The sequence below is a fragment of the Streptomyces sp. NBC_01474 genome (assembly GCF_035918215.1).
In the GTDB taxonomy this organism is placed as follows: domain Bacteria; phylum Actinomycetota; class Actinomycetes; order Streptomycetales; family Streptomycetaceae; genus Streptomyces; species Streptomyces aureus.
In genome coordinates this window covers 1886277-1997168 of the sequence record NZ_CP109449.1, presented here as the reverse complement: position 1 = coordinate 1997168, position 110892 = coordinate 1886277, and the positions used below count along the sequence as shown (strand labels likewise).

Here is a 110892-nt window from a genome sequence, read left to right as displayed (position 1 = left end):
GTAGTAGCCGTACACGCCGGCAGGGACGATACCGATGACGATGGCGAGCAGGATGGCCGAGCTCAGCCCCGGGATCTGCTGGCTGAGCATGCCGATGGCGTCGTCGCCCACCGCCTCGGCACTGATCGTGGCGGCGAACGCGCCGAGGATCATCACCCACGAGGAGCCGAGTGCCGAGCCGGCGTAGGTCCACAGGAACGTGGTCCGCGACGGGGTGTCCTCGGGGAGGTAGCGAGAGTAGTCCGAGACGTACGGCGCCCAGGTCAGCTGCCACGAGACGAAGATCGATATGACGAGCAGGACGGTGCCGAACGACGGAGCCGGGCCGCTCGGCAGGTGCTCCGGCAAGTGACCGGCCAACGCGATCGTGAGGGCGAGGAACAGCAGCCCCGAGACCACGCTGACCACCCGGGTCGACAGGTGGATGACCTTGTACCCGACGATCGCGATGACCGCCGGGACCGCGCCCTGGATGATCACCGACCAACTGAACGAGATGTGGGCCCAGTTCGCGAAGGCCTGCCCGGTGATGACGCCACCCTCGATACCGAATCCCATGTACATGCACAGGACGATCACGACCGGCAGCAGGGTGCCGAGGAATCCGAACTGCGCACGGCTCTGGATCATTTGCGGCACGCCCAGACGGGGACCCTGGATCGAGTGGTAGGCCATGAACACGGCACCGACGAGGTTGCCGATCAGGATGGTGGCGACCGCCCAGGGAAGGTCGAGTCCGAGGGTGACCGCCAGGACGCCGGTGACGAACGCGGTGATCTGAACGTTGCTGGAGAACCAGACCGTGAACAGGTGCCACGGCTTGCCGTGGCGCTCCTCGGGCGGGACGTAGTCGATCGAGTGCTGCTCTATCGACTCGCCGTGTGATCGGTTGCGGTCCATCTCATGCCTCCTGCCGGGTCAAGGCGGCCGCACGGGCGATGGCGCCCAGCGCGTCCAGGTGAGCGGGTGTGTCGGCGACCGGCTGGTCGGTGGCGGAGAACTTCGCGATGACGACGTCGCTCTGCGGGTCGAGCCAGAGGTACTGGCCGAAGATGCCGACCCCGTAGAAGGACCCGTGATCGTCGCCCGGGATCCACCACTGGTTCTTGTAGGTGCCACCCGCCGCCGCGTCGGACTCGGCCGTGGTCGCGAAGAGCCCCCCGCGACGCGTCCGCGCGATCCAGTCAGCCGGCACCACGGGTGTGCCCTCACGCCACCCGTCGTCGAGAACCAGGCGCCCGAATCGCGCGAGATCGCGCAGTCGCATCCCCATCCCGGCACACGCATAGGGCGTTCCGTGGTCGTCGACCGTGACGAAGGCGTCGTCCTCGGCGCCGATCCACGACCACAGATGTCGCCGCATCAGCTCGCCGTAGCCCGCGCCGCCGGCGCGTTCGAGCACCCACGCGAGGACGTCGGTGGTCCCCGAGCAGTACTGGAAGTCGGCGCCGTGCCGGCCGGCGCCGCGCAACTGGGCCAGGAACGGCCGGGTGCCGACCACGTCCTCGGGCCGGCGCGGCCGCCATCCGGCAGCGCGGTCGCCCGCGTGAACCTCGGCGGTGGGCTCCAGGTACGACATGTCGTAGTGCGGCGCCGCGGTCATGTCGAGCAGCTGCCCCACGGTGGCACCGGCGTAGGAACCCGCCGCCAGCTCCGGGACGTACGTCGGAACGGTCGCCTCGAGGTCGAGCAGGCCGGCGCCGGCCAGCACCCCGGCCAGCATGCCGGCGAACGACTTCGAGATGGACATCACGATGTGGTGAGACGCGGAGGTGAACTCACCGAAGTAGCGCTCTGCGAGGATCGTGTCGCCGCGCAGCACGAGGATGCCGTCGGTGTGCGTGCGAGCGAGGAACTCCTGTGCGCTGATGGGCCTCCCTAGGGGGCCCGGCACGGTCAGAAGGTCCCAGTCCAAGGGCTGACTCGCGGGCACCAGCATGCGTGCCGGCGCCTCACCGCGAGCGATGGTCGTGCAGGGGACCACGTCCTCGACCCGGTGCAGACCGAGTCGGTGGTGAGGTGGGGTGAGCCAGTTGCCGGACGAGATGTCTGGGGAAGTCATGGAGGAGATGGTGATCCCGGTCACCTACTCCTGTCCAAGACCTAACTACTACCCATCATCATGCCGTTTCGGCATGATGAGGCATGGAGCTACGACACCTGCGGTGCTTTCTGACTGTCGCGCAACTCGGTACCGTCACGGCCGCCGCCGACCAACTGCACATCGCTCAACCCGCGGTGTCCCGCCAGATCCAGCGCCTGGAGCGCGACCTCGGCGTCACGCTCTTCCGCCGCAACGGCCATCGGCTGTCCCTCACGGACGCCGGCCGCCACACGCTCGACCTGGCACACGACCTACTCACCCGAGCCGACCGGCTGACGACGGTCGCGGGACAGCTGGCCGACGGACAACTGACCCGCATCACCTGCGTGGCCGCCCCCACCACACTGGACTACGTCCTCGCTCCATTCGTCGCCACCCTCAACGACGACGACCCATTCATCGCCGTCGTCTCGGTCCTCGGCGACGAGGTACACGAAGCGGTCGCCGCCGGACACGACTTCGGCATCGCCGCGAACATGCCCCCCGCGGGCGGCCTTGCCTGGCAACACCTCACCCGCGTGCCGCTCCACGCCTACGTCAACCCGAGCCACCCCTGGGCCCGCGACACCAGCGTCACACTGGACGAGCTGATAGAGCAGCCCCTCCTCCTTCCGGGCCGAACGGACCCGACACGCACCGTTCTCGACGCAGCCGTCACCGCCGCCCGACTCCGGTATCAACGCCACACCGAGGTCCCATGGGAACAAATGCGCCACGCCCTGGCGGCAGGGCGGCGTGGCGTCGCGATCGGGACCGAGTTGCCGCGATTCGATACTCGTCCCCTGCTCGTCCTCGACACCGACGGCGCTCCCGTCCAGCTCCCCATCCACGCATGCTGGAGCCCCGACCACTACGCGGCCGCCGCACTCGAGCAGTTGGCCACGCGACTGGGCACCTTTGCCGAGCAGGTCGTCCGCCCCGAGGCCGAAGCGATCTGAGGCACAGGGCCGGGTGAGCGGCCAGAACTGAGGCAAGCACGGTCTGGCCCGGCCGGTGGCGTAGTTGAGGGGCGGTTTCGATCCACCGCTCGCCGGAGAGGGCCGCGGGAGCACCCGGGTGCGTCGTCCGGCCGCCGGACGTAAGGACCGGGACAAGTTCATCTCCGCCGAAGAACAAGCAGAACGCCGTGAAGGCGGTGGTTGTCACGGACTCTGGCGGGCGCCTGCTGTTCTGCAGGCCCGGCCGCCTGCCAGCTGCGCTGACACTACTCACGCCCGGAAGTTGGCCCTGGTCACCTGGCGACGCGGCCAGTTGGACGCCTGGAGGGGAACCGAGGCGCTCATTGGCGGCGAGCCCATCTGAGCGTGGCGGTCTGCGCGTTGCGGCTGTCAACGCTGTGAGGATCGGCCGGGGCAGCGGCTGAGTGGGTGGGAACTCTCCTATTACCTTCCGAAGGGAACGACTGCCGGCTTTTAGGGCAGAGTGCGGGCACTTCGGAGAGTCTGTCGTCGCTGATTCCACCCGTCGATCGCGGACTGCACCGGCGGTCCTCTAGGCCGAACGCGGACGGCGGGAGTGCTCAAGTGCTGCCATGCGGGTGCCTCACCCGGCCCATTCGATGCGCACGGGTTCGCGCGCCGACGCCAGCGCCCCGTCGAAGTCGGCCAAGCGCTGTGCCAGGGTTGCCGTGGCCATGCGCTCAGGCAGCGCTGCGGAGAACTTGAGGCCGCGCACGGCGCGTGGATCGACCAGGGCAGGGTGAGGGAGTCCGGCGTGCGGCGTGGGCTGTCTGCCAGTTCGTGGGGGAGAGGTCTGGGCGAGTATCGCGTCGGCCCGGTGGCCGGCCCAGGACCACCAGCGGACCGCGTCGGCGTCACGCACCAGGAGGCTTCCCGCAGGATGCACCTTGTAGGGGACCGCTCGAGCGGAGGGCAGCGCGGGCCGACTTCGCCCGGCGGGTTAGGCGTTGAGACGGTCGACCGGCGGTGTCCGCGCGTCTGAGGACGAGGCAAACTTCGACTCGATGAAACGGCCCATGCAGGATTGTCGGCCCGCTCCGGGTTATGGCGTGGAGTGCCGCTGCGGAGAGCGGAGTACGAGCAAGGTGATCTCGCTGGGGGCGAAGATACGGAACGGCGGGCCCCAGAAACCGGTGCCGCGGCTGGTGTAGAGAAGGGTGCGGTTGCCGTGGCGGCTGAGGCCGGCGAGGGCGGGCTGGTCGATGCGGACGAGGTGGTGGAAGGGCCAGATCTGGCCGCCGTGGGTGTGCCCGGAGAGCTGGAGATCGACTCCGCCTGCTGCGGCCCGGTCGACGAACTTGGGCTGGTGGGCCAAGAGCAGGACGGGCAGGTCGGGGTCGGCGCCGTCCAGGGCTCCGGCGAGGTGAGCGCGGTGGCCGGCCAGGCCGGAGGACTCGGCGGTGACGTCATCCACGCCGGCGACCACGAGGGTGTCACCGCCGCTTTCGAGCAGCAGATGACGGTTGCGCAGCGGCTCCCAGCCCAGCTCGTCCATCAGGTCGACCCAGCCCTGGGCCTCGCTGTAGTACTCGTGGTTTCCGGTGACGTAGACCCGGGCCCGAGTGGCTCGTACGGTGCCGAGCGGGGCGGCCTGGGCGCGGCGGCGTTCGGCCGTGCCGTCCGCGATGTCCCCGGTGTGGCAGACCAGATCGGCCTCCAGAGTGTTCACCGTCGCACAGACCCGCGCCGACCAGCGGGCGCGGTCGAGCGGGCCGTAGTGGGTGTCGGTTATGAGGACGACGCGGGTGCCGTCCAACCCGGCTCCCAGGCGCGGGAGTTGTACGTCGAGCCGGCGCACCCGTGGCACCCGGCGGGCCTCGGCGTACCCCCAGGCGAGCAGCACGGCGGCTACGCCGAGGACCGCCCAAGTGACGATCCGGGCCCGACTCTGACCATCGCCTACGCCGGCCACAGTCAGGGCCAGGCGCAGCAGGACGCCGAGCAGGACGGACCAGGTGAACAGAACCCAGCTGGCCCCAAGGAGGGAGTCTCCGACGATCGCCGCCCAGTCCTGCTGCCGCCGGCCGTGGCCGCGCCCCATCGCGAGCGGCATACCGATCAGACCGAGGACGAACAGGGCGGTGCCGCCCAGCGCCACGGGGAGCGGCCAGTGCTGGCCGGCGTGCAGCAGCACCCAGCAGGGCACGGCCCACAGCAGGATGGGGGCGATCAAAGGGATGTAGCGCATCAGGCGGCGCAGTCGGCTCTGCTGGGGCGCGTGCGCCACACCGTCCGCGGATCGGGCTTCGCTGGTGTCGGTCACGCTTCCCCTTCTCAAGCAACGAGACTGTCGAAACGCGCACTGTATCCGGTCGTCCTGTGGGACGTCTTGCCGGGCATTGATGCCAATTCCATCGGCAACGTGCGCGACGGGGCGACCGGCCCGGACTCGATCGATCAGGAGTCGTTGGTCGTGCACCGTCAGTCGGGTATGGGGGGCCGGTCCCGCGAGACTCCCGCCCGTGCCGTCGCCGACCACCTGGCCATCGAGCCCGTGCACTTCGCATCTCACCCGAGGGCACGGGTGGACGGGTCGTCGTCTTGCCACCCGTGGTGACGGTCGCTAGGTGTCCTTCCGCATTCCAGGTAAGGCCTTGAGCGGAGCCGTCAGCGCCACAGAACGCGCGACCGCACCTCACGGGCGACCCTCTGCCTGAACTCGTCGAGCTCAGCCAGCTCGGGCCGGACCAATTTCACACCGAACGGTGTCAGTGGCAGGAAACAGCTGGCCCCGGGCGCCCGCCGAAGGCCCGGCCGACGCCGGGGCGGCGAAAAGGTTGGTGTGCGGGGCTGGCGGAACCGGGTAACGTCTTTGTCATGTTCTTCCAGACGCCGATTTACGAGTGAGCGTGATGGGCCCCTGCTGACGTCCTTCGACGTCGCCGCCCGTCCCCCTACCGATGAATCCGTAGATCACTTCACATCATTACCGGGAGAACCCGTGACCGTGAGCAAGAACATCAACAACCCCGTGGGCATGGGCGGCGGCCAGCGCAAGAAGCTGTCCCGCACCGAACGGCAAAACAACGGTCCGCACCGCAACCTCGACCGCCAGGGTGCAGCCGACCAGAAGGCGGAGCTGGTGCGCAAGATGCGCGAGAAGGCAGGCGCTGCTGAGGGCGCCGGGCACGCGGGCGACGACACCGCACAGAGCTGACGCACCGCCGCAGCAGGGCAGCACTGAACGGAGCAGGGCCCGGACCGCGACGCGCGGTCCGGGCCCTGCTGCCGTACCGGGTGCGGCCGGCCCCGATCAGCTCTCGGCCGACCACCCGCGTCTCAGTCGACCACCCCGGGCAGCCGCAGATTCAGCAGCCCCGTTACCGCCACCACCCCCGAGCTGCACCAGGAGCGTCACCACCAGCGCGTTCCCCGTGCCCAGCCCGGGCGAGACCGCAGTTATGGGTTGCCCCGTAACTGATCTTCGAACCGGTGCGGGCGAGGCCGGTTGCTGATCCGCCCGTTCGTCTATCCGGTCCGCGACGCCAACGGTTTCCGCAACCCCGGCAACCAGCGCTTACGCACCCGCTGCGCGACCACCCGTTGAGCCCGTGGACACCTCCATGCCCGCTAATTTCGTTGAGCCCGCACCCTGCAATCGTGTTGGCTGGCGGCACCGAACTGTCAGCACCGCAGGTGTCCGCTTGGCTGTAGCAGGGAGTTAAACGTGCAGGACATTGTTGTCGACCCGGTTGCCCACAATCGGGCAGCCTGGGACAAGTGTGTCCAAGAGGGCAACGAGTGGTCGAGGCCGGTGAGTGCTGAGGATGTCGAGCGCGCCCGCGTGGGCGACTGGTCGATTGTTCTCATCGGGCGTGAGCCAGTCGACCGCTCCTGGCTGCCGACGGACCTGACCGGCAAGGACGTGTTGTGCCTGGCCTCCGGCGGTGGCCAGCAGGGTCCGATCCTCGCCGCCGCAGGGGCGCGGGTCACCGTATTCGACAACTCACCCCGCCAGCTCGGCCAGGACCAAATGGTGGCGGCGCGCGACGGACTCGAGCTGCGCACCGTCCTGGGTGACATGCGCGACCTCAGCGCCTTCGGCGACGCAACATTCGACGTCGTATTCCATCCGGTCTCTAACCTGTTCGTACCGGACTTGGCAGCGGTGTGGCGTGAGTGCTTCCGCGTCCTGCGACCGGGCGGAACTCTGCTCGTGGGCTTCCTCAACCCTGATGTGTACTTGTTCGACCACGAGGCGCTCGACGAGCGCGGCGAGCTGATCGTCGTGCACAAGCTGCCCTACAGCGATGTCACGCAGTACTCCGCCGAGGAACGCGCCACGAAGTTCGGCGCGGATGCCCCTCTTGAATACAGCCACACCCTCACCGACCAGATCGGCGGGCAACTCGCCGCGGGGTTCGTCCTCACCGGCTTCGCGGAAGCGCCGCACCAATCCAACGCATCCGCTCAATACATGTCGAACTATTTTGCGACGCTGGCGGTCAAGCCGAGCTGACCCAGCCGTGGGGCCGGCCGAGACGGCCGTGTCTCCGAATGGCCAAGTGGAGCGCTGTGCCAGCCCGCCCCCACTAACTTCGCTGAGCCGTCTTCATGCGGGCGAAGACGTGCTCGACGCGGGCCCGGACCTGCTTGTGGGACTTGTTGTGCACCTGATTCCAGGTGGGTAACTCCTCGCCATTGCGGCGCCTGTGGGGCCATGACAAGGCCGGTGCACGGGTAGCCGCCGTCAGCGATCGTCATGGTGTTGCCGACGGCGGCCTTGGCTCCGGATTCTTCCCATGCTTTGCAGTCGTTGCGGTTGCCGGGAGGGGGGCACCCGACCACGACGATCAGGCGGGTGTCGACGTCGATGACAACCTGGTGGTTGGTGGAGTACCAGCAATTCTTCGACCGTGTGGTCGCGGGTGGGCATCAGGGTGCCGTCCACGATGAGCACGGTGTCTTTGCGGAACCTCTTGCGGGGCGGATCCTCCTCACCGCGCGAGGCCGTTCATGATCGCGGATTCAGTGCCCCTCCGTGGCCCTGGCACCGAAAGTGATCCAGAACCAAGATTCAGCCGCCGCCGACACCCGGCTCGCCGCCATCGCGAAGGCGCTCGGTTACCACGACAAGACAGCCACACGGCTGGTCACCGAAGCAGGCGGAACCTGGAGCCGATACGCCCCTGGCGGCCATGAAAGGCGCAGATGACTGACAATGCCGGGATGACCCGACCCAGAATCCGTGTCGCCGCATACGTGATCCGGAACCGCGCCGTCCCCGAAGTTCTGGTGTTCGACCACATCGGTGTGCCCGAGGCCGGCACCCAAGTCCCCGCGGGAGGAGTCAAATCAGGCGAAGGACTGGAAGAGTCAGTCCTTCGAGAGGTCGCCGAGGAGACGGGTCTGCTGACAGCCACGGTGGTCCGGCAGATCGCCGTGGAGGACAAGCCCCATCCCGACACAGGTCAGCCACGACGAACCAGCTTCTTCTTCCTCCAGGCATCAGCAGAAACCCCCGATGCGTGGGACCACCACGTCAACGGCGACGGAGACGACGCTGGCCTCACCTTCACCTGCCGGTTCCTCCCCCTTCCCTTGAAGCAACCACTGGCCGACGATCAAGACGCATGGCTGGGCCACATCGATCCGCGCTGGACGACCGTGACCGGCGACAGTCAGTAATCAGAAACCGGCCCCATCCAATGAATACGCAACACCTCAACATACGAACTCACCAGCTCAGCTTGATCTTTAACATCGGGTGTCACCCGACCTGCTGATCTGCGGTTCTTCCCGGGACAGCCGAGGCGGCCCCTCACATCTTGGAGCTGCCGGTCAAGCAGACGGCGGCGAGCACCCCTCACTCCACCCCGAAGTCGCCCGCGAGGCCGACCCAGCCTCGCGGTGAGGTGGGCGACGGCGGGTAGTCGTCGACGGCCATGGAGTTGTAGAGGCGTGCGCTCTTGGTGGTGAGGCGGAGGAGGGCGCGGCTGGGCCCCGCGGGCAGGGCGCAGATCAGGCGGGCGCCCTGAGCCAGCCCCCGCACCCCGAGGTGTGAGGTGGGGATCAGAGTCCTCGCCGCGCTGAGCGCGGCCGCGCGACTGCCAGGCACGTGCTCCGCCATCGCGCGCTCGTAGGCGGGGAAGGCGCGCTCGTGGTCACCGCCCGCCCGTGCCAGCTCCCCGGCGAGGATGTACGCGCCGACGACGGCCAGGCTGGTGCTGCCGCCGACGGCCGGTCCGGGGCAGTAGCCCGCGTCGCCGACGAGCGTCACCCTCCCCCGTGACCAGGTGTCCATACGGAGCTGGGTGATCGAGTCGAAGTAGAACGCCGGGGTGCGGCCGAGCTCGTCCAACCAGCGGTCCACGTCAGGGTGCATGCCGTCGAACGCAGCGCGCAGCAGCTCCTTCTGCCGGGGCACGTCGTGGTGGTGATAGTCGAGCTCGCGCTCGCTCCGGAACAGGAACAAGGCCGCGCGTCGCCGAGGTGCCGCGCACCGTACGTGCCGACAGTGCGGCCGACGCCGACGTGGATGAGGAGTTCGCTGTCGAGCCCCGAGAGGTTCGGCCAGGTCAGCACTCCGAGGTAAGCCCCGATGAAGGCGCTGAAGCGGGACTCGTCGCCGAAGGTGAGGCGGCGCACGTTGGAGTGCAGCCCGTCCGCGCCGACGACGAGGTCGAAGCGGCGCGGCGCGGCGTTCTCGAACCGCACCTCGCCGTCGGGTGAGATCGCGGTGATGGAGTCGCCGAAGATGTACTCGACGTCGTCGCGCGCGGCGTCGTAGTAGATCTCGCTCAGGTCGTCGCGCATGATCTCGACATGCCGGTCGGAGGTGGCATTGAAGATCTTGGAGAGGTCTACCCGGACGGGACGCCGTGCCCTCTCCTGGTGGACAGTCATCCGGTTGGTGCCGGTAGCCCGCTCCTCGATGCGCGGGAGCACGCCCATCTTCTCCGAGATGTTCATCGCGGGCCGGAACAGGTCGACCGTGTGGCCGCCGGTCTTGCGCAGAGTCGGCGCGCGCTCCACGACGGTGACGCAGAAGCCGTGTCTAACGAGCCAGTACGCCAGCACCGGACCGGCGATGCTTGCGCCGGAGACGAGAATCCGCATGGCACGCCTCCTTGTCATTCAGTCCACCCGAACGGTGTGGATCGTGGTGAAGGCCAGCAGGGGGGTGGCGGTCCGCGGGGGATCCTCGAGTATGGGTGAGTGTCCGAGACTGGGCAGCAACTCGACTTTCGCGCCCGGAACGACGCGGTAGTCGGCGGCGGATGAGGATCGCCACCTGCGGTCTTCCTCGCCGAAGATCACCAGTAGCGGCTTGCCGAGGGCAGTCAGTCGGTCCGGGAGCGCCCGCTGCTCCAGGTAGTCGCGGGTGGCCTGCATTGTTCTGGTGAGCGTGTGGTGGGTCATACAGCGCACCTCGTCCAGGAGCTCTTCTGGGATCTGGTAGCCCGCTCGGCTGAAACCGGTGCTCGCGAACCGGCGGATCTGCTCGTCGGTCGGCGGCCACTGCGAGAGTCCGACTGCGGCGGACTGCGGTGCGATGAAGGCGTCCAGGCTGGGTCCGGTGTTGATGAGCACGAGCGCGGTCACCAGGTCGGGCCGCTGTTCGGCGAGGGCGGTGGCGACCACGCCGCCGCTGGAGTGACCGACGACCACGGCGTGCTCGACATCGAGGCGGTCCAGTGCCACGCCGGCCCGGCGTGCCTGGTCCGGGAGCGCGTAGCTGCGGTCGGCCGGTTTGGCCGACCGGCCGTGCCCGAGCAGGTCGATCCGGATGACGCGGTGAGACCCGGTCAGCAGCGGAACCATCGGATTCCACGAACGGGTCGAGGACACGGACCCGTGGATGAGCAGGAGTGCGGGGGCGTCGTGGGGGCCGTCCTGGCACACGTGGATGTCGCCGTCGTCCAGCGACAGGGTCGAACTCTCGGTGGCCTCGGCGCCGTCATTAACGTGTGATCCGCCGTCAGAAACAGTCATGAGCCCACTGTCTCCGGCGGCACCCACCGGCGGATTGGATAAATGTTCCCCTCGCCGGCTCACGTAGCATCGGACGGTGCGGACTTTCATGCACGGTGCGGCTGTGTGGGACGTCGCATGCCCGCAGCGGCCCAGCCAGGTGGCCGGTCTCACCATGGCCGGGTTCCGTGTCCGTGACCTGGACGCGCTCCGGATGGTCCCGCACCCGGCCGTGACCCTGCTCCTGGAGTTCGGCGCCGGTTCGCCCGTCGTTGACTGTGCCTCCGGGCAGCAGCAACGGGGAAGCGTCGTCGCCGGGCCCGGGCTCGGGTCCGGCGGCGCCGTCCGGGCGCGAGGAGAGAACGTCGAGTGTGTGCAGATACGCCTGTCTCCGGTGATCGCACGCGCGGTTCTGGGCGCCTCCCCAGCCGACCTCGACGGCGCCGTCGTGGCCTTGGGCGACCTGTGGGGCCGGGAGGCGTCCCGGATCCGCGAGCGACTCGGCGATCTCTCGTCGTGGCAGGATCGCTTCGCGTTGACGGACGCGCTGCTCGCCCGCCGGCATGAGGCGGGGCCGCCGGTGGACCCGGAGGTGGCCTGGGCCTGGCACCGGATCGTCAGCAGCCGTGGCCTGACCCGGGTCGACGGACTCGCCGCCGAGGTCGGGTGGAGCCGTAAGCGGCTGTGGTCCCGGTTCCGGTCGCAGCTCGGCCTGCCGCCCAAGCGCGCCGTGAGACTGGTCCGCTTCGACCATGCCGCCCACCGCCTGGTCGCGGGTGAGGGCGCGGCCCGGGTTGCGGCCGACACCGGCTACGCCGACCAGTCCCACCTGCATCGGGACGTCATGGCGTTCACTGGGGCGACCCCCGCGACCGTTGCCGGCGAGCCGTTTCTCGCCGTTGACGACGTCGCATGGCCCAGCCGCGGAACAACCGCCATGCCTCACGTCTCCAGGCCTCGACAACCGGGGTGATGTCGCCTAGGACCTGAAGGAGTCTCTCCCAGTCTTCCCGAGGCGGTCCTGGTGCCTGGATATAGAGCCGCCGACGAGTGCCTCGCCGAGCGGGGTGCGCCGGTAGAGCACCGACCGTCCGGATCGGGCGCGGACGAGCAGCCCCGCGCCTCGCAGGATGGCCAGGTGGTCTCCTACCGCGCCGGGTGCCATGGCGAGGCTTCGGGCGAGGTGACTGGTACTGGCCGGGGCGTCCAGCGCCACCAGCAGCCGGGCTCGGGCCCGGCCGACCAGAGCGGTCAGCGCGTCCGGTTGGGGGACGGTCTCCTGTTCGCCCCACAGGGCGGCGGTGCCGCGGGCAGGGTAAACCAAGGTCCTGGGCCAGGGGTCTTCCAGGTGGGCGGCGATATTCCCGACGAAGACCGAAGGGATCAGCAGTAGCCCATCGCCGACGAGGCGGACTGTTCCGCCTCGGAAGAAGCCGATCTCGATACCGCCGGCGCGCCAGACGATGCCCGGGTGCAGGCTCTCGATGGTCGTGGCCCATCCCTGTTCGCCGATGACACCCACCCGGTGCACGACATCGCGCTCACAGATCGTGCGCAGTTGCGGCCAGTCCGGGGCGAGCAGCTCGTGCCACGCCTGGTCCATCGCCCCGGCGATCCTGGAGACGGCGTCCGTCGAGTCCAACACTGCGCGTACGCGGGGATCACGGGCGGACGGGCCGGTCGCAGTGGTGGCGAATTCGTGGCGGGCCGCTTCCAGCGGTGTGGCCCGGATCATGGCCAGGTCGTCTGCCCAGGTCTGGTTGAGGCCGCGCGGGGGCGGAGCGACGAAGTTCGGTCCGCCTTGCGGGGCCTGCAGGGCGAGGACGGCGTTCAGTTCGGTCTCGCGGCGAAGCCGTTCAAAGGCCGGCAGGAGCCGAGTGGCCCAGGCTCGCGGCAGCGGCCGGCCTTGGCCGGCGAGCGACCGTAGCAGTAGGCAGAGGTCCATCGCCGGCGACAGTGCGAAGCGGCTGCGCAGCAGGTCCTCGACGGAGACTTCGAAGCGGAGCACCCTGCAACGCTACCGCGGGACGTCTGTTCCGATTCGTCCAGCGACGAATCATTGGTGAGTGGCGTGGGCGCACGGCGAGGGTGGGCGCCATGACCCCAACCGCCGAACCCGCGCAGGGCAACCACCGTGCCACCTACCGGGAGGTGCTGGCCGAGCCGCGATTCCGGCTGCTCTTCTCGACCCGCACCGTCGCGATCACAGCGGACTCGCTGCGGATCACCACGTTCTCGGTGCTGGTCTTCGCGGCCACCGGCTCCGCGCTGTTGAGCGCCCTGGCCTTCGGCATCGGCTTTCTCCCACAGTTGTTCGGCTCGCTGCTGCTGGGCTCACTGGCCGACCAACTGCCGCCCCGCGCGCTCATCGCCAGCGGCTACGCCCTGGAGTGCGGCGCCGCCCTGCTGCTCGCCCTGGTGCGGATGCCGATCGCGGCAAGCCTCGGCGTCGTGGCGCTGGTCGCCCTCGCCACACCGGTGTTCAGCGGCGCATCGAGTCGGCTGGTCGCGCAGTGGCTGGAGGGCGACGCCTATGTACTGGGCCGTTCACTGAACAACATCGCTGCCTCCGGCGCGCAATTGTTCGGTCTGGCGCTGGGAGGTGCGGCCGTCACGGTACTCGGCCCGCACCGGGCACTCGCGGTAAGCGCCGCCCTTTACCTCGGCTGCGCGCTCGCTGTCCGCATCCGGCTACCCCGGCTGCAGCTGGGAGAGTTCGTCGGCACACCCGGCAGCGCTCGGGGCGATGGCGGGGCCGTCAGGGCAAGCCTGCACGGTGCCGGCCTGCTGCTGCGCGGACGCACGGTGCGACGGCTGATGCTGGCCCAGTGGCTACCGTCCGCGTTCGTAGCGGGGGCGGAAGGCCTGATCGTCGCCTACGCGGGAGGACGCCACTTCGCGCCTGGCTGGTACGCGGTGCTGATGGGCTGTCTGCCGGTCGGCATGCTCGTCGGTGACCTGCTGGTGGGCCGACTCCTACGGCCACTCACCCGGGAGCGACTGGTAGTCCCGTTGACTGCGCTGATGGGACTGCCGCTGGTCGCCTTCGCCGCCGAGCCCGGAGTGGGCCTCTCGTCCTGTCTGCTGCTGCTCTGCGGCTTCGGATTCGCCTACGGTCTCGGCCTGCAACGGCCGTTCCTGGACGCCCTGCCGCGGGATGGCCAAGGCCAGGCCTTCGGTCTGCTCGGCTCCGGCAACATGACGCTGCAGGGCGTCGGGCCGGCCTGCTTCGGCTTGGCGGCCGCGGGCATCGGAACAGGCGGCGCAATCGCCGTGGCAGGCGGCGCGGTGGCGCTTACCGCCGGCTGGATTCTCACCTGGCACCAGCCCACCTCCCCTGTCCCCGTCCCGAACTGCTCAACGGGATCAGAGAACGGCACCGGACAGCATGCGTGTAGTCCTCCTGCGCAGTACCCGTCGCAGGTCGGGTCGGCCGCGAGCCGTCACGCACCCCACCCCCACACGTCTCTCTGATAGAGAGTCAATCCTGTTAGCTCATTGTGTGAGGAGTCCGAAGTCTCGGCTCTGCCAGCCGTTGCGGACCACGTACGGGATCTCGGGACCACGAACATGGAAGGTTCATGCCGCATGATCGATAAATTCGCGAAGGACAACCTGCACGGGAGACTGCGGCGGGACCGCGAGGCGCTGCTTTGGAAACTCGACGGCTTGTCCGAATACGACGCCCGCCGGCCTTTGACCGTGACAGGGACTAATCTCCTCGGCCTGGTCAAACACGTGGCCACTGTCGAGGCCGGATACTTCGGCGAGGTCTTCGGCCGCCCTTCCCCGGAACCGCTGCCTCGATGGCAAGACTCCGACGGCAGCGATCAGTGGGCGTCCGAGGACGAGACCCGCGATCAGATCATCGGGTTTTACCGGCGCACGTGGGAACACTCGGATGTGACGATCAACGAGCTTCCCCTCGACGCCCCCGGCCACGTGCCGTGGTGGCCGGAGCCCTATCCCAACACGAACCTGTTCGCCATCATGGTCCATGTCCTCGGCGAGTCCATCCGGCATGCCGGGCACGCCGACATCCTGCGCGAGGGCCTCGACGGCCGGACCGGGTTGCGCGCCGAACACGAGAAGCAGATCGACGAGGAAGCCCGCGCAGCCTACCGCGCCAAGATCGAGCAGGCTGCCAGGTCGGCCGCATCAATCAAGGCTTAGTTAGAAGCCGTTGTCGTTCCGATCTTGAGGGGTGTGCGTCGAACGGGAGTCTCGATCGGTGATCGCCGCTGGCCGCGGGCATAGAGGCAGGGCCTCTTGGTAGCTCGGGGTTGCGCGAAGCCAACCGAGACCCAGGGGACCCTGTTGCCGCTTCTACGTGCTTGCGCCGGTGGAGTTCAACTCGACTGCTCCATCGTGTGATTGTGTCGCCCACCGGTTCGGAAACGCAGTCGATCACCCGGAACGTGTTCGGCGGTTATCCGTCGGACATGACAGACGCGGAGTGGGCGGCGGTCCGGCCGCTGCTGCCGGTGCCGGCCTGGCTGCGCGGCCGCGCCTTTCCCGATAGCCGCTCGTGCGGTCCGTACCGGGTTGCCCACCAGCAGCCCGGTCTCCTCCTTGAGCTCGCGCCGCAGGGCTTCGTGCATGAGCTCGCCGTCCTCGACCCCGCCGCCGGGAAGTGACCAGAGAATCTCCCCGTCGGCGCCGAGGCTCTCTCGCACGAGCAGGATCTCGCTGCCTCTGCGGACGATGCCAATGACCCGTTGCACCCGGGGTTTTGGGGCCTTCGAATCCTCTACCCTCATCCGTAGGCCGTACGTCATGGGACAGCCCTCTGTAGAAAGAGCCGACGAAGAGACGGCCATACAGGACTGCGTCAGAAGAGGTCCAGTAGTTCCGTCAAGGAAGCGATGGACGGCACATCCGAGGTCGTCGAGTTGCGACAGACTGCGCGTCCTGGATATCCGAGTGTGATCGCGGCGGCGACCAGGCTCGGATCGTCGTCGACGAAGAGGCATTGTCCGGGGGCGAGATTCAGCGCGGTGCTGGCGTGGTGGTACATGCGCGGGTCCGGTTTGTCGCAGCCGAGTTCGGCGGAGATCGTGTACGCCTCGAAGAACTTGCCGATCCCGAGTCCGGCGTGGAGGTCGGGCAGATCGGGCCAGGCGTCCGAGACCACCGCCATCCGTACGCCCCGCCGGCTCAGCTCTTCCAGAGTTCCTACGACCTCCGGGTACGTCTCCAGGACCGTGGCCGGTGGGACCTCGCGGCGCAGGTCGGCCAGGAGTTGCGAGGTCGGTTCCACGCCGAGGTCGCGAAGCATCACCCGGTGGTAGTCGTCATAGTCGGGCGTCGACGGCGAGGCGGCGAAGAATTGGTCGCCCGTGACGATGGCCGCCGTGAACTGTTCCGGCGTGATCGAGGGGGCGTAGGAGAGGACGGTCTGCTCGAAGTCGGCTCGTGGGTTCCACCGGCCGCCAATCGGCTGCATCAGCACGCCGCCTGAGTCGAAGAGAACAGCACGGAGATCTTCAGCGGAGGATGCTCGTGTCGTCACCCGCCCAGTCTGGTGACCGGACGCCCCGGTAGTCGCCGAAACGGCGCCTACTGGCATATGCCGCAGGTTGAGTTGCCTGCTCTCGCAGAAGAATCGCCAGGCGGTGTCTCCACCGAGCCACCTGATCACGGACTGGGACGCTCGCGCGGCGGGTTCACCACCAAGCTGCACTTGGCCGTCGAGCAGGGCCAGAAGCCTATGTCGATCGTCGTGACGGCTGGGCAGCGTGGTGACTCGCCGCAGTTCGAGCCCGTCTTGGAGAAGATCCGTGTGCCCCGCGTCGGGGCGGGCCGGCCACGTGCCCGCCCCGAGCGAGTGCGGGCTGACAAGGTGTCTGGGATGGTGCAGCGGATTCCGCGGCGGCGCAGGTAGGCGCGGCGGCCGACCAGGTACGTAACCGCAGGAAATTCGGCTCCCGCGGTGGCCGGCCGCCACATTTCGACCCGCGCGACTACGGCGAGCGCCACGCGGTCGAGTGCGGGATCAATCGCCTCAAGTGTCACCGGGCTGTGGCCACTCGCTATGACAAGCTCGCGGTCCGCTATGAGGCGACGGTACTCGTAGCGGCCATCAACGAGTGGCTGTGATCACCACCTCCACAGGAGTCCTACGCGACCCTGACCACGTACTTGCCCTGGACGCCGCCCGCCTCCAGCGCCCGGTGGGCCGCCGCGGTCTCTTCCAGGGGGAAGACCGTGTCCACCGCGGGGCTCAGCTTCCCCTCGACCACATGGCGGGACAGGTCGTCGAAGTGCGCCCGCGTAGGGTCGCCGCTGAAGAAGCGCACCCGGCCGTGTCCGTGGACCGTGCTGGCAACGAGGTAGCCGAGCGACGCAGCGGGCCGTTTCGGGTCGAAGGCGATGGTGACCATGCGCCCGCCGGGATTCAGCAGGCCGCGGAAGGCCCGCAGTTCGGTCCCCGCGGTGTCCAGGACCACGTCGAAGCGGTCCAGTTCCCCCGACCGCACGATCCGGTGGTCCACGGCCTTGTGCGCGCCGAGCCCGCGGACGAAGTCGAGGTTGGCTGCACGGGCGAGGGCCGTGACCTCGGCGCCGTACGCCCGTCCGAGCTGGACGGCGGCGTTGCCGACGCCGCCCGCCGCGCCCCGGACGAGGAGTCGTTCGCCGGGGCGCAGCCCGGCTTTGTCCCGCAAGGCGGTGACGGCCGTGGTGGCCACCGGCAGCGCGGCGGCGTCTACCAGATCCAGTCCGTCAGGGACCCGGCCGATCCGCTCGGCAGGCACGGTCACGTACTCGGCGGCGCTGCCGAACCCGGAGGTGCGGCCCAAGACCCCCCATACGCGGTCGCCATCCACAAGCCGTGCGACTCCGGCACCCAATGCGGCGACCTCACCGGTGAAGTCCAAGCCGACACGCTTGGGGAATTTCCGGCCGGTCACGAGGCGGACGCGGCCGGCACGGGCTGCCAGTTCCCCGCCGTTGACGCTGAACGCGTGCACCTTCACCAGCACCTCGCCGGCGGCCGGCTCGGGGCGTGGCACGCGGCCCAGGTACAGCACATCGGGGCCGCCGTAGCGGTCGTAGAGCACTGCCTTCATCATGCGGTCGTTCATCGTTCTCCCTTTGCCGCCGGTGGTCGTACAAGGAACTGACACCGACGGTAGGCTCCTAAGTGGACGCAATCGTCCGTTTGGACCCGAAGCGAGAGGCAGTGATGGTGGAATCCTCTCGGATCGCAGCCCAGGACGGGCTGCGGGCCGACGCCCGGCGCAACCGGGAGCGCGTCCTCGCCGCCGCCCGTGCGGTCTTCGCGGAGCACGGGATCGACGCCCCGATGGCGACCGTGGCGCGTCGGGCCGGAGTCGGCGTGGCGACGCTGTACCGGCATTTCCCGACCCGGGACGCCCTGGTGCGGGGGGCGTTCGCGCAGCAGATGGACACCTGCGTGCGGGCGCTCACCGAGGCTCTGGCCGCCCCTGACCCGTGGCAGGGATTCCAGCAGCTGATCGAGACGGTCTGCGCTCTGCAACGGGAGGAACGCGGGTTCCCGGCCGCGTTCGTCGCGTCCTTCCCGGACAGCACGTCGGAACACGCGCAGGCCCGGCAACGAGCCGAGCGGGACTTCACCACCCTGGTACGCAGGGCTCAGGCGTCGGGCGCTCTGCGGGCCGATTTTCACCCTTCCGACCTCGCCGTGGTCCTGTTGGCACACTGCGGTTTGGTGACCGCCCTACCGGGTGACGGTGCAGCGTCCCGGCGCCTCGTGGCCTACCTGCTCCAGTCGTTCCGCGCCGACACGGCCAACGAGCTGCTGCCTCCGCCGACTGCGCTGACACTGCGCAGTCTCCCGATCGCAGCTGACAGTCCCCAGCGGCAGCGGGCCCCCAGAGCCTGACCTGACACGGCACCTGCCGCGGGGCGCGTCCAGTCCGACAACTCCACTTTCGCAACAGGCCCTGGTGTTCTGAGCTAGGAATTCTATTCAGACAGCTGGCGAGGCGTTCGAGGATTTCGTCTGCGGTCTTCGTCCAGACGTAGGGCTTCGGGTCGGTGTTCCAGGTGGCGATCCAGCTGCGGATGTCCTTCTCGAGGGCCTGGACGGATCTGTGGACACCTCGTCGTATCTGTTTGTTGATCAGTTCGGCGAACCATCGCTCGACGAGGTTGAGCCAGGACGAGCCGGTTGGTGTGAAGTGTCTCCTTCGACGACGCGACCTGCACCGCATTGGGCTCCTGCCATGGAGCAGCTGCAACTCGGCACCGGAGAGCGGCTTGGTGGCGAAGGCGCCGCCGTCGAAGCCGTGCATGACGAGGCCACCCGACTGTTCGAGCGCGGTCGCAGCGGCGAAGTCACAGAAGTGGGCTTCGTCCCTCGCCCTCGCCCGCGACCTGGCCATCTCCCTCATTCGGGCGGGGGTAATCGGTTGCTCAGGCCGGATAGGGGTTGTAGCAGTCCAGGGCCGGGTGGTAAAGCACTTGCCAGGTGCGGTCCTCGATGATGCCGCTCGCCGGGAGACCGTGGCAGCCCTGGATCCACTCGATCTTCTTCAGCATGACCGAGTCAAAGACCCCGTCGAGGGTGAGCTTGGGCGGCTCGCCTCCCCACGCGTTGCTCAAGCATTGCGCCTGCTTTACCCCCACACCGGTGTCCCCGAACATAACCGCGGGCCGAGACGCCGACGAGAGGTAGGAACACTGATGGGGGACGGCTGCGGCGACAGGTGGCACTGCCAGGCCTAGTGCTGCGGTTGTACACAGCGCCGCACCCAAAGTGGCCAGTCTGTGCTGTCTCATGCCGCTCCTTCCGGTCCGGCCGCTTGCTGGAGCGGCCCGGCGTCGGGGTGCGATGGATGGGCCCCATTATCCCCACAGTCAACAACGCCTGCGAGTTGCGACTGTTACGGCCGTGGCACCGGCGTCATGAGCCGGGTAGACCGTTCGCCAGCTCCCGTACGTGGTGCGCCAGCTGAGGTGTTCGACGAGCGTGACCGTCAGGGGTGCAGATCAGGAAGATGTCAATTCGACCCGTTCTCTGCCGGTCCCCGCCGGGGATCCTGGGTGAGCGTGGTGAGTGAAATGCACATGTGATGCCCGCACAGCGCAGGCCGGATCGCGGCATGCGGGTCGATGTCAGTGGAATGATCGAGTGTCGGCCGGGGGCTCGGCGGCGAGCTCAGCGGTTGCGGTCGAACGGGTGACCGCGGTCAGCCGCCCGTGCGGCAGCCAAGGGCATCGCCGGGTCAGGCGGTTCGCCGTCCCGCCTCTGGACGTCCACGACTGCATCGTGATCGCGGATCAGGCTCCTCATTCGTAAGTTTCCTGGGCAGCAGGGGCCGATGCGTGAAGGCCTTGCGCGCGGGGATGTCCCGTACGTGAGCGACGACATAGGGGTACGCCCTCCGAACTCCTGGACATGAAGGCGGGCTGAGTAGGGCGGTCTGACAGGCTCTACTCTGGACTCACGGTATTCATCACCTGGCGGGGGACAGTGTGGAGTTCACGGTCATACCTACAGAGGAGTCCGCGGACGCGTCGCTGCTCGCGCTGGCTGAATGGCTCCGATCAGGGGCTGCCGTGTTTCGGTTGGCACACGGGCAGAGGCTGCCGCCTGCTTCATGTCGCTTGCCGCCTGGCTGCAGACACATCAGGCGCAGCGCGGACTCACTCTTTCTCTGCCCGAGCAGAACCTGGACCTCGCAGCGGTCATGGACACCGACTCCCGGCAGCGGATCCTCCACCTGCTGACGGCAGGGCGGCCTGAGGGCCCGAACGTGCCGGACCGGGGTGCTGCAGGTGGTGCAGGTCCGTCCGGTGAGCAGCGCCCGGTGCCTGAGCAATTCCCGCCTCGTGGTCGTGTCAAGTTCCGTCCGCGCCACCGCGATCCGGGTGCCGACGGGCATGCGCCGCCGGGCCCTCCGGTGATCGATCCGGATGACGACTGGCCGAGGGAAGAGCAGTAGGCGTGGGAGACATCGCCAAGGGCGTACTGGGAGGCGGGTGGGCCCTGCTGGTGGGCTGGATCCTGCCCGCGGCCCTCAACCTCGTGGTCTTCGCCCTCGCCGTGGCCCCGAGCCTCCGACGCCCCACGGTGTTCGGGCCGCTGTGGCCGGCCTCCGGCCGGCCCACCCCGCTGGCGCTGCTGGTGGCCGCCTGTCTGCTCGGTCTGGTCCTCAACGCCCTGCAGACGCCCCTGTATCGCCTATTGGAGGGCTACCTCCTGTGGCCCCAAGGCGCCTACCGGCGGGGCATCCGCGTCCAGAAGAACCGGCGCGACAAGGTGAAGAGCCTCACCCATGGCGAGGGCGTGCCTCCTATCCGGCGGGCGCTGCTGGCGGAGAAGCTCAGCCGGTACCCGGCCGACGATGACCAGATCGCCCCGAGCCGGCTCGGCAACGCCATCCGTCGTTTCGAAACCTACGGGTACGACCGCTACTGCCTCGACACACAGGTTCTGTGGTCCGAACTGACCAGTGCTGCCCCAGAGATGGCGAACAAGCAGGTCCACACCGCACGCACCAACGTCGACTTCTTCGTGGCCCTGCTGTACGGGCATGGCGTCATGGCCGCCACCGCCTTCGCGTCCTTGGGCGCTGCCCACGCCAACCGGCCCGTGCTCGTGGTCACGGCGCTGGCGCTGATCGTCCTGATGCCCCTGTGGTACCGGTCAGCAGTGGCAGCCACCGACGAATGGGCATCAGCCGTGAGGGCCCTGGTCAATCTCGGCCGCAAGCCCTTGGCCGACGGGCTCGGGCTGCTGCTTCCCAAGCGCCTGGACGACGAGCGCGCCATGTGGAAACTCGTCACCCGTATGTCCAACCGCCCCTACGCGGCGGCCGCCGACCTCGCGTTGGCTCCCTACCGTCTGGAAGTGCCCCAGGCCGCGGCGAGCCCTCCACCGACGCACCCCTGACGGCCCGTCTGCAGACCGACAGTAGTCAAAGGACCAAAGGACCCAAATTGGCTCGGCCTGGCCATTTACGCGTCGCCGCATCTCAAGTTCGCCGAACTTGTCGGTCAGGGCAGCGTTGGCAGTCGAACTCGCCATCTGGTCAACGTATTTGAGTAGCTGTACTCAGTCGGGCGGTCCGCCCGCTCGCCCAACATGGGGAGTATGGCGAAATGGATTTTCGACGTCGGCCTGGCCGTCCTGTTGGCGGGGCTCGAAGTGGTGGCGCTGCTTGCTGTCTGGTTCGTCGGAGCCATGGAGAAGTGGCCTGCCAAGGGAGCGCCCGTTCCCGATCGGATGGGCCGGGATGTGTTGGCGCTGAGCGTGGCGGCGGTTTCCTCGGCCTCCATCGGGTACGGCTGTTCTCTTGCCGCGCTGCCGGTGGCCTGCGTGTCCCAGGCGGTGATGGCAGTGCTTCTCACGCTGCTGCTTTTCCTGGGTGTGGGCACCGAGTGCAGCAGGCGGATCGGGAGAGAGCGACGACGGCGCCGTCTTCGGCGGGAACGACTTCGCTGGCACGAGTCCCAGCGAGATGACAGCCGCCAGACCTCGGCGCGGGGCCGTCAACCTCGGCAGCCGCGGTGACGCGCGGGCGCTCTCGAAGTCGCATCGTGACCGGTCTTTCGCCGCCCGGACTGGGGTGGCTGCTACGGCACCGCCGGCTCCGCACTGCCCGGTAGGGGCGCCTGGCGCGGTTGCGCTTCACGGGCGGAGGGCGAGGATGGGCCGTGGGGAGTCACGGCCCGGGGCAGAGCAGCAGACGCGGCCGGCGAGGCCGCGCGGACAGGGCGCTCGCGCGCCCGCGACATGGAGTCGACATGACTGATCTTCCTCCTCCGATCACGCCCTACCTCGAACCCGCCGCGAAGGAGCTGAGCGAGGCCACGGACCCGCACCCGCGCATCTACGAAGTCCCCCCGGAGAAGGGTCGCGACATCCTGCTCGGCCTGCAGAGCGACCAGAGCGTGCCCCGTCCCGAGGTCGATGAGGAATGGGTCGACGTGGACGCAGGGGAGTGGGGCACGGTCCGCACCCGGATCATCCGGCCCAAGGGGACCACCGGCCCACTGCCGGTGGTGTTCTACATCCACGGCGCCGGCTGGGTCTTCGGCGACGACAAGACCCACGACCGCCTCTTCCGCGAACTCGCCGTGGGCGCCGGGGCGGCAGGGGTCTTCCCTGTCTACGACCGCGCACCCGAGGCGAAGTACCCCACCCAGGTCGAGCAGAACTACGCCGTGGGCCAGTGGGTCCTGCAGCACGGCGCGGAACACGGACTGGACACCTCGCGGATCGCCGTCACCGGCGAGTCGGTCGGCGGCTGCATGTCCGCCGTCTTCGCGCTGATGAACAAGGAGCGCGGCGGGATCGACCTCAAGGCGCAGGTCCTGCTGTATCCGGTGGCCAACGCCGACTTCGACACCCCCTCCTACCTCCAGTTCGCCGAGGGCTACTACCTCACCCGCGACGCCATGAAGTGGTTCTGGGACGCCTATACCGCCGACCACGCCCAGCGTGCCGAAGTGCATGCCTCCCCGCTTCAGGCGTCCCTGGACCAGCTCCGGGGGCTGCCCACCACCCTGGTCATCACCGACGAGGCCGACGTGCTGCGCGACGAGGGCGAGCAGTACGCCAACAGGCTCCGCGAGGCCGGCGTGGACGTGACCTCCGTGCGGGTGGCAGGCATGGTCCATGACTTCCTTCTGCTGGACAGCCTGCGCGACACCCGTGCCGCCAACGTCGCCCGCAAACTTGCCGTCGACGCCCTGCGGGCAGCCCTGCACGACGACTGAGGCCGCTTCACCGCGCCGGCGGTCCACGCTCCCCGGTGTGCCGAAGCGCGAAAGTTGGCACCATCAGCGGCTACTGGCCTGTGCCCCTGGCCCGGCGATGCGCGGTAGCTGTCAGCAGATCGGCAAGCTACTTGTCACCAGCAGCGCGGAAAGCATCGAAGTTGTCACCACAGCTCCGGTGGCCTGCCGGCCAGCTGACCTGCACCGCGCTATGACTGAACGCGCCAGTTGGCCACTTTGCGCATCACGGATGGCCGGACGAGGACAGCGATCTATCCGCGTTTCGTCATGCAGCGGACAGACTCCACGCCCAGGCCGAGCGCACCTGGTAGTAGCCGCGGCCCGGCCACCGGAAAGTGAGCTCGCCGGAACCGCCCTCGGCCACGGTCACCCGGTAGGCGAGCCGGTCGTCCAGAGCCTCCACCTGGATCACGCTCGGTCCCTCGTATCGCAGAACACCCGGCCCCGGGTCCCCCCCCCCGGTAGTGCACGACATCGGACCCGGTGCCGTTGATCTCGTCGTGGAAGCGGAGGGCCTCTCGCATCGGTGCCGCAGTCGCCGTCCACGTCTCCCGGCCGCCGGAGGCAAATACCCGGAAGGCGACTGCCTTCTTCGCCTCCGGCAGCGGAATCCGGGCGACGACGGGGGTGCCGTCGCCTGACAGCCGGTAAAGCCGTGAGGAGCGCCCCTTCCTGCCCTCGAAGCGCAGGTTGACCGGTGCCCGCTCGTTCGTCGAGAAGACCATGAGGGCCGGACGGTACGACGGCACGGCCAGTTGATGCGTCTGGTCGCCGCTGCTTCCCGTCCCGCTGACTTGCGGCTGAGGGGCGCTCACCAGCGTCGTCATCGGGAACTTGGCCGTACGCGGCTGTGCGCCAGGGCGTCTGCTGCCCGGTTCCGGCCGCGGAGTGATCGGGCCTGGGCTTTCCGCCAGGCGCACCGCGTCCGCAGCGCACACGGAGATGTTGCGGGCGCTACCCCCAGGAGGCGCCCACAGAACGGGTCGCCGCGACCGCAGCCATCTCGGAGTAGGTCCGCAGCATCGTCCGCGCCACCTTCCCCGACGTGGACGCGGACGCCCTGTCGACCACGGTGTGGGCCCTTGTCCACGGCCTTGCGTTCCTGCACCTCGACGGCAAACTCGACATCTCCACCCCTGAGGTGGTCGCCACCCAGGTCCACGCGGCCGTCCACGCGCTCTTCGACGCCTCCCCGGCAATGTCCCGGACTGCCGCACCGTCCGGGCGAGTGAGCGACTGAGGCCGCACGAGCGACCCGGATACCAGCGCGGATGCCCCGACCGTGACAGCAGCGGACAGGGATGCGCGCCCCTGCCGAGGGACCTGGTAATCGAGGTCGCGGCAGGCACCACCCGGCACTACGCTGGCCCCCCTTCCCACCAGGCCAGGGAGCAGCGTGCCGCCGTCCTTCGCCCACCAGATAACCAAGTACAACCCCGCCGACCGCGACGAGCGCGGGCACTACAACGGGGCCGAGGAAGCCAGGGGTGGGCAACGAGTGCGCTGCGAGGACGCAGACCCTTGGTGATCTGTTGATGCATCCGAGTCGGGTGGGGTGACCAGTCGTGGATCGTCAGCGGCGCATCCAGATCTTGCCACTGGTGTCCTCGTCATAGCCTTCGCAGCAGAGGCCCACGGCAATGACCTGGGACGTGCCGGGGATGACAGCGAGGCCGGTGATTGAGTGGTCGGAGGCGACATGTTCGCTCGACCAGTTCCGGCCGTCGTAGTGGAAGACCAGATCGTCTCCGCTCGCGGAGAATGCGGAGACAAAGACCCCGCCCTGCCCGTCGGCGGCGGCATTGACGAACTTCCCGGAGACGCCGGAGCCGACCACACTCACCCACTTGTGCCCGTCCCAGCGCACCGCGACAGGCCCGACGACGCCCCCCATTCGACCCGTGCGGCCGACCGCCCAGAGCTGCGTCGGCGACTGTGCGGCGAGACCGCGCAGCTCTCCGGTCGGCCCCGCGACCGCGGGCGGCAGCGGCACCGTGCGCCACCTCCGCCCGTCCCAGTGCAGAGTTACCGGTCGGCCCCGGCCCTCGCCCACGGCCCAGACATCCCGAGGCGACAGGGCGTGCATGGCATGCACGCACACCACCGACGGCAGGGCGACGGCCGACCAGCCCGCAGCCGTATGGTGCCGCAGGAACGAACGACAGGTGCCGTCACCGCCCGGCCGCCGAGCCGCCACCCACACGTCGCCGGGCCCCGCGACGGTTGCCGCATCCACCAAGGAGTTGGGCTCACGCCAGGCGAGTGTCCACTGGCTGCCGTTCCACCGCGCCGCTCGGGACTCTTTGCCGCCGGCCAGCCCCGCGGCACCGAAGACCCACACGTCACCCGGCCCCGAAGCTGCGACGACGCGCAGGCTGTTCAGGCCGAGCTGCCCGGGTACCTCGACACCCGTCCACGTCCCGCCGCGCCACCGCATGACGACCGGCTCGTTGTTCTCGTCTCCCACCGCCCATGCGTCTAGCGCGCCCGTAGCCACCACGCCGTTCAGGTTCCCGGGGTTGCCGGTGTGGCCCACCGGCCGCCAGGGCCCGGAGTCGGCCTTCCCGCTCTGACGCGCCGTCGGACGCGTGCCCTTGTCCGGCGCGCAACCGCCGACCGTCATCGCCAGGACTGCGCTGAGCACAGCAATCACAAAGCGGCGCACTGGCCGCACCCCCTCTTCATCCCCACCTGAAGCGCGATCGTACGAGAGCTGACAGCTTTCGTCAGCCAGAGCGCCCCCAGCCCTTTGCGCACTGCCTCCAGCGCGTTCGTGTGGTGATGGGGAGCGACGCACGCTGCGGGGTGCCCAGAGTCTTCTGAGAAGGCGCGTGGCACCGCGTCTCAGACAACTCTGGGCACTGCAGGTCGGAGACTCGCCCTGCTCACACTTATCTGGGACAGGACAGTTGTCCTGTCCCCGGGATGTGTAGGTGTCCTTGTCCGCTGTCAGCCAATCGAGGCGTTTGACAGCGAACCCAGTCGTTCGGGCTTCCTTGCCAGTGAACCCAGTCGCAAGACGGATAGCGCTGTGAGCGCCAGGTGACGGTACCGGTGGGGACGGATACCCCGGAGCTGTACTCGAGTTGTCGCACGTGGAGGGTGGTCAGCGGGGCGGGAAGGACATCACCAACTACTCAGAGGGGGCGGCACAGACTGGATACGAGAACACCGAACTCGCCGTGTGACTGGGGGAGTCCGGCGGCGATGGTCGCTGCCCGGTAAATGGGCGGCGACAGCCTGGTGACCCAGGGAGCCGCCTCGTGAAGTGACCGGCAGTCCCACATTCGGAGCCCCCATCAGCACTACAGCCGACCCTATGGGCCAGTCCTAGAAACCGTCACCCAGGCCTCGCTGGATGCGTTCCCTTGTCCGCACCGCCGGCCTCGGCCTCGTGCACGGGATCACCACGACCGCGGGCGGCGCGGTCGTCACCGGCGTTCTGTGGTGGATCCAGCGGCGGTGTTGAGCAGGGCACTGAACAGCCAGGGCTACCCGGCCCCGAAGTGTGCGGTGGCGAGCACCGTGCCGTCGGCGGAGGTCAGGCGGGCGCCGGAGAGCGTGGATGGGTTCACGGAGGCCGGGGCTCCCCAGTAGCCGTAGCCGTGGTGCAGGGTGAAGGTACCGACGCGTACGGTGCTGCCGTCCTTGTGTACCAGCACACAGGAGATCTTCCCGCCGTACAAGTTGCCGGCATCCGCGAGGTCAACGGACATGTAGACCCAGGTCGGCGGCCCGCGATGGAGATAGATCTCGCCGACCGGCCTCTGGCCGTGCCCTACCGCGGTCAGCTGCGCATGCAGCATTCCGGCGCCGACCTCGGCGGGACGGGAAGGAGCGGCCGCCTCATTCGAAAGGACCGTGCCGACGGCCCAGCCGCCGAACCCGAAGGCCAGCGCGAGCGCGGCCGCGGCAGCCGCGAGACGCATCCGGGTACGGCTGCGGAACCTCTTGCGAGGGAGGAACCCCCGGCCGTGCAGGCGGCTGCGGTCGTCATGTGCCGCCGCCTGGTGCAGCCGCCGCGCCACCCGGGTTTCGAACCCGGCCGGCGGCTCGCTGCCCGGCAGCAGACCGAGCAGACCGTCGCCGACGAGGGTCAGCTGCTCGACGTACTCCCGGCAGTCCGCGCAGCGGTCCAGATGCTCCACTGCCCCGGCCCGCTGGCGGCCCGGGAGGACGCCCAGAGCCAGCTCGGCGCCGATCTCCCGCAGCTGTTCGCAGGTCACGTCATTACCCATGGTCGCCTCGCTTCGGAGACACGAGCGTGGACCGCAGCTTTCCCATAGCGGCCCTGATCCGTGTCTTGGCCGTGCCCAGCGGGATCTGCTCCACATCGGCGATCTGCTGGGCCGTCATCCCGTAGATGCCCGCCATCACCAGAGCCCGGCCCTGTTCGCGCGGCAGCCGCGCCACGGCGGAACGCAGGGTCGCCGATGCCTCGTCGGCCAGGGCCAGCTGCTCGGGCGTAGCGGCGTCGGTGACGACATCGAGGAGCGTGTCGAGGTCTTGAGGGGCCACAGGCACCGGTCGGCGCGCTCGGGCGACGTCGATGGCGAGGTTGTGCGCGATGGCCGTCAGCCACGTCGTCACCGATCCGCGGCGGGAGTCGTAGATCTGCGCGTGCCGCCACGCCCGCTCGAACGTCTGCTGGGAGACGTCCTCGGCGAGCTGTGGATCGCCCAGGACTGCGATGGCGACGCCGAAGACGGTGTGCTGGAACCGCCGCACGAAGGTGGCGGCGAGCTCGGGGTCGCCCGTTGCCAGCCCGGACAACAAAGCCTCGTCCGGGAGGCGGCCGACCGGGAACCGGAACCTCTGCATACCTAGATATACGGTCCGCCCCGGCCGGCGGATTGCCAGGCGGCCACGGAAGATCACCCTCACATTCTCTCCCGATCCCGCCGCCGCATCCACGGGCCGAGGCGGTCCCTCCCCCTGGTGGCGCCGGCGGACATCACCTTCGGTTCCTGCGGCGCTCATCTGCCCGGTCATCTGCCTGCGGGCACCTTGCTGCGGAACGGGGCGGAGGGGGCGTGCGCCGACCGAGTGCCGTACCAGGCGAAGAAGGCGACCAGGAACATGCCTTCAGCGATGATCGACAAAACTCCGTACGGGGGGTCCCAGCCCTGTTCGTGGTAGCCGGGCAGCCCGATGGTGCGCGAGAGGACGAAGCCGAGGATCATGCCACCGCTGACCAGGGCGCCGGCCCACCATGCCGTTACGGTGTTCCATAGCGCCAGGGCGCCGGCAGTGAGGAGCAGCGCCACGCTTCCGGCAATGAACAGGATTCCGATGTACAGCGTCTCCGCAAGGTGCTCGGGGGCGATGACGAGGTGGACCACAGCGCTGAGTAGCGCGCAGCAGACGGCGACCCCTGTCGGCGCTGCGGCGGCGAAACGGGAAGACATCAGACCTCCTGACCAGGAACCGCCGACGGCAGACCAACGCCGCGCAGGTGCCTGCAGGTGGGACTCCGATGGGGACGTAGACGCCGACGGGAACTGTTGGGCTGGGGCCGCCGGGCGTCCGCTGGGCCGAGGAGCCGGCTTCATGTGAGGTATACGGGACAGGCCGGCAAACGGTTCATGATCGACCATGGAGCTGGGCCGACTTCACTTCTGCTTCGGATGAATCATGAACTTATTTCGCGGCAGCGGCGTATATCCATAGACACACTCATTACGGGCTACGGTCCAAGTCCCCTGCACGGTGGGATGAAGGGCCGAACGGTCCGCACAAGGCCGCGGTGGTACGAAAACCCCCTCGGTAACGAGACGGCTGAGGTGGGCCCGCGGCTATTCGCCTCGTATTCCTCTACAGCTGTCCCTCTACAGCGATGTTCAACTAAGGAGGGCCGCAACCATGAGCGCCCCCATCCTTCGTCGCGGTGCCGCCGTCGTGGTAGCGAGCGCTATCGCCGCCACCGCCGGTGTCACCCTGGCCGGTCCGGCCGCAGCCACCCCGGCCCCCAAGGGGCACCGCGTGATCGTGGTCGTCGAGCGGGGACACGAATTCTGCCGCTTCGGCCACCGGACGGTCGTCATCGTCGTGAAGAAAGACCACGGCCGAGTAACTGTCATCCGCAAGATCGTGCGGTGTGACGTCCGCCGGCACGACGACTTCTTCTTCCGGCAGCACTTCGTCAAACACGTCGAATTCCGCCGAGACCACCGGTTCAACGTCGACAACAACCGCGTCCACGTCACCCTGCCGACGACACCGCACCGCTTCACCATCACGGCGCCACGCGTCAGCACACCCAACCCGGTCGGCCCCAGGCATGAGAGCGGCTCCGGCGGCTCCGGCGGCTACGCCGGCATGGGGGCAGGCAACACCATCAGTGTCGGCACCGGTGGCATCAACGTCGGATCCGGCGCGAGCGATATCAGCGTCGGTTCCGGTGGCATCACTGCCCGCGGATAGCCGGGGATGACGACCTCTCGAGGACATCGCCGGAAGAACCCGACACCACTCAGGCGCTCAGAGCAACTCCGGCTCCTGCGCGGGCTTGACCCCGGAGGTGCAACACATAGCGGGGCGCAGGTCGTTGCCGGACAGCGCCTCGAATTCGGCCTCGCGCAGCAGCGTTTCGACCATGTCCCCCTTCAGATGCGCCATCGTGTGCCCCAGCAACAGCGAGGCCGAATGGCGGGCGAACCTGTCCCGCGGCGGGCGATATTCCGCGACGAGGACCCGCCCGCCTGGCCGCAGCACGTCCTCGCCGACGACGTCCGGTACAGCCTCCGCGCCCTTGACGCCGAAGCGCCCCTGCCTACCTACTGGCACACCCCGTGTCGGAAGTACTGACACCAGCTGTCGGAACCCACTGACGTTCGCGCGTCGCCCGACAGTGAGGCCCCGAGCCGGCGGGGCCGAATCCGGTCGGTCCCGCCGAGTCCGTCTGTCCCGGATGACCTCCCCATGTCCGGAGTCCAAAAGAGGGCTCATATCCGGCGTGCGGGATGGTTCGTAACAGACAGTCGTCCGGCGTGAGCCGCCGTTCCGAACTCGACCCGGTCGCCCGCCCGGTGCGCGTCACGGCGAGGGCTGCGCGTACGAGCGCGGGCAACCAGGTCGGCGCGGCCTGGCCACAGCGAGCCGGCAGGGGGATACGGCGACGCGACCGCGTTCCGCCTCGGGTTGAACCACAGCGGACTGCACTACGTGGTATCTCCACCACGCCCACCGCCCACCCGGCCGCCTCCCGCCCCGCCCTACAGCGGCACCGGTTGGCCGCCGGTGGCCAAGTACCCCGAGCCGGCCTGCAGTGTGAAGGCGCTGGTGGTCGAGGCCGGACGCGGCGCGGCCAGGCCGGTGTCCTGGCGCGATGGCTCACGGCCGGGCAAGGGTCGCCCCGGACATAAGCGCATGGACTCGCGCTTCGTGGCCCTGCGCATCCGTCCCGCCGGACGTGAGATCCGCGAGGCCACCGTGGGCGTGGAACTAGCCGAGAGCTGGCTCCTGGCCGAGTGGTCCGCGGGCGAACCGGAACCGGTCCAGTTCTGGCTCTCCGACCTGCCCGAGAACACCCCATTGACCACACTGGTGCGGCTGGCGAAGCTGCGCTGGCGCATCGAGCACGACTACCGCGAGCTCAAGCAGCCCCTGGGACTGGTCCACTTCGAGGGCCGCAGCTTCAACGGCTGGCACCACCTCGTCACCCTGGCCTCCCTCACCCATGCCTTCTGCACCCTGCGTCGCCTGGCCACTGCCCCCAAAGCCGCGGCGCCGGTCCGAGCCTGTATGCGATCGTCCTTGAGCTGCAACTACTCCCCGCCACCTGGGCCAGCGCCTGCCCCACCTGCCACCGGGACATACCCAAACAGAGACGAACCTTACCAAGCACTACCAGGACATAAACGGCAAACCACTCTCGCCAAACGTCCTCTCAGGAGTTGGCGATGCTGCTGAGCAGTGCTGCGGCGCGGGCGATTACTGTGCGGTCTTCGGCGCTGAGCGCGCGCAGCTGTTCGTCGAGCCAGGCGTTGCGCTGCGCCCGGGTGGCGCTAGCGAGTTCGTCGCCCTCAGCGGTGGCGCTGAAGAGTACTTTGCGGCCGTCGTCCGGGTCGCGGGTGCGTACGGCGTAGCCGGCTGAGGTGAGGCGGTTTACGGTCTGGCTCATGGAGGCGGGGGAGACCCGGCCTTGCTCGCTGAGTTCGGTGAGGGTCTGCGGTCCGTATTTGTGGAGGTAGGTGAGCACCTCCAGTGCCACATCTCCGAGGCCGCCTTCGGGGCGCTCGCTGCGGAAGCGACGGTAGAGACGTCCGACGGCGGAGCGTACCTGGCCGCCGAGGTCGGTCCCATCGACGTCGGCGGGCTGCTGTTCAGTTGCATGCTTCTCCATGGATCATTAGTATACCTAAAGAGATCTTTCTTGTGCGTAGCCAGTGGGTGCGGGTTTCGCGCTCACTGCCCGGTGCACCGTGTCGCGAAGTGCGGGGCCAGCTGGAGAGGTGATGCGTAACCCGCTGGGCAGGTCACCGTCAGGTGGGAGGTACTGGCGAACGATGCCCGACCACGATCCCGACTCCCACCGGCGCTGCCACGGGCACGTCTTCCCCAAGTCCGGCGCGACTGCCGTCGGCGCAGAGGACACCGACCTCCTCGACGCTGGGCTGCGCGCCTGGACCGCGCCGCCCGCCAGGCAGGATCAGAAGAACCCGGATTCCCAGTTAGGAACAGTCGAAGCCATGCCTGCAAATCCCCTCGGCGTCGCCCTGCGCAACCGGCGCGCCGGTCACCACACCCTCGTCTGGGCCCGGCCCGACCTTCAGGCCCCGGAGTTCACACTGACCAGCCCCGCCTTCGACCACGGGGCACCAATTCCGGAAAAGCACCGCGGCAGGCTGTTCGGTGCGAACGTCTCACCCGCCCTCAATTGGACGCAGCCACCGGCCGGCACCGTTGAGCTCGTGCTCATCGCGCAAGATCCCGACGTCCCTGTCGGGAAGCCGGCCACCCATGCGCTCACGCTGGGCATCGATCCCTCGCTGAACGGCATTCCGGAAAACGCCCTCGCCAACCCCAGCCCGATTCCGGGCCTCCGGCACGGAAAAGGCCCGCTCGGCCGCCGCGGCTGGGCCGGCCCCATGCCGATCCGATCACACGGACCCCACGCCTATGTCTTCCAACTCTTCGCCCTCGACCAGGTCCCCGGACTGCCTGTCGGCTTCGCCCTTGACGAGGTGATCGCTGCCATGTCAGGACACATCATCGGCCGTGCCCGGCTGGACGGAACATACGAAATCCGCTAGCCCGGAACGATCCCGCAACCCGAACCCTTTGGCGAGCTGGCTTTGTTCGTGAGCGGGTAGGGCCTCGGGCGGCCGGCTGCGCGCGTGAACCGGCCCGCATGGGGGCAAGCCGATCCGGCCTGCCGGGGCGCGTGGCAGCCGGGCTCGTACTGCGCGGACGGCGTCACCTCGCCGACTTCGTCCGCGCCTTCCCCTAGGCGGCCCGAGATCTTCGGCTGGACGACGGGCGGCGCTGGCCGAACTGCTTGGCGGTGAGCGGGATGTGTTCGCGGTGAGCTGCGCGGATCAGCTGTCGGGACTGCACCGGCCCGGCGGGCCGGCCCTGTCCGGCGAAGCCGTGGGTGTGCCTGCTGTGTCCGCTGGCCGTCTTCTCGCACCGCCACCTGCCCAATCTGATGCGGCTGCGGACCTATTTCACCCGGCAGTGGTGCCTGATGCCCGCCGCAGCGTTCCTGAGCATCTTCGGCCCTTACGCCCAGCGGCTGGACGAACTACTCACGCCGGACTGCTTCGAGGAACACGCACCGCAGGACGCCTCCCATCAGGTGGCCGACCGCGACAGCGAACTGCCCCTCGACCAGAGGAGTACACCGAATGATCCTCGAGATTGCGCGAGCACGGCCGGAGCCCGCGTTCGCCGGGGCAGACATCTGCACCGTCGCGGGACTGCTGGTTCGGCGCGGACAGCACATCCCCCGCTTCGAACAAGACCGCTGAGACTTCACGGTGGTCAACCAGCTGCTGCGCTCCGTCCCCCCGCGGCGCGCCTCCAGCAGCCCTGTAGAGCGACATGAACGCCCGCCTCAGCGGGACATCTGATCCCGCGCTGATCCAACTCAATGAGACGCGACCAGTGCGGGACACACCCACTGCGCAAACAACCAGGGCGTCGAGGGCATTGTCTGCAAGCGCGCCTCTCATCGGTGGGCAGGTCCGAGGAGATGCCGCTGGGCGGCGCACTGGACTCGGTCGGCACCTCGGTCGGCATGTCGGCGGCTGACTCGTCGCCGGACGGGACGCCGCCGGAGGACGCGTCGGACCCGTGCTGCCACTGCCGCCGAACACTGCAAACGCGGCGATGACGCCGCCAACGATGATTAGGACGGCGCCGACGACCAGGGCCACCGTGCGCCTCGAGGGTCTCGTGTCAGTCATGAGCGGCGGTCCCTTCCATGCGGAAATGAAGTCGCCGGACAGTGGCGGACCCGCACGGTTTGCGTCGCGTGGTGAAGCGTTCACCCAAGCTGGCGGCCCGGGGCGCGGCTGCGCCATCCTGTCGCGGTGAACAGCGAGGAGCCGCTCGAGGAGTGGGCGCGCAAGCGCGAAGAACGCCGCGAACGGACCCGAGGCCGGCTGCGGGCAGTGCCGCTCACCGAGGGGCGGCACCGCGGGGCACACGTCGACCCAGGCGCGCCCCGCGCAATCCAGGAGTTCAACGGCGCCGAGTGGGTCACGGTGAGCATTGCGGACAGCCTCGAAGCCGCGAAGGACATCCTCTATCCGCCCGGCCCAGTCGAGGAGCGGCCGGTGCCCCGCCCGACGTTGGGTCAGGGCCGGGGGCGGCATCGACGGACCGCTCCGCCGAAGGACGCTACTTCCTGACGCACGACAGTCGCAACGCCCTAGAGTCACGCCCCGTGGGGATACCAAACGGCTGGATACGGGGGCAGAACAACGGGGAGCGTGGGCTGCGTCTATGGCCCGTCGGCCGAGCACTGACTCTCGTGATCGTCGGCTCGATCGTCATTGCGGGCAGCGACTTTTGGAGCCTCTTCGTGCTCCTCGACGCCCGCAAGGTCAAAACCGAGACGCTGCTCAGGTAGTTGCGGTGCTCGGCGTGGATGTCCGTGAGCGTCAGGATGACGCAGCGGCCGGCGACGTACGTCTGGACGTCCGCGGCGGCCGGGGTCGCGCTCGTGTCAGGTTCACGGTCAAAGCGCTTGAGGACGACACCACCAGGCCGCGCTCGCAAGAGGGGGCCGTAGCTATGCAGCTGCCGAGCCGATGCCTCTCGGTTCCGTCCCCACCGGAACAGGTACGCGGCGAATCGGTCTCCCCTGCCAGCTTGCAACCCCACTGCGTGGCCTCGAGGGCACCCGGCCGCCCTTACCGTCTGCGGCGGCAGGCGCGGCAGGCGCGGCAGGCGCGGCAGGCGCGGCAGGCGCGGCAGGCGCGGCAGGCGCGGCAGGTTCGGCAGGCGCGGCAGGCGCGGCAGGTTCGGCTCAGGCCCTGCGCCCCGCCCCGACCTGGGCTGGCTTCGGAGCGCAGGCCATGGGCGGAATTGGTCTTCACGAGTTCATGCGGGACGGAACCGCGCCAGGAACGCCACCGCGAGTTGCAGGGGCCAGGTGTCGCAGCCCACGCCGCCGACCGGTGCTGGAGGGCGTCAGGTTCAGTTGTTCGCGGTGGCCGAGTTCGCCTCCACCGAGTACGGCCCACCCGCTGTCTTCCACCGGCGCCCATGTCTTCGTCACCGCCTCCGCCATCACAACCAGTGTCTGGAGGCCAGCCGGGAGTTCCACACCGTCGCCTTTCCAGCCACCCCCGCTGGAGATCAGCCTCAGGCGGCGCCTACATCGGAACTGTTTGTCCGCTCAGATCCGAAAACTTACACAGCCAGCTCTGGAATTCTTGTCCAGAAGAGCGAGCGGTCGTCACAACTCGCCCAATCCGTGCGGGCCTTCGCCCGTAACGGCTAAGGCGCCTGTCATGATCGCCATCATGGACATACACATCGCGTCAGCCGGGGTGGCTGACTTCCATCAGGTCCTGACTGATCACCCCCGTTACTGGGGAGAACGCGATCTCCGGTCGCTGCACCTTCTGGCAATGATGCAGGAGTTCGGTTCCACCTGTTTGGTTGCCCGTGCCGAGGACGGAATCCGTGGGTACATCTTCGGGTTCGTCACCCCAGACGGCACCGGGTACGTGCATCTGATCGCCACACGGGACGACGCCCGTGGCACCGGACTCGGGCGTCGTCTGTATACGGCGTTCGCTGAAGCAGCAGAACGTCACGGTGCACAGCAGTTGAAGGCCATCACATCAATCGAGAACACCGGCTCAATCGCCTTCCATCGCAGCCTCGGCTTCGACACGAAGATCGTCGACGACTACAACGGCCCCGGCCTGGCCATGGCCGTCTTCCACCGAGATCTGCCGCTCGACGTCTCGTGCCCCTGACCAACCTGACGTCACTGGTAACCCCTCCCCAGACCGCAAGTTTCGATGTCACTCGCTCGAATCCGGAGAGGAGCGAGCAACGGTCAAGCCCTGTGGATGGGAGCCGCACCGACCCAGCGGTGATACGCGTCTACGTCGACGTTGCTGCCGCACACGATGGTGACTACGTGCCGGCCGGCGAAGCGGTCGGGGTCTTCGAGGATCGCTGCGATGCCGAGTGCGGCCGACGGTTCGACGACGAGGCCGGCATGGGTGAGGAGCAACCGCATACCGGCGATGATCGACGACTCTTGGACCAGGACGGCGTCGTCAGCGACCAGGAGGAGGTCATTCAGGACGGCCGGGATGGGGTACCGGCCGGCGACGCCGTCGGCGATGGTGTTGGTCGAGTCGGTGGTGACGACGCGGCGTTGGCGCCAGGAGTACGTCATCGCCGGTGCGCCCACCGGCTGGATACAGACCACCTCGGCTTCGGGTGCCAAGGTCTTCACCACATGCCCCACACCAGTGGCCAGCGCCCCGCCGCCGAGAGCGATCAGGACGGTGTCGAACGCCGGGGCACTGTCCATGAGTTCCAGGCCGATGGTCGCCGCGCCCTCGCAGGTCTCGATGTCCAGGCTGTCTTCGACCAGCCGGATGCCGTCGTACTGCGCGATGGCCGCCGCCCGCTCGCGAGCCATCTCGTGGTCGCCGTCCACCAGTTCCAGCCTGGCGCCCAGCGCGCGGATGCGGTCAAGCTTGGCCACCGTCGCGAAGCGGGACGCCACGACCGTGACGTCGAGCCCGCGGCCGCGACCGGACCAGGCGAGGGCTTGGCCGAGGTTGCCCGCGCTGGCGCACACCGCGGCTCGCGAGCCACTGTCGGCGAGCAGGTTCGCGACTACCTCGGTGCCGCGGGCCTTGAAGCTGCGGACCGGGTTAGCCGTCTCGAGTTTGATGCTCACCGTGCACCCGAGGGCGGGCTCCAGCGCCTCGCAGCGGTACAGCGGAGTGTCGAGAAAGATCGGGTCGATGACCCGGCGAGCCGCCCGGATCCGAGCAGTGTCGAGACGTGTCTCCTGCATGACTTAACAGGCTACTGAACTTGATCGGGTGATGTCGGGCCGTTCTCTGGACGGCGTCGGGGTGGCTTCGGTAGTCCTGCGGCGGTGAGATACGCGCAGGGTGGTGGCTTGACCGACGTCGAGAGAGCCGCGCGGGAGCGTGTTCGGCACGAAGCCGCGGCTCGGTTCGAAGGCGAGGAGGGGAACCGGGATATCGCTGCCGCGTTGCGGGTCTCGAAGCGGTCGGTAGAACGCTGGCGACGCCAGTGGCGCGAGGAAGGCCTGGCCGGAGTGGCATCCAAGGGATCACCTGGGCGGCCTCGACTGTCTGATGTGCAAATGGCGGGGCTGGAGCGGGAGTTGGCGTGCGGCCCTCTGGCACACGGGTGGGCCGATCAGCGGTGGACCCTGGCCAGGGTGAAGACACTGATCGGTCGACTGTTCCATGTGTCCTACACGGTCGAGGGCACCTGGCGGCTGCTGAAGCGTCACGGCTGGAGCTGGCAGCAACCAGCCCGGCGTGCGATCGAGCGTGACGACGATGCGGTTGAGCTGTGGAAGCGAGAGGTGTGGGCGCGGGTATGAGCACCGCGGCGGCGAACAGTGGCTGGGTGGTCTTCGAGGATGAAGCCGGCCAGTCGATGACGCCGCCGCGTGCCAGGACCTGGTGCCGTAAGGGCGGTCTTCCGGTCTTCCGGTCGTTCGTGTGCGTGGACGGGGCTCGGGCCGCGTGTAGATGGCGGGCATGACCTGCTACAAGCCTGGTGAGCGGTCACGTCTGATCTACGCGATCCGCGAGTACCGGGGCCGCAAGGACCAACCGAAGGGCTTCGGCTGGAAGGACTACCGCGACCTGGTCCTCCGCGCCCGTACACAGCTCGGCGGGCCCATCGTGCTGGTGTGGGACAACCTGCGCATGCACCTGGTCGCGCCGCTGCGGGAGTTCTTCGAGCCCAACGCCGACTGGCTCACCGTGTTCCAGTTGCCGACGTACGCCCCGGACCTCAACCCGCAGGAGGGCATCTGGTCGCTCGTCAAGCGCGACATCGGCAACCTGGCCGCCGCCGACCTCGGCCAGGTCACCCGCGCCGTGAAGCGCAAGCTCAAAATTGCTCCAGCACCGGCCGGAGGTCATCGACGGCTGCCTGGCGGGCACGGGCCTGACCCTGTCGGCGTGATCGTCAGAAGAAGCCGAAGAAGCGAGCCCACCAGGTGGGCCGCTGAACATGCGAGGGCAGTCGACTCGGCCCGTCGTAGTCGCTCTCCAGCAGTTCCTCGGCAACCACTGCATAGCCGAGCCCAACCAACGCCCGGTTGACCTTGGCAAGGTCAGCGCCGTCCAACTCGCCCTCGGCCTGGGCTTCCTCCGTTCCGAGGAAGGCGCCCGGGTTGTCCGCGCAGACAAGCGCCAGCGAGCCGAACTTGCTTACGCAGACGACGATCCGGGTTCCGCATACGGTCGCGTCAGCCGGCACGACGACGCGTCCGTACTCGCTGGAGTCCTGGGTGTCCTGCTCATCCGTGCGGCGAGCTGCGAAGTCGCCTTCGAGTCGGGTCAGCAGACCACCGAAGCGGGCTGCGGTCTCGCCACGGTCGTAGTGCTGCGGCCACTCCAGCCACTCCGGATCATCAAGCTCGCGCAGCAACGCCAGCAGAACCGCTTCGCTCTCGACCATGCGCTCATCTTGCCGAGCCAGCCACAGGTGGAGCGGCTCGGGGTACCACCACGCTCCCCGTCCCCGACATCACCCATTCAAGTTCAGTAGCGCCGCAGGCCGGCGCTTCACGAGTGTGTTCCAGCAGCGGCATGTCGACGTTATCTGGAGCAGTGGCAGTATCTGGAACCAAGAACCAGGCCTGGCGCCTGCTGTCCGTGGAGTGATTGGCTGAGTACGTTCCGCGAGAGCCGCTCGTCAGGCGTTCACCCAACGGATGATTACGAGAGCCCAGCCTGGCGAAGCCCGTGGAGCGGTGCAAGCATGGAATTGCTCCTGACACTTACCGAGAGGCAGCAGGCTCGGCGAGGGCTGGGAGCCGGACACTTCCTTCTCGCGAGGAGGGATGATCATGGCCAAGCGCCTTGTTGTCTGTTGCGACGGAACGTGGAACTTCGCCGACCAGCCGAGCAAGACCAATGTCACCAAGCTCGCCCTGTCCGTACGGCCGGAGTCCGCTGCCGGGATGAGCCAACGCGTGTACTACCACAGCGGCGTTGGCACTCACCGGAGGGAGCACTTGCGCGGCGGCGCCTTCGGCGTCGGCCTCTCCCGGAACATCGTCGACGCCTACCGCTTCCTCATCGAATTGTACGAACCCGACGACGAGCTGTTTCTCTTCGGCTTCAGCCGGGGCGCCTTCACCGCCCGCAGCCTGGCGGGTCTGGTGCGGAACTGCGGCATTCTGCGCCGGGACCACGCAGACCGGGTCGGGGAGGCTTGGAGCCTGTATCGCGACCGAATCGAGAAACCGAGCGGCGCGGCCTCCACGTTGTTCCGCCGCTCGTTCGCGCATGAGACGCGGATCCGTTTCATCGGGGTGTGGGACACGGTCGGTTCCCTGGGAATTCCGGTTCTGGGCCCCAGGGGGCTGGAACCGGTCGTGAACCGGCTCAATCGCCGCTGGGCGTTTCACGACACGAAGCTGAGCAGTTGGGTGCAGGGGGCCTTCCACGCGCTGGCCATCGACGAGCAGCGCTTGGCGTTCCGGCCGACGCTGTGGCACCAGCAGCCCGGCGCCGCCGAGAAGGGCCAGGAGCTGAAGCAGGTGTGGTTCACGGGTGTGCACTGCGATGTCGGCGGCGGCTACCGGGAGACGGGGCTGTCCGACATCACTCTGCTGTGGATGGTTGACCAGGCCCGTGGATACGGGCTGGAGTTCGACTCCGAGGCCCTCAGCGGGGCCGGACGGCAGGGGATGAAGCTGGACGAGAGCGTCGACTTCCGTGTGCAGCCGGAAGCCCTGGGCGAGCTGCACGTGTCCAGGACGGGGCTGTACCGATTGGACCAGCCGCTGAACCGGGCGCTCGGACGGGCGGCGGACGACGAGGGCCGGCTCGACGGCAGCGAGTCCCTGGCCATGCCGGCCAAGGAACGCTACGACAGCGACCCGGGCTACCGGCCGCCCGAGCTTGAGCGATATCTCACCGATCAGGAGTGGTGCCGGCTGGAGCCAGTCCCTGTTCCGAGTCTTGACGGCCAGCAGATAGACCTTGAGCCGGCGTCACCGCACCGCCATTACCGGGCCGTTTGACCTGGCCAACGACTACGGTATCGACAACCGCGGAGCGTCCCCACTGCCGACCGTTAGAAGCTGTTGTCTTTCCGGACTTGAGGACGGCGTCTTCGCTGGTCAGGCGGTTGCGTCCAGGGAAGTGGCGGAGTTCCGGCGCGGGGAGAGCGACCTGGTCCAGGTCAAAGGCAAGTGGTACCTGATCGCCACCTGCGACCTCCCGGACCCGCAGGTGTATGAACAGGCCGACTGGATCGGGGTGGACCGGGGCATCGTCAACCTCGCCACCACCAGCGACGGCACCAACCACCAGGGCCGCGCCTGACCCGCTACCGCCGCTGGCAGGCCAAGAAGCGTGCCGAACTCCAGGCCAGACAGACCCGCTCGGCCACCCGCCGCCTCGCCCGCAAGGAATCCCGTCATGCCACTCATGTGAACCACAAAATTGCCAAGGAGATCGTGTCCGTCGCCAAACGCACCGCTCGCGGGATCGCCGTCGAAGAACTCGGCGGGATCCGCGAGCGGGTACGGCTTCGACGCGACCAGCGGGACACGCTCTCCTCCTGGCCCTTCCACCAACTCGGCGCGCATCGTGCATACAAGGCCCGCCGGACCGGGGTGCCGTTCCTGGAGGTGGATCCGGCCTATACCTCGCAGCGCTGTCCACGCTGCGGTCACACTGAGAAGGCCAACCGCAGGTCTCGGGACCATTTCTGTTGTCGTCGGTGCGGCCTCGCTGGGCCCGCCGACCACGTCGCCGGGGTCAACGTGCGCAACCGCGCACGCTCGGCGTGGGTGCTCGTCAACGTACCCGTCCCCGCACTCGGCTGAACAAAGCCGAGAGCAGGGAGATGCGACCCGTGACCGTCCTGCCGTAGGGACAGTCGGGAGCGCGACAAGGTGTGAACGACCCGAGCCACACCAGCTCGGTCGTTTCACGGCCGAGAAGTTGACCACTGGGCTCATTCGGCGCGCTGTCCGACACGGAGGACGCTCAGGTAACGGCGTGATGCTCGGTCGCCCATCCGCGTGCGGATGCGCTCGGCGACGGCGTCGAGCAGGGGCTCACGGACGTCGCGGTCGAGCCTTCGGTACAGCGACAACGACCGAAGGTGATCGGCAAAGCCGTCCCCGTTGAACCACTGGACGGTCGGGTACCAGCGCACGATCGTTGGGCCGAACAATCCTCCGGGATCGTCGACCAGGCCCCAGCCCTCGTCGGTGGTGCGCACGTCGTCCTCCAGGGGAGGATGACCCCAGCCGGGGTTTTTGGGGCAGAACCGCTCGTGGAGATCGGCGGTCTCGGCGTACACCTCCGGCTCTCCCGGTCGGCGGACAACGACGTTGCCGAGCAGTGCCATCCAGGCTGCGGGATAGAGCACGTCGTGCGCTCGTTGCCAGCCGATCGACGGGTCGACCCAGTGCCACGACGAGGCAGCCACGAGGACATCGAAGCGTCGACCGCGGTCGTCCCACTCCTCAAACGTCGACGTCTCGACTTCGACGTTGTGGAAGGAGGCGATCCGTTGGCGGGCGAGGGCGGCCATTTCTTTGCCCGGTTCGATCGCGGTCACTGAGCATCCGAGCGCTGCCAGCGAGTGCGTGGCCTGGCCGGTACCGCAGCCCACCTCCAACACCGACGACCTTTCGTCCATGCTGGCGACGGTGACAAGGTCCGCGAACAGTTCGTCGGGGTATCCCGGCCGGACCCGGTCGTAGAGCTCCGGCACCTCGTTGAACGCCCGACCGATGTCATGTCGATTCGGGCGCGTCTTCGGATCGTCTGTCACGAGCGCACAAGCTATGAGGCTCGTCCACGGGACGCCACTGGTTTAACGGCAGCTCCTCGACAACAGCCGTGCTTGCCGGTCTTTTCTGTCTGCTCCGCCGGCATCGTTCGGTCGGGATCCCCTTACGGGCAGCCGTCAAGAGCGCCCGCTCTCCCATCCGACCGCATCTCGGCGGACTCCCGTCTGGTCGTCGAGCAGGTTCTGGGCGATGTCGCGTAGCGGCTCGCGGAGGTGTGGGCACCCGGGGCCGTACCAGCGGACCCTGGGCGGCGGGCAGCACGGGCTGAGGGGACCCGGAGAGAACACCGCAGGGCATGGCGGGGGGCGTCGACAAGGCGCGAATCATGAGCCGTGATCACCCGACAGCGACCCCACACGTTAAGGCCGCAGGCGCGGTTCCTCACGAGGCGACCGCTGCCGCTGTCAGTGGCCGGCGCTCTGGCCGCCGTCCACATGCAGGATCTCGCCCGTGACGAAGGATGCCTGCTCCAGATACCGGATGGCCTGGACGACGTCGTCGACCTCTTCCATCCGCCCGAGCGGGTGGCGGGCGGCGAGCTCGGGCGTCGCCTCGGGGTTCATCGGGGTGCGCACCACGCCCAGCGAGACGGCGTTGACCCGGATGCCGTGCGCCGCGTACTCGATCGCCAGTTCCCTGGTGACGGCGTTCAGCCCGCCTTTAGTGAGTGACGCCAGCGCGCACGGTACCTGCGAATTCGGCTGGTCGACCAGGGAAGTGGAGATGTTCACCAGGTGACCGCCTCCCTCACGGCGGGAGAGCATGGCGCCGAGGGCGCTGCGCGAGACGCTGAAGAAGCCGCGCAGGTTAACGCCGACCATCAGGTCGAAATCCGCGTCCGTGTATTCGGTGAACGGCTTCTCGATGTAGACGCCGGCGCTGTTGACCACGGTGTCGATCCGGCCGAACCTGTCCATCGCCGCCGCCACGATCCGCGCGCCCGCGCCGGACTCAGCCAGATCGTCGTTGAAGGCGAGCACCTGTGGGTCCTCGGACTGCGGCATGGAACGGCTGGTGGCCACGACTGCGTACCCGAGGCTGCGGTAGGCGGTGACGAGGGCTGAGCCGATGCCCCCGCTGGCGCCGGTGATGATCGCGACCTTCTGGGCGGTGCCCGCACCCGTCGTGTCGTTCATGCTCCACTTCCTTTGCCTGATCAGCATGGATCAGGCCAGTGACGGTTCTGGTGCGCGCAGGGACCTGGCCCCCTCGGCCATGGCTCGCTCGACAGGTGACCGATCCCCGTCCCACCACGCCGCGGGACGGGGTCACTTGAGGATTTCCAGCATCCGCTTTCCCAGGACCGCGGCGGAAGCCGGGTTCTGCCCGGTGACCAGGTTGCGGTCCTGGACCATGTACGGCTCCCACATCGGGCCGCGGCTGAAGTTGACCCCGACCTTCTCCTGGACGTCGGTCTCCAGCAGCCACGTCACTCTGGAGGCCAGCCCGACGCCCTCTTCTTCCTCGTTGGTGAAGCAGGTGATGTTGTAGTCCTTGAACGGCGACTCGCCGTGGATCCTGGTGGCCAGCAATGAGGCGGGGCCGTGGCAGACGATGAACAGCGGGTTGCCCGAGGTCAGCTGCTGCGTCAGCAGCCGCCCCACGTCGGCGTCGAACGCCAGGTCCGACATAGGACCGTGACCGCCCGGTACGTACACCGCGTCGTAGTCCTCCAGGCGCACGTGCGACAGCTGCAGTGGCCGGCGCATCGCCTCCGCGGAACGGATGATGGCCTCCAGCTCAAGGGCGCTGTCGTTGCCGCCGACCATCTCGGGGCGCAGGCTCATCATGTCGACGGTCGGGGTCACGCCGTTCGGCGTCGCGACGGTTACCTCGTGACCGGCGTCCGTGAGGAGCTTGTACGGGTTCGCGAACTCCTCGGCCCAGTATCCCGTCGCGTACCTCGTGCCGTCCTTCAGTACCCAGTAAGCGGCTCCGCTGACGATGAACAGCACTTTCGCCATGGCAAGGATCTCCTCTCGGATACGCACGAGGGTTCGGCGGGATGACGCATGAAACCGGTCCGCTCCGCAGGGTTCCACCCCTCTGGGACCTTATGCACGTCTGCCGACCGGCGCACCCGGACGCTCTCTCCGCTACGGCTGCCCGCCTGGTGGGAGGTGCTGAACCTTGGCAGCCGAGGCAATCCGGTCACATGTCCAGGACCACGTCGGCAGGTGCGTCGGCAGGTGGCGTCGAACAGCAGATGAGGGCGCTTCCCTCAGCGGGGAGGTCCACGGGCTCAGGGGAGTAGTCGACGTGGCCCGAAAGCAGCGCGGTCTCGCAGGTGTGACAGACCCCGGTCCGGCAGGACCAGCGCACGGGAACGTCGCATGCCTCGGCGAGTTCGAGCAGAGTCCCGTAATCAGGGTGCCAGGGAACGGTCAGGCCGCTGCGAGCGAAGGACACGGACGACATGGGTCGTCCGGTGGGAGGATGAGCCGGCTGGTGCGGTGCCCGGGTGGATTCCGCCACCACACCGGGGGTGACGGCAGGCGCGGCTCCGAAGGTCTCGGTGTGGATCCGCGTGGACGGCAGGCCGCAGGCCTCCAGGGCCGCGGTCATGTCCCGCATGAACGCGACCGGCCCGCAGATGTAGGCGTCCGTGTCCGGGGGCAGTTCGAGGCCGCGGATCCGATCGATGCCGAGCCGCCCGGATGCCGTGTAGTCGATACCTGGACGATCAACGCTGCGCGGACGGCTGTAGGAGACGAATGACCGGCCTGCGGGCAGCCGGGAGAGCAGCGCGCGCACTTCGTCGGCGAAGGGGTGGTTCTCGCCGTCTCGGGCCGCGTGCAGCCACCACACCGGGCGCTGTGAGGGCTCCGCGGCGAGACCGTACAGCATGGCCAGGACCGGGGTGACTCCGACACCAGCGGACAGCAGCAGCACCGGGGTCTCGGTGTCCGCCAGCAGGAACGTACCGCGCGGAGCGGCGACGTCGAGAACATCGTCCACTTTCACCTGCTGGGACAGGTAGGTGCTGGCGACGCCGTGCGGCTCCTGCTTGACACTGATGCGGTACCTCTCGGCTCCCGGACGGCCGGACAGCGAGTAGTTGCGGATGGCTGGGGCGGCCAGTGGGTCCGGCCGCAACCTGAGTGCGAGGAACTGTCCCGGCAGTGCGGTCGGGAGCGGCTCGCCGTCGACCGACGCCAGAGTGAGTGAGAAGATGCTCGCGCTCTCCGGCTCGATGCGGACGACTTTCAGCGGGCGGAACCCGGGCCATGCCGGGGGCGGACTGGTGGGGGTGAGCCCGCTGTTGCCGCCCACGGTGCCAGGGCCGCGATCCACATCGTCCAGCAGGGCACGCAGCGACGTCTTCCATCCGGGGCTCAACGCAGGGATGCGCAGGGCGCGTTCGAGCTGCGGCCGGGAGTGGCCGGGCAGGTAGAGCAGCCCGTCCATTTCGGCGACGGTCATCTCCTCGGGGCCTGGCGCGATCCTTACGATCTCGTCCCCGGCCTGTACCTGCCCTTCCGCCAGCACCCGCATGTAGAAGCCCGGGCGGCGGTGGGAGACGAGCAGCGCGGCCATCTGAGGTTCCCCCATCCGCAACCCCACGCGGTAGCACGTCACTCGGGGCTGGGTGACCTCGAAGACCGCCCCGCCGATCTGATAGCGGTCGCCGATGCACACCTCGTCGTCGGCGAGTCCGTCCACGGTGAAGTTCTCGCCGAACTGGCCGTACGTGAAGTCGTCCCGCTTCATGTGCTCCTGCCAGTGGCGGTAGGAGTCCAACTGGTAGACCAGTACGGCACGCTGCTCGCCGCCGTGCCCGGCAAGGTCGCCTTGCCCGTCGCCGTCCAGATTGAGCGACCGCGCCATCAGGGGCCCCGCCACGGGTTGCTTCCAGACGCCGGTGCGGAGGGTCTTGTCATGCCAGACGACGTCCTTGGGCATGCCGACGTTCACGGCGATCAGCGTGGCCACACGACATCCCTTCGCCGAGCTGCGGACCGCACCGACCAGATGGGGCTGGATCCGGGCCGCGGGGCGCGTTCACCCGTTCGGATGGGTCCGGACGCAGACGGTGCCTGCCTTGGCCAGGATCCAGAAGACGGTTCCGGTCGCGGCGCCGTAAGCCAGGTGGGGGACGAGGTCGTCCGCGAGGGTCTTGCGGTCGTACTTCCAGATGGGCTCGTAGAGCCCCGCGATCGGCAAGGTGATGTAGCCACTGATCCAGACGACCGCGCCGAAGGGCACGCCGTAGACCGCAGAGGGCGGCGGCTTGTGCACCGAGCCGGCGACTACGCCGTAGAGCGCCCCGTAGAGCGTGCCGTACGACCAGTGCATGAACGTGCTGACCGGCCAGGCCGCGGCATCCGGGAGTTCGCGCTGGGTGAAGCCCTCGATCAGGCGCTTGCCGACCTGCCCGGGATCCGGAGCCTGCTTCCAGGTGCGGACGGGAGCGAACTCCCACCGCAGGGGATTGCGCTCACCACCGGACCGGCGCTGCCGCAGGAACCGAACCGTGTCCATGCACACGGTCCCGACCAGGCCGGCAGCCAGACCCGACGCGATCGCGCTGAGCGGAGTCAACTGCTTCGGAGTGCGCATTCTGCAACGCTCCTGCTGGTCTTGGCGATACGCGGCCGGTAAGCGCGACGTCCCGCGACCCGGCGACGCCGACATCTCCTCCTAGGCATGCTTACACGCACACCGCCACGGCACCATTCGAAGTGGGAAGGCCACGGGGTGGCGGCCACGTTGTGTCGTGACCCCGAGGATCGCCACTGACTCGCCGGTGTGCGTTTGCGTCCGGCGGTGCGCGGTTCGAGTGTTGAGTCGAAAGAGCCGCACGCGGGCGTTGCTGTTGCCGTGAGCGGCCCGCGGCCCTGTTCCAGCGCACGCCAGGAGACTTGATCATGGCTGCTGTGTCCACCCCGCCCGCTCCTGTGCTGGAGGCGGCCGCGAGGCAACTGGCCGAGGCCACCTCCCCGCATCCGCGGATCTACGAGATGTCTCCGGACCAGGGCCGGGCCCTTCTCGACCAACTGCAGGCCGGCCAAGGTGTGGCCAAGCCCGAAGTCGACGAGGAGTGGGTCAGCGCCGACGCGGGCGAGTGGGGAACGGTGCGTGCACACATCATGCGACCGAGGGGCGCGACCGGGACGCTGCCGGTGTTCATGTACATCCACGGGGAGGCTGGGTGTTCGGCGACACCGACACCCATGACGACTGGTCCGCGAGTTGGTGGTCGGCTCCTGCGCGGCGGCGGTGTTCCCCGTATACGACGTGGCACCCGAGGCGAAGTAACCGACCCAGGTTGAGCAGAACTACGCCGTCGCTCAGTGGATCACCCGCGAGGGCGCACGGCACGCGCTGGACGCCTCCCGGCTGGCGGTCGCCCGCCACCTGGCCATCGACGCACTCAAGACCGCGCTGGACAACTGAGGAGACGCCGTCGGCGCAGATCGGCAAACTCTGCGCCATGAAGGGAGAAAACGATGGATCCCGATAGCCGGACCAGGGCCGCGGTAGAGGAACACTGGCGGGCATCGGAACGCGGGGATACCGAAGCCGAGCACGCCATTTATGCCGCAGACGCGATCCTCGACTACCCGCAGTCAGGTGAAAGGTTCCGAGGCCGCGCGACGATCGCGGCGCAACGCGGCGGGCACCCTGCCAGCCGGCACTTCACCGTCCATCGAATCATCGGCGGCGGGGATCTCTGGGTGAGCGAGTGCGTCATCACATACGACGGGGTGCCCAGCTACTCAGTGAGCATTATGGAATTCGCGCACGGGCAGGTGGTACACGAGACGCAGTACTTCGCCGACGCCTTCGGCGCCCCTGAATGGCGGACAGCACTCGCGGAGCCGATGCCGGGCAGGGATATTGCCAGGGCTTGATCCTCGGCCAGGTCGCAAAGAGCTCGTGACACGATCTTATTGAACGGTCCTGGTCGGGCGTGACTGTTGTGACGGTCTGATCGTTCGCGTGGGTGTGACGACTCGGCCTTGGACCGTGGACGACGACTTGTGGGCGCTGATCGAGCCGTTGCTACCGCCTTGGCCCGAGCGGTCTCCGGGCCCGAAGCCGGTGGGCGACGGCATCCCGCCAGTGGCCGGGCGTCCGGGCCCTCCCCGCCGGCGCGCCGAGTCAATCCTGGGCGACAAGGCGTACGACTCCCGGGTAGTCCGCCGTGAACTGCGCACGCCCCGGATCATGCCGGTCTCTCCCGCAACGGCGCCCCGAACATCAAGGGCTTGGGCAAACTGCGCTACGTCGTCGAGCAGGCCTACCAGTTCAAACGCCTCGCCATCCGATGGGAACGACGCCTCGAACTCCTCGACGCCTTCGTCTCCCTGGCATGCAGCCTCATCTGCCGGCGACGCCTCAAGCAGGCACACTCATGATCCTTTTACGAGCTTCAAGTGCCCGAAGACCGAGGCGGCTCAGGTCAGCTTCTTCCCCTGGTGGGACGATTTCGTCGCCCGGGTCGGCTCAGCCCCCATGAGGGCTGGGTCGAGTCACTTCCTGCTGAGCCTCCGGCTGCCCCAAGGTCTCTGCCGATCCATTGGCGACGGAGTAGTTCCCGTCTATCGCGGCCCCGACGGTTCGGCCGGTCGATACGTCAGAGCCTTGGCATTCTTGGCGGCGGCTGCCGCGACGGTTGCCAGGTCTTCGCCCGAGAAACCGGCGCGGCTCAGCACCGCCAGAGATTTGTTCGTCGCCAGCGTGCACAACGCCAACTCTGCCGCCTCCTGCTCACCGGCCCCCGCCGCCAGCAACGCCTGCTCCAGCATCGCCCGCAAACCGTCAATCATGGCGCGGACCATCGCCCGGCCCTCCGCGTCGAGGGCCGGGAACTGCGTTGCCGACACGGTGAGTAGGCAGCCATCCGGGACCGTCGGGTCGGCGATGCGGTTCAGGGTGACCTGCAGGAAGGCGGCCACAACGGGGCTCGGGCTCGGGTGGGGGCCGGACAGTGCCTGCTCGTACAGCGGGTGGTAGGTCTGCGCGTACCGTTGGAGGCTTTTCCGGAAGAGGGCGCTCTTGTCGCCGAAGGTGCCGTAGAGCGAGCCCCGGCCCAGGCCCGTGCCTTCGGTCAGGCGATCGATCGAGGCCTCCGAATAACCCCAGCGCCAGAAGACGTGCATCGCGCGTCGTAGCGCCTCGTCCACGTCGAATTGCTTGCGGCCTGCCATGGTCCGTCACTGTACACATCTTGTACCGATCATTCAAAGATGCGTATGGTCGTCGGCATGACAAGCTTGCGTTCGCTGCGACTGCCTGACGGATTCCTTGACGTCTTCACCAGCCGGCTCGTGGAGGTGAACGGGCTGCGGCTGCACGCGGTCACCGGTGGGGACGGCCCGCCGCTGCTGCTGATCGGCGGGTGGCCCCAGACCTGGTACGCCTGGCGGGAAGTCATGCCCGCGCTCGCCCGCCAGCACACCGTCGTCGCCGTCGACTCGCGCGGGGCCGGGCTCTCCGACAAGCCCGACGACGGGTACGACGCCGGCACGCTCGCCGCCGACCTGGTCGCGCTGATGGCCGCGCTCGGGCACGACCGGTTCGACGTGGTCGGCCACGACATCGGTACGTGGACCGGATACGCCCTCGCCGCCGATCACCCCGAGCGGGTGGGCCGGCTCGCCATCGTCGAAGCAGTGATCCCCGGTCTCACGCCGTCCCCGCCGTTCTTCGGCCCGGCCGCGGCCAACCTGAAGCTCTGGCAGTTCGGCTTCAACCGGCTCACCGACCTCAACGAGGAACTGGTCCGGGGACGGGAGCGGCTCTTCTTCGGCTGGCAGTTCGCCACCAAGGCCGCCACCCCGGACGCGATCCCCGCGTACGCCGTCGACGTCTACGTCGACGCGATCGCCGCGGATCCTCGCGCGCTGCGGGCGAGCTTCGCGTACTACCGGGCGCTGGACGAGACGATCGCGCAGAACGAGCAGCGCAGCAAGACCCGGCTGACGCTGCCGGTGCTCGCCGTCGGCGGCGCGCTGTGGAGCGGCGCGAATGCCGCCCAGACGATGCGGCTGGCGGCCGACGACGTCACCGAGGTGGTCCTCGACGACTGCGGCCATTACCCGGCCGAGGAGCAGCCGGCGCGGTTTGTCGAGATCCTGGAGGACTTCCTCGTGGCCAACCGGTAGCAGGCGCCCCACACGGCTGAACTTCGCGAACGACAGCCGGAGCGTCACAAACTCCGCTACGTCGTCGAGCAGGCCTTCGCCCTCCTCCACCAGTTCAAAGCCTCGCCATCCGATGGGAACGACGCCTCGAACTCCACGACGCCTTCGTCTCCCTGGCCTGCAGCCTCATCTGCCGGCGACGCCTCAAGAGGGCCCACCCATAGTCCTGTTGCGAGCTCAAGGCATGCGCTCGCGCGTGCCGATCTGCTCCAGGACGGGTCCAAGCCGAGGAGTGCCGGTCATGCTCTTGCAGTAGGCGCTAGGGGGGCGTATCGGGTCGCGATGATCGGGTGGTCCGGATGAGGTCGTTGACCCAGATCATCGAGGCGCGCAGGTGGAGGCCGGCGAGGTAGTACGTCGACGTGCGCTGACCAGTGCCCGTGCCGGCGGTCCCGCCCGGGCCGCCGGCACGGGCTCGATGGCAGCGGAGGGTCCGGCGGCCAGCACGGCTGGCTCCCCTCCCGGCCGTGTTCAGTCGTGCCCACGGACATCCACCCACCACTATGGAAGGAAACATCCGATTCGCCTGGAGGTCTTGCATGCACCGTGATGGTTTTCCTGCCCCAGATTCCGGGCTCCTCCTCACTCACTTTCTGACGGTGGCCGACGTAGCCCGATCTCGCGCCTTCTACACCGACGTTCTCGGCGGTGAGGTGGTGCTCGAGGAGAACCCCTGCACCATCAAGCTCGGCAACGGATGGATCATCATGAACCCGGGCGGCGGCCCCACCCCGGACAAGCCAGACGTCACCCTGCGCCCGCCCACCGACCCGAGCACGGTCAGCAGCTTCCTCAACCTCCGCGTCGCCGACATCGAGGCATGTCACCGAGAGTGGAGTGCGAAGGGCGCCGAATTCCTCACGCCACCCATCGATCGCAAGGCCGAGTTGCGGTGCTACTTGCGGGACCCGGACGGCTATCTCATCGAGGTCGGGCAGGCCACCGGCATGCTGAACGGCGTCTACGCCGACCCGCCCGCCGGTATGAGCTAGATCCTTGGCCGGGTAATCGACCTGCTGCTCGTCGGCCAGCAGACCGCGTCCAGGACCTGATCTTGGAGGTGGTTGTGGGACGTCGACCGAGTGTGTTCGTCCGGCCGGTGAGTACGGCGGAGGGCCGCAGGCTGCAGCGGATCAGCCGGACCGCGAAGGAGCCGGTGAAACTCCGCCGAACAATCGTGGTGCTGATGTCCGCCCAGGGCCGGACAGTCAAGGACATCACCACGCTGATGCAGGTTGGCGAGGACTACGTCCGCGAGGTCATCCATGCTTTAACGAGCGGGGGTTCGACGCGCTGGACCCAAAATGGAGTGGGAGACGTCCCAGGACCATCAATGACGAGGTGCGCGAGCGCATCTGCCTGATCGCCCGGACGTCCCCCGCCGACTGGAAGATCACCGCGTTCTCCACCTGGAGCCTGAGCAGGCTCGCCGAGCACCTGGTCAAGCACAAGGTAACCGTCGCCATCAGCCGGGAGACCCTGCGCCGGATCCTGCGCGCAGGCAAGGTCTCCTGGAAGACCACCACGTGGAAGGCGTCTACCGGCCCGGAGTTCATTGCCCAGATGCACCGCATCCTGGCGCTCTACGTCACCCCGCCTGCGGACGGGCGGGTGATATGCGTCGACGAGTTCGGGCCGCTGAACCTGATGCCGCGCAGGGCAAGGCGTGGGGTGCGGTGAGGCGTCCGCTCAGGCTACGGGCCACCTACAACCGCCACAACGGTGTGAGGCACATGCTCGCCGCTCTCGATCTGGCCACCGGCAAGCTGTACTACCGCATCGGCCCGTGCAAGCGCTGGCGGGAGTTCCTCGACCTCCTCAAGGCCCTGCGAGCTCGCTGGCCTGGGGAGAAGCTGTATGTGGTGCTGGACAACTTCTCCCCGCACAAGCACGCCAAGGTCCGCGCCTGGGCGGCCGTCCATCAGGTCGAGCTGGTTTTCCTGCCGACCTTCGGATCCTGGCTGAACTGGATCGAGGCCGAGTTCGCGGCCCTGCGCTACTTCGCACTCAACGGCACCGGCCACCGCAGCCACGACGAGTAGAACGCGGCCATTGCCGCCTGCATCCGCTGGTGTAACGCCCGCGCCGAACCCAAGACCAACTTCGCGCCCGGCTCACCCATCCGCCAGTGGACCGAGTATCCGGCCAAGGCAGCGTGACAAGCCATTAGTTAAACGCTGGATGGTCAAAATCCTGTCGGGATACGGTCGTTGGCCACCGGATTCGGCCGCGGGCACCACCTCTACCTTTGATCTTGGCCAGTGCTCCGCCGTTTACGGCGGGGGTGAAGGCCATCTCAGGGCTGCTCTGAGCCGCACGTTCGCACGGGTCCGCAGTGTTGTCCTCAGCCGGTGGGGCGCTGCTGGTTTTCGATGTACTGCTTGACGACGGTCAGCGGTGCGCCGCCGCAGGATCCGGCGAAGTAGGAGCCGGACCAGAAGTGTCCGCCCCACAGGTAGCGGCGGACGTGGCTGTCGTATTCCTGGCGAAGCCTGCGGGAGCTGACGCCCTTGAGGGAGTTGACCAGTTTGGAGAGCTGGACCTTGGGCGGATAGTGCACGAGCAGATGCACATGGTCCTGCTCGCCGTTGAACTGCTTGAGTTCGGCCTCGAAGTCGGTGCAGACGTCGCGCATGATCTCCTCGGTGCGCGTCAGCATGGCGTCGGTGAATGCCTTGCGCCGATACTTGGTGACGAATACCAAGTGGACGTGAAGGTTATGGACGACGTGACGGCCGGTGCGTACGTCAGGATTTGGGTTCCATCGTGGTGACATAAGCCAACTGTAGTAGGGTGATGGTCATGGGTGAACTCGTGTGGGAGAAGCGGCAGTTCGGGCACCGCGCCCGGCTGGCGCTGACGCCCGCACAGGTCCGGCTCATGGATGACCAGGCGCACGCGGCACGCGCGATGTGGAATCAGCTCCACGACCTGTGGCAGATGACGCCGAAGTGTCAGCGCGCTCTGACGCGCATGGATCAGGCGTTGCGGCAGGCCCGCAAGGAGATCGACTGGTACGCGGTGCTGCCCGCGCAGGCCGCGCAGGCGGTACTCAAGACGTACTTCCAGGCGTGGCGGAACTGCTGGGACGGGCGTGCGGACGAGCCGAACTTCAAGGCCCGCTTCCGCACGGCATTGTCGGTGGACATCCCGCAGGGCCGGGACTTGCAGATCAAGCGAGTACACCGACGGTGGGGCATGGTCAACATCCCCAAGGTGGGCCGTGTCCGGTTCCGCTGGACCAAGGATCTCCCCGTCGGCAAGCTCGCCGACAGGGAGAATCGGATCACCGGGGCACGGCTGGTCAAAGACGGGCTCGGCTGGCACATCGCCTTCCGTATCCAGACCCTTGAGTCCAAGCCGGAGCCCCACCAGGGTCCCGAGGTCGGTATCGACGCCGGGGTGAAACTGCCGCTTGCGCTGTCCGACGGCAACCACCAGGACCACGACCGGCCGCCCCGGCTCCCGGACGGCACCGCCGACCGGGACAAGTGGCTGAACCCGCAGGAGAAGGCCAAGCTGCTCCGCCTGGAACAGCGCGCCGCGCACCGCAAGAGCTTCCGCAAGCCGAAAGAGCGCAGCTCCAACCGGCTGCACGTCACCTACGACCAGATCAGGCAGCTCCGCGCAAGAGCCACGCGCCGAGCAATCGACTGGCAGCACAAGTCCACCACCGCCATCGCCCAGCAGTACGGCACGGTCGTGGTGGAGCAGTTGCAGATCACGAACATGGTCAAGTCCGCCAAGGGAACCATCGAGAACCCGGGGAGGAACGTCGCGCAGAAGTCCGGCCTGAACCGTTCCATCAGCCAGGAGGCGTGGGGCCGCACCGTGACACTGCTGACGTACAAAACCGCCCGAAACGGCGGAACCCTGGTCAAGGTACCCGCCCCGAACACCTCCCTGCGCTGCTCCGCGTGCGGATTCGTCACGCCCGGCAGCCGCGAAGACCAGGCCACGTTCGTATGCAAGAACCCGGACTGCGGATGGTCGGCGAATGCCGACTGGAACGCGGCCCGGAACGTCTTGCACCTGTACCGGATCGGCCTCGTGGCGATCCCGGCTGCCGGGAGGGCAGTCGTCAGGCGCACCCGTGGCGTCAAGCCCGCTGCTGCAAGGTAAGCAGGAATCTCCTTCCTGAGCCTGCGAAGGGAGGAGAGCACTTCAATTGGTCGTGTGCGTGGGGTAGACCTCAACGTCGGTGTAGGCGCCCTTGATCTCTCCCGCGCCCGCAGGCCACTTCAGGCTCACGGTGTGGGTCTCGTTCGGGGGCGTCACCAGGATGTTGGTCGGGGACGAGAGGCTGTTGCCGGTGTTGTCGATGTCGTAGGCGAGGTTGAAGACAGCGGCGTCGCCCGGCTTCAGGATGGTGACACGCGGCTGGGCGTGGCCGCGCTCGATGGGGTTCGAGGTGTTGTCGGCGTCCTTGATGTCGACGCCCGCGAAGCCCGTCGCCGAGCAGGTGGTGGAACCCCGGTTGATCATGGTGATGTCGATCCTGCCGGAGGCCTCGTCCGGCGCTGCGTCCGTGGCGTCGATGGCCAGGTCCTTCGTCTTGCAGAACGTGATCTTGCTGCCGGACTCCGTCGTGCCGTTCGCGACTTCCTCTGCCTCGGTGCCCTTACCGGAGCCCGACTTCGCGTTGCTGGCCTCCGAGTTGCCGGAGCCCGAGCCGCCATCCGACTTCGAGCCACCGTCCGAGGGCGAAGAAGGCGAGGACGAGGAGCCCTTGGAGGACGAGTCCTTCCCGGAGTTGTCGCTGCCACAGGCGGTGAGCGAGAGGGTGGCGGCGACGCCGATGGCGGCGAGAGCGGTGATGCGGGTGTACTTCACGGTGTTCCCCCAGGAGTAGCGCGGTGCATGCGGTCGGGAATATTTGTATCTCGCACCGAGTTACAGGCAGTCCTCCGCGACGTCTTCGTTCTGTCACAGGCGTAGTGACCTCACGGTCCGCCAAGGCGCCACTGTACGGTCACCTGCCTGGTCCGACCTCGTCCACTGGGACCTTGTGCCGCGAGGTGAACTTGCCCGCCACTGCCGGTCGCTGCATCAGATCACCGGACACCTCGGCCGCGACGGTGCCAGGGGAGTTGCCGCCGTGTCGGGCGAGGAACACGCGTCCCATACCGCCTGAGCCGAGCCTGCCGAGCCGACGGTACGTGCGGATTGTCAGCTCGATCAGGTCGCAGATCGGTGCCCCAGCGGCGCTCGGAGCCGGTCCCCGAGATCGGGGGAGTGGGCCGGCGGGCGGGTCGAGGACCCGCTCGACGACTTCATCGGCCGCTGCATGTGCACGTTCTGGCGGCACATCAAGCAGGGGATCGCAGCTGCCGAGCCGGTGCCCTCGGTTCCGTCTCTCTTCACGGGCAAGCGTCTCCCGCCCCGCCGCTCAGGCGGTTCTGCCCACAAGACAAGACCACGGACGGGTGATGAAGGCGTTCGAGTCATCATCAGGGCCTTCAGGTCGCAGCCAGACCGGCCACCGCTGCCGAATGGAACATCTGTCCACGATCTGCCCCTGAGGCGGCCGTTACGGACCTCCACCGGCGCCGTTCTTAGAGCACCAGTGCCACTCGAGCGCCCAGATGGAGGACGCCATGAATCTTGTACTCGCCCTCGCGTATCGGCCTCTTGGATTCGAACAGCGGCGGCCCGCGGAGAGCATGCCCACCCTCAATGCACAGAGGGTTGACGCCGTCGCCCGCCGCGCCGCAACGCCGAATACGGGGTGGGCGGTATGAGCGAGTCCGCCGATGCGTCAGCTGACGGTGTCCCGGGACCGCGCACCACCCCACGGGCAACCCCGCCCGCGATGCCGCCTGGCCAAGCGCAGAACGGCCCGACTGCCGACTCTCCTCCTGGATCGGAGCCGGGCCCCGCGTCGACGACCGCCCCCGAGCCGCAGATGCGGTACGTCGACCTGACCGGCAGTCGCGAAGCGGCCGGCCGCTCCATTCGGATGCGCGACATGGCCAAGCGCCTGCCGCAGTTGGTGCACCGCTCGCTGGCTCTCGCCTGGCGCGTCGACCGGCGAGCGACCGTCGGCCTTCTGCTGTGCCAGGCAGTCGCCGGCGTCACGCAGGCCCTAGGCCTGGTCGCCATCAGCGGCACCCTGACCGCGCTACTGACCAGCGGAGACGTCTACCACCGACTCCTTGAAGCCTGGCCATCAGTGGCCCTGCTGGCGGGAGCCTCCGGCGTACGCGCCCTCCTGGGGATCACCGTCAGCTGGCTGTCCTCCCGGCTGGGCCCACTCATGTCGCGCGAGGCCGAACAGATGCTGCTCACCGGCTGCGCCGAGGCGGAGCTGTGCGCCTACGACGAACCCGACTTCAACCGCGATCGTGAAGCCGCCGACCGCGGAGCCCAGGTCACCGGTGACCTGGTCGACGAAGGCCAGGACCTGATCGCCTCGAGCGCCAGCTTCCTCGCCGGTGCGATCGTGCTGGCCGGGGTGCACTGGGTCCTGCTCCCGCTCCTGGTGGCGGCCAGCCTGCCGCAGGCCCTGGCCCAGGTCAGCGCCGCCCGGGTGCGCTACCTGGCGAATCTGCGCAGCAACGGCGACAACCGGATGCTCTCGGTGCTGCGGTGGCACATCTATACGAAGGACGCTGCGGACCAGATCCGTGCCGGCACGATGGCCGGCTTCCTGTCCGGCCGGTACCGGCAGACGGTCGCCCGGATCAACCGCGAGGACCGGGACGCAGCCGACACCGGAGCCCGCATGTCCCTGGTCGGCGCACTGTGCGGTGGTCTGGGGTCGGCGGTCGTGTGGGCCGCCGTCGTGTGGCTGCTGGCCACCAGCCGCATCAGCGTCGGGTATGCCGGGACGGCCGTCTTCGCCCTGCAGACGGTTGGACAGTCCGTGCGCGGCCTGGTGGCCGTCGGGGCGCGAGCCGTCCGCACGGGGCTGTACATGGACGACTGGAGCGCATTCCTGGACAAGGCCGGAGGGTTCCGCATGCGCCGGGGCCCGCGTCGTCCCGAGGCGCCGAAGACGATCGAGATCAAGTCGGTCACCCACCGCTACGCGGGCAAGGACCGGGACGCACTGGCCGACATCTCGCTCACCTTGCGCCGGGGTGAGGTCACCGCCCTGGTCGGCTTCAACGGCTCGGGAAAGTCGACGCTGTCGAAGGTCGTCAGCGGCCTTTACCTGCCCACGGCCGGGCAGGTCCTGTGGGACGGCATCCCCACCGGCGATGCCGACCCGCAAGCTTTGTGGCAGCAGGTGGCCCTGGTGCCGCAGGACTACGCGCACTGGCCGCTGACCGTGCGCGAGAACATCACTCTCGGGCAGCCCTCCGAGCGCGGCGACGCGGCCGTGCGTGAGGCGTGCGAGGCAGCCGGGGCCGACGAAGTCATCGACAAGCTCGGCGCCGGGCTGGACACCCTTCTCGCCCGCGAGTGGCTCAACGGGGAGGAGTTGAGCGGCGGCCAGTGGCAGCGCATCGCTCTCGGGCGAGCGTTCTTCCGCGAAGCCGGCCTGCTGGTCCTCGACGAGCCGACAGCGAACCTCGATCCCCGCGCCGAGTACCGGATTTTCCAACGGCTCCGGCACCTGGCCCGGGACCGGGTGGTGCTGTTGGTGACTCACCGGATCACGAATGTCGCCGTGGCCGACCGGATCGTGGTTCTCGACGAGGGCAGGGTCGTACAGGAGGGCACCTACCCACAGCTCGCCCAACAACCGGGCCTCTTCCAGCAGTTGCTGTCCTACCAGGTCACCTCCGAGCCGGAGGGGCGCGGGACACGCACATGAGCCGCTCCGATGCCGCTTCAGGAAACGCTGCTGTGGCTCCTCACACGGCCACATACCCCAACAGGTCCACTCCCCGTTCCGCGAACTCCCGAGGTGACGACGTGCCGCCCACCTGCTCCCACATCCGCGTGACCGCCGAGGCGTACCTGGCCCGCCATCCCCATGAGCGGGAAGCCCTGGCCGGGCTGCTGGCCCTCCTCGACGGCACCGACGACCCGTGCAACCGCGCCACGTTGCCCGACCACATCACCTGCAGCGCAGTCGTCATCAACCGTGACCGGAACGTACTGCACATCGGCCACAAGGCATCGGGGAAGCTGCTCGCGCCTGGCGGCCACGTCGAGGGTGACCGGACCCTCCTGGCGGCGGCTTTGCGGGAAGTATGCGAGGAAACTGGCATCCTCCCCGGGGAGCTGTGCCTGACCCCTCAGTTCCTCGGCGACCCGATCGACATCGACGCCCACGACATCGACGACAATCCCGCCAAGGACGAGCCGAGCCACCGGCACTTCGACTTCCGCTTCGCGTTCTACCTCGCGGCCGAACAGCCACCGCTGCTCGCCCTGCAGGACGAAGAGGTCTGCGGCGCCCAATGGCTCCCCTTGGCCGACGTCAGGTCGCCGTCACTGCGCGCCAAGCTCCTGGACGCCGAGGGCGCTGGGCTTAACGGGCGGCCCGAGCCCGTCAACGCATCCGTGCTCATCCACGACGGTCACGGTCGCTACCTGCTGCACCTGAGGGATCAGCGTGACGGCATCTGGGAGCCGGGAGTGTTCGCCCTCATGGGTGGCGGCCGCGAGAGGGGCGACCGCAGCCTCGAGACGACCCTGCTACGGGAGCTCGCCGAGGAAGCCCCTGGCCTCAACATCGCGGACCTGACGCCGTACGCCACGGAGGAGGCGACAAGCGTCGACGGCCTCGCGGTGCCGGTTCAGGTCTACGCGGGCCGCTGGAACGGTGTCCCCGACACGGTGGATCTGCAAGAAGGTGTGCTGCTGCGATGGTTCACCCTGGACATGCTGGACCGTTTGCGCCTGAGCCCGGGAACGGGCGACCTCATCCGCCGGCACGCGGCACAGCACCCTGCCAAGAGCAGCCCACCGGACAGCGTCCGTCCGCTGCGCCACGAGGCACCGGAAGGCACCGAGCTCCACGTCGTCGGTGTCCACCTCTACCTCGAGGACGAGCACGGCCGGATCCTCCTTGGTCTGCGCCACCCGGACTCGGCCTACGCGGGGAACCGGTGGCACTTCCTGGCCGGTCACTGCGAGCGGGAAGCGGCGATCAGCTGCCTGGTGAGAGAAGCCAGGGAAGAGGCCGGCCTGATCATCAAGCCCCGTGATGTCGAACTTGTGCACCTGGTCCATCTCGTCGACTCACCGGGCGCACGGCCACGTATCCAGCTCGTCTTCAGGGCACGCCACTTCGAAGGCGCCGCACAGGTTCGGGAAGTCGACAAGTGCGTCGCCTGGCGATGGTGGTCGCCTCAGAACCTCCCGGATCCGATCGTCCGCTACACCCGCGCGGCCATCGAGGGAATCCAAGCCGGCCGGCTCTACACCGAGATGGGATGGTGAGCGAGGTGGCCGAGATCCTGACGCCGGTCCACCCGACCACGCCCAGCCCGGTTGTGAGCCTGGAGCAATCGGAGGAGGTTCTCCGTGACCTCCCGAACTGACGCCGACGAGACACCCGCGACTTCACTGTGGCGCCATCGTGACTTCCGCCGGTACCTGACGGGCCAGACCGCGAGCGTCGCCGGCAGCTCGGTCAGCTCGATGGCCATCCCCGTGCTGGCCGTACTCGAACTGAACGCCACTGCCGCGCAGGTGGCTTGGCTGATGTTTCTGGGGCAACTCCCGCCCGCACTGCTCGCCCTGCACGCGGGCGCCCTTGGCGATCGTCACTCCAAGAAGCGACAGATGATCACCAGTGACCTGGTCAGCGCCGCGGCGTTGGCGACCGTCCCCGCGGCCGCCGCCATGCACGCCTTGACGTTGTCCCAACTGATGGTGGTCGCCGCGGTGCAGGGCGCGGCGGGCGTGCTGCAGGACGCAGCGTCGATCAGCCTGCTGCCGACCCTGGTCGAGCGCTCTCTCATCCAGCGCAGCAACAGCCGCGTCGGTGCACTGTTCGCCGTCGCAGCCACCGCAGGCAGCAACCTCGGGGCGACCCTGACCGCTCTGCTCGGCCCGGCGCGGGCCCTGCTCGGCGACGTCGCGTCCTTCCTTATCAGCGCCTGGTGCACCGCCCGCATCCAAGCCCGCGAGCCCAGGCGCGCACGCGCCGACGACAGCCGGTTGCGGACGGAGATCTGCGAAGGGCTGAGGTACGTCCACAGCAACCACCAGTTACGCACCCTGACCCTGGTCAACGCCACGACCTCGTTCGGCCTCGCCGTGCTCAACACCCTCTGGGCTCTTTACCTGTTGCGCGTGCTGGAGATGAGCGCGACCGTCTTCGGCCTGGTCCTGGGGCTCGGCGCCCTGGGCGCGGCCGCCGGGGCACTTGGGGCCCCAACGGCCGCGCGCCGGTTCGGGCCCGGCCCGATGATGCTTACCGCGCTCTCCATCACGCCGCTCACGCAGATCCCGCTGCTGCTCGCCTCCCCAGGTCCCGGCTGGCAGATCACGATCGGCTCCGCGCTCTTCCTCCAACTGGCCTGCGCCGGCGCCGCGGGCACCACCCAGCGGTCGATCCGCCAGATCATCACCGGGTCCGCCATGCAGGCCCGCATGCAAGCCGTGAGCACCTGGCTGACCTCCGCAGCGCGACCCGTAGCCGCGCTACTCGCCGGCGGATGCGGGACATGGCTCGGTGTACGGCCGACCCTGATCGGTGGCGCCCTCCTGCTGGTTGTGCCCGTCGCGGTGCTGGCCCGCTCGCCGCTGCGCGGGCTGCGGCTCATGCCCGCTCCGCCACCCGACCCTGCCCGACCGGCAGATCCTCCCGTTCCGCCACCCATGCCCGCCGATGCCTGGAAGCCGTCCGTGGCCGGTCGCCGCCCGGTGCGCACCGGGGATACCGGCCAAGACTCCTCACTGGACGGAGGTCCGTCGTGATCGATGGCCGCCTCGTGATGATGCTGCTCACCGACAAGTCGCTCAACGGAGGCTTCGCCGCGGAGATCGTCAACGGCCACATGGAGGCGGACGCCCTGCGGCCCTGGCTGAGTCGACGAGACCCGGCAGGGCGACATGCCCCGGCCGCCGCCCGGCTCCGTCGATCGTTGCGACCTTCAGAGCGATTCGGCGTGGAACCTTCACCGCTGTCCGACACGCGGACGGTTCGGCTGAGTCAGCCGTAGACGACGAAATCGCCTGGTCGAGATCTGGACGTACGTACACGCAAACACGAGGGAACCTTCGCCGGATCGTGCGCCTCCTGGCGGGGTGAACGCGATTTCTCGTATCTGGCGAAGGGATCCCCTCATGACCAACAGCGACCGCCCCATGCCCCCGCTGGAAGGGGCCGCGCACCGGTGGGTGACGGTCCGCGGGGCCCAGCTGCACATCGCCGAGTCCGGCAGCGGCGAGCCCGTCGTGCTGCTGCACGGTTTCCCGCAGCACTGGTACGCGTGGCGCGCGCTCGTCCCGCTGCTCGCCGACGGCCACCGGCTGATCTGCGTCGATCTGCGCGGCTTCGGCTGGTCGGAGCAGACCGAGCGCGGTTACGACACGGACGGGCTCAGTGACGACATACTCGCGCTGCTGGACGCGCTCGGCCTCGACCGGGTGACCCTGGTCGGCCACAACTGGGGTGCCGGGGTGGGCTTCCGGCTTTGCCAGCGGGCCCCGGAGCGGTTCCGTGCCTTCCTCGCGCTGAACATGGCGCACCCGTGGACGCGCCACCGCGACGTCCTGCCGAATCTGTGGCGGATGTGGTTCACCGCTTTCATCGAGTACCCGGTGCTCGGACGGCTGGTCCTGCGCCACTGGCCGGCCTTCACCCGCTATCTGCTGCGACGCGCGGTCGCCAACCCGGCGGCGTGGCGGGACGCGGATCTCGCGGAGTTCACCGAGGCGGCACAGGCCTCGGCCCATGCCGGGCAGGCGATGTTCTGGCAGTACGTCGTGCGGGACATCCCGGCGGGCTTCCGGGGCACCCACCGCCGACGGCGGCTGACCGTCCCGACGCTGGTCCTGGGCGGCGAGCACGACCCGGTGATGCCGCCTGCCCTGCTGCGCGGCGGAGATCCCAACGCGGACGATCTGACCGTACGGGTGGTGCCGGGTGCGGGGCACCATCTGCACGAAGAGCGGCCGGAGTTGGTGGCCGAAGCCCTGCGGAAGCTCATCGCCGAGGCCGGCTGAGGGGTCAACGCAGGGCGGCGCGGCGCTCCACCTCGCGGAAGAAGGCATGAGTGCGGCGCTCCCCGAGCAGGCGGCGGTACACGCGCTGCACGGGGCCAAGGGCGGCGGGGCGCGCCGCGCCGCAGACGGCGAGCCGCGTCCCGGTGCCGTCAGGTGTGGCGGCCATTCCCATCGTCACCAGCCAGGATTGCATCAGGCACCACCCGGTGCTCAGCCGTACATCGAACGGCCCGCGCAGGCCAAGTACGTCAACGGCCCGCGCCGCTTTGCGCTCGCTGTCGCCGGGCGGGACTTTGAACTCCCGGACGAAGGAGATCAGATGGGGCAGCTCGCCCTCCAGGTCGGCGATGACCGCCCATACCTGGTCGAAGGGCAGAGCGATCCGTGCCTCGGCGTACAGGGGGGCGCGCAGCCCAGCGGCCAGTACGCGCAGCCGGGCGACCGAATCGGGTGCGTTCACCGTGTCCACGCCTTCCGGAAGGAGGAACGGGCCCTGTTCAGCCGTGACTTCACGGTGCCCTCGGGAACGCCGAGCAGTTCGGCCGTCGTCCGCTCGTCCAGGCCTTCCAGTTCCCGCAGTACCAGTACGGTGCGGTGGTGGACGGGCAGTCGGGCAAGCAAGTCCCGCACTTCTGTGGTCAGTTCATTGCCGACGCCAGGCAGCAGGTCCCGCAGCCGGGCGATCTCCTCGGGGTCGGCGGGCGTCTCGCCTGCGGTGCGCCGCGCCACCCGGACAGCCTCCCGCACGGTGACCGCACGCACCCACCCATAGAACGCCTGCGGATCCCTCAGTCCGCGCAGCCCCCGGAACACCGCGAGAAGGGATTCCTGCACGGCGTCCGCGGTGTCGGCCGGGGCAATCGGGGTGCACAGCCGGGTGACGTACGGCGTCACCAGCTTCAGCAGGTCGTCCATGGCGAGGGCGTCGCCACACCGCGCGGCCCGTACGAGCGGCGCCGCCGCGTCCCAGGGCCGCACGTCGTCATCCATCGCCGCACACCGTATACGTAGCGCCTCGGATGGGGCTGGGGGACTGGCGCATTCCTTCCTGCAGGATGGCTCGGAAGGGTTCTTCGCCGCGTACGGGACGTGGGGTTACGTGCTGGTCGGTGCCCTCGTGCAGCATGCCGAGGCCCTGATCGGCTACCGGGAAGGAGCGAAGGCCCTGGAGTCTGCCCGTACGGCCGTGCACATCCTTCGTGAGCTTCGGCGCACCCGCACCGATGCCGATCCGATCCTGATGCCGCCGGCGTTGAGCCAGCTCGCTGCCGCCTGCACGCTCAACGGGCTGTCCACCGAGGCGGCGGAGCACTCCGCGCAGTGTAGGGACATACAACTCCCGGTCCACCGCCGGAGTTTGGTATCGGCTCCCCTCGCCCCCGCCACTCACAACATCTCTGGATGCGGCGATGGCACGTTACTGCCGCGTAGCCGCCATCAGGTGACTGGATCAGCACTCCCCGGGCTGTGCCGTCGTTCCGCGAGGGCGTTCCCAACTGCGTGGATAGCAGTGGGTGACCGCTCGAGATGCAGGGGGTGACGAGGCCTGTTTCTCTGGTGTGGCCAGCTCTTCCCCATCACCCAAGGAGTGATCATGAGCGCTGCAGGCGAGTCCGGTCGTATCCAGCAGATGCGTGCCCAGGCTAAGGACCTCGAGCAGGCCGCGGAACGCGCCACTGACCCGCAGGAGCGTCAGCGTCTGAAGGACAAGGCCCGCCAGCTCAAGGAGCAGAGCGAGCACGCGGGCGGTACGGGCAAGCCGGGCATCGACCCGACGGTGTCGTCCCGGTAGTTCCGAGCGCAGACGCCGGCCGGTGGCCGGCCTCCGTGGCCTTTTCGGCACGCGAGAGGCCCCCGGCCGGTCACTGCTGTCTCCGCCCGGTCGCCCGCGGCCCGGCAGACACGTCGGCATGGCACGTCTGACACCTCGGGCACATTCGGTGAAACCGGCCCGAGCCAGCAATTAGGCGCGTTGTGCCCAACCTGCCCGGAGCGAATGCATCCCCCGGCTCGCCCGGCACCCCCAGCGCCGGGACGCAACGCATGCCGATCACGCGACGCCTAGCGGTCACTGCCGCGGCAGATTGCCCCGTTTCGAAGACGAGTGACACCGAGCCTTGTCGTTCGCTGATCCCACATGCCTGTACTGCCGTCAGCTGAAGAGACCGCCGCCGCCCGTACGCCCAACGGTGCATGGGCAGTGCCCAGTTCGCCGATAGGGGCATTACCTGACTACCGGAGAAGGGCTGGGAGGGCGAGCTGATCGCACGCTGGGAGGCCGCCGAGCAGGGCCACGCACCCCCGGGCACGTCGACCCCACCCCCAGGCACGCTCGACTTCGGCTGACCACACAGCAGCGGGGCCGGACAAGACGCCCTGTCCGACCACGCGAAGTCCCAGATTCGTGCCCGCCCTCGGCGAAGCACTCGGCGACCTCGCCGACCAATGTCCCCACCCCGACTACGCCGCCCGAACGGCATTCCGAGGGACAGTCGCTGGCCCTATCCCTGCGGCCATCGGGTCCTTCCCACCGGCCGACGCAGGTCAGGAGACCGCCCATGGCAGCAGAAGCGAGCAACACCACCGCGAATGCCGATTGGGGCAAAGCGAACTTCAACGACATCTACGACTGTCCCGACCCACGCACATACTTCGCAACCCTGCGATCCCTCGACTACCAGATACCCCACCATGGCCAGGCCGTCTTCCGCGCACTGGCCCATGCTCTGCGCCGGCTGCACCCCGACCGGACGCCACTGAACGTGGTGGACCTGTGCTGCTCCTACGGGATCAACACAGCTCTCCTCAACTACCGTGTCACTCTGGCGGACTTGTCCACCCGATACACCTCCCACGACCTCTCCGTCCTGCCGGCCCGCCACCTCGCGGCCGAGGACCGGACCTTCTTCGCAGCGAACCGCCGCCCTGAAGCCGCAACGGCGACAGGTATCGACTCGGCAGCCAGGGCCGTCGGATACGCCCGCGCCGTCGGCCTGCTCGACCACGCCTTCGCGGAGAACCTCGAAGTCACCGAACCGAGCCCCGCCCTTCGCCGCACACTGGCGGACACGGACCTCATCACCGTCACAGGCGGCGTCGGCTACGTCTTCACCCGGACCTTCACCAGGCTTCTCGACTGCATGGCGACCCCGCCGTGGGTCGCGGCGTTCGTGCTGCGCACCGTGCCCTACCAGCCGATCGCCGATCTGCTCGCCCGCTCGGGCCTGGTGACGGAGAAACTGACCACCCGGACCTTCCGGCAGCGCCGCTTCGCCGACAACGCCGAACGGCACGCGGCGTTCGACGCCCTGGCTGTGAACGGACTGCACACGGCAGACAAGGAAGCGGACGGCTACTACCACACCGACCTGTATGTTTCCCGGCCCCCAGCCGACATCGCGGCGCTGCCCCTCGCACACCTGCTGTAACCCGGGGCGCGACGGCGAACCGTCGGTGCCTGGCTGGAACACCGGCGTCGACGCCCCATCTTCACCACGAACCCGAAGGTCCACAATCCAGAATCCGGGCAACAGACCCTCGGGTTCCCGCTGAGGTCCCATGAGTTTTCGCGAACTCGCGGGCCTCATGACCCTGTTCTCGCATGGCTACGGCCAGTGGCATGTAGCTGTACGAGAACAGGGCGGCTACGTCCACGAGAACGGACCTTCAACCCGGGTGGCTGTCCGTTCACACCGACAGGCACATCACCTTGCGCTCGTCCGCCAATCATCGCCGACGAGTGCCGACAACCCCGAAAGCACGTTACCTACCAGGGAGTTGGCGTCCAGCGTGCCATGCCACCAGCTCCGGCTACGGTTCACCACCACCACCACCGCTTGCGGGTCGGAGCGGTTCGTCCTGCAGTCCCGGTCGGACGAGCGCCGCATGAGCCGTCAGCTCGATCCGCATGCCGGGGACGGCCAGGGCCGCGACCACGACGCAGCAGCGGTTCGGGTAGGGAGCGTCGAAGTACTCCCGGTAGACGGCGTCGACCAGCGGGATGTCGGCCGGGTCGGTCAGAAAGAGCAGGACCTGGGCGATGTCGCCGAGGCCGGCTCCGGCCGCCTCGGCCGAGCGGCGCAGGTTGTCCAGCGTCAGCCGGGTCTGTGCCTCCACGGGGCCGGTGTCGATGCTGCCGTCCGGGCGCACCGGACCGTGGGCGGTGAAGAGCGTCCCCGCGGCGGTCACCGCCCAGGAGAACGGCTGGTCGGGGCTGGGCAGTCCGGTATCGACAGAGGTGATCACGTCGTACTCCTTCTCGGTATCCCGGTGAGCCGGCGGTACCACGTGTGGTCGGGGGAATGCAGGGCGGTGTGGGTGTCGAAGTGGTCGGCACCGGCTATCTCCACCAGGTCCACGGACACCTGGTGGTCGGCCAGCTGGGCGGCCAGGGCCCGGTTGGAGCGGATGACCCGGTCGGTGTCGTGTTCTCCGTAGGTGAGCAGGAAGGGCACCGCCCCCGGTTCGGTGACCCTGCACACGGGGCTCATCGCGGCGTCCAGCCCGGGTTCGGCAAGCACTGTCGTGTAGACGAGCTCCTCCAGACTGCCCGGGGGCGGGGCGGGGTGCCGCAAGTCCATGATTCCGCTGACCGGCAGGCAGGCCGCGACACCGTCGGGGGCCAGTAGGGCGGTGAGCGCGGCGATCTGGCCCCCGGCGGAGTGACCGGCCAGGAAGAGCCGGTCCCGGTCTCCGCCCCACGCACCAATGCCGTCCCTGAGGTGCGCGAGCGCGGCGAGCGCGTCCTCGAGCCCGGCGGGCAGGGGCTGGGTGGGGGCGAGCCGGTATGAGGGGGCGACCAGGACGAGGCCGAGCGAGCACGCGGCCCGGCCCATGAAAGTCGCCCACTGTCGGTAGCCGTTGGTCCAGCCGCCGCCGTGCCAGAAGACCAGGACCGGGGCCCGTTCGGCGCCCTGGGGGGCGAAGACGTTGTAGCGGTGCAGCGGGTGGGGCCCGTAGACGATGTCCCGTGCGGCGAGCACGGTGGGATCAGTGCCCTGGGTGTCCCAGTCCATCACCGTGCGGGCGTAGCCGACAGCGGCGTCCAGCGGGAGCGGGGGCTGTCCGTCGGGGTTGTGGATGGCGGAGAGCGTGAGATCCGCGGAGTGTGTCATGCGACCGGGTCGCCCTCGGGCAGGCCGGCCCGGGCGGCAGCCGGGGTCTTGGCTCCGGCCGGGCGGAGTTGGCGCAGCACGACGACGGAGAGAAGGGCTGCAACGCCGGCGCTCGCCCCCAGGACGACCATGGCGGCGGTGAAGCTGCCGGTGCTCCCGCGAACGAATCCCACCAGGTACGGTCCGCAGAAACCGGAGAAGCTGCTGATCGTATTGATGACCGCCAGGCCTCCGGCGGCCGCGCGACCCACGAGGAACTGCGAGGGTACGGACCAGAACACGCCCAGGCCCGCGGAGACACCGACCACGGTGACGCACAGCGCGGCGAAGCTCGCGGCCGCACCGGGCACCACCGATCCCGCGGCCAGGCCCAGTGCACCGGTCAGCAGCGGGATCGTCACATGCCAGCGCCGCTCCCCGGTACGGTCCGAGTGCCGGCCGTTGAGGATCACCGCCACCGCTCCCAGTGCGAAGGGGACCGCCGTCAGCAGACTGGTCTGGAGCATGGAGCCGCTGGAGAGTTGCGCGACGATCTGCGGGGCCCACAGGGTGACGCCGTAGAAGCCGATGCCCCAGCAGAAATACAGCGCGCCGAGAAGGTAGACGATGGGGAGCCTCAGCGCGTCCTTCAATGAGTGGTGGCCCTGCGCGCCGGCGGCCGTGGCGTCCTCGGCCATCCGTGCCACCAGCCAGGAACGCTCCTCCTCGGCGAGCCAACGGGCCTCGGCCGGGCGTTCGGTCAAGGAGCGCAGTGTGACGAAGCCGAGTACCACCGCGAGGGCACCCTCGACGACGAAGAGCCACTGCCAACCGCCCAGTCCGGCCATGCCGTCCAGGTAGGTGAGCATGAGTCCGGACAATGGCGCCCCGACCACGATGGCGATCACGTTGGCGGACATGGCCTGGCCGATCGCTTTGGCCCGGCGCTCGGCGGGAAACCACAGCGTCAGGTAGTAGAGCATCGCGGGCAGGAATCCGGCCTCTGCGAAGCCCAGGGCGACACGGACCGCGACAAAGCTGGTCGGGCCGACAACCAGGGCCTGTGCCATGGAGACAATTCCCCACGTGATCGCGATGCGGGCGATCCAGCGGCGCGCGCCGTAGCGCAACAGCAGCATGTTGGCGGGGACTTCGAGAGCGAGGTAGCCGAAGAAGAAGGCCCCCGCGCCGAAGCCGTAGACGGCGGGCGACAGCTGCAGTTCCTCGTTCATCTGCAGGGCGGCGAAGCCGACGTTCGCCCGGTCCAGGAAGTTGACCAGCCACAGCGCGAACAGGAGGGGGATGATGCGTCTCCCTACTTTCGCGTAGACAGAGTCCTCTAGTACCACGATGACCACCACTTCTCGTTCGGGGCGTGCGGGAGCCACCGCCGACAAGGCGGCGGTCGGCGCATCGCATCAAGGGCGGGACAGCACAGAGTTCACGACCGACGTACGGCGGCAGGGCACAGCAAGCCCCGTGCCCCCGGACTTCCGGGGGTGGATCGTTGCCGACCGACGGCTGCCGGACAGCTTCCATGGACTTCTCTTGAGCGTCAAGATATCTTTCGGATGTGATCCGGACGACGGCATCAGGGAGACCCAGTGGAATCGGCACACGCAGCGGGCGAACAGACCGCGGGGAAGCGCCACGGCGAACCCCTCGACGCGATCGACGAGATGATCGGCCTCTGGCGGGCCTGCCTGCCAGAGGCCGAGGTGCGCAGCCTCGAGGTGGTCAGCCGCATGCTGCGCATCACCCGGCTCTTCGACCGTGACCGCGACAAGACGTTGTCCCGCTTCGGTCTGGAGCCTTGGTCCTTCGACATGCTGGCGGCGCTGCGACGGGATCCACGACAGCGGTCCACCCCCGGAGACCTGATGGCGGCCACCCTCGTGACCTCCGGGACGATGACGACACGCCTCAAGTCCCTTGAACACCGCGGCTGGATCACCCGCACCCCGGACCCCGACGACCGTCGCATTGTCGTGGTCGAACTCACCACAGCGGGCAGGAAGGTGACCGACGAGGCGTTCGGCGAAGTCCTCTCCTGCCAGCGGGAACTGATCCGCTCCCTGTCGGCAGAGGAGTTCCGTGCGGCCGCGCAGATCCTGAAAAAGATCCTCCTCGACCACGAAGGCCCTGCCCGGCTCCCTTGACGGGGCACGCCGCCTCGTTGGCGATTCCAGGAGCACGACGGCGTCACTGTCGTTGATGACGCGCGGGAGTGAGAACACCCCTGCGGTCGCAGGCCGCAGGTGCGTTGGGTGTTCACGGTGCCGGCTTCGTGTTCACGGCGTCGGCTTGGGGGACCTCTCCTGGTCCTGGTCGTGTACCACAAGCCCCTGGCGTGGCTCGATGGAGGCCTGGAAGACTGGCTGCCTGTGACTCATGCTGATCTTGCTCGCCGTATCCGTGCCGTTTCTCATCTTCAGGGCCATTTCACGCTTCGGTCCGGACACGTTGCCACGGAGTACTTCGATAAGTACCGGTTCGAAGGCGATCCCGCTCTGCTCGACGAGATTGCCCAGCGGATGGCACACCTGGTGCCATCCGACACGGAGGTGCTGGCCGGTCTGGAGATGGGCGGCATTCCGGTGGTGACTGCGCTCGGCCGGCATACGGGTCTGCCCTGCGCGTTCGTGCGCAAGCAGGCCAAGCCGTACGGCACCTGCCGTCTCGCCGAGGGTGCCGAGGTTGGGGGCCGTCGGGTGCTGGTGGTGGAGGACGTGGTCACCAGCGGTGGACAGATCGTGCTGTCGACCGCGGACTTGCGTGGCCTGGGTGCCGAGGTACGAGAGGCTCTGTGTGTGATTGACCGTCAGCAAGGTGGTACGGAAACCCTCGCAACCGAGAACATCCGTCTGGTGTCGTTGCTGTCGGCCGGAGACCTGCGGGCTGCTGCTGTCTGATAGGCGGAGCTGGTGGTCAGTCGTAGGCCCGGGCCGGCCGCGCCTGCGGCGCCTCACCCCACACTGCTCGCCCGCCCTACGCGCGATCCTCGACGATGAAACCGGCATCCGCCGCGGCGCCGGCGGGCCGCCCGAGCTCTTCCTGCAACCAGCCTCCCACTTGGGCCTCCTCGACCCCGGCAGCATCCCCGCTGCTCCGCCCGAGCACTCTGGTGGTTGCTCGCCATCGTCTTCTTGGGTGTTGGCGGGCTGTAGCCGAGGGGCGGCCGATGAGATCATGGGTGCCCTGAACGATCAGTTCGCGGATGAACTCTGCGAGCGCGGCGCACCCGTGGAAGACAAGGTGGCCGCCGGGCGTGGTGGTGTCGAGGGACTCGTGCAGCGACTGGAAGCCGATCCCGCGCTTGCGGAGTTCGGCCACGATGGAGGTCAGGTCTTGGATCGGGCGCCCGAGGCGGTCGGGGGAGGGCGCCACGAGGGTGTCACCGGGGCGGAGGTAGTCGAGGCACTTCCACCGCTCCTCGCGTTCTTGCCGGATGTCGGTGAACACCCGCACGCAGCCGGCCGCTTCGAGGGCCGCTGGTCTGTGGGACAGGGGCAGGATCAGGTTCGTTCGAGCGGGAAGCCGCCCTCCCATGAGGCGGCGGCCCCGTCTTACGGCCTGAAGTGGACCAGGATCCTGCCGTCGTTGGTCGGGTCCGTCTCGAATCGTTCGTACAGCTTCTTGATGTGTGGCTGGTTGAGGAACGCGAGCACGCGCTTCTTCAGCTTGCCCGAGCCCTTGCCCGGAATGATCTCCATGGTGGTCTCGCCGCTGCGCGCTGCCTTGAACATGGCCTGACGCAGGGCCAGTTCGATGTCCCGGTTGTTGCGGAAGATCGGGTGCAGATCCAGGGTGAGCAACGCGGAGCCTCCTGTCGTGTCCGGCGGCTCGGAAGGCCGCGGCTTGTCGGCCAAGGCTATGCGGGATCGTCCGGGCGCCGGCCGCAAATTCCGACACGTCATCGGCCGTACGGCGCGTTCCGGGCGCGCGCTGCTCAATGCACCTGGAGTTGACGGACGGGGTCAGTTGTCGCAGGCGCACCCTGCAGCAGATCTATGCCTCCGCCTCAAGGAGGTAGCGGCGGCAGCACTTCCTTGCCACGGGCCGTGCGCCGACAGCCCAGGCAGGGCTGAGCGGCCTGCCCCGCGAGCGCGGGGCTTCACGAGCGCCAGCCGTCCGACTGCCCGGCAGGAGGCCGTCCTGCGCGTGATCAGGGATGTCATCGCGAACACCGGGGACGCCCCCACGGTCCGGGAGATCTCGCAACGCGTCGGACTGTCCAGCTCAGATCGGTCGCCTACCAGCTCGCCTACCTGGAGAAGCTCAGCGTGATCAGCCGCAACGGACGGCACTGGCGCTCCAGCCGACTCACCGGACAGCGGTCGGCCAGGACCGGCCGACACTGCAGGGGAAACCCCGCTCAGGGCCTGAGCGGGGTTTCCTCCCCGGTCACGTTGTCCCTGGCAACCGGCGCGCATCTTCCAGGATCGATGAAGGCGAGGAAGTACTCGGGCTTGCACTCATAACGACGATGAAGGTGACAACCGGCGGGGCGAGGCCGGAGTCGAGGTCCTGACGGCGGAGGAACGGCGAGGCGAGCACACGAAGAGCTGTCCCCGGCCGGCCGACGTCCGCAGTGAGTCAGGGCCGCGGTCTGGGTCGGGCGATGAGTACGGAAACATCGTCGTGGTCGTCCGGATCACACAGTGTTTCCAGGAGCCGGTCGCAGGTTTCTTCCAGGGAAAGGTCGTGGCCGTCCAGTACGCGGAGAAGGAGGTCGAGACGTTCGTCGATGGCGTGGCGGCGTGTTTCGACCAAGCCGTCGGTGTAGAGGACCAGTTGATCGCCGGGGCGCAAGGGCACGGTGGCCGTCTCGAAGGGGACGCCGCCGACCCCGAGGGGTGCACCAGATGGTAGGTCGAGCAGTTCGGGGAGCCCGCCTGCAGGTGTCAGTGCGGGGGGCAGGTGTCCGGCTACGGCGATTTGGCACCGGTCGCTGTGTGGGTCGTATTCGGCGTAGATGCAGGTGGCGATGTAGGGGTCCAGACCGGCGGTGATCTTGTCGAGGCGTTGCAGCACCTCGGCGGGCGGGAGGCCGAGGTCGGCCAGGGTCGCGGTGGCGGTGCGCAGGCGGCCCATCGTGGCGGCCGCATCGATGCCGCTGCCCATCACGTCGCCCACCACGAGCGCGGTCTTGTCCTGCGTGAGGGGGATGACGTCGAACCAGTCGCCACCGACCTCGGCAGAGGTTCCGGCGGGCTGGTAGCGGGTGGCGATCTCAAGACTCTCGGGTGGCGTCGGCTGGGGCAGCAGGCTGCGCTGGAGCGTCACCGCGGTGTTGCGGACGCTTTGGTACAGGCGTGCGTTGTCGAGGGACACCGCAGTTCGGCTGGCGAGCTCACCGGCCAGGGTGACGTCGTCCGCGTTGAAGGGCGGTTGATTGCGGCCGCGCATCAGCCCCAGGACGCCGAGCGGCCGGCTCTGGGCGGCCAGCGGCATGGCGAGATATGAGTGGATACCGACACTGGCCAGGACAGCGGCGGCTCCGGCGTCACGGGCGATGCGCGCCAGGTCCCACTCGTCCACGCGAGTCACCATGATCGGCTGACCGGTCCGTAGGCATTGGGTGGGCAGTCGGTCGGCGTCATAGCTGACCAGTTGGTCGGGCGTGCCGGCGGCGCCGGTCGCCTCGGCGAGGTAGGCGGCCTTCACAGCCAGGGTGCGAAAGAGCGCCGGGCCGCTGTCGGGTGTCGCGGGGCGGCGATCGTCCAGGGCGGAGTCGAGTACGTCTACGACCGCGAGGCCGGCGAGCTCGGGCACTGCGACGTCAGCCAGCTCGCGGGCGGTCTGATTCATGTCCAAGGTGGTACCGATTCGGGCGGAGCCCTCGGCGATCTGGGCCAGGCGCTGCCGGGCCTGGGCCGCCGCTGTGATCGCGCCGTGCCGATCGGTGACATCCACCACCGATGTGGCGACACCAAGAACCTGACCGTTGGGGTCCTCCAACCGGTAGACGGAGACGGACCAGGCATGATCGTTGTCAGGGTCGGCCGGGGTGCGGCCAATGGTGTACCTGTCAACCTGAGGGCGTCCGGTCTCGAGCACTTCTCTGACTGCCGCCTCGGACGCGTCGACACTGTCGGAGGGCAGGACCTCGCGAAAGCCCCGGCCGAGGTGGTCCTTGGCAGACAGGCCGTGTATCCGTTCCATCGCCGGATTGACAGCCACATAACGCAGATCGGTGTCCAGAACCTCCAGCGCGACCGGCGACTGGGCGATCAGCTGCGTGGACAAGGCCAAGTCCTGCTCCACCTTACGCAGCGTCGACGCATCGGTGGCGATACCCAGAGCGTAGAAGTCGCCCTGCTTGTCCGGCAGACGGTTGTAGCGGAATTCCACCAGCCGCGTACTGCCGTCCTTGTTCCGGACAGGAATGAGCCCGTCCCAGCTCTGGCCGGTCTCCATCATCTGCTCGCACTGACGGGCGACCAGGTCCATATCCGGGTCATGGACCAACAGCTGAGCCACGTGCTGGCCCAGCACTTCCTGTGCGCAGTAGCCGAACAGCTCCTCGGCCTGCGGGCCCCACCACACGAACCGCCCGGCCGTATCCAGCGCGACCACCGCCACGCCGAACTCATCCTGCACCCTGCTCGGCAGCTCCAGCCGGAGGCCGGACGAGCCGCTGTCGGCACTGAAAGATCCCGCTTCACTCATCCCCGGGTGCTCCTTCCACCTGCCAGGGTGACGCGTGCCCGGCGCAGGCCCTGGGGCTGCAGCGCTTGGATGTTTTCCGTGCCTTTCTGGTGCTTCCATACTCTCCTGCGACGACCGACGACGCACAGCGCCGCCGCGGTAGGTCTCCTGCAGCCGCAGCCAGACTTCGCCGAGGGCGGGGACAGCGGGGACGGCGTGCCGGAGCCGGTCGAGGGGCACCTCGCCGGCGACTGCGATGGCTCCGCATCGGCGTCTCGATGGCCGCCGGTGCCCCGCGGACGAGCGCCGGCCGCGTCGGCGAAACGGTTCGTCCCTAGGCGACCGTGAGCACGATCTTGCCCTGGATGTGCCCTCGGGCGGCGCGTTCGTGCGCGGCTCGGGCATCCGCGAGCGCGAACGTGCTGTCGATCGCGACACGGACCGTGCCCGCGTCGAGCAGGCGTCCGAGTTCGGCAAGCTGCGCGCCGTTCGAGCGGACCTGGGTGCCCGTGACTGTGACGCCCAGCTTCGCGTTCTCTTCTTCGTCGAATTCGCCGAAGAACACGGGGAACTGGGAGCCGCCGCGCTTGAGCGTGCGCAGGAAGCGCTTGCTGTCCGGGCCGCCGACGGCGTCGAGAACGAGGTCGACGTCGTGCACGAGTTCCTCTGGACGGCTCTTGGTGTAGTCGATGAACTCGTCGGCCCCGAGCTCTCGCAGGAACACTTCATGCGCGCCCGACGCCACCGCGATGACACGTGCCCCCTTCCACTTCGCCAGCTGTAGCGCGAAGTGCCCCACACCGCCCGCGGCGCCGTTGACGAGCACCGTCATGTTGGCGTCGAGCGGCACCGGACGATGCTGCGCCGCCTGGAAGGGCGAGGGGTGATCGTGTCCGAGCTCGATCAGGAACTGCCATGCCGTGAGCCCGGCCATAGGCGCCCCGGCGGCGTGCACGTGATCGATGCCGGCCGGCTTGAGTGCGAGGTCCGACGCAGGCGCGGCCACGTACTCGGCATAGGTACTGCCATCGAAACCGGGGAAGCGAAGGAGACCGAAGACTTCATCACCGACGGAGAAGGCGTCCACATCAGGGGCGACGGCCTCGACGACACCCGACAGGTCCGTCCCCGGAATCACAGGCAAGCTGAACTTCGGCCGCACCTTCGGGGGCAGGTTGGACATCCCGTCGCGCAGGTACCAGTCGGGCGGGTTGATGCCGACCGCGTGCACGCGAACGAGCACCTCGCCCGGCCCCGGCTCGGGAATCGGCGCCTCGTCGTAACGCAGAACTTCGGGGCCGCCGTGCTCATGGAGCCGGACCGCCCTCATCGTGTGTGTCGGCATCGTTTTCTCCTGCTCGCGCTGCGGGATAGGCTTATTCGGATCGGCGATCCACATAAGTGGACCACTGATCCGAATATATGGACCACCGATCCGGTTAGTCAAGGGGGACAGATGCGGGCCGACGCCAAGAAGAACCGCGATCACCTGCTCGCAGTAGCGGGCACCGCCATCGCCGAGCAAGGCGTCGACGTGTCACTGCGCGACATCGCGCGCAGGGCCGATGTCGGACTCGCGACGCTGCTGCGTCACTTCCCGACGCGCGAGGCGCTGCTCGATGCCCTGCTCCACACGAGCTTCGACGAGCTGACCGCCAAGGCGGGCGCTCTCGAAACGTCCAGCTCGGCCGGCGATGCTCTCGTTTCGTGGCTACGCGACTGCGTCGCGTGGACGACGGAGTATCGGGGCGCGATCGTGCTGATGGCAGCCGCCATCGATGACACCGAGTCCGCACTCCACGCTTCGTGCGTCACTCTGCGCGCCGCCGGTACGCGGCTCCTCACCCGCGCCCAAGCCGCGGGCATGGCGCGGACCGACATAGACGGCGCCGACATGTTCGCGCTGGTAATGGCGCTCGCCTGGCTCGGCGATCAACGCTCGCTCGCGCCACGCGCCGATCACCTCTTCGACGTAGTCGCAAGCGCGATCCTGACCAGCACAGCGAGCAGCGATGCCGACGGGGAACGCCGCCCTCGCGCCCACTAGCTGAAACCGTCGCGCACGCGAACCAGCGAACTCGGCCGCGCTCGGCAAGAGCGGATCGACGCCGAGTTCGCCACGGCGGTCAAGGTCACCGACATCGAACCGCGCGCTCCCCGAGGAGCGGACCGCGACCACTGGAAAGCGCCCGACGAGGGCGGAGGCGCGCCGGCTGATCACGCCCTGGTCGGGTCGACAGGGGCACGCGGTGTTGTCTGCGATGCCACCTCGACCGAGCAAGACGGGGCTCTTGCTGCCCAGTTCGGCGAGGTGGACGTTCTCGTCAACACCGCCGGAGGGCTGCCTGAACCCGCACCCGAGTGCCTGGCGATCCTGGAAGCACAACTGGCGCAGTGGCACAGCAGTTTGGCCCAGAACCTTCTCACTGCGGTGCTGACCACTGTCGCGGTCCAGGGCAAGCTCACCAGTATCAGCTGCGTCATCAGCGTCGGCTCGATCGGTGCCGAACGCCGAGGCGGCGGCTCCTACGGTGCAGCGAAAGCTGCTTGGCCGCCTGGAACACCTCGCTGTCCGCCGACCTCACGCCCCGGGGCGTCACCTGCAACGTGATCTCCGCGGGCTTCGTCGCCGACACAAATTTCTTCCGTGGCCAGCTAGTCGAAGAACGCCACCTGGCGCTCGTGGACGAAACCCACAACAAGCGCCCGGGAATGGTCGACGACATCGCCCAGACCGCCCACTTCCTTGCCTCTCCGGGCGCCCGGCACATCACCGGCCAGACCATCCATGTCAACGGTGGCGCCTTCACCACACGGTAGCTCTTACCTCGAACAGGAAAACCGAACGACGTCACTCACCTGGGAGTTCGGCGTACATGGACGGCGGGTTTGGCGTGACTCTCCGACTGCTGCCCAGGGTCACTGCAGTGCGTCGATGGCTTTGACGACCAGCGCACGCGCGTCGGCGCCGTACACGGCCATACTGCGCAGTTGCTCGAACGCGCGCAGGTAGAGGGCGACCTCCGATGGCTGCGCGATGTTGACCTCAGCCGATGCCAGTTCAACTGACACGAGCTTGTCGTCGTACACGTGGAACGTCTCGATGGGCCAGTGGCATCGGTCCTGCGTGGCGGCCGGGATGATACCCAGCGCGACCTGGGGCAAGGCGCCTGCGGTCAGCAGGTACCCGAGTTGCCCGGCCATCGCCTGCTCGTCGCCGATCTGTGCCCACAGGACGCTCTCCTCGATGAGCATGAGGAATCGGTGGCCGGGCGTGTGGATGACACGCGATCGTTCCACGCGTGCCGCCCCGGCTGCTGCGCCGTCGTTGACCGGGATGTCGCGGAAGTCAGCGATCCTGCTGAGTAGCGCTGAGGCGTAGCCCTCGGTCTGCAGGAGCCCGGGCACCAGCGTCGACGAGTAGATGCGGAACAGCTCAGTCTGCTGGAAGAAGCCGGTGACGCTCTCCTGCAGCTGCTTCATGCCCGAGCGCACCTGAAGGCGCCACTCCCGGTACATGGCTTCCGCGTTGACGGACTGGGCGACGAGCCCGTCGGCCTGGTCGCCGGCGCCGCACGCGGCTGCCCAGGCCCTTATGTCCCTGGCGGACGGTGCGGTCCGGGCGTTCTCGATCCGCACCGTTTTGGCGTGGTGCCATCCGCACTGGCGGGCCAGCTCCGTGACAGTGAGGCCGGCCGATTTCCGCAGATCCCGCAGCCGTAGAGCTACGGCCTCGCGGGCAGCCTGTGCGGAAGGCGACGGGGAGTACGGCATGGGCTGGCCTGTCAGTGGGATTGTTCAGCGGATGTGGAACTGGTCGTGCGGTACTGCTTTCGACCACACTGTCTCGAACGCTTCGGTGCACAGCTTCGCGGCCGCTGGGTCGTCGGTGATCTCCTCGCCCAACGACGAGCCGTCACTGGAGAAGAGATTCCAGTGGACCCACTGGTCGTCGAACAGCCAGAAGTCGTTCCCCGGCAGGGCGATCGTTGAGGCCTGCCGGCGCGGGAGCCACCGCACCTGCTCGCCTGCGGCGACGTTGGTGAACGTGCCGTCGTACAGGAACTGCGTGTACTCGCTGACCGGTTCGGACACGATGCGTGCCCGGCGCACGACCGCACCGCGACTCACGGCCTCGTGGATGAGGTCCAGCCAGGGCCGCCACCACGAGGCACGGTCTGCCCGATCGTGTCGGAACCCGGCCCGCCAGTCGGCGAACGGACCCTCTTCGTAGTCGACGGCATAGCTGTCGCGCATCTCCAGGTGCACGGCCGATCGGCAGCCCGCCATCAGCTCATCAAACGTTGGCACGCTCGAGGGCATCGCACGCCTCCCTGATCATGCTGACCATGTGGGCCGGGATACGGACCACAGCTTCACCGTCCGGGATCCCCTTGGCGTGCCCCGGCACCTCGAACTGAGCGCACTCCGCTTCGAGTTCAGTGCTCGGCTTCCATCCCTGGAACACGAACTCCTGCTTGTCCTGGTCGACCCACACGGTCGGGCTCTGCTTGTCTCCCGTGTTGGGGTCGATCCCGATGAACAGTAACGACATGTCGGCCTCCGGGGTCGGCAGGTGCATTTGTGTGCACCACCGTCATCCCTACGGCGGACGCAGTCAAGGTGCCGAAGTCGCCAATGTACCTGCTGTGTTGGCTTGTCTGCACATATCTGCACATTGCTTGAGGTCATGCACACGGTAGGCCTAGCGTCGATGCCACGCAGCAACGACCACGGCCCGCCAAGGTGCGCGGGCGCAGCCCTGCGGAGGCGCAATGCCCACCACTGAAGACGCCCCAGCCGCACAGTCGGGCGGCCAGATCCCCGAGCTGATCCAAGAAGCCATGTCGGTCACGCGCACCATCCCCGGCCTGGCTCGCCTGCAAGAGCTCAACCTCGTGATCCGAGCAGAACTCCGGCACCTCATCCCTCGCGTGCAGGAGCAGGCCGACCGGATCACTCACGGCACGACGGCGTTCTATGCCCGCGAGCGTGCCATCGCCGACGCCGAGGGGGAGCTGTCGCTGGGCCTCAGTCCCAGCCCTCTCGCCGCGGCTCTTGCGGTGGCGGCACTCGGCCGCCGTCTGCGCACCCTCGACCAGTTCGCGGGAGACGGCCAGTGAGCGAATGGTGCGCGACCGGCGCGCACATGACGGACGAGCCCGTGATGGTCGGTCAGGTCGAGAGGCCGAGCGGGCCGCCGTTCGTGCTCTACGGCTGCAAGAGGCACGCTGCTGTCTCACCGAAGGCCGTGATGCGCAGGACCCTTCGGGACCGAGTGGTCGAGTCCGGCTGAGACTCCGCCGTCGGCGTGCCTTCACATGCCGGCGAAGGCCGGGCGGGAGCTATCCCGCAAACAGAAGGGCTCGAAGAACCGGGCCAGGGCCCGGCTCAAGGTTGCCCGCGCGCAAGCGCAGGTGGCTGATGCGCAAAAGGAGTTCCACCATCAGCTCTCCACCCGGTTGATCCGCGAGAATCAAGCGATAGCCGTGGAAGATCTGTCGGTCAAGCGCCTTGCGCGCTCCAAGCTGGCCAAGTCCGTCCATGACGCGGGCTGGTCACAGTTCGTGACCATGCTCGCCTACAAGGCGGCCCGGTACGGGCGTAGCGGCACAGCAACCTGTGGGACGGCCAGAATCCTCGGGCTTCAGCCCGAGGAGCATGTCAATGCCGGCGCCTGCTGCGGGGCGGGTCGTGTACATGTCCGCGCAAGTCGCTGCCCGCTGTTGCCCTACCTCGAAGGCGTTCTACGTCCGAAAGAGAGCCGTAGGCAAGAACCACAGGCAAGCGGCCGTCGCCCTCGCGCGGCGTCGATTGAAGTTTCTGTGGGACCTCACACGCGACAGCCGAGTCTTTGAGATCGCCGCTCGCCCAGCCCTGCCGTGCTCGGATGAATCGCTCACAGCGCGTCACCCAATGAGGTTGACAACCTCATTGGGAATCAGTAATCACGACGTCCGTGGCGGAGGGACACGATGCCGGAACGACGGACAAGGCAGTCCTGCGAATCACTCGTGCTTCGCGGCACGGGGCACCGCTGGTCCGGTTGCGGGGTATTCCTCGCAGAGTAGCCTGAAATTAACCAACGATACCCGACCAGGAGGTAAGCCATGTTTGCCCGACTGCTGCGGCGTCGTATGCCGCGTGGACTTGTCCTTATCGGCAACGGCCGTCTGATCCGGGGCTTCAGCGGCAGCCACTACGACGGTCACGGATACCTTGGCTGAAACACCGTCCACAAGTCGAACCGAGTCCGCCTCAGAGTAGCCGCGGCAGGCGACATTGGAGGATGTGCGGTGGCCGAGGACACCGATGCCCTAGTGGCCATGGAGCGGATCCTGTCACCGCATTGCCGGGTCACACGGACGTCCGGCGGAGCACTGATCGCGGACTGGAAACGGACGCGTTTTCTCGGAATGGCGACGGCGGACATCCAGAAGTTCGCCGACGAAAGCTCCACGGAACGCGCCGAGCTCGTCACCGGTCTTATCCGTGCCCGGTGCGTGACGGGCCGCCAAAAGGAGCATTCCAACGTCGAGGTCGGGCTCTGGCTGCGCGGAGTGCATCTGCTGATCCGGACCATCGGATTCGGGCGCGTGCTTCGGCTCCTGTCCCTGGCGGCCCCGGACTATGCCCGCGCAGATCCCGCTTCCGCGGAAGACGTCGCCTCGCTGAAGCGGGCGGTGCACTCGCACGGCCACAGAAGCTGGTTTGTCAACGACGACTGCAAGGCCGAGGCCGTGACAGCCTTTGTCCTGCTGCGTCGGCGCGGTCTCAAGGCCGTCCTCCACGTAGGTGCGCGCGAGCACCCGTTCGCCTTGCACGCCTGGACGTCTTCGGCCGACGTGTGCATCCCCGACGCCGATCCGCGCGGGCACGCGTTCACTGCAGTTCTCTCGATCAACGGCGGAGGCCAGTGACGTGGAAGCACTCCGCCTCGACTGGGCCGGGACCACACCGAAGCTCTCGGCAGCCGGGGCCATGGCCGAGCAAGGGCTCGTGACGACGGTCTCCTCACAGGACGGAACCGCGGTGGTCGCCGGCTGGGTCGGCTCGGTCCGGGACCGCATGGCGGGTGCGCGCCGCCTCCTCGACGACTTCGGCCGGCGGGGAGTCGCGTCGCGCCTGCCGACCGGCGACTACGCGGCTGTCCTGGTGTACCGCGACCGCATCCTGCTGATGCGGGACGAGCAGGCACGTATCCCCCTGTTCTTCAGGGAGTCCGGCGGCCGTGTGAGCGCGGTGAGCACCTCGGCGCGCCGCCTGGGCGCCGGAGCGGAGCTGGAACGTCGCTACTTCTGCCGGTACCTGACCGGGAACATGGCGCAACCCCACTCGGAACTCACCCCTTTCGCCGGGGTGCACCGGATACTGGGCGGCGAGGTGGTGGAACTTTCGATCACGGGGCAGATGCGCGGTCGGGTGCCGCGACACGTCCGTGAGGCGGACGACCTGTCGTTACCCGGGGCAGACGGTCCCCGCTTCAGCGGCGCCGCGAAGGATCTGCGCCTCGCGCTGGAGAACGCTGTCGGGCGCCGTATGGGCAGGACGACGGCGTGCCATGTCTCAGGCGGCACCGACTCCACCAGCGTCGCGTTGCTCGCGGCACGCCTGCTGACCGCGGGACAGGACCGCCCTGGGGACCTGGTCCTGCTTGCCGGACGCTTCGGCAGAGGAGAACTGGCCGAGGAACAGCCGTACCTCGACGAGGCGATGGAAGCGATCCGCCGTCATGTGCCCGCGGCCCACCCGATGATGATCGATGTAGATGACGTGGCCGACTTCGACGACTTTTGGCACCACGCGGGGGACGCGGACGAGCCTCATGCGCACGCCTTCCGCGCCCCGTTCTGGAGCAGGCTCCATGCCGCCGCGGCGGAACTGGGCTGTGACACCCTCATGACCGGCTGCGGGGCCGATCCGATTGCCGACGCCAACCCGCTTCACTTGCACAGGCTGGCCCGCAGGGGACAGCTCCGGCAGATGACGAAGCAGGCACGTGCCTGGGCCACAGGCGGCGAGCGGGGCTTGCGGGACGTCCTCTCCGCCTACGTGGTGCAGCCGACTCTGCCGTTGGCCGCCGAACGGCTCACCGCGCTCGTCCGCCGCCGCGGGACGGTGCTCGGCGGCCTCGGCAACTTCGCCCGCCCCCGATGGCTGCGGTCCGGATTCGCGCGGGCTCACGGCTACCGTGAGGCCAGCGTCGCGGAGAGCCGCTTCGTGTTCGGACGCCGGCCGGAACAGTCGCTCTACGACGCGGCCAACTACATCGCCGCTCCGGACCCGCTCTCCTGGCGCCGCGCACGGCAGGACGGATTCTTCCTCTCCCATCCCTTCCTCGACCCGGAGGTCATCGCCACGATGCGCCGCCTCCCCGCCGAAGCCACGTTCCATCCAGGCCGTTCGAAGACGGTTCTGCGCGAGGCCATGGCAGATCTGCTCCCGCCCCGGATCCTCGGCCGAACGGTCAAGATCCCCTTCGACGAGCTCTACGCCCGCGGCTTGCGGACACACGGCGACGAACTCATCGACCTCTGCCGCTCCGCGCGGCATCCGCTGATCGCGGAGATATTCGACGTGGAGACGCTGTGCCGGGCGGTGCGGGAGGCGCAGCTCGGCATCGGGGACTCATACTCCTGGGATCGTATGAACAGCTCTCTCGCCCTGGTGGTGTGGCTGGAGCGATTGGACCAGCGCTCCCGCGCGCTCATGCCGGTCAGCGCCGGCTCTTGACGTCCCACAGGGTCCGTTCGATCGGGCCTTGTCTGGAGTCGACGATGCCGTACCGGCTCTCCAACTCGCGGTCTTCCGATTCGCTGTTGATGCGGTTTTCCTCGCCGTTTCGCCTGATGGTTTGCAGCAGGTCTGCGCCATGCACACCGAACTGCCAATAGACGGTGACGTAACGGGTGTCCCTGGTATGCGCGGCGATCGAATTGTTCTCGTACACCCGGCCGCGGTAGACGACGTTGTCGACGCCCTTCGTCGCCTTCACCCAACCGGGCACCTGGCCGTCGCTCCAGGAGTACCCGGTCAGTTGCATCTGCGACAGGCCGAGTCTGTCCTTGCGTGCGAAGCTCCCGTTGGCGTAGAACGCCAACTGGTCGTACGGCGTGTCCATGGGTAGTTGCACGACCGTCTGGCTGACGAACGTGTCACCCGGCTCGATCCAGTGTCCGGCGGGCGCCCACGGCTGCGCCGCGACCAGCTCGCCGGGCTGCTGGATCTCCCGGCGGGAGAGAGGGTGCATCTCCTGGAACGTGCGCCACTTCTCGGCATCATCGCGCCACTGCTCGCGCTTCCGGTCCGTCGCGCTTATCCACACTCGTTCCCCCATGGCGTGGAACTCGGTGCCGAGCACGTAGAAGCCCACATCGCTGCGGTTCTCGGCCCTGATGTCGACCGGCAACGCGAACGCCTTACGGTCCTGCCTCAGTACAGGCTTTCCCACGGTGATCGTGATGAGGGGTCTGGCACCCTGCTGGGACGGCTGGTAGAGACGCTCGTAGCCGAAGTTCGCCAGTGCGATGAGCCCGGTGACGATCACCGCCGCGGCCACCCGCTTCGGAGCGGGGATCTCGACGGATGTCCGCCACACTGCGAAGACAGCCCAGGCGCAACCCACCGTGATCAGGCACCACAGCACCCGGTAGGCCGTGGAATCGACGTCCTTGAAGGTCATGAGCAAAAGCGCGGCGTTGGTCAAGAATGCCGCGACCGTGCCGATCAGCGCGACCGTGCCCGAGTAGGGAATGCGGTTTCGGAACCAGTGGTCCCAGACCGCGAAAGCGCCCACCAATGTGGTGAACGAGACCAGGATCAGGATGGCACCGGTGATGCGACCCGCGTAGGTCAGGGCACCGACGAGATCTTCGAAGCCGAGCCAGCCCAGCGGCAGCCCCGTCAGAAGCAGAACCACCAGGATCAATACCACGGTTGCCGGTGACCGCCTGTTGCTCGTCGGGACCAGCAAATCCCGCAGACGGCAGCCGACGCCGGACCAGAAGGGAACCTTCACGTGGTCAGCTCCCGACGCCGCAGGCCGATGCGGGAGTGCCGTCCGCTCCTATGGTGACCGCGACCGGAGACGCACCCGAGCCGGCCGGTGCACGGTCCGCCGATCGGCACCGGCGTACGCCAACTGAACCCAAGAGGTGTCTCCTTCGAACGTCACTGGGGTACTGCACGGGTGGAGCCCCTGCCAGCTTCCTGCGGCACGTACCTCGCGGTGGTGTCGCGGAGCATCCGATCCCCGCAGCGGACCAGGAGACCTGGTGCTGCGCCGGGACTCGAGCACCATCGTCCGCGGTGATCATTCGGATCACCACCCGGATGCCTCCGGACGGCCTACACGAATATGTCTCCTTCGGGCTCCGGACAGGAGGTTCGCTGTCGTAGATGCCGCGGCGAACGAGGAACTCACGCTGGTACTCGTCGGCGGGGATGCGTGCCCAGCCGTAGGCGCACAAGCCCTTCGCCCCGATCACGCAGGCGCGCAGTTCTACTGGGACACTGGCCGACTCAGCCCGTTCGTGGGTACGCCGACCGCATCCCACGCCAGCAGTACCGCATCGTGCTCCTGCGGCCCGTAGGCGTCGGCGGCGTCCGCGGTCAGCCGTGCGAAGGACGTGAAGTCGGCGTCGCCGGCGAGTTCGCCACCGGTGAGCACGTCGTACCAGATACGGCCGGCACCGTCCCAGGCGTGGCCGCCGAGCTGAGTCGCGGCGAGGTAGAAAGCGTGGTTGGGGATGCCCGAGTTGATGTGCACGCCGCCGTTGTCGGCGAAAGTCTGCACAAAGTCGTTCATGTGGGCAGGCTGCGGATCCTTGCCGAGCTCATCGTCGTCGTACGCGGTGCCGGGCGCCTTCATCGAGCGCAGCGCGACGCCCTGTACTTCGGGGCGCAGCAGTTCCTCTCCGATCAGCCAGTTCGCTTCCTCGGTTGTCTCGCCCTTGGCGAACTGCTCGACCAGGGACCCGAATACGTCGGACAGGTGCTCGTTCAGGGCTCCGGACTGGCCCATGTAGGTCAGGTTGGCGGTGTACTGGGTGACGCCGTGGGTGAGCTCATGACCGATGACGTCGGGGGACTGGGTGAAGTCACCGAAGATGCGCCCGTCCCCGTCACCGAAGACCATCTGCTCGCCGTCCCAGAAGGCGTTGTCGTAGTCCTCTTGGAAGTGAACGCTGGCATCCAGCGGGAGGCCGGCCCCGTCGATGGACAAGCGGGACAGTGTCCGGAGATAGAACTCGAACGTGGCACCAAGGCCGTCGTAAGCGTGATTGACCGAGGTGTCCGGTACGTCGGCCTCGCCCTCTCCGCGCATGCGCCTGCCGGGCAACTCCTGCCGGTGCTCGACGTCGCAGATGGTGCGGAGGGGGTGGTCAGGGGCGCGCCTCGGCGGGGCGGCGGTCGGGCCGATCTCGGCCGTCAGCCTCCGTTGGACGCGCTGTGCCGCGTCGAGCGCAAGGGTGCGGCGGGCAGGCTCGTTGAGGGACGGGTTCTCGGCCCGGGCCAGCCGGTTGAGCAGATGCGGTGGCACGATCGCACACGGCGTAGTGGCCACGGACCTGAGCGAGGAGCCTCGGATGTCGTCGGTCATGGGATGTGCTCCGATCGGTGCGGTGGCGTACCTCATCCGCCTGACGCTCGCGCTTTCGCGGGTGGCGGTACGCGTGCCGATCATGGACTTGAGTGGTTGACGAACAGCGTCACCGTCGTCTGACCCCAGCCCCGTATGTCCGCACTTGAGGAAGTGCAGTGCTGCCGGTCCGTCAGTTGCTGGTACCAGCCGTCGACGCCTGCGATGAACGTAAGGTGCGGCCCGCGGTACTGGGTACGGACGTACTCAAGGGGGTCGAGGGGTTCAACTACTTGAAGAACACGCACGTCGTCCTTGAGATGCCGCGGCGCGAGGGCTTCTTCATGTCGAAGGTGGCCAACTGCTGTGCCGAGCATGGAGCTCTCTCCCCGGAGGAAAGGGCCCTTCCGGTTTCAACGGGCGATCCGTGCGCGCGCGTGCTATGCCATCAGTTTCCGCCCGTCACCGGAGGCTTGCAACTCAGTGGACGAGGAGCCGGTATGCCGCGCAGGATCGTCATCTGCCTCGACGGGACGAGTAATCAGGTGGGCGCCCGCCGCCGGCGGGCCTAGCGGGAGCCTCGGCCGTTCCCGCGCGGCCGGCCCGTAGCCAGGGGGCCGGCCGCGCTGCGCCGTCCGGGGTCGATCTGCTCGGCGAACGCCTGGAGCGCGGCGGAGCTGTTCGGCGGCAGGACCGCCATCAGTCCCTGCTCCTGCGCCTCGGCCAATGTCTCCGCCGCCCTGCTGCCCTCGGGGACGTGCACCAGGCGGACGTGTCCGTCTCCGGAACCCCGCCGGTCCACCGGAGCGACGGCGCCATGGGTGCCGTCGGGCAGGGTCACCCACAGCTGGAAGTCGTCGTACCGGACGAAGTCCGCCCCCTTGACGGGCCAGGGGTAGTGGTGCTCACCGGGCACCTTGGGCAGAATCCCCTGGTGGTTGCCGTGGGTCATGGGCACACATGCGTTGAACAGCGAGTCGGTCCACGCCTCCACACCGTCCGCGTCCTTGATCGGGGTGCGCAGCAGTGCGTCGGCCTCCTCGTATCCCAGCTCGGCGAGGGCCGGCAGGGTCAGCGGGAAGGCATCGATGAGTTCGGCCGCCTCCTGCCTGAGCCGGTCGACCTTCACCGGCTCAGCGCAGAACTGCATGCTCCACTCGATGCCCACCCTGGCCCGGTACATCCGCCAGCCGCCCGCTCCCTTGACCCAGAGGCTGCCTCCGTGGTGCATCTCCCAGTGCTCGGAGCCGGCGGGCCGGGACCCGTACGGCAGATCCGTGTCGCTGATCTCGTCGAGAATCTTGTGCGCTGCCTTCTTTGCGGCGCGGAAGAAGGACGACTCGAAACGTTCGGGGTGCTCGACCAGCCGTATCTTCCAGGGATGGTTCTCCGACTCGATCCCGCCGGGCTTGAGCGAGTCGGGAATCGGGGACGATGCAAGGGAACCGGCTCGGGCCATGTCCGACCTCCACGTGCCAACCGCGGTCCGTGTCCGGCCCACGGTGCCGAGTGCCCCCGTCTTCATCGTCTGCCACCGGTCGGAGGTGCGCCAACCCGAGCAGCCAATGAACCGGCGGTGGTTCGTTGGACCGGGTGGTAGAGATCGAGAGGTCTGCCGCTGCCGACGATGTTGCTCAGGTCCCAGACAGCCTGACAGGGCGTCAGGATCGAGTGACGGCTCAGCTGGAACCAACCCGACTGCATCGGCCTGGCCGACCAGGTCCGCCGCGATCTGCAGCACCCTGACGTGACGTCACGGCGCCACCATGAGATTCATGTACTGGAATCTGGACACGGGTGCTGGGAACAAGTTGAGGACGTCCCGGAATGGATTCTGGTGCCTGATTCCTCCGTTCCTGAGACCGGAACGCATCGCGGCCCGTCCGCCGGCTCGGTGGACAGCCCGGAGCCGGGGCTGGGTGGCGAAAGGGTCAGTGACCGCAGTGCGGGCACCGTCCACTGGGACGGCCACGGGTTTCTATCTCAATGCCGATCTCCCGCAGTCGGCGCAACTGGTAAACGATCGACGACGTGGAGGAGAGCCCGACCGCCGCGGCGAGCTCGCGTACCGATGGGGCTTCCCCGTATTCGGCGATCCACTCCCGTGCGCTGCGGATGATCCGCATCTGCCGGTCGGTGAGCATCACGGCCGCGCTTTCGTACGGGCGATCTCCTTGAGTGCCATGCGGGCCGCGGGCGTGCCCGCCGAAGTCGTCCAGTACGGGTGCCCGGCGATGAGCCGGGACAGACGGAGGAGCCGTCGGCGCTGGGTAGCCGCGTCGTCCGACGGGCCGGTGGCGAGCTGTTCGTAGGTGACGTACCAGGATGTCTGCGCCTTCAGAAGGTCGCTCGGAAAGTGGCGGTCCATGCTCCCTAGTAGAGCGTATGTTCGAATTCTGAAGCAAAGGCAACGCACCTCGACGTGTCGGGGGGCGTTCTCGTTGTCCTGTGTCGGCGAACCTTGCGCGTGTGCCATCGAACCGTGACGAACGCGCATGCGTGTCACCGAACTTGGAGCACAGGAGCCGGGGCGCGTGGCGTGGGGCAGAATCCTGCGCCATGGTGATCAGCGCGCGCGAACTCAACCGAGCGACCCTCAGCCGCCAGCTCCTGCTGGAGCGTGAGCCGCTGACCGTCCCCGACGGTGTGCGGCGCGTGGTCGCGCTCCAGGCGCAGCACCCGGCCTCGCCCTACCTCGCCCTGTGGAACCGGCTCACCAGTTTCGCTCCCGCCGATCTCGATGCCGCCTTCACCGGGCGTTCGGTGGCCAAGGCGACCCTGATGCGGATCACCCTGCACGCCGTGCACGCCGAGGACTACGCAGCTTTCCGCGCGGCGATGCAGCCCACGCTGTATGCCTCCCGGCTCGGCTCCCGCTTCGCCGCCGCGGGGCTGACCCCGGCGGACGCCGACGAACTGGTGCCGGAGCTGCTGGCCTTCGCCCGTCGGCAACGCACCTCGGCAGAGACGCAGGCGTGGGTCGAGGAGCGGGTCGGCGCCGAGAAGAAGGAGGGGGCGTGGTGGGGGCTGAAGGCGTACGCGCCGTTGCATCATGCCCCGACCAACGCCCCGTGGTCGTTCGGCCTGAGGCCGTCCTTCCTCGCTGCCGGGACGGGACACGCCCCCACGGGACGGGCGATGGATCCACAAGCGCTGCGGACCCTGATCCTGCGCTACCTGGCAGGGTTCGGGCCTGCCTCGGTGGCGGACGTGGCGCAGTTCGCCATGGTCCAGCGGGCGGCCATCCGCGAGGCGCTCCGCGCTCTCGACGGCGCAGTCGAGCAGCTCCAAGGGCCGGACGGCGGCACGCTGTTCGACCTTCCTGGCGCCTCCCGGCCCCCCGCGGAGACCCCCGCTCCGCCCCGGCTGATGGCGATGTGGGACAGCGTCCTGCTGGCCTATGCCGACCGTAGCCGGGTGATACCCCCGGCCTACCGACCCGTGGTGATCCGCAGGAACGGCGATGTACTGCCCACCCTGTTGGTGGATGGCCATGTCGCCGGTGTCTGGCGCCCGGTGGATGGAGGCATAGAGGCCACGGCCTTCCACCCCCTACCTCCCGCCGCCTGGGACGGGCTCGCCGCAGAGGCTCAGTCCTTGACGAGGCTCCTCAGCGAACGCGAGACGGCGGTCTATAGCCGCTACGGACACTGGTGGTCGAAACTCCCCGAGGCTGAGGCGCGGCTGCTGTGAGCAGCGGCTCGACATCGTCGCCGCGCGGGCAGTGACGCCGTCGGTGGCGGGACCGACACCTGCCTGCTCATCCTGGAACTCGGCGCCGGCTTCAACACACCAGGCGTCGTCCGGCGGCCCGGCGAGCAACTCACCCGTCGCCTCCTCAGCGTGCGCCTGGTGCGCGTCGACCCCACCCATCCGGAGGCTTCCGCCGCGGCGCCGGCGGGCCGCCCGGCCTCTTCCCGTAACCAGCCTCCCACCAGGGCCTCCTCGACCCCGACAGCATCCCCGCCGCTCTGCCCGAGCACCTGGTGGCCGCTCGCCATCGTCTTCTTGGGTGTTGGCGGGCTGTAGCCGAGAGGCGGCCGATGAGATCATGGGAGCCGTAGCCAAGCTGTTCCGGTCCAGGGAGAGGGCATGCCATGGCCGGGTCCGTCGTACGGGCCGTTTGGACCTTCATGCTCGACGAGGACGAGGACTGGGTCCCGTCCAGGGAGCCCGCTGGAGACGGGAACCTCCGGCGGGCGGTGGAGACCCTGCTCCTGGGGATCGCCTCGGCCCAGGCTGCGCAGACGTACCTGGCCGCTTGGTGCGCCGACTCGCAGCGGTGGGAGTCGGGCTTCACTCTGGCGACCGCCTCCGCAGCGGCTGAGCGAGTGAGCGCGGGGGTCGTCAGGCTCATCGATCTGTACGGGCAGTTTGAGGACTGCGACATTGCGGGTGACGAGTTCGACGCGATGCTCCAGGACTATGTGGCGGCGGCGCGGGCCGCCGAGAGATAGCACTCCAGTGGGACTGCACCAATCCCGCTGGTCAGGTGCGGCGGCATGTCGGGGGCGGGCCCCAGGAGACCTACCACCCGTCCAGGGGATGGGCGCAGGCGCCTCTGGCGCTGATCATCGGCTTCGTGGTGCTGGTCGCGGCGTTCTTCCTCGTGTACGCGCTCGTGCTGCTTGTCTGATTGCGGAGGCGTGGGCGCCAAGAGGGTGCGAGAAAGGTGGACGGGTACCCGGGCTCCCCGTTGGCTCGTCGTAGATCTGTCCAGTGGGTTCATCGACCCGCATGACGCCTCCGGCGGGGTGTGGTGAGCCCGGAGGGCAGCCCTATGCGGCTGTTTGACGCTGATGGCAGACCCCCGCAGTGACGACAGGCCGGTCCACAAAGTCCAGGGCACTCAACCGCACTGAGGCGCGGGCCAGCGCGCCGATCCCGGCTCGCGCCGCAGCCGATAGTGCCGGCCCCGGCGATGGCGATCTAGGCACGGGTGGAGCCGGAGCGGAACAGGACTTCGCGCACCGCGACAGTGCAGGGCCATCCGACCTCGATGGCCCTCAGCAGGCTGCTGCTGGTCACGAGATGCCGGCGTTCGCGGCGGTTGATTTTTTGCCTGGGCCGTAACAGCGGGAGTCCTTCCCGGCGCTCGCTGCCGTTTCGACTGACGGAAGCCCAACGATGCTGGACACTGCATGGGTTGCATGAGGTTCCGTCCTGCTGGGAGCGATGGGCGCACCGCCGTTCACGTCAATATGTCCCTGCCCGCAGCGAGGCGATCGAGGTGGCTGACGAGTGAGGCGAGGGACACCTGCGGGTCTTGCCCGGCGGTGTCGACGATGACGTGTTCCCGGCCCCAGGGCTCGTAGTCGTGGTCGAGGACCTGTTGCCAGTTGGGCAGCTCCAGGTCGGGGATGTCGACCGAGCGTGAGATCACGCGCTGTTGGTGCTCGGCCGGATCTGAGCAGATCACTTCGATCTCGATGACGGTGACGCCGGCGTCTGCGCCGGCGTCCCGCCAGGCATCACGGGTGACGGACAGAGGGTTCACCGATTCCGCGATCACAGTGAGACCCTGCTGGAGGTGCTCCTTGGACAGGGCATATCCGACCGTGTAGCCGACCGGACCGAGAGGGTGCTCGGCCAGGCCCGAGCGGACGATCGCCTGCTCGATCGTATCGATGCGCAGATGCACCGCGCCGACACGCGCGGCTAGGAGCCGCGCCAGTGTTGTCTTACCGGTGCCGGGCAGTCCGCCGATGACTATGAGCATGGACTCCATGCTGCCGTAACAGGCAAGGGAGGTGCGGATGGCAGCGTACCGGCGCAGGGCACCGGTTGGACGAAGGGAAGCCCCGGCCCCTGCCGGCCCGTCGGGATCGCTCAGCATGCGCTCATCGCGAACCGGCCCTCACGTCGAAGGGGCAGCAAGCCGTTCGGAGCATGGCCTCGCCGCGAGGAAGGGTTCCAGCAGCCGCAGCAGTGCGGCAGGCCGGTGCAGCGGCACGATGTGGCCACAGTCGTCGAGGGCATAGCCCGTCAAGTCATCTGCCACCGGGCGTAGTTGCCGCTCCAGCGCCCGCCCTACCGGGTGCGCGCCGATGGTCATAGTGGGCATGGTGAGGCGCGCCTGTGATACGGCCTGCTGAATCTGCTGAGCACTCAGCGGCAGCGCGCGGTAGTACGAGAATGCGCAACGCAGCGCGTCGTGGCCGGTGTAGGCGGCGATGAAGGCATCACGTACGGCAGCCGGTACGCCCTCTCCCAGCGTGCCGGCGTCAAGGAAGAAGCCCACATAGCGCGCCTCGTTGCCTTCCAGTACTGACTCGGCCAGTCCAGGCACCGCGTGGAAGCCGAACCACCACGGGGGGCCGTCGGTGAGGAAGTCCTCTGCGCCCGGCAACGTGCCCGCCAACGACTCCATGAGGACCAGTCGGTCTACGAGCTGAGGATGGCGCAGGGCGAGCGAGAGCGCTGGTGGCACGCCTGCGTCGAGCGCCACCACCGCGGCAGATGAGAGTCCCAGTGAGCCCAGCAAGGCTCGTGCGTCCTCGGCGAGCGTGTTGGCGTCATAGCCGTGTGCTGCCCGCTCGCTCGCTCCGAACCCCCGCATGTCGGGTGCGATCACGAGGTGGTGAGCGGCCAGCGGGGCGAGCACCTCGCTCCAGACCTGCCAGGTGTGCGGAAACCCGTGGAGCAGCAAGAGGGCGGGGCCGTGCCCGGCGAGGGCGACGTTCAGCTCGACTCCGTTGGCCTCCACCCGCCGCAGTTCGACTCGGGGAGGGGGAACGGCCGGGTCCGGGCGAAGGGCAGCGGGGCGGGTAGACATGGGGTCCTTCCAGAGGGCAGTTACCTTTGGTGACAACCCAACGCTAGGTACCTATGGTGGGCGCTGGAAGGAGGCACTTTTGCGACAGGTGGTGAGGTGCAGGTGACTGACTCTTCCGCGCGGGGACCGGTCGGGTCGCGTGGTGATCTCTTCTCACCTGCGTGTCCGACCCGCAAGCTCCTGGACCGCATCGGCACGAAGTGGATTTCCATGGCGGTCAAGGTGCTGGCCGAGGAAGCCGGGGAGTTGCGCTTCTCCCAGATGCAGCGCCAGATGGCAGGGATCTCGCAGAAGATGCTGTCGGTCACGCTGCAGGGGATGGTCCGCGATGGCTTGGTCAGCCGGCGCGTCGAACCGGTCGTGCCCCCACGGGTGTTCTACCGGCTGACCCCGCTCGGGCTCTCGCTGGAGGAACCGCTTGCCGCCCTGCGGGAGTGGGCCGAGGCGCACATGCCCGAGATCGACGACGCCAACCAGCGATACACCCAGGAAGAGACGCCCGCATGAGTACGGTGTCCGGCACGCCGACCAGACGATGACGTGGCCATCGAGCGTCACGCCTCGCTGAGGCGGCTCCGCCCAGCCGTCACTTGTCGCGGTTTCTTCCGTGGACGGGTGCGAAGTCGGTGGGGCTGAAGCCTGGTGTTCGGTCCGGGGTTCTTGCGGGTGTGGGTGCCGGACATTAGGTCCATGCAGGTCATGCAGCATGTCGGTACTCGTGGAGGACGCCGCCGAGGCGGTTGTGTCGGCGTATGCCGAGGCCGGCGATTCGCTCGGGTTCGAGCGGTTTGAACCGCTGCGGATTCGGTAGAGACTCGATCGTTCGAGAGGATCGAGTTATCGCTGGGCGATGAGACAGCAGGCCGGTTCGAGCGAGGCGTCGTAGACGTCGGCTCGGCGTTGGCCTGCCTCTCTCCACAAAGGCGTCCAAACGATCGTCACCGGTGCCGAAGAAGCAGGCAGTGGCACTGCGCTGGGGTGCGGACCGTATCGAGGTTGAACTCGATACGCAGCGAGGTCGGACCGCGCAACAGTTCTCACTGGCCGCGGGGGTGGCGACGCTCGGCGCTGCTCTTCCTGGCGGTGTCGCCCAGGCTGGGCGCGGGGAGCGCGCTGGTGGTGGCGTTGCTCGCGGCGGGGAGTTTTGAACATGTTCAAGTAGGGCGTACGCTCCTGCCATGAGCGACAGTGGTGACAGAGTCGCCCTCCTCAAGGGCATCCGTGTGTGGCTGGTCCTCTTCGTCGTCTGCCTCGTGCTGAGCGGGGCGACGGCCTTCCCTCTGGTGCACGAACTGCACTGGACCGAGGATCTGTTGAGGTCCTTGTCCGTGCCGGAGCACCTGCCCGGGCTCATGGACTGGATCGAGCGCGTACGGCAGGGGATCGACGCCGCCGACGAGCAGTACCCCTTCCTGCTGTACGGCACGGACTGGCTGGCGTTCGCGCACCTCGTGATCGCCGTCGCCTTCTACGGGCCCTACCGCGACCCGGTCCGCAACATCTGGGTCGTCGAGTTCGCGATGATCGCCTGCGCCGGCATCGTCCCGCTCGCCCTGATCTGCGGACCGCTCCGCGGCATCCCCTTCTGGTGGTCGGTCATCGACATGTCCTTCGGGGTCTTCGGGGTCATCCCGCTGTACGTCGTCCGCAGGAAGATCAAGCGGCTGGAGGCGCTCACCTCGCCTGCGCCGCTTGCCATGGCTACTTGAGCGCCGCCAGCGCGATCCGCTGGGCCACCGGGTTCATCGACTCGCCCTTCGCGTCCGTGGAGTTGACCGAGTAGACGAGGGTGCGGGAGAGGTCGCGGGTGGCCACGACGACCGCGCTGTAGCCGTAGCGGGCGCCCGACTTGAGCCAGTACACCTTGCCGCCGTACTCGAAGCGCTGGAGCCCGGCGCTCATGTCGGCACCCTCGATGTTCGAGGGGACGGTGAACATCTCCTCCAGCTGCAGCTTCGGGACGATCTCGCCCCGGAAGAGGTGGGTGATCAGCCGCTCCAGGTCCGCCGTCGTGGAGATCATGTCGCCCGCCGCCCAGCGGTCCGCCTGGTTCCACTCGGTGACGTCGATGAACTTCGTCGTGCCGTCCGCCTGCTTCACTGCCTGGTAACCGCGATTGTGCGGTCCGTGGATGCGGGGGTCGGTGCCTGGGAAGTACGTGTGGTGCATTCCGGCGGGGCGGAGTACGCGCCGGGCGGCCTCGTCGGCGTACGAGTGTCCCGTGACCTTCTCGATCAGCATGCCGAGGATCGTGTAGTTGATGTTCAGGTAGTCCTGCCGCTCGCCCGGGTCGAACTCCGGGCCCTTCGCCACCGCCGAGGCGACGACCTGCTTCGGCGTGAGCGTGTCGAAGCGGTGCGCGTACGCGTCCTCGAAGGAGTCGCCGAAGCCGTCGCCCGACTGGATCCCGCTGGTGTGGTTCAGCAACTGCCGTACGGTGACGGGCTCGAAGGCGGACGACAGGAGCCCGGGGAGATAGTGCTGCACCGGGGCGTCCAGGTCGACCTTGTCCTGCGCCGCGAGTTGCAGCACCACCGCCGCCGTGACCACCTTCGTGGTCGAACCGGCACGGAAGAGCGCGTTCGGGTCCGCCGTCCGGCCGCTCGCGAGATCGTGCACCCCGGCGCTCCCGCGCCATGTCCCGTCGCTGCCGCCGACCCGTACGAGCGCGGCCGTCGCGTAGGAGTCCGGCAACCCGGCGAGCGCGGCGCGCAGGGCCTCGGTGTCCGGGCCGGTGGTGGCGTGAGCGGCCGTGGCGGGCCCGGCGGGGGAGGCGAAGGCGGGGGCGGCGAGCGGTCCGGCTGTCAGGCCGAGGACGAGGGCTGCGGCCACGGCGGTGAGGGTACGGCTGCGTGTCTGCATCTGCTGCTCCTGGTATGGACGATCGATGTGATCATCCTGCGGCTGTGCGGACGCCTGCGGATCGTCGGTGAGGAGGGCTCCACCCCTGGTGCGGGCCCGGAGCAACTGCTCTGTGATGACGGGGTGTTGTAGGGGATCGCCCCTAGGAGCTGTCTCTTTGGCGTTCGTTGACGGGACGGTGCCGATCAGGAGCCGGACATGACCATCCGCCGGATGAGGTCCGCTCACTGCACGCTTCCCTCACAAGGCTGCTTGCACCGCCTCTATGATCGACCGGCAGAACGACGACAGGTGGAGGGCGTGATGCCTGGTCAGGTGACCGCAGTGAGCCGTAACGAGGGGTACTCGTTCAGCAAGCCCAATCGCGATTCCATCAGGCTGCTCACGGGGCTCGGAGTGGAAGGAGACGTTCACGCAGGTGAGACAATCCGCCACCAGTTCCGCATGACCTACGAGCCGAACCTGCCCAACCTGCGCCAGGTCCACCTGATGCACGAGGAACTCTTCGACGAACTCGCGCTCAAGGGCTATTGGGTCTCTGCGGGCCAGCGCGGCGAGAACATCACCACGCGCGGAATGGACCTGTTGGGCCTGCCCACCGGCGCCCTGCTCCATCTCGGGGAGCAGGCGGTACTTGAGGTGACCGGACTGCGCAACCCATGCTCGAAGATCAACGACTTCCGCAAGGGGCTGCTCGGTGAGGTCTTCGCCATGGACCCCTTGTCCGGCGAGTTCACGTTCAAGTGTGGCGTCATGGCTGTGGTCCGCCGTGGAGGGACCGTCCGCCCCGACGATTCCATCCAGGTCGAGCCCCCGCCACCCCCTCACCGCCCGCTGGAACGGGTCTAGGTTCTTGTTCCGTGGTCATCGGCGTGCCCAGATGAGGATGGCGGCGAGGTGGAGTGCGCCCTTGTAGGCGATGGCGAGCTTGTCCGTTCGCATGGCCAGGCCGCGCCACTGCTTCAGCCGGTTGATGCATCGCTCGACCGCGTTGCGTTGCCGATACGCCTCGGCGTCGAAAGCCGGTGGGCGACCGCCGGCGCGGCCTCGCCGCAGACGGTGGCCGAGTTGGTCGGACGGCTGGGGGATGACAGCGCGGATTCCACGTCGGTGGAGGTGTTTTCGGATCGCGCGGGATGAGTACGCGCGGTCCGCCAGGACGGCATCGGGTCGGGTCCTCGGTCTTCCCGGCCCGCTTCGCGGAACACGGATGCCGGCCATGACGGTCTCGAAGGCCGGGGCGTCGCCAGCTTGGCCTGCGGTGACGCAAAGGGCGAGGGGGCGTGCAAGGCTGTCGCTGGCGAGGTGGACCTTCGTGCTCAGGCCGCCGCGGGAGCGTCCAAGCGCATGGTCGCCGGGTTCGGTCCGGCCTGGAGCCCCTTTTCCTGGCGCCGGCGGCGTGCTGGTGAGCCCTGCAGACGGTGGAGTCCACCGACACGGTCCAGCCGATGTCGTCAGCACCCTCGGCCGCTGCCAGAACCGCGGCGAGGATGCGTTCCCAGGTGCCGTCCACGGCCCACCTGATCAGCCGTTTGTGGGCGGTCTGGAACGAGCCGAGTTCATCGGGCAGGTCCCGCCAGGGCGAGCAGGTGCGGTACTTCCACGCGATGGCTTCCAGGGTTCGGCGGTGATCGGCCCACCGCCGACCACGGACCGGATCGGCTGGCATCAGCGGCTCGATCCGGTCCCACATCGCATCAGTGATCACTAATCGGACGGACACACCCGATCAACAGACCAACCGATCAAAGAGACACGCTCTAGGTGCGCCTGCCGAAAAGTCCATCCGCGCAGTTCAGGCGGCATGTTGGTATTCGTGGAGGACTCCGCCGAGGCGGTCTCTTGGAGGCACGCGGCGAGAAGACGCTGAGGTCGATGCCGCGCTCGTCCCTGAGCCGGAGCCGGTTGGTCTCGATCGCCGTGCGCAGCTCGTCGTCGCTGATGTGGGGCCCGGACGGGCCGGGGGCTGCGAGGGACGGGTCGGCGAGGACGGGTGCCCGGCGCTCGCGCCAGTTGCCTGCTCATTCGTCCCATTGGCCAAGGAGGATGTCGGCCAGGTCGGTGCCGGGTTCTGCGGCTCCGTCGTGCAGGGCTTGTTCTGCCCAGATGATCTTCCCGTGGGTGGTGTACCGGGTGCCCCAGCGCCCAGCCAACTGGGCGATCAGGAACAGTCCCCGGCCGCCCTCGTCGGTGGCCGCCGCCCGGCGCAGATGCGGCGAGGTGCTGGAGTCGTCGGCGACCTCGCAGATCAGATTGCTGCTGTCGTGCAGCAGGCGCAGCCGTATGGGCTGGGCGCCGTACCGGATGGCGTTCGTGACCAGCTCGCTGACGATCAGTTCGGTGATGAAGGCCAACTGGTCCAGGCCCCAGGTCTCCAGCTGACGGGTGACACCCGCGCGGACGCGGGAGACGGCCTCTGGATCGGAAGGTATGTCCCAGTCAGCGACTTGGTCGGGGCTCAGCAGCCGGGTGCGGGCGATGAGCAGGACGACGTCGTCGCGGGGGCGTTCGGGCAGCAGTGCGTCGATGACCGCCTGGCAGGTCTGTTCCGGGGTGCGGTCGTGATGGGACAGGGCGCCCCGCAGGAGGTCCAGACTGGTGTCGAGATCACGGTCGCGGTCCTCGAGCAGCCCGTCGGTGAACAGGGCCAGTCGGCTGCCCTCGGGCAGTCGCAGCGCGGCGGATTCGAACGGGAGAGCGCCACCGAGGCCGAGGGGTGGTGAGACAGGGGTGTCGGGGAAGGCGACAGTGTCGTCGGGCTGGACCAGGGCGGGACCGAAGTGGCCGGCGCGCGCGATGGTGCACATTCCCGAGACCGGGTCGTAGATCGCGTACAGGCAGGTGGCGCCGGTGATCTGCTGCCCCTCCTCCTCGGCGGCCTCGTCGGCGTCGATTCGGGCGACCAGCTCATCCAGGTGGGCCAGCAGTTCGTCAGGGGCCATGTCCAGGGCGGAGAAGTTGTGCACGGCGGTGCGCAGGCGGCCCATGGTGGCCACCGCGTGCACTCCGTGACCGACGACGTCGCCGACGACCAGGGCCACCCGGGCGCCGGGCAGCGGGATGACGTCGAACCAGTCCCCGCCCACCCCCGCCTGCGCGGGCAGATAGCGATGGGAGACCTCCAGGGCGCTCAGTTCCGGCAGCCTCCGCGGCAGCAGGCTGCGCTGCAGGGCGACGGCCATGGTGCGCTCGCGGGTGTAGCGACGGGCGTTGTCGATGGCCACCGCCGCCCGGGCGGCCAGCTCCTCGGCAAAGGACCGATCCTCCTCCCCGAAGGCCTCGAGGGTCTCGGCGCGCCAGAAGTCGGCCAGCCCCAGCACCACGCCGCGGGCCCGCAGCGGCACGCTGATCAGCGAGTGGACGCCATAGTCCAGGAACTGCCGGGCCCGCTCGGGATGCTGGGCCTGCCAACGGTCCGCCGTGCGCAAGTCGATCTCGAGGACCGCCTGGCCGCTCGCCACGTCCGACGCCATCGGAGCGATGAGCGAGAGTGTGATGAGGTCACCCACCGGGTGGAAAGGCGAGTTCTGCCGGACGCCGCTGACGGCTGCGCGCCGCATGGCGGTGCTCCCCTCGAGGGGCTCGTCGCCCCGCAGAACCGGCTCCAGCAGCTCGACGGTGACGACGTCGGCGAAGCGCGGGACCGCCACCTCGGCGAGCTCCTGGGCGGTGCGCGCCACATCCAGTGTGGTGCCTATCCGCACCCCCGCGTCGTAGAGCAGTTTCAAACGCTCCCGGGCCGCCTCCGCCCTGCCCGTAAGCGCCCGCAGCTCGGTGGTGTCCCGCAGTGTTACCGCGCTCCCGGCAATCCCTCCGTAGGGGCCGGTCGGCCGCACGTTCACCGCCAGCAGACGGTCGCCCGCCAGATGCACTTCATCGGTCGCCCCTCGCCCGGAGACCAACAATTCGGCCATGGGCGGCTCCAGGCCGAGGGCCGTGACATGGCGACCCTCCGTGTCCGCGGGCAGGTCGAGCAGTCGCCGTGCCTCGTCGTTGGCCAGCAGCAGCTGCCCGTCGTCACCGATGATCAGCACGCCCTCCCGCACCGAGTGCAGTACCGCGTCGTTGTGCTCGTACATGCGCGTGATCTCGGCCGGGCCGAGGCCGCGGGTCTGGCGCAGCAGCCGTCGGCTGAGAAGCGCCGCTCCGCCCGTGGTGACGGCCACCGCGCCGGCCGCAGCGCCCACCACGGCTGGCAACTGCTCTGCGACCCTGTTGCCGACATGCTCGAGCGTGATCCCGGCGCCGACCGCGCCGACTACCGACCCAGACGGTTCCTTGACGGGGACGAAGACCCGAACCTGAGGGCCGAGGGAGCCAACACCTTTCTCCCGTACGGTTCGGCCAGCCAGCAAAGGAGCCATGTTGGTAGCGGTGTGGCTGCCGGGGCGACCTATACGGGAGGAAAGGGCGTAGTAGATTCCGTCCCGGTTCACAACGCCCAGGAAGTCCACGCCGGAGCCCTTCCAGGCCTCCTTGACCCGCGGCTTCAGCACTGCGGTGGGGTCGGGCGACTTCAGGGCTCCCAGGAGCCCCGGAGAGCTGGCAAAGCCCTGCGCGACAGCCAGTGATTGATTGTCAGCCGCGCGGGTGCTCTCGCGCTGGGTCGTCAGTGCGAGCATCACGACGGCTCCGACGGCAAGTATGAGAACGACCGCCACTTGCAGCACGAACATCTGGCCGACGACGCTATGGACACTCAGCACCGAAGGCGGCCCCTTCCGCCGGCTGCTGGTGCCACTGCCCATGAATCGAGCGTCCGGGGACGAACTGGGGCGGATGCGAAATCCGCGCATACGTCAATTGTGCGCTTGCCCTTCAATTCCTGGAGTCATCACATGCGCACGGTCACAGACCGATGCCAGGAAGTGAGATACGCCAGCGGGGCAGTGGAAGGCAGGCAAGGCACACACTGCCGTACCACCCTGCCCTTGCCGATAACCTCATCCGACCAGGTCACGTGGCATGTTCGTACGTGTGGAGGAGGCCGCCGAGTCGGTGGCGTTTCCGTATGTCGAGGCGGGGGATCTGCTCCGGGTCGGTGATCGGCTGGGGGAGCGGGTGTAGCGGGCGGGTGTCGGCGATGCCCTGATGCGGCCTGTGCCCGTTGTAGAACGTTGCGAAGTCGTGGAGCGTGTGGAGCAGGTGGTGCTGGTTCCAGATGAGCGTGCGGTCCAGCAGTTCGCGTCGACAGGTCTGCACTCACGTCTCCTTGATGGAGTTCATGCGGGGCATCCGGGCACCATGAGTACGACCTCGATGTCCGCTTCCTTGAGGACTGCGTCGAAGAGTGCGGGGAACTTCCCGTCCCGGCCCCTGATCATGTGCCGTGTCCGGCAGCCGGCGTCCTCGAGGTCCATGACGAGGTTCTTGGCGGCCTGCGCCACCCCGTCGTCGAAGAACTTGAAGCCGGCGAGCAGCTGTTGACCCGCACCTTCTACCGGTACGCCAAGGGCACCTGCATGCCCCGCACGGGGCTGTCCTCCGACGCCGCCGTGGAAAGGATCCGCGCCTTCACCGCCTGGGCCAACCAGCACGCGATGGATCACGACCGGCCGCACGAGCTGATCCCGGATGACCCCGACGGCTATGCCCCCGCCCGGTATCCCCCGGGCGGGGGCATGGCACGGCCGGACCGCATTACGGTCCGCGATAGTTGACGGTTACCGCGTTGCGGTGGCCAGTGCCGCGCGGATGGCGTCCTCGCCGACCGGCTGGCCCTTCTCGTTCGAGTACGGCCCGTACGGTGTTCCCCACACCGGCGTGCCCGTCGCCTGTCGCCAGCTGTCGGCCAGCGTTCCCGCGTCCACCACGCTGTAGCCGATGGAGTCGATGAATTCGGTCACCGCCGCCTTCGCCGGTGCGGAGTCCCCGGCGATCGGCAGGTAGGAGCGGTCGGCCGCCCCTGCCGGGCGGGCGAGTGACAGCAGGTGCTTGAAGAAGATGTTGTTGAACGCCTTTACGAGCAGGGCGTCCGGGACGCACCGCAGAAGCAGCTCGCTCGAGGTGAGGGACTTCCTGTCGAGCTCGGGGATGTGCCCGTCACGCTCGGGCCCGTAGTTACAGGTGTCGATGACCGTCTTCCCGGCCAGTGACGCGGCGGGCACGTGGGGGAAGGCGCTGACCGGCACCGTGACCACGACGATGTCACCGGCCGCCGCGGCCTCTTTGCTCGTCGCCGCGGACGCCCGCGGCCCCAGTTCCTCGGCCGTGTCCACGAGCGTTTCGGGACCGCGCGAGTTGCTGAGCACCACCTGGTGCCCGGCCCCGACAGCGAGTCGCGCGAGGGTCCTGCCGATGCTTCCGCTTCCGATGAATCCAACAGTCGTCATAGTCTCAACGTCCTTCAGAAGATCCGAACTTGCCGGTTGTCGGGCTCGTTACGACCCGGGTTCCCGCCGTCAGCCGGCGGGGAAATAATGGCCGTTGTCCAGATCGGCGAGCAGGCCGGGCCGGGCGGGTTCCCAGCCGAGGGCCCGGCGGGTGATGAGGTTGGACGCCGGGTAGCTCTGCGTGACGATATTCGTGAGGAATCCGAAGTACCCCGGCGTCATCAGGGCATCGTTGGGAACGCTCACGGCGGGCAGGCCCAGGCGGCTGGCGATGGCCTCGGCGATTTCGCGGAACGTGATGCCCCCGTCCTCGACCGCGTGCCAGTATTTGCCGGCCGGCCCCTCCTCCAGCGCCAGGCGGAACAAGGTGGCGGCATCGCGGATGTGCACGGCGTTCCACAGGTTCGCGCCGTCGCCGTGGTAGCCGACGAACCCCTTTTCCTTCGCGAGCGCGATCAGCGTGGGGAGGAAGCCGGCACGATCGGTCGTGCTGTGCGCGATGTTGGCGATCCGCACGACCGAAGACCGAACCCCCTGCTCGGCGAGGTCGACAACGGCCCTTTCCACGACGTTGCGGACCCGCAGGGTGCCCTTGTGCTCCTCGCCGGCGGGGAGGGCCGGGTCCTCCTCGGTGGCCGGCCGCTCCAGGTTCCCGGGCGAGCCCATGCTTCCCGCCGTGACCAGCGGCATTCCGGTTCCCGCGAGTGCCTCGCCGTACGCGAGCATGATCGGGAGCTCCGCAGCGGCCACGGCGTCCATCCCGCCGGAGGGCAGCAGATCCTGCCTGTGGGCGACGTGGATGACGCCATCGGAGCCCGACGCTGCCTCCTTGAGCCCGTCAAGATCCTGAAGATCGCCGCGACGCACCTTCGCGCCGAGCGCGGACAGGGCCGCCGCGGAAGCGTCCGACCGGGCCAGGCCGGTGACCTCGTGCCCGGCGGCGATGAGCTCGGGGATGATGTACGAACCGGAATGGCCGGTCCCCCCAGCGACGAATACGCGCATCTAACTGTCCTTGTGAGGGTAGGTGCAGGGTCTTCCCGTGCCGTAAGTGAACTGGCGTAATGCGGCACGAGAGGTAGTGGTAGGGGTGCGCTCAGCCGAAAAGGGCGATGCCGAGGGAGAAATTGGCGTGCTTGACGGAGTGGTTCATGAGGCCCAGCTCCAGCAGGCCGACGTTCTCCAATGCCCGCGCCATGAACAGTTCCCCGGTGTCCCAGGAGCGCAGCCCCAGGCTCTCGACGAACGCCGACACGCGTGCCTTCGCCTGCGCGTCGTCGCCAGCGATGAACACGTCCAGAGAGCGGTCCTCGGCCGGGCCCGCCGCCAGAACGTGGGAGAACACGGTGTTGAACGCCTTGACGACATGCGCGTCGTCGGGAGCCGCCTTGGCGATCTCCTGTGCGCCGGAACTGCCGTCGGGGACGACGAAGCCCTGCAGGTCGGGGGCTACGGGGTTCGTGATGTCGACGATGACCTTGCCGCGCAGTGCGTCCCCGTACTCCCTCACCACCGCCGCCGCGCCGGCGTACGGCGCGGCGAGGATCACGATGTCCCCGGCCGGGGCAGCCCCGGCCGTCCCGACCGTGGCGCCGCCGAGCGAGGCGGCCAATTCCTTGGCCTTGGCCTGGTCGCGGCCGATGATCTCGACGGCGTTACCGCCGACGAGAGCCCGCCCGGCCAAAGCACGGGCCATGTTTCCCAGTCCGATAATGCTGATGCTGCTCATCGGTGATCCTGCTTTCCGGGCTTTTACCCTGCTGTCAAATTCCAGTGTCGAATTCTTGTGCCGAATTCACTTCGACGCCCTTAAGTGCTTGTTTTTCATGCTGCCATCGGGCCTGAGTGGCGTCCAAGACCTATTGAAGTCGCGGTGATACCCTGGAGGTATCACCGGGCTGGGGGTTCCATGGATCTGGACCTGCGCAAACTGCGCTACTTCGTCACCGTGGCCGACCTGCTGCATTTCGGCCGCGCCGCCGATGAGCTTCACATCGCACAGCCGGTGCTCAGCCGGCAGATCCGCGCGCTCGAGCAGGATCTCGGCGCCTCGCTGTTCACCAGGGATCGCCACGGCGTAGAGCTGACAGGCGCGGGCCGGCAACTGCTGGCCGACGCCGGTCCGCTGCTCGCCTCAACCCACGCGATCCGCCGCCGGGTATCCGCGGCCGCCAGCGGTAAGCGGCGGCTGATGGTCGGTTTCCGGGCCGGCATTGCCGTCACCCCGGCGGCCCGTGCGTTCGAGGACCGGCACCCGGACATGGTCGTGGACGTGCAGCGGATCGAAGGGGACGACCAGGCTGCGATGCTGCTCGACGGTCGCATCGACGTCGGCTATGTGCGGCTACCCATCGACGAGGCCGGCCTGCGCGTCACCCCGCTGTACACCGAGCCGCGGGTAGCGGTACTGCCCGCCGGACACCGGTTTGCCGCCAAGGAGGAGGTCACCGAGGCCGACCTGGCCGGCGAAACGCTGGTCTGGCACGGTGACCCGAGCACGCAGCCCACCAAGCGCCCGCTCCCCAATGCCGGGTACCCGGTGCGCGGGGTGGACGAGACGCTCGAGCATGTCGCGGCCGGACGAGGCATCTCCTTCCTGGCCCGTTCGGCGTCCGTGTTCTACTCGCATCCAGACGTCGTCTATGTGCCCATCCCGGACCTGGCGCCCGAACAGGTGTGCCTCGCGGTGGCGACATCGCACACCTCGCCGGTAGTAGATGACTTCGTCACTGCGGCTCAGTCGACGGCCAAGATCACGGCAGAATGTGGGAACTATGAGATGTGGCAGCTTGGTGGCGATGCCGTCACAAGGCACGCTTGAGCAGTTCGACTGACCCCGTTCATCATGCGCTGAAGAGTGAAATGGCCTGACGGAGCGGTGCTGTTGCGGCTGACAGCTGAGACGGTTCCGTTCTTCGGCCGGCAGTTGCCTGAGGGGCCCCGAAGCACCTGAGACCGACTGGAAGTACGTGCTGCGGAAGCGGCTCAAGTCGGCTGATCGCCCTGTCGTAGCAGCGGAGCCGTTCGCCGACGGTCTGCCGTTCGTAGTGTGCAGGAGTCGGTCCGCGGGATCCAGAACCCGACGTCGGGTCTAAGCCGGACGTGTTGGCTGCCCGCCTGTTGGCCTTCGTTTCGGGCTGACGTGGCCCAGATGGGCCACCCGCATCTTCAGGGCCTCCCAGCTGCGTACGAGCTCTTCATGCGCCACCGCGTACGGACTTATGCGATCAGCCGTCTGTTCGAACCGCGGTGCGCCAGCGCCCTGGGCCGGGATGACGGCCTCGAACTCGTCAACTTGACCCGGCTCTAAAGGGCCCGGGCTTGGAGGTAGTGCCCAACTGGCTGTTGGGTGGGCTCCTCCGTCCAGACACCCTTATGGGGTGGCAGGGACGCGTGACTCACGCCCCGCAGTCCACACAGCGTCGCCCTTGCGGGCGATGTTGTGGGAAGCGTTCCGGTCTGCGTGGGTAACGACCCCGCAGTTCCGGCAGGTGAAGCGGGCCTGGCTTGCCCGGTTCTTCTTGTCGATGTGGCCGCACGCGCAGCACTGCTGCGAGGTGTAGGCGGGATCGACGAAGACCACGGGGACGCCGGCCTTGCGGGCCTTGTAGACGATGAACGCTCCGAGCTGGGCGAAAGCCCAGGAGTGGAGGGTGGCCCGTTGGGGCTTGCGAAGCCGTACCCGTGCGCGGATGCCGGTGAGGTCTTCCAGGGCGATTCCGCGTCCGGTGCGTTCTGCCTCGGCCACCACATGTTTCGCGATTTTGTGGTTGATGTCCCGCGCCCGCCGCGTCTCCTTACGACGCCGCTTCTTCAGGCGTCGTTTGGCGGACGGGGTGTTCTTCTTCTGGAGTTTCTGACGCAGGGTGCGTTCGCGCAGGCGCCCGCGGTTCAGGCGGCGTCCGGCCATGATCTGACCGTCCGAGGTGGTCGCGATGTTCACGATCCCCAGATCGATCCCCAGGAACTGAGTGACGCTGGTGTTGGGTTCGGCCTCGGGGACCTCGCAGGTGGCGGTCAGGAACCACATGCCGTCGCGGTACAGCAGGTCGGACTCGCCCTTGCGATACAGGGACAGGCGGGCCAAATGTTCGGGGGCGGCGGTGAACGCCACCTGCTTCATCCGGCCCGACAGGGTCCAGATGGACACCGTGCTCTGCGTGTACTGCCAGGACAGCATCCGGTCGTCATAGGGCTGGGCACCCTCCGGCCGGAAAGCGATCGGTTTCTCGATGGCCCGCCGGTAGCGCTTGGAGGAGGGCTTGCCGAGGTTTCCTGCCTTCAGGTTCGCCTTGAGGGTGCGGTAGGCGTCGCAGGTCTTCTTGATGACGTGCTGGGCGGCCTGAGCGCCGAGCCCCCACCGGTCCTTGACCGCCGTATAGGTATGCTCGCGCAGGGGGAAGTTGCGCTTGATATCGTTCTCGAACGCCACCTGGGAGACCCAGGTTGCGGCCTGATTGCAGGCGTGCAGGGTTTCCTCAAGTGCCGCCGCCTGCGCGGGCGTCGGCAGGAGTTTCACCTGCACGGTTAACTTCACGACCGTGACGCTACCTGTCGCCTGACGTACCGGCATTCGAACAGGGCACATTCCTCGCCGGGCGCTGCGGCCCGGTTTCTTGCGGGCGCTCCGCGCCCGTTGCCGCGGCGATGCTGCGCATCGCCACCACAGGGTGCGATTCCTCCCGGGGGTGAACCCCCGGGGTTCCTCGCAAGAGCACGCTGAAGCCTTCGGTGGTCGCTGGCCTCCCCGGCGGCTTCTGCTGCGGCCGCCAGCAGGCGGGCGGCCAGTTCCGCAAAAGCCAGCAGGTCCGGGCCAGGTGCCGGGCCACTGGTGTCGCGTACCAGCCGGTGCAGCCGCGTGACCGGCAGCGCGTCCAGCCCGGCCGCGGAGTGCCACGTTAACTTGACACTTCCTCGCGTCGCCGGTCATCGCTGGCTGTGGCGGGGATGGCGTTGTCGATGAGGGCGGCGGCGATGGCGGCGGCGGTGGGGAAGGCGTCGGCGTTGAGGACCCGGGTGCGGGCCGCGGCGCCGTCGATGAGCAGCGCGAGCTGCTCGCCGAGCTGTTCAGGGTCGGCGGCGCCGGCTTCGCGGGCGGTGTCGGCGAGCCGCGCGGCGACGGCTTTTTTGTAGTCGCGTGCGTACTGGGATGCGGGGTGCTGGGGGTCGTGGAGTTCGACGGCGGCGGCGATGTAGGGGCACAGGGGGGTAGTGGCGGGGATGTCGAAGGCGGCGAGGAGTCGTTCGCGGGGCGTGAGGTCGGTGCGGTCGAACACGCCGGACAGAACGGAGGGGTCGAACCGGCGCAGGTACTCGGCGACGAGTTCGTCCTTGCCGCCGAAGTGCTGGTAGGCCGTGCGCTTGGACACCTCGGCCGCCGCGCAAAGCTGGTCCATGCCGGTGCGGTTGATGCCCTGCTCGCGGAACAGTTGCTGGGACGCGCTGAGGATGCGCTCGCGGGCGCCCCGGCCGCGGCGGCGGCCCGTGGGGCCCTTTTCCAACTCCGTCATGGGTCCATGCTACCCCAGCTGGGTAACGACCGGTGTACATAGTTTGCGTACCGGCCGCCCGCCCCGTACCGTAAGCACACAGGGCGGTGTACATAACGCCGTCGCCCCAGGTACACACGGCACCACCGACCCAAGGGAATGACCATGGGAAAGCTCGACGGCAAGGTCGCGGTCATCACCGGCGGCACCACCGGCATGGCGCTGGCCGGCGCGAAGCTCTTCGTCGACGAGGGAGCGCACGTCTTCATCACCGGCCGCCGCCAGGACGCCCTGGACGAGGCCGTGAAGCAGATCGGCCGCAACGTCACCGGCGTCCAGGGCGACGCCGCCAACCTGGACGACCTGGACCGCCTGTACGACACCGTCAAGCGGGAAAAGGGAAGCCTCGACGTGCTGTGGGCCAGCGCCGGAGGGGGCGAGCCCGCCCCGCTCGGCGAGATCACCGAGGCCCACTTCGACGCCGCGTTCTACCTCAACGCCCGCGGCACCCTGTTCACCGTCCAAAAGGCCCTCCCGCTCTTCAACGACGGCGGCTCCATCCTCATGACCGGCTCCAACGCCTCCCTCGGCGCCTTCCCCGGCTGGAGCGTCTACGCCGGCAGCAAGGCCGTCCAGCAGGCATGGGCCCGCGTCTGGCTCAACGAACTCAAGGACCGCCGCATCCGCGTCAACGTCCTGACCCCCGGTCAGGTCGCCACCGCCAAGCAGGAAGAACTCTTCGACGAGGCCACCAAGCGCCAGTTCGAGTCCCTCATCCCCCGCCGCCAGATGGGCCGCCCCGACGAAATCGCCACCGCCGCCCTCTTCCTCGCCTCCGACGACTCCAGCTACGTCAACGGCATGGAACTCGTCGCCGACGGCGGCACCACCGCCATCTAAACCGAACAACCACAACCAGGGCAGGACATGTCATGAGCAACATCACCATCATTGGCACTGGGAACATGGCCCGCACCATCGGAGCGCGGGCGATAGCGGGCGGTAACACCGTCGAGGTCATGGGCCGCGATCAGTCCAAGGCCGCTGACCTGGCCAAGGCTCTCGGCGGCGGCGCCACGACGGGAGAATGGGGCACCGCCCCGGCCGGGGACATCGTCATCGTGGCCCTGTTGTACGACGGCGTCGTGCCGGCCGTCGCCCAGTACGGAGACGCTCTCGCAGGCAAGGTCATCGTCGACATCAGCAATCCCTTCAACTCCACGTTCGACGGGCTGGCCCACCGCGAGGAGACCTCCATCGCGCAGGAAGTCGCCAAGGCGGCCCCGGCCAGCGCCAGCGTGGTGAAGGCGTTCAACACCATCTTCCGCCATGTCCTGGAGAAGGGTCGGCCCGACGTTTTCATCGCTGGCGATAATGCGCAGGCCAAGGCAAGTGTGGAGGCGTTCATCGAGAGCCTCGGGCTGCGCCCGCTGGACGTCGGCGGCCTGAAAATGGCGCACTGGCTCGAAGGAGCGGGCGTGGTCACGGTGGGCCTCGCCAACCACGGGGTGGGGAACTTGGACTTCGCCCTCAGCATCACCGAACTTCCCGTCTGAGTAAACGGTTGACGGATCACCGAAAGGGCTCGCCATGTGAGCCCGTGGCGAGTCGCAGTCGGCCCGCCGGTCAGGTCTCCATCACGGCATCGCAGTCGGGGCACACCGCGGATGCGTACTCCTCGGGATACCACGGCCCCTCAGGATGCTCGGAGTGCTTCCAGCAGGGCGTTTCCATGGCGAAGGTGTCCTTGCCGCAGAGGGTTCGCGGTCCCGTCGCGGTGGGCGTCCCCGGGGCGGCAGGCGCCGCGTGCACCCGGCGGACGGCCTGGTCGGTACCACGCGGTACGCGCGTGGCCACTGCCTTGTCGAGCTCGTACACGATGAGGACTTCGCCCATGCCTCTACGATAAGCGGCCGCACCAAGACCCGACCCGCCCGCAGCCAGCCGATCGGCTGCACGGAGTCGGGCGCCGGTTCGAGTCCAGTCACTCCGAGCTCCATCCGGACCTCGTTGGCCAGCCGCAATACGCCCAAGAACGCAGTGTGTGGGACTCGAGTCTCCGGGTGATCACCCAGCCGCGCAACATCCTGTCCCCGTTCACTCTCCCGTGCACCGTCACCGGGCGGGTCCGGCTCTTGATGGTGAGGTCCCCGGTGATCTCGAAGGACTGCGGCGTTCCGGTGACGTGGGTGGAACGGAAGGTGATCGTGAGGTGTTCTGCAGTAGGGCCTTGTCCTACAAGGTCCGTTTGATCCCAGTCCGGTCGGCATCGGTGAGTGTTGTCAGCCCTGCGCTTGCCGAAAACTCGTCCGTCCTGGTGGGAGCCGGTGGGCGAGGTCTGGGGCGTTGCAGCTGCGGCTGATGGCGCCGCGGCTCTCGCCCCGCTGACGAGAGACGCGGCACGATGATCCACCATCCTGCTGCGACTGGCTTACCTCGGTGTGACGAACGCGTTCGCGATGTTGCGCCTGTTGCCGATGAGCGATCGGGGCAAGGTCGTCGAGATCCTCGCCCTGCGCCATCGGATCACGGTGTTGGAGCGGCAACTCGCTAAGGAGAAGGTGTGGTTCAGCCCCAGCGACTGGGCGTTCTGGCAGCGCTGCTGCACCGGCTGCCGATGGACGTGCTGCGCAGGCTGCGGCTGCTGATCCGACCGGACACCGTGCTGCGCCGGCACCGCAACCTTCTCGCGCGCCGCCACGCCGCTGGCTCCCGCCCGAAGCGCCCGGGCAGGCCGCGCACCGTGCGCTCCACCCGCGCTCCGGTCCTGCGCCGGGCCCGGGAGAATCCCAGCTGGGACTACCGGCGCCTCCACGGCGAACTGCTAGTCCTTGGCATGAAGGTGGCCGCTTCCACGGTCTGGGAGATCCTGCGGGAGGCCGAGATCGAGCCGTCACTGGCGATCCGAGTTGATGCAGCGGCCCGGGCCGGGCAGCAGGTCGCGCACGGCCCGGCGAGCACACGTACGGATCGCGACCCGGCGCCACGGTCCGTACCGGCGGTGCGGCGCTCAGGTGGTCAGCGGGCCTGGTTCACCGTGCCCAGGACCTGCCCGAGTCCGGGGCCTTCGCGAGTCCGGCGGCCCAGAGCTGGTCGACACGCGAGCGCTCGGTGGCGTTCGGGTAGCGGTTGGTGCAGGACGGACCGGGGCCGCCGCCCGACATCAGCTCACTGCACGGCCCGCTGTAGTCGTCCGGCAGGCCCAGCACGTGCCCGGTCTCGTGGGTGGCGACGCGGACCGAGTCGTTCTGCCGGCTCTGGGTGTAGTCGAGGAAGATGTAGCCGCTTCCGTGGCCGTTGGTGTCGGCGTGGGACCCGTGTGGGTCGTTGCCCTCACGGTAGGAGAAGTCGGCACCACTCGTGGCCGCCTGGAGCTTGACGTTGGACTCGGAGCTGTTCCAGATCGCGGCCGCGCTCGATATCTGCGAACGGAAGCTCGGTGCCTGGGAGGCGTTGTAGTAGAGGGTCACCGCCTGCGCGTTCGGCTGGGCGGCGCGCTTCTCGGCGACCGATTTGAGCACGGCCTCGAAGAACGCCTTGTTGTTCGCAGCCGCCTCGGCCGACCCGGCGTACCGCGCCACGGAGGTGCCGGCGGCAGCGGACGGTGTGACGGCCGTCTGGGCGCTCGCCGGCACCGCCGCGCCCAGCGTGCTGGAGG

113 protein-coding genes and 12 pseudogenes (2 of these 125 running past the window's edge) are annotated in these 110892 nt (G+C 68.2%); 62 read left to right on the top strand and 63 right to left on the bottom strand.

Annotation, left to right across the window (positions count from 1 at the left end):
* Together OG758_RS09540 and OG758_RS09535 are read right to left on the bottom strand one after the other, a co-directional pair.
* Positions 1 to 900, bottom strand: partial view of a purine-cytosine permease family protein gene (locus tag OG758_RS09540; RefSeq protein ID WP_326709584.1) — the 5' portion only. Its footprint begins 525 nt before the window's first position; only the first 900 of its 1425 coding nucleotides appear in the window; it begins with the start codon at positions 898 to 900; the stop codon falls past the left edge of the window.
* A 1-nt stretch (position 901) separates the two neighbouring features.
* Complete coding sequence (locus OG758_RS09535; RefSeq protein WP_326709583.1) at positions 902 to 2062, bottom strand: serine hydrolase domain-containing protein; 1161 nt, start codon at positions 2060 to 2062, stop codon at positions 902 to 904.
* Between the two features lie 83 nt (positions 2063 to 2145).
* Here OG758_RS09535 and OG758_RS09530 point away from each other — a divergent pair, with 83 nt between their 5' ends.
* Positions 2146 to 3042, top strand: a complete 897-nt coding sequence (locus OG758_RS09530; RefSeq protein WP_326709582.1) for a LysR family transcriptional regulator — start codon at positions 2146 to 2148, stop codon at positions 3040 to 3042.
* A gap of 604 nt (positions 3043 to 3646) precedes the next feature.
* Here the strand turns inward: OG758_RS09530 and OG758_RS09525 are convergent.
* Complete coding sequence (locus tag OG758_RS09525; RefSeq protein ID WP_326709581.1) at positions 3647 to 3925, bottom strand: hypothetical protein; 279 nt, start codon at positions 3923 to 3925, stop codon at positions 3647 to 3649.
* Positions 3926 to 4105: 180 nt separating this feature from the next.
* On the bottom strand, positions 4106 to 5326 hold the full coding sequence (locus OG758_RS09520; RefSeq protein WP_326715858.1) for a metallophosphoesterase: 1221 nt from the start codon (positions 5324 to 5326) through the stop codon (positions 4106 to 4108).
* A gap of 678 nt (positions 5327 to 6004) precedes the next feature.
* On the opposite strand from OG758_RS09520, the gene OG758_RS09515 reads away from it, so the two are divergent.
* Positions 6005 to 6220, top strand: coding sequence for a DUF6243 family protein (locus tag OG758_RS09515; RefSeq protein ID WP_326709580.1), 216 nt, complete (start codon positions 6005 to 6007; stop codon positions 6218 to 6220).
* Positions 6221 to 6730: 510 nt separating this feature from the next.
* Entirely contained in the window at positions 6731 to 7522 is a 792-nt protein-coding gene (locus OG758_RS09510; RefSeq protein WP_326709579.1) for a class I SAM-dependent methyltransferase, read from the top strand.
* An 88-nt stretch (positions 7523 to 7610) separates the two neighbouring features.
* On the opposite strand, the pseudogene OG758_RS09505 reads toward OG758_RS09510, so the two are convergent.
* A pseudogene (locus OG758_RS09505) lies at positions 7611 to 7990 on the bottom strand (transposase); the annotation flags it as partial.
* Positions 7991 to 8232: 242 nt separating this feature from the next.
* On the opposite strand from OG758_RS09505, the gene OG758_RS09500 reads away from it, so the two are divergent.
* Positions 8233 to 8691, top strand: a complete 459-nt coding sequence (locus OG758_RS09500) for an NUDIX hydrolase (RefSeq protein WP_326715857.1) — start codon at positions 8233 to 8235, stop codon at positions 8689 to 8691.
* 178 nt (positions 8692 to 8869) lie between these two features.
* On the opposite strand, the gene OG758_RS09495 is transcribed toward OG758_RS09500, so the two are convergent.
* From OG758_RS09495 to OG758_RS09485, 3 genes are read right to left on the bottom strand one after another with little or no spacing between them, the layout of a single operon-like run.
* On the bottom strand, positions 8870 to 9307 hold the full coding sequence (locus OG758_RS09495; protein WP_326709578.1) for a hypothetical protein: 438 nt from the start codon (positions 9305 to 9307) through the stop codon (positions 8870 to 8872).
* Complete coding sequence (locus tag OG758_RS09490) at positions 9280 to 10122, bottom strand: FAD-dependent monooxygenase (protein ID WP_326709577.1); 843 nt, start codon at positions 10120 to 10122, stop codon at positions 9280 to 9282. The genes OG758_RS09495 and OG758_RS09490 overlap by 28 nt, the downstream gene beginning before the upstream one ends.
* An 18-nt stretch (positions 10123 to 10140) precedes the next feature.
* Entirely contained in the window at positions 10141 to 10998 is an 858-nt protein-coding gene (locus tag OG758_RS09485; protein ID WP_326709576.1) for an alpha/beta fold hydrolase, read from the bottom strand.
* A gap of 76 nt (positions 10999 to 11074) precedes the next feature.
* Between OG758_RS09485 and OG758_RS09480 the strand changes: the two genes are divergently transcribed.
* Entirely contained in the window at positions 11075 to 11950 is an 876-nt protein-coding gene (locus OG758_RS09480) for an AraC family transcriptional regulator (protein ID WP_326709575.1), read from the top strand.
* A gap of 6 nt (positions 11951 to 11956) precedes the next feature.
* On the opposite strand, the gene OG758_RS09475 is transcribed toward OG758_RS09480, so the two are convergent.
* Entirely contained in the window at positions 11957 to 12985 is a 1029-nt protein-coding gene (locus OG758_RS09475) for an ArsR/SmtB family transcription factor (RefSeq protein ID WP_326709574.1), read from the bottom strand.
* An 89-nt stretch (positions 12986 to 13074) separates the two neighbouring features.
* Between OG758_RS09475 and OG758_RS09470 the strand changes: the two genes are divergently transcribed.
* Both OG758_RS09470 and OG758_RS09465 read left to right on the top strand, forming a co-directional pair.
* Positions 13075 to 14451: an MFS transporter gene (locus tag OG758_RS09470; protein WP_326709573.1), complete on the top strand. Its 1377-nt coding sequence runs from the start codon at positions 13075 to 13077 to the stop codon at positions 14449 to 14451.
* 114 nt (positions 14452 to 14565) lie between these two features.
* Complete coding sequence (locus OG758_RS09465) at positions 14566 to 15150, top strand: DinB family protein (RefSeq protein WP_326709572.1); 585 nt, start codon at positions 14566 to 14568, stop codon at positions 15148 to 15150.
* Between the two features lie 176 nt (positions 15151 to 15326).
* On the opposite strand, the gene OG758_RS09460 is transcribed toward OG758_RS09465, so the two are convergent.
* Both OG758_RS09460 and OG758_RS09455 read right to left on the bottom strand, forming a co-directional pair.
* Positions 15327 to 15737: an NUDIX hydrolase gene (locus OG758_RS09460; protein WP_326715856.1), complete on the bottom strand. Its 411-nt coding sequence runs from the start codon at positions 15735 to 15737 to the stop codon at positions 15327 to 15329.
* A 71-nt stretch (positions 15738 to 15808) separates the two neighbouring features.
* A complete protein-coding gene (locus OG758_RS09455) occupies positions 15809 to 16546 on the bottom strand; it encodes an HAD family hydrolase (RefSeq protein WP_326709571.1) in 738 nt (245 codons plus the stop codon).
* A 24-nt stretch (positions 16547 to 16570) separates the two neighbouring features.
* On the opposite strand from OG758_RS09455, the pseudogene OG758_RS48890 reads away from it, so the two are divergent.
* A pseudogene (locus tag OG758_RS48890) lies at positions 16571 to 17076 on the top strand (transposase); the annotation flags it as partial.
* Positions 17077 to 17096: 20 nt separating this feature from the next.
* Here the strand turns inward: OG758_RS48890 and OG758_RS09445 are convergent.
* The gene (locus OG758_RS09445) at positions 17097 to 18062 is read right to left on the bottom strand and encodes an NAD(P)-dependent alcohol dehydrogenase (RefSeq protein ID WP_326709569.1); all 966 of its coding nucleotides are present in this window, start codon (positions 18060 to 18062) and stop codon (positions 17097 to 17099) included.
* Between the two features lie 101 nt (positions 18063 to 18163).
* On the opposite strand from OG758_RS09445, the gene OG758_RS09440 reads away from it, so the two are divergent.
* Positions 18164 to 18844, top strand: coding sequence for a TetR/AcrR family transcriptional regulator (locus tag OG758_RS09440; protein WP_326709568.1), 681 nt, complete (start codon positions 18164 to 18166; stop codon positions 18842 to 18844).
* 64 nt (positions 18845 to 18908) lie between these two features.
* On the opposite strand, the pseudogene OG758_RS09435 reads toward OG758_RS09440, so the two are convergent.
* Positions 18909 to 19145, bottom strand: a pseudogene (locus OG758_RS09435) (IS630 family transposase); the annotation flags it as partial.
* A gap of 232 nt (positions 19146 to 19377) precedes the next feature.
* Positions 19378 to 19608 carry a peptidoglycan-binding domain-containing protein gene (locus OG758_RS09430; RefSeq protein WP_326709567.1) on the bottom strand — a complete coding sequence of 77 codons (231 nt, stop codon included), beginning with the start codon at positions 19606 to 19608 and terminating at the stop codon, positions 19378 to 19380.
* A gap of 956 nt (positions 19609 to 20564) precedes the next feature.
* Between OG758_RS09430 and OG758_RS09425 the strand changes: the two genes are divergently transcribed.
* From OG758_RS09425 to OG758_RS09410, 4 genes are all read left to right on the top strand, one after another.
* Positions 20565 to 20909 carry a hypothetical protein gene (locus OG758_RS09425; RefSeq protein ID WP_326709566.1) on the top strand — a complete coding sequence of 115 codons (345 nt, stop codon included), beginning with the start codon at positions 20565 to 20567 and terminating at the stop codon, positions 20907 to 20909.
* Positions 20910 to 20911: 2 nt separating this feature from the next.
* Complete coding sequence (locus tag OG758_RS09420; protein WP_326709565.1) at positions 20912 to 21859, top strand: hypothetical protein; 948 nt, start codon at positions 20912 to 20914, stop codon at positions 21857 to 21859.
* Between the two features lie 201 nt (positions 21860 to 22060).
* Positions 22061 to 22480, top strand: a complete 420-nt coding sequence (locus OG758_RS09415; RefSeq protein ID WP_326709564.1) for a DUF6234 family protein — start codon at positions 22061 to 22063, stop codon at positions 22478 to 22480.
* 233 nt (positions 22481 to 22713) lie between these two features.
* Complete coding sequence (locus tag OG758_RS09410; protein ID WP_326709563.1) at positions 22714 to 23688, top strand: alpha/beta hydrolase; 975 nt, start codon at positions 22714 to 22716, stop codon at positions 23686 to 23688.
* A 286-nt stretch (positions 23689 to 23974) separates the two neighbouring features.
* Here the strand turns inward: OG758_RS09410 and OG758_RS09405 are convergent, their stop codons facing one another.
* Entirely contained in the window at positions 23975 to 24121 is a 147-nt protein-coding gene (locus tag OG758_RS09405; protein ID WP_326709562.1) for a hypothetical protein, read from the bottom strand.
* A gap of 564 nt (positions 24122 to 24685) precedes the next feature.
* On the opposite strand from OG758_RS09405, the pseudogene OG758_RS09400 reads away from it, so the two are divergent.
* Positions 24686 to 24949, top strand: a pseudogene (locus OG758_RS09400) (TetR family transcriptional regulator); the annotation flags it as partial.
* 333 nt (positions 24950 to 25282) lie between these two features.
* Here the strand turns inward: OG758_RS09400 and OG758_RS09395 are convergent.
* The 4 genes from OG758_RS09395 to OG758_RS09380 form a co-directional block, all read right to left on the bottom strand.
* Positions 25283 to 26353 carry a hypothetical protein gene (locus OG758_RS09395; protein WP_326709561.1) on the bottom strand — a complete coding sequence of 357 codons (1071 nt, stop codon included), beginning with the start codon at positions 26351 to 26353 and terminating at the stop codon, positions 25283 to 25285.
* An 847-nt stretch (positions 26354 to 27200) separates the two neighbouring features.
* Positions 27201 to 27947 (bottom strand): hypothetical protein, encoded by a 747-nt coding sequence (locus OG758_RS09390; protein ID WP_326709560.1) that lies wholly within the window; start codon positions 27945 to 27947, stop codon positions 27201 to 27203.
* The gene (locus OG758_RS09385) at positions 27940 to 28530 is read right to left on the bottom strand and encodes an RNA polymerase sigma factor (RefSeq protein WP_326709559.1); all 591 of its coding nucleotides are present in this window, start codon (positions 28528 to 28530) and stop codon (positions 27940 to 27942) included. The genes OG758_RS09390 and OG758_RS09385 overlap by 8 nt, the downstream gene beginning before the upstream one ends.
* Positions 28531 to 28697: 167 nt before the next feature.
* Complete coding sequence (locus OG758_RS09380; RefSeq protein WP_326709558.1) at positions 28698 to 29117, bottom strand: hypothetical protein; 420 nt, start codon at positions 29115 to 29117, stop codon at positions 28698 to 28700.
* A 454-nt stretch (positions 29118 to 29571) separates the two neighbouring features.
* Between OG758_RS09380 and OG758_RS09375 the strand changes: the two genes are divergently transcribed.
* Positions 29572 to 30132 carry a hypothetical protein gene (locus OG758_RS09375; protein WP_326709557.1) on the top strand — a complete coding sequence of 187 codons (561 nt, stop codon included), beginning with the start codon at positions 29572 to 29574 and terminating at the stop codon, positions 30130 to 30132.
* 57 nt (positions 30133 to 30189) lie between these two features.
* Here the strand turns inward: OG758_RS09375 and OG758_RS09370 are convergent, their stop codons facing one another.
* Positions 30190 to 30495 (bottom strand): hypothetical protein, encoded by a 306-nt coding sequence (locus OG758_RS09370; RefSeq protein WP_326709556.1) that lies wholly within the window; start codon positions 30493 to 30495, stop codon positions 30190 to 30192.
* 261 nt (positions 30496 to 30756) lie between these two features.
* On the opposite strand from OG758_RS09370, the gene OG758_RS09365 reads away from it, so the two are divergent.
* Positions 30757 to 31620, top strand: a complete 864-nt coding sequence (locus OG758_RS09365) for a transposase (RefSeq protein WP_442810414.1) — start codon at positions 30757 to 30759, stop codon at positions 31618 to 31620.
* Here the strand turns inward: OG758_RS09365 and OG758_RS09360 are convergent.
* The gene (locus OG758_RS09360) at positions 31598 to 32053 is read right to left on the bottom strand and encodes a MarR family winged helix-turn-helix transcriptional regulator (RefSeq protein WP_326709555.1); all 456 of its coding nucleotides are present in this window, start codon (positions 32051 to 32053) and stop codon (positions 31598 to 31600) included. The genes OG758_RS09365 and OG758_RS09360 overlap by 23 nt on opposite strands.
* 163 nt (positions 32054 to 32216) lie before the next feature.
* Here OG758_RS09360 and OG758_RS09355 point away from each other — a divergent pair, with 163 nt between their 5' ends.
* From OG758_RS09355 to OG758_RS09335, 5 genes are all read left to right on the top strand, one after another.
* Positions 32217 to 32963, top strand: a complete 747-nt coding sequence (locus OG758_RS09355; RefSeq protein WP_326709554.1) for a YbhB/YbcL family Raf kinase inhibitor-like protein — start codon at positions 32217 to 32219, stop codon at positions 32961 to 32963.
* Between the two features lie 594 nt (positions 32964 to 33557).
* Positions 33558 to 33680 (top strand): hypothetical protein, encoded by a 123-nt coding sequence (locus OG758_RS09350; RefSeq protein ID WP_326709553.1) that lies wholly within the window; start codon positions 33558 to 33560, stop codon positions 33678 to 33680.
* Between the two features lie 564 nt (positions 33681 to 34244).
* The gene (locus tag OG758_RS09345; RefSeq protein ID WP_326709552.1) at positions 34245 to 34565 is read left to right on the top strand and encodes a DUF6087 family protein; all 321 of its coding nucleotides are present in this window, start codon (positions 34245 to 34247) and stop codon (positions 34563 to 34565) included.
* A gap of 35 nt (positions 34566 to 34600) precedes the next feature.
* Entirely contained in the window at positions 34601 to 34786 is a 186-nt protein-coding gene (locus tag OG758_RS09340) for a hypothetical protein (protein WP_326709551.1), read from the top strand.
* A gap of 886 nt (positions 34787 to 35672) precedes the next feature.
* Positions 35673 to 36146: a GNAT family N-acetyltransferase gene (locus OG758_RS09335; protein ID WP_326709550.1), complete on the top strand. Its 474-nt coding sequence runs from the start codon at positions 35673 to 35675 to the stop codon at positions 36144 to 36146.
* Between the two features lie 83 nt (positions 36147 to 36229).
* Here OG758_RS09335 and OG758_RS09330 read toward each other — a convergent pair whose 3' ends face one another.
* Complete coding sequence (locus tag OG758_RS09330; RefSeq protein ID WP_326709549.1) at positions 36230 to 37210, bottom strand: threonine ammonia-lyase; 981 nt, start codon at positions 37208 to 37210, stop codon at positions 36230 to 36232.
* A gap of 84 nt (positions 37211 to 37294) precedes the next feature.
* Between OG758_RS09330 and OG758_RS48885 the strand changes: the two are divergent.
* Positions 37295 to 38367, top strand: a pseudogene (locus OG758_RS48885) (IS630 family transposase).
* A 3-nt stretch (positions 38368 to 38370) separates the two neighbouring features.
* On the opposite strand, the gene OG758_RS09315 reads toward OG758_RS48885, so the two are convergent.
* A complete protein-coding gene (locus OG758_RS09315) occupies positions 38371 to 38865 on the bottom strand; it encodes a hypothetical protein (protein ID WP_326709547.1) in 495 nt (164 codons plus the stop codon).
* Between the two features lie 391 nt (positions 38866 to 39256).
* On the opposite strand from OG758_RS09315, the gene OG758_RS09310 reads away from it, so the two are divergent.
* From OG758_RS09310 to OG758_RS09300, 3 genes are all read left to right on the top strand, one after another.
* On the top strand, positions 39257 to 40438 hold the full coding sequence (locus OG758_RS09310) for a DUF2235 domain-containing protein (RefSeq protein WP_326709546.1): 1182 nt from the start codon (positions 39257 to 39259) through the stop codon (positions 40436 to 40438).
* A 121-nt stretch (positions 40439 to 40559) separates the two neighbouring features.
* Positions 40560 to 40742, top strand: a complete 183-nt coding sequence (locus OG758_RS09305) for a hypothetical protein (protein ID WP_326709545.1) — start codon at positions 40560 to 40562, stop codon at positions 40740 to 40742.
* Positions 40667 to 41248 (top strand): transposase, encoded by a 582-nt coding sequence (locus OG758_RS09300; protein ID WP_326715855.1) that lies wholly within the window; start codon positions 40667 to 40669, stop codon positions 41246 to 41248. The genes OG758_RS09305 and OG758_RS09300 overlap by 76 nt, the downstream gene beginning before the upstream one ends.
* Before the next feature lie 131 nt (positions 41249 to 41379).
* Here the strand turns inward: OG758_RS09300 and OG758_RS09295 are convergent, their stop codons facing one another.
* The 5 genes from OG758_RS09295 to OG758_RS09275 form a co-directional block, all read right to left on the bottom strand.
* Positions 41380 to 42207: a class I SAM-dependent methyltransferase gene (locus tag OG758_RS09295; protein WP_326709544.1), complete on the bottom strand. Its 828-nt coding sequence runs from the start codon at positions 42205 to 42207 to the stop codon at positions 41380 to 41382.
* 423 nt (positions 42208 to 42630) lie between these two features.
* Positions 42631 to 43362: an SDR family NAD(P)-dependent oxidoreductase gene (locus tag OG758_RS09290; protein WP_326709543.1), complete on the bottom strand. Its 732-nt coding sequence runs from the start codon at positions 43360 to 43362 to the stop codon at positions 42631 to 42633.
* Positions 43363 to 43494: 132 nt separating this feature from the next.
* Entirely contained in the window at positions 43495 to 44190 is a 696-nt protein-coding gene (locus OG758_RS09285; RefSeq protein WP_326709542.1) for a type 1 glutamine amidotransferase domain-containing protein, read from the bottom strand.
* Between the two features lie 187 nt (positions 44191 to 44377).
* Positions 44378 to 46159: an MOSC and FAD-binding oxidoreductase domain-containing protein gene (locus tag OG758_RS09280; protein ID WP_326709541.1), complete on the bottom strand. Its 1782-nt coding sequence runs from the start codon at positions 46157 to 46159 to the stop codon at positions 44378 to 44380.
* A gap of 69 nt (positions 46160 to 46228) precedes the next feature.
* A complete protein-coding gene (locus OG758_RS09275; protein WP_326709540.1) occupies positions 46229 to 46786 on the bottom strand; it encodes a hypothetical protein in 558 nt (185 codons plus the stop codon).
* 308 nt (positions 46787 to 47094) lie between these two features.
* Between OG758_RS09275 and OG758_RS09270 the strand changes: the two are divergent.
* The 3 genes and pseudogenes from OG758_RS09270 to OG758_RS48880 all read left to right on the top strand — a co-directional run.
* Positions 47095 to 47575, top strand: a pseudogene (locus OG758_RS09270) (alpha/beta hydrolase); the annotation flags it as partial.
* Positions 47576 to 47676: 101 nt separating this feature from the next.
* Positions 47677 to 48081: a nuclear transport factor 2 family protein gene (locus OG758_RS09265; protein ID WP_326709539.1), complete on the top strand. Its 405-nt coding sequence runs from the start codon at positions 47677 to 47679 to the stop codon at positions 48079 to 48081.
* 115 nt (positions 48082 to 48196) lie between these two features.
* Positions 48197 to 48588 (top strand): annotated as a pseudogene (locus tag OG758_RS48880) (hypothetical protein).
* 183 nt (positions 48589 to 48771) lie between these two features.
* Here the strand turns inward: OG758_RS48880 and OG758_RS09255 are convergent.
* Positions 48772 to 49380, bottom strand: a complete 609-nt coding sequence (locus tag OG758_RS09255) for a TetR/AcrR family transcriptional regulator (protein ID WP_326709537.1) — start codon at positions 49378 to 49380, stop codon at positions 48772 to 48774.
* Positions 49381 to 49437: 57 nt separating this feature from the next.
* Here OG758_RS09255 and OG758_RS09250 point away from each other — a divergent pair, with 57 nt between their 5' ends.
* The 4 genes and pseudogenes from OG758_RS09250 (at position 49438) to OG758_RS09230 (ending at position 52418) form a co-directional block, all read left to right on the top strand.
* Positions 49438 to 50337: an alpha/beta fold hydrolase gene (locus tag OG758_RS09250; RefSeq protein WP_326709536.1), complete on the top strand. Its 900-nt coding sequence runs from the start codon at positions 49438 to 49440 to the stop codon at positions 50335 to 50337.
* 578 nt (positions 50338 to 50915) lie between these two features.
* Complete coding sequence (locus OG758_RS09240) at positions 50916 to 51368, top strand: VOC family protein (protein ID WP_326709535.1); 453 nt, start codon at positions 50916 to 50918, stop codon at positions 51366 to 51368.
* A gap of 289 nt (positions 51369 to 51657) precedes the next feature.
* Positions 51658 to 52056, top strand: a pseudogene (locus OG758_RS09235) (helix-turn-helix domain-containing protein); the annotation flags it as partial.
* Complete coding sequence (locus tag OG758_RS09230) at positions 52053 to 52418, top strand: transposase (protein WP_326709534.1); 366 nt, start codon at positions 52053 to 52055, stop codon at positions 52416 to 52418. The pseudogene OG758_RS09235 and the gene OG758_RS09230, both read left to right, overlap by 4 nt.
* A 302-nt stretch (positions 52419 to 52720) precedes the next feature.
* Here OG758_RS09230 and tnpA read toward each other — a convergent pair whose 3' ends face one another.
* Complete coding sequence (tnpA, locus tag OG758_RS09225; protein WP_326709533.1) at positions 52721 to 53152, bottom strand: IS200/IS605 family transposase; 432 nt, start codon at positions 53150 to 53152, stop codon at positions 52721 to 52723.
* Positions 53153 to 53178: 26 nt separating this feature from the next.
* Between tnpA and OG758_RS09220 the strand changes: the two genes are divergently transcribed.
* Positions 53179 to 54498 carry an RNA-guided endonuclease InsQ/TnpB family protein gene (locus OG758_RS09220; protein WP_326709532.1) on the top strand — a complete coding sequence of 440 codons (1320 nt, stop codon included), beginning with the start codon at positions 53179 to 53181 and terminating at the stop codon, positions 54496 to 54498.
* Between the two features lie 42 nt (positions 54499 to 54540).
* Here the strand turns inward: OG758_RS09220 and OG758_RS09215 are convergent, their stop codons facing one another.
* Positions 54541 to 55209, bottom strand: a complete 669-nt coding sequence (locus tag OG758_RS09215; protein ID WP_326709531.1) for a DUF4232 domain-containing protein — start codon at positions 55207 to 55209, stop codon at positions 54541 to 54543.
* Between the two features lie 1072 nt (positions 55210 to 56281).
* Here OG758_RS09215 and OG758_RS09210 point away from each other — a divergent pair.
* The 5 genes from OG758_RS09210 to OG758_RS09190 all read left to right on the top strand — a co-directional run bounded on the left by OG758_RS09210 (position 56282) and on the right by OG758_RS09190 (position 62451).
* Positions 56282 to 58138 carry an ABC transporter ATP-binding protein gene (locus tag OG758_RS09210; protein ID WP_326715853.1) on the top strand — a complete coding sequence of 619 codons (1857 nt, stop codon included), beginning with the start codon at positions 56282 to 56284 and terminating at the stop codon, positions 58136 to 58138.
* Positions 58139 to 58239: 101 nt separating this feature from the next.
* Complete coding sequence (locus OG758_RS09205; protein ID WP_326709530.1) at positions 58240 to 59715, top strand: NUDIX domain-containing protein; 1476 nt, start codon at positions 58240 to 58242, stop codon at positions 59713 to 59715.
* Positions 59716 to 59799: 84 nt separating this feature from the next.
* Positions 59800 to 61200 (top strand): MFS transporter, encoded by a 1401-nt coding sequence (locus OG758_RS09200; protein WP_326709529.1) that lies wholly within the window; start codon positions 59800 to 59802, stop codon positions 61198 to 61200.
* Complete coding sequence (locus OG758_RS09195) at positions 61197 to 61445, top strand: hypothetical protein (RefSeq protein WP_326709528.1); 249 nt, start codon at positions 61197 to 61199, stop codon at positions 61443 to 61445. Before OG758_RS09200 ends, OG758_RS09195 begins: the two co-directional genes overlap by 4 nt.
* 124 nt (positions 61446 to 61569) lie before the next feature.
* Positions 61570 to 62451: an alpha/beta fold hydrolase gene (locus OG758_RS09190; RefSeq protein WP_326709527.1), complete on the top strand. Its 882-nt coding sequence runs from the start codon at positions 61570 to 61572 to the stop codon at positions 62449 to 62451.
* A 4-nt stretch (positions 62452 to 62455) separates the two neighbouring features.
* Here OG758_RS09190 and OG758_RS09185 read toward each other — a convergent pair whose 3' ends face one another.
* Positions 62456 to 62911 carry a hypothetical protein gene (locus tag OG758_RS09185; RefSeq protein ID WP_326709526.1) on the bottom strand — a complete coding sequence of 152 codons (456 nt, stop codon included), beginning with the start codon at positions 62909 to 62911 and terminating at the stop codon, positions 62456 to 62458.
* Complete coding sequence (locus OG758_RS09180) at positions 62908 to 63441, bottom strand: RNA polymerase sigma factor (RefSeq protein ID WP_326709525.1); 534 nt, start codon at positions 63439 to 63441, stop codon at positions 62908 to 62910. The genes OG758_RS09185 and OG758_RS09180 overlap by 4 nt, the downstream gene beginning before the upstream one ends.
* Positions 63442 to 64045: 604 nt before the next feature.
* On the opposite strand from OG758_RS09180, the gene OG758_RS09175 reads away from it, so the two are divergent.
* Complete coding sequence (locus OG758_RS09175; RefSeq protein ID WP_326709524.1) at positions 64046 to 64243, top strand: DUF6381 family protein; 198 nt, start codon at positions 64046 to 64048, stop codon at positions 64241 to 64243.
* Between the two features lie 766 nt (positions 64244 to 65009).
* Positions 65010 to 65879, top strand: a complete 870-nt coding sequence (locus OG758_RS09170) for a hypothetical protein (protein WP_326709523.1) — start codon at positions 65010 to 65012, stop codon at positions 65877 to 65879.
* Positions 65880 to 66261: 382 nt separating this feature from the next.
* Here OG758_RS09170 and OG758_RS09165 read toward each other — a convergent pair whose 3' ends face one another.
* From OG758_RS09165 to OG758_RS09155, 3 genes are read right to left on the bottom strand one after another with little or no spacing between them, the layout of a single operon-like run.
* Positions 66262 to 66696 carry a RidA family protein gene (locus OG758_RS09165; RefSeq protein ID WP_326709522.1) on the bottom strand — a complete coding sequence of 145 codons (435 nt, stop codon included), beginning with the start codon at positions 66694 to 66696 and terminating at the stop codon, positions 66262 to 66264.
* A complete protein-coding gene (locus tag OG758_RS09160) occupies positions 66693 to 67565 on the bottom strand; it encodes an alpha/beta hydrolase (RefSeq protein WP_326709521.1) in 873 nt (290 codons plus the stop codon). The genes OG758_RS09165 and OG758_RS09160 overlap by 4 nt, the downstream gene beginning before the upstream one ends.
* On the bottom strand, positions 67562 to 68932 hold the full coding sequence (locus tag OG758_RS09155) for an MFS transporter (protein ID WP_326709520.1): 1371 nt from the start codon (positions 68930 to 68932) through the stop codon (positions 67562 to 67564). The genes OG758_RS09160 and OG758_RS09155 overlap by 4 nt, the downstream gene beginning before the upstream one ends.
* 216 nt (positions 68933 to 69148) lie before the next feature.
* On the opposite strand from OG758_RS09155, the gene OG758_RS09150 reads away from it, so the two are divergent.
* The gene (locus OG758_RS09150) at positions 69149 to 69703 is read left to right on the top strand and encodes a MarR family winged helix-turn-helix transcriptional regulator (RefSeq protein WP_326709519.1); all 555 of its coding nucleotides are present in this window, start codon (positions 69149 to 69151) and stop codon (positions 69701 to 69703) included.
* A gap of 171 nt (positions 69704 to 69874) precedes the next feature.
* Positions 69875 to 70456, top strand: coding sequence for an orotate phosphoribosyltransferase (pyrE, locus tag OG758_RS09145; RefSeq protein WP_326709518.1), 582 nt, complete (start codon positions 69875 to 69877; stop codon positions 70454 to 70456).
* Positions 70457 to 70532: 76 nt separating this feature from the next.
* On the opposite strand, the gene OG758_RS09140 is transcribed toward pyrE, so the two are convergent.
* Both OG758_RS09140 and OG758_RS09135 read right to left on the bottom strand, forming a co-directional pair.
* Positions 70533 to 71093, bottom strand: a complete 561-nt coding sequence (locus OG758_RS09140; RefSeq protein ID WP_326709517.1) for a recombinase family protein — start codon at positions 71091 to 71093, stop codon at positions 70533 to 70535.
* 17 nt (positions 71094 to 71110) lie between these two features.
* Complete coding sequence (locus tag OG758_RS09135) at positions 71111 to 71359, bottom strand: Smr/MutS family protein (RefSeq protein WP_326709516.1); 249 nt, start codon at positions 71357 to 71359, stop codon at positions 71111 to 71113.
* On the opposite strand from OG758_RS09135, the gene OG758_RS09130 reads away from it, so the two are divergent.
* The gene (locus OG758_RS09130) at positions 71313 to 71831 is read left to right on the top strand and encodes a hypothetical protein (RefSeq protein WP_326709515.1); all 519 of its coding nucleotides are present in this window, start codon (positions 71313 to 71315) and stop codon (positions 71829 to 71831) included. The genes OG758_RS09135 and OG758_RS09130 overlap by 47 nt on opposite strands.
* A gap of 309 nt (positions 71832 to 72140) precedes the next feature.
* Here OG758_RS09130 and OG758_RS09125 read toward each other — a convergent pair whose 3' ends face one another.
* Both OG758_RS09125 and OG758_RS09120 read right to left on the bottom strand, forming a co-directional pair.
* Entirely contained in the window at positions 72141 to 74216 is a 2076-nt protein-coding gene (locus tag OG758_RS09125; protein ID WP_326709514.1) for a SpoIIE family protein phosphatase, read from the bottom strand.
* 313 nt (positions 74217 to 74529) lie between these two features.
* Positions 74530 to 75540 carry an NADP-dependent oxidoreductase gene (locus tag OG758_RS09120; protein ID WP_326715852.1) on the bottom strand — a complete coding sequence of 337 codons (1011 nt, stop codon included), beginning with the start codon at positions 75538 to 75540 and terminating at the stop codon, positions 74530 to 74532.
* A 111-nt stretch (positions 75541 to 75651) separates the two neighbouring features.
* Here OG758_RS09120 and OG758_RS09115 point away from each other — a divergent pair, with 111 nt between their 5' ends.
* Both OG758_RS09115 and OG758_RS09110 read left to right on the top strand, forming a co-directional pair.
* Positions 75652 to 76242 (top strand): TetR/AcrR family transcriptional regulator, encoded by a 591-nt coding sequence (locus OG758_RS09115; RefSeq protein WP_326709513.1) that lies wholly within the window; start codon positions 75652 to 75654, stop codon positions 76240 to 76242.
* Positions 76243 to 77015 (top strand): annotated as a pseudogene (locus OG758_RS09110) (SDR family oxidoreductase).
* Positions 77016 to 77114: 99 nt separating this feature from the next.
* Here the strand turns inward: OG758_RS09110 and OG758_RS09105 are convergent.
* Genes OG758_RS09105 through OG758_RS09095 form a run of 3 tightly spaced genes read right to left on the bottom strand, consistent with a single transcriptional unit; the run spans position 77115 to position 78750 of the window.
* Positions 77115 to 77969 carry a helix-turn-helix domain-containing protein gene (locus tag OG758_RS09105; protein WP_326709512.1) on the bottom strand — a complete coding sequence of 285 codons (855 nt, stop codon included), beginning with the start codon at positions 77967 to 77969 and terminating at the stop codon, positions 77115 to 77117.
* 24 nt (positions 77970 to 77993) lie between these two features.
* Positions 77994 to 78518 (bottom strand): DUF6879 family protein, encoded by a 525-nt coding sequence (locus OG758_RS09100; protein WP_326709511.1) that lies wholly within the window; start codon positions 78516 to 78518, stop codon positions 77994 to 77996.
* Entirely contained in the window at positions 78493 to 78750 is a 258-nt protein-coding gene (locus OG758_RS09095) for a hypothetical protein (RefSeq protein WP_326715851.1), read from the bottom strand. Before OG758_RS09095 ends, OG758_RS09100 begins: the two co-directional genes overlap by 26 nt.
* 220 nt (positions 78751 to 78970) lie before the next feature.
* Here OG758_RS09095 and OG758_RS09090 point away from each other — a divergent pair, with 220 nt between their 5' ends.
* The 5 genes and pseudogenes from OG758_RS09090 to OG758_RS09070 all read left to right on the top strand — a co-directional run bounded on the left by OG758_RS09090 (position 78971) and on the right by OG758_RS09070 (position 82928).
* Entirely contained in the window at positions 78971 to 79318 is a 348-nt protein-coding gene (locus OG758_RS09090; protein ID WP_326709510.1) for a DUF6415 family natural product biosynthesis protein, read from the top strand.
* Positions 79315 to 79491, top strand: coding sequence for a hypothetical protein (locus OG758_RS09085; protein ID WP_326709509.1), 177 nt, complete (start codon positions 79315 to 79317; stop codon positions 79489 to 79491). Before OG758_RS09090 ends, OG758_RS09085 begins: the two co-directional genes overlap by 4 nt.
* Before the next feature lie 34 nt (positions 79492 to 79525).
* A pseudogene (locus OG758_RS09080) lies at positions 79526 to 79804 on the top strand (RNA-guided endonuclease InsQ/TnpB family protein); the annotation flags it as partial.
* 687 nt (positions 79805 to 80491) lie between these two features.
* Positions 80492 to 81115 (top strand): lasso peptide biosynthesis B2 protein, encoded by a 624-nt coding sequence (locus OG758_RS09075; RefSeq protein WP_326709508.1) that lies wholly within the window; start codon positions 80492 to 80494, stop codon positions 81113 to 81115.
* 1 nt (position 81116) lies between these two features.
* Positions 81117 to 82928, top strand: coding sequence for an asparagine synthase-related protein (locus OG758_RS09070; protein WP_326709507.1), 1812 nt, complete (start codon positions 81117 to 81119; stop codon positions 82926 to 82928).
* On the opposite strand, the gene OG758_RS09065 is transcribed toward OG758_RS09070, so the two are convergent.
* Together OG758_RS09065 and OG758_RS09060 are read right to left on the bottom strand one after the other, a co-directional pair.
* Positions 82912 to 84213 carry a hypothetical protein gene (locus tag OG758_RS09065; protein ID WP_326709506.1) on the bottom strand — a complete coding sequence of 434 codons (1302 nt, stop codon included), beginning with the start codon at positions 84211 to 84213 and terminating at the stop codon, positions 82912 to 82914. The two genes, OG758_RS09070 and OG758_RS09065, sit on opposite strands and share 17 nt — an antisense overlap.
* A 483-nt stretch (positions 84214 to 84696) precedes the next feature.
* Positions 84697 to 85797, bottom strand: coding sequence for a M4 family metallopeptidase (locus OG758_RS09060; protein WP_326709505.1), 1101 nt, complete (start codon positions 85795 to 85797; stop codon positions 84697 to 84699).
* A 158-nt stretch (positions 85798 to 85955) separates the two neighbouring features.
* Here OG758_RS09060 and OG758_RS09055 point away from each other — a divergent pair, with 158 nt between their 5' ends.
* The gene (locus OG758_RS09055) at positions 85956 to 86348 is read left to right on the top strand and encodes a hypothetical protein (protein ID WP_326709504.1); all 393 of its coding nucleotides are present in this window, start codon (positions 85956 to 85958) and stop codon (positions 86346 to 86348) included.
* On the opposite strand, the gene OG758_RS09050 is transcribed toward OG758_RS09055, so the two are convergent.
* From OG758_RS09050 to OG758_RS09040, 3 genes are all read right to left on the bottom strand, one after another.
* On the bottom strand, positions 86345 to 87235 hold the full coding sequence (locus tag OG758_RS09050; RefSeq protein WP_326709503.1) for a DUF6424 family protein: 891 nt from the start codon (positions 87233 to 87235) through the stop codon (positions 86345 to 86347). The genes OG758_RS09055 and OG758_RS09050 overlap by 4 nt on opposite strands.
* Positions 87236 to 87707: 472 nt before the next feature.
* Positions 87708 to 87920, bottom strand: coding sequence for a hypothetical protein (locus OG758_RS09045; RefSeq protein WP_326715850.1), 213 nt, complete (start codon positions 87918 to 87920; stop codon positions 87708 to 87710).
* Positions 87920 to 88144, bottom strand: coding sequence for a hypothetical protein (locus OG758_RS09040; protein WP_326709502.1), 225 nt, complete (start codon positions 88142 to 88144; stop codon positions 87920 to 87922). Before OG758_RS09040 ends, OG758_RS09045 begins: the two co-directional genes overlap by 1 nt.
* A 191-nt stretch (positions 88145 to 88335) precedes the next feature.
* On the opposite strand from OG758_RS09040, the gene OG758_RS09035 reads away from it, so the two are divergent.
* From OG758_RS09035 to OG758_RS09025, 3 genes are all read left to right on the top strand, one after another.
* Entirely contained in the window at positions 88336 to 89469 is a 1134-nt protein-coding gene (locus OG758_RS09035) for a winged helix DNA-binding domain-containing protein (protein ID WP_326709501.1), read from the top strand.
* A 404-nt stretch (positions 89470 to 89873) separates the two neighbouring features.
* Positions 89874 to 90233, top strand: a complete 360-nt coding sequence (locus OG758_RS09030; protein WP_326709500.1) for a hypothetical protein — start codon at positions 89874 to 89876, stop codon at positions 90231 to 90233.
* Between the two features lie 35 nt (positions 90234 to 90268).
* The gene (locus tag OG758_RS09025; protein WP_326709499.1) at positions 90269 to 90412 is read left to right on the top strand and encodes a DUF6480 family protein; all 144 of its coding nucleotides are present in this window, start codon (positions 90269 to 90271) and stop codon (positions 90410 to 90412) included.
* A gap of 555 nt (positions 90413 to 90967) precedes the next feature.
* Here OG758_RS09025 and OG758_RS09020 read toward each other — a convergent pair.
* A complete protein-coding gene (locus OG758_RS09020) occupies positions 90968 to 91495 on the bottom strand; it encodes an AAA family ATPase (RefSeq protein WP_326709498.1) in 528 nt (175 codons plus the stop codon).
* 138 nt (positions 91496 to 91633) lie between these two features.
* Positions 91634 to 92551, bottom strand: coding sequence for an alpha/beta fold hydrolase (locus tag OG758_RS09015; RefSeq protein ID WP_326709497.1), 918 nt, complete (start codon positions 92549 to 92551; stop codon positions 91634 to 91636).
* 102 nt (positions 92552 to 92653) lie between these two features.
* Here OG758_RS09015 and OG758_RS09010 point away from each other — a divergent pair, with 102 nt between their 5' ends.
* Positions 92654 to 93058: a winged helix-turn-helix transcriptional regulator gene (locus tag OG758_RS09010; RefSeq protein WP_326715849.1), complete on the top strand. Its 405-nt coding sequence runs from the start codon at positions 92654 to 92656 to the stop codon at positions 93056 to 93058.
* Positions 93059 to 93729: 671 nt separating this feature from the next.
* On the top strand, positions 93730 to 94260 hold the full coding sequence (locus OG758_RS09005) for a hypothetical protein (protein ID WP_326709496.1): 531 nt from the start codon (positions 93730 to 93732) through the stop codon (positions 94258 to 94260).
* Here OG758_RS09005 and OG758_RS09000 read toward each other — a convergent pair.
* Positions 94253 to 95413, bottom strand: coding sequence for a serine hydrolase domain-containing protein (locus OG758_RS09000; RefSeq protein ID WP_326709495.1), 1161 nt, complete (start codon positions 95411 to 95413; stop codon positions 94253 to 94255). The genes OG758_RS09005 and OG758_RS09000 overlap by 8 nt on opposite strands.
* Positions 95414 to 95716: 303 nt before the next feature.
* Here OG758_RS09000 and OG758_RS08995 point away from each other — a divergent pair, with 303 nt between their 5' ends.
* Positions 95717 to 96262, top strand: a complete 546-nt coding sequence (locus OG758_RS08995; protein WP_326709494.1) for an MOSC domain-containing protein — start codon at positions 95717 to 95719, stop codon at positions 96260 to 96262.
* A gap of 15 nt (positions 96263 to 96277) precedes the next feature.
* Here the strand turns inward: OG758_RS08995 and OG758_RS08990 are convergent.
* From OG758_RS08990 to OG758_RS08975, 4 genes and pseudogenes are all read right to left on the bottom strand, one after another.
* Positions 96278 to 97106, bottom strand: a protein-coding gene (locus tag OG758_RS08990; RefSeq protein WP_382061010.1) for an IS5 family transposase whose coding sequence is annotated in 2 segments (ribosomal slippage) — positions 96278 to 96767 and positions 96766 to 97106 — 831 coding nt in all. Because the reading frame shifts where the segments join, the coding sequence is not laid out codon by codon here.
* Between the two features lie 151 nt (positions 97107 to 97257).
* A pseudogene (locus OG758_RS08985) lies at positions 97258 to 97431 on the bottom strand (amidohydrolase family protein); the annotation flags it as partial.
* A 3-nt stretch (positions 97432 to 97434) separates the two neighbouring features.
* Positions 97435 to 100161 carry a SpoIIE family protein phosphatase gene (locus OG758_RS08980; protein ID WP_442810275.1) on the bottom strand — a complete coding sequence of 909 codons (2727 nt, stop codon included), beginning with the start codon at positions 100159 to 100161 and terminating at the stop codon, positions 97435 to 97437.
* Positions 100162 to 100369: 208 nt separating this feature from the next.
* Positions 100370 to 100615, bottom strand: coding sequence for an integrase (locus OG758_RS08975; RefSeq protein ID WP_326709493.1), 246 nt, complete (start codon positions 100613 to 100615; stop codon positions 100370 to 100372).
* Positions 100616 to 100737: 122 nt separating this feature from the next.
* On the opposite strand from OG758_RS08975, the gene OG758_RS08970 reads away from it, so the two are divergent.
* Entirely contained in the window at positions 100738 to 101073 is a 336-nt protein-coding gene (locus OG758_RS08970) for a hypothetical protein (RefSeq protein WP_326709492.1), read from the top strand.
* Between the two features lie 3 nt (positions 101074 to 101076).
* Here the strand turns inward: OG758_RS08970 and OG758_RS08965 are convergent, their stop codons facing one another.
* The 3 genes from OG758_RS08965 to OG758_RS08955 all read right to left on the bottom strand — a co-directional run bounded on the left by OG758_RS08965 (position 101077) and on the right by OG758_RS08955 (position 103474).
* Positions 101077 to 101745, bottom strand: a complete 669-nt coding sequence (locus OG758_RS08965; protein ID WP_326709491.1) for an NADPH-dependent F420 reductase — start codon at positions 101743 to 101745, stop codon at positions 101077 to 101079.
* Positions 101746 to 101814: 69 nt separating this feature from the next.
* Positions 101815 to 102750, bottom strand: a complete 936-nt coding sequence (locus OG758_RS08960; protein WP_326709490.1) for an SDR family oxidoreductase — start codon at positions 102748 to 102750, stop codon at positions 101815 to 101817.
* A gap of 91 nt (positions 102751 to 102841) precedes the next feature.
* Positions 102842 to 103474, bottom strand: a complete 633-nt coding sequence (locus OG758_RS08955) for an NADPH-dependent F420 reductase (protein ID WP_326709489.1) — start codon at positions 103472 to 103474, stop codon at positions 102842 to 102844.
* A gap of 180 nt (positions 103475 to 103654) precedes the next feature.
* On the opposite strand from OG758_RS08955, the gene OG758_RS08950 reads away from it, so the two are divergent.
* Positions 103655 to 104566: a LysR family transcriptional regulator gene (locus OG758_RS08950; protein ID WP_326709488.1), complete on the top strand. Its 912-nt coding sequence runs from the start codon at positions 103655 to 103657 to the stop codon at positions 104564 to 104566.
* Positions 104567 to 105118: 552 nt separating this feature from the next.
* Here OG758_RS08950 and OG758_RS08945 read toward each other — a convergent pair.
* Positions 105119 to 106318: an RNA-guided endonuclease InsQ/TnpB family protein gene (locus OG758_RS08945; protein WP_326709487.1), complete on the bottom strand. Its 1200-nt coding sequence runs from the start codon at positions 106316 to 106318 to the stop codon at positions 105119 to 105121.
* A 325-nt stretch (positions 106319 to 106643) separates the two neighbouring features.
* Positions 106644 to 107255, bottom strand: a complete 612-nt coding sequence (locus tag OG758_RS08940; RefSeq protein WP_326709486.1) for a TetR/AcrR family transcriptional regulator — start codon at positions 107253 to 107255, stop codon at positions 106644 to 106646.
* A gap of 144 nt (positions 107256 to 107399) precedes the next feature.
* Between OG758_RS08940 and OG758_RS08935 the strand changes: the two genes are divergently transcribed.
* Positions 107400 to 108134, top strand: coding sequence for an SDR family NAD(P)-dependent oxidoreductase (locus OG758_RS08935; protein WP_326709485.1), 735 nt, complete (start codon positions 107400 to 107402; stop codon positions 108132 to 108134).
* 32 nt (positions 108135 to 108166) lie between these two features.
* On the top strand, positions 108167 to 108790 hold the full coding sequence (locus OG758_RS08930; RefSeq protein ID WP_326709484.1) for an NADPH-dependent F420 reductase: 624 nt from the start codon (positions 108167 to 108169) through the stop codon (positions 108788 to 108790).
* Between the two features lie 70 nt (positions 108791 to 108860).
* Here the strand turns inward: OG758_RS08930 and OG758_RS08925 are convergent, their stop codons facing one another.
* Complete coding sequence (locus OG758_RS08925; protein WP_326709483.1) at positions 108861 to 109130, bottom strand: hypothetical protein; 270 nt, start codon at positions 109128 to 109130, stop codon at positions 108861 to 108863.
* An 88-nt stretch (positions 109131 to 109218) separates the two neighbouring features.
* Positions 109219 to 109650 carry a YceI family protein gene (locus tag OG758_RS48875; RefSeq protein WP_382060996.1) on the bottom strand — a complete coding sequence of 144 codons (432 nt, stop codon included), beginning with the start codon at positions 109648 to 109650 and terminating at the stop codon, positions 109219 to 109221.
* Here OG758_RS48875 and OG758_RS08920 point away from each other — a divergent pair.
* Positions 109649 to 110130 (top strand): annotated as a pseudogene (locus tag OG758_RS08920) (integrase); the annotation flags it as partial. The gene OG758_RS48875 and the pseudogene OG758_RS08920 overlap by 2 nt on opposite strands.
* Before the next feature lie 136 nt (positions 110131 to 110266).
* Here the strand turns inward: OG758_RS08920 and snpA are convergent.
* Positions 110267 to 110892 carry the 3' portion of a snapalysin gene (gene snpA, locus OG758_RS08915; RefSeq protein ID WP_326709482.1) on the bottom strand. 58 nt of this gene lie beyond the right edge of the window, so 626 of the gene's 684 nt are visible here — the last part of the coding sequence; the start codon falls outside the window, past its right edge; it ends in the stop codon at positions 110267 to 110269.

Excerpts from the sequence above, each read along its gene's own strand:
- OG758_RS09430 (WP_326709567.1), bottom strand. The coding sequence starts at position 19,608 with ATGTTCGGGGACACCGGTGTGGGGGTAAAGCAGGCGCAATGCTTGAGC.
- OG758_RS09290 (WP_326709543.1), bottom strand. The coding sequence starts at position 43,362 with ATGAACGACACGACGGGTGCGGGCACCGCCCAGAAGGTCGCGATCATC.
- OG758_RS09535 (WP_326709583.1), bottom strand. The coding sequence starts at position 2,062 with ATGACTTCCCCAGACATCTCGTCCGGCAACTGGCTCACCCCACCTCAC.
- OG758_RS09425 (WP_326709566.1), top strand. The coding sequence starts at position 20,565 with ATGTCGCTTGCCGCCTGGCTGCAGACACATCAGGCGCAGCGCGGACTC.
- OG758_RS09375 (WP_326709557.1), top strand. The coding sequence starts at position 29,572 with ATGAGCGCCCCCATCCTTCGTCGCGGTGCCGCCGTCGTGGTAGCGAGC.
- OG758_RS09500 (WP_326715857.1), top strand. The coding sequence starts at position 8,233 with ATGACCCGACCCAGAATCCGTGTCGCCGCATACGTGATCCGGAACCGC.
- OG758_RS09120 (WP_326715852.1), bottom strand. The coding sequence starts at position 75,540 with ATGCCGACACACACGATGAGGGCGGTCCGGCTCCATGAGCACGGCGGC.
- OG758_RS09190 (WP_326709527.1), top strand. The coding sequence starts at position 61,570 with ATGACCAACAGCGACCGCCCCATGCCCCCGCTGGAAGGGGCCGCGCAC.
- OG758_RS08960 (WP_326709490.1), bottom strand. The coding sequence starts at position 102,750 with ATGCGCGTATTCGTCGCTGGGGGGACCGGCCATTCCGGTTCGTACATC.
- OG758_RS09220 (WP_326709532.1), top strand. The coding sequence starts at position 53,179 with ATGGGTGAACTCGTGTGGGAGAAGCGGCAGTTCGGGCACCGCGCCCGG.
- OG758_RS08980 (WP_442810275.1), bottom strand. The coding sequence starts at position 100,161 with ATGGGCAGTGGCACCAGCAGCCGGCGGAAGGGGCCGCCTTCGGTGCTG.
- OG758_RS48875 (WP_382060996.1), bottom strand. The coding sequence starts at position 109,650 with ATGGTGGATCATCGTGCCGCGTCTCTCGTCAGCGGGGCGAGAGCCGCG.
- OG758_RS09130 (WP_326709515.1), top strand. The coding sequence starts at position 71,313 with ATGTCCCGGTTGTTGCGGAAGATCGGGTGCAGATCCAGGGTGAGCAAC.
- OG758_RS09210 (WP_326715853.1), top strand. The coding sequence starts at position 56,282 with ATGCGGTACGTCGACCTGACCGGCAGTCGCGAAGCGGCCGGCCGCTCC.
- OG758_RS09465 (WP_326709572.1), top strand. The coding sequence starts at position 14,566 with ATGATCGATAAATTCGCGAAGGACAACCTGCACGGGAGACTGCGGCGG.
- OG758_RS09100 (WP_326709511.1), bottom strand. The coding sequence starts at position 78,518 with ATGCCCTCGAGCGTGCCAACGTTTGATGAGCTGATGGCGGGCTGCCGA.
- OG758_RS09050 (WP_326709503.1), bottom strand. The coding sequence starts at position 87,235 with ATGGCCCGAGCCGGTTCCCTTGCATCGTCCCCGATTCCCGACTCGCTC.
- OG758_RS08965 (WP_326709491.1), bottom strand. The coding sequence starts at position 101,745 with ATGACGACTGTTGGATTCATCGGAAGCGGAAGCATCGGCAGGACCCTC.
- OG758_RS09455 (WP_326709571.1), bottom strand. The coding sequence starts at position 16,546 with ATGCCAGTAGGCGCCGTTTCGGCGACTACCGGGGCGTCCGGTCACCAG.
- OG758_RS09175 (WP_326709524.1), top strand. The coding sequence starts at position 64,046 with ATGAGCGCTGCAGGCGAGTCCGGTCGTATCCAGCAGATGCGTGCCCAG.
- OG758_RS09040 (WP_326709502.1), bottom strand. The coding sequence starts at position 88,144 with ATGGACCGCCACTTTCCGAGCGACCTTCTGAAGGCGCAGACATCCTGG.
- OG758_RS09490 (WP_326709577.1), bottom strand. The coding sequence starts at position 10,122 with ATGCGGATTCTCGTCTCCGGCGCAAGCATCGCCGGTCCGGTGCTGGCG.
- OG758_RS09445 (WP_326709569.1), bottom strand. The coding sequence starts at position 18,062 with ATGAACGACCGCATGATGAAGGCAGTGCTCTACGACCGCTACGGCGGC.
- OG758_RS09470 (WP_326709573.1), top strand. The coding sequence starts at position 13,075 with ATGACCCCAACCGCCGAACCCGCGCAGGGCAACCACCGTGCCACCTAC.
- OG758_RS09460 (WP_326715856.1), bottom strand. The coding sequence starts at position 15,737 with ATGAGGGTAGAGGATTCGAAGGCCCCAAAACCCCGGGTGCAACGGGTC.
- OG758_RS09015 (WP_326709497.1), bottom strand. The coding sequence starts at position 92,551 with ATGTCTACCCGCCCCGCTGCCCTTCGCCCGGACCCGGCCGTTCCCCCT.
- OG758_RS09140 (WP_326709517.1), bottom strand. The coding sequence starts at position 71,093 with ATGGGAGGGCGGCTTCCCGCTCGAACGAACCTGATCCTGCCCCTGTCC.
- OG758_RS09410 (WP_326709563.1), top strand. The coding sequence starts at position 22,714 with ATGACTGATCTTCCTCCTCCGATCACGCCCTACCTCGAACCCGCCGCG.
- OG758_RS08930 (WP_326709484.1), top strand. The coding sequence starts at position 108,167 with ATGAGCAACATCACCATCATTGGCACTGGGAACATGGCCCGCACCATC.
- OG758_RS09385 (WP_326709559.1), bottom strand. The coding sequence starts at position 28,530 with ATGCAGAGGTTCCGGTTCCCGGTCGGCCGCCTCCCGGACGAGGCTTTG.
- OG758_RS09380 (WP_326709558.1), bottom strand. The coding sequence starts at position 29,117 with ATGTCTTCCCGTTTCGCCGCCGCAGCGCCGACAGGGGTCGCCGTCTGC.
- OG758_RS09335 (WP_326709550.1), top strand. The coding sequence starts at position 35,673 with ATGATCGCCATCATGGACATACACATCGCGTCAGCCGGGGTGGCTGAC.
- OG758_RS09485 (WP_326709576.1), bottom strand. The coding sequence starts at position 10,998 with ATGACTGTTTCTGACGGCGGATCACACGTTAATGACGGCGCCGAGGCC.
- OG758_RS09000 (WP_326709495.1), bottom strand. The coding sequence starts at position 95,413 with ATGCAGACACGCAGCCGTACCCTCACCGCCGTGGCCGCAGCCCTCGTC.
- OG758_RS09060 (WP_326709505.1), bottom strand. The coding sequence starts at position 85,797 with ATGACCGACGACATCCGAGGCTCCTCGCTCAGGTCCGTGGCCACTACG.
- OG758_RS09440 (WP_326709568.1), top strand. The coding sequence starts at position 18,164 with ATGGTGGAATCCTCTCGGATCGCAGCCCAGGACGGGCTGCGGGCCGAC.
- OG758_RS09255 (WP_326709537.1), bottom strand. The coding sequence starts at position 49,380 with ATGGCAGGCCGCAAGCAATTCGACGTGGACGAGGCGCTACGACGCGCG.
- OG758_RS09160 (WP_326709521.1), bottom strand. The coding sequence starts at position 67,565 with ATGACACACTCCGCGGATCTCACGCTCTCCGCCATCCACAACCCCGAC.
- OG758_RS09170 (WP_326709523.1), top strand. The coding sequence starts at position 65,010 with ATGGCAGCAGAAGCGAGCAACACCACCGCGAATGCCGATTGGGGCAAA.
- OG758_RS09350 (WP_326709553.1), top strand. The coding sequence starts at position 33,558 with ATGATCCTCGAGATTGCGCGAGCACGGCCGGAGCCCGCGTTCGCCGGG.
- OG758_RS09240 (WP_326709535.1), top strand. The coding sequence starts at position 50,916 with ATGCACCGTGATGGTTTTCCTGCCCCAGATTCCGGGCTCCTCCTCACT.
- OG758_RS09355 (WP_326709554.1), top strand. The coding sequence starts at position 32,217 with ATGCCCGACCACGATCCCGACTCCCACCGGCGCTGCCACGGGCACGTC.
- OG758_RS09125 (WP_326709514.1), bottom strand. The coding sequence starts at position 74,216 with ATGAGTGAAGCGGGATCTTTCAGTGCCGACAGCGGCTCGTCCGGCCTC.
- OG758_RS09330 (WP_326709549.1), bottom strand. The coding sequence starts at position 37,210 with ATGCAGGAGACACGTCTCGACACTGCTCGGATCCGGGCGGCTCGCCGG.
- OG758_RS09180 (WP_326709525.1), bottom strand. The coding sequence starts at position 63,441 with ATGGATGACGACGTGCGGCCCTGGGACGCGGCGGCGCCGCTCGTACGG.
- OG758_RS09265 (WP_326709539.1), top strand. The coding sequence starts at position 47,677 with ATGGATCCCGATAGCCGGACCAGGGCCGCGGTAGAGGAACACTGGCGG.
- OG758_RS08950 (WP_326709488.1), top strand. The coding sequence starts at position 103,655 with ATGGATCTGGACCTGCGCAAACTGCGCTACTTCGTCACCGTGGCCGAC.
- OG758_RS09415 (WP_326709564.1), top strand. The coding sequence starts at position 22,061 with ATGGCGAAATGGATTTTCGACGTCGGCCTGGCCGTCCTGTTGGCGGGG.
- OG758_RS09310 (WP_326709546.1), top strand. The coding sequence starts at position 39,257 with ATGGCCAAGCGCCTTGTTGTCTGTTGCGACGGAACGTGGAACTTCGCC.
- OG758_RS09495 (WP_326709578.1), bottom strand. The coding sequence starts at position 9,307 with ATGGACACCTGGTCACGGGGGAGGGTGACGCTCGTCGGCGACGCGGGC.
- OG758_RS09090 (WP_326709510.1), top strand. The coding sequence starts at position 78,971 with ATGCCCACCACTGAAGACGCCCCAGCCGCACAGTCGGGCGGCCAGATC.
- OG758_RS09045 (WP_326715850.1), bottom strand. The coding sequence starts at position 87,920 with ATGCTCACCGACCGGCAGATGCGGATCATCCGCAGCGCACGGGAGTGG.
- OG758_RS09035 (WP_326709501.1), top strand. The coding sequence starts at position 88,336 with ATGGTGATCAGCGCGCGCGAACTCAACCGAGCGACCCTCAGCCGCCAG.
- OG758_RS09360 (WP_326709555.1), bottom strand. The coding sequence starts at position 32,053 with ATGGAGAAGCATGCAACTGAACAGCAGCCCGCCGACGTCGATGGGACC.
- OG758_RS09275 (WP_326709540.1), bottom strand. The coding sequence starts at position 46,786 with ATGCGCACTCCGAAGCAGTTGACTCCGCTCAGCGCGATCGCGTCGGGT.
- OG758_RS08925 (WP_326709483.1), bottom strand. The coding sequence starts at position 109,130 with ATGGGCGAAGTCCTCATCGTGTACGAGCTCGACAAGGCAGTGGCCACG.
- OG758_RS09030 (WP_326709500.1), top strand. The coding sequence starts at position 89,874 with ATGGCCGGGTCCGTCGTACGGGCCGTTTGGACCTTCATGCTCGACGAG.
- OG758_RS08955 (WP_326709489.1), bottom strand. The coding sequence starts at position 103,474 with ATGAGCAGCATCAGCATTATCGGACTGGGAAACATGGCCCGTGCTTTG.
- OG758_RS09005 (WP_326709496.1), top strand. The coding sequence starts at position 93,730 with ATGAGCGACAGTGGTGACAGAGTCGCCCTCCTCAAGGGCATCCGTGTG.
- OG758_RS09105 (WP_326709512.1), bottom strand. The coding sequence starts at position 77,969 with ATGCCGTACTCCCCGTCGCCTTCCGCACAGGCTGCCCGCGAGGCCGTA.
- OG758_RS08935 (WP_326709485.1), top strand. The coding sequence starts at position 107,400 with ATGGGAAAGCTCGACGGCAAGGTCGCGGTCATCACCGGCGGCACCACC.
- OG758_RS09315 (WP_326709547.1), bottom strand. The coding sequence starts at position 38,865 with ATGGTCGAGAGCGAAGCGGTTCTGCTGGCGTTGCTGCGCGAGCTTGAT.
- tnpA (WP_326709533.1), bottom strand. The coding sequence starts at position 53,152 with ATGTCACCACGATGGAACCCAAATCCTGACGTACGCACCGGCCGTCAC.
- OG758_RS08995 (WP_326709494.1), top strand. The coding sequence starts at position 95,717 with ATGCCTGGTCAGGTGACCGCAGTGAGCCGTAACGAGGGGTACTCGTTC.
- OG758_RS09095 (WP_326715851.1), bottom strand. The coding sequence starts at position 78,750 with ATGTCGTTACTGTTCATCGGGATCGACCCCAACACGGGAGACAAGCAG.
- OG758_RS09020 (WP_326709498.1), bottom strand. The coding sequence starts at position 91,495 with ATGCTCATAGTCATCGGCGGACTGCCCGGCACCGGTAAGACAACACTG.
- OG758_RS09285 (WP_326709542.1), bottom strand. The coding sequence starts at position 44,190 with ATGGCGAAAGTGCTGTTCATCGTCAGCGGAGCCGCTTACTGGGTACTG.
- OG758_RS09115 (WP_326709513.1), top strand. The coding sequence starts at position 75,652 with ATGCGGGCCGACGCCAAGAAGAACCGCGATCACCTGCTCGCAGTAGCG.
- OG758_RS09530 (WP_326709582.1), top strand. The coding sequence starts at position 2,146 with ATGGAGCTACGACACCTGCGGTGCTTTCTGACTGTCGCGCAACTCGGT.
- OG758_RS08945 (WP_326709487.1), bottom strand. The coding sequence starts at position 106,318 with ATGCCGGTACGTCAGGCGACAGGTAGCGTCACGGTCGTGAAGTTAACC.
- OG758_RS09390 (WP_326709560.1), bottom strand. The coding sequence starts at position 27,947 with ATGGGTAATGACGTGACCTGCGAACAGCTGCGGGAGATCGGCGCCGAG.
- OG758_RS09250 (WP_326709536.1), top strand. The coding sequence starts at position 49,438 with ATGACAAGCTTGCGTTCGCTGCGACTGCCTGACGGATTCCTTGACGTC.
- OG758_RS08940 (WP_326709486.1), bottom strand. The coding sequence starts at position 107,255 with ATGACGGAGTTGGAAAAGGGCCCCACGGGCCGCCGCCGCGGCCGGGGC.